A 115,343-nucleotide genomic window follows, 5' to 3' on the forward strand; every position below is an offset into this window, starting at 1 on the left:
CTAAAATAAAAAACAAAATAAAAATAAATCAAGAAACATTCAACAAGGTTATGATTTGTACCGGCGCATGGATGAAAGATACCATTGCACCCCTCGGGTTTGATTTAAAGGTCCGGCCCCAAAAGGGACAGTTAATTAAAATTAAACTAAATCAACCAGTTAATAAAAATTACATGCCCGTTTTAATGCCAGAAGGGGAACGCGACTTTATTCCAATTAATAATCATGAAATTATCATTGGCGCTACCCATGAAAACGATATGGGCTTTGATTTAAACCCAAGTGATGAGGCATTCAATGATCTATTAGCAAGTGCTAAGCGACTTATGCCTAATATTACCAAAGATAATATTGAATTGATTCGAGTCGGCACGCGCGCTTATACTGATGATTTCGCACCTTACTTTGGGGCGTTACCCGGCTTAGACAATGTTTTAATTGGTGGTGGCCTGGGCTCATCTGGACTTACGACCGGACCCATGATCGCAAAATTACTGGCTGAGTCCGTAATAACTGGTAGTCAAAAAAATTGGTCTGAATATACCAAACCAATCGATAACTATTTAAATTGATGCAATGCTTGCTGGGCCAACTGATGGGCACCATTATTTTGGCTTTCTGGAATCCATTGATTGATCACGGTTTGAAATTGTGATTCTAATGCTAAGATTTCATCCACCAATGGTTGATAGTGCTTAGCATATTGTTTTTCCAAGCTATCAGCAACGATTTTACTATCAGTGTAATAAAAAACCATGGTTTGACTACGTTCAGTAGCCGGGATTATTTCAATAAGATTCATTAATCCTTGTATGCAGGTTTGAAACTCTGCGGTATGATTATCGTGTGCACTTAATTGCACTTTAAGCTGTTTCTGTTTGCCACTGTTAATGATAAGAATGCCACCCGCACTTTTATCATGTTTTGCATCATGGTGGTTAAGCGTAGCAGCATCTGTATATAATTTGTACATTATTTTATTCTCCATTCGAAAGGATGTACCTTAATGATAAACCCAAAGCGAACTTTTTTTTACCAACCTAGCCCATTAAATAGTATTATTTGCTGGAGTTGGACATTTACACTATTACTATTAGGGGTTATTTTCTGGCTAGAAGTAACTCAGTTCTCATGGATTACCATGTTCTTCTTTATGTTATTCTCATTTGTTGGTATTTGCGAAGTTCTTTTTCGTAAGATTACAATTGAAGGCGATCAGTTCAAGGTTGGTCATATGCTAAACCCTAATTGGCTTAATATTGATATGCATCAAATTAAAAATATTAAGCTGCGTAAGTACCAAATTAGTTTTGATTATATGAATCATCATTGTATTTTTGTCCTTCCAGCCAATTCTGTAATTGAAATTAATGATATAATAAGGGCATATAAATAAGCGGGGTGGAAAATTGTGAAAACAGATATTGAAATTTCTCAAAATAGTGAATTATTACCAATTGGTAAAATTGCTAGTAAATTAGGTTTAACTGATCAACAAATTGAACCATACGGTCATTATAAAGCTAAGGTCACATTACCATTTAACAGTCAAACTGATAAGGGTAAGTTAATTTTAGTTACTTCAATTAATCCAACGGCAGCCGGTGAAGGGAAGACAACCATGGCAGTTGGGCTAAGTGATGCTTTGAGTGAATTAAATCATAAAACTGCCATTGCATTAAGAGAGCCATCCCTTGGTCCCGTAATGGGAATGAAGGGCGGCGCCACTGGTGGTGGATACTCACAAGTAATTCCAATGGAGGATATTAATCTCCACTTTACTGGTGATTTCCATGCACTAACGGAAGCCCATGATACGCTATCAGCATTAATTGATAACCATATTCATCATGGCAACCAATTAAACATTGATCCACGCCAAATCACTTGGAAACGGGTCTTAGACATTAATGACCGTGAATTACGACACACGGTGATTGGACTTGGCGGGCGGACCTCTGGCGTTCCACGTGAAGATGGGTTTGACATTACAGTTGCCAGTGAACTAATGGCAATTCTGTGTCTAAGTCGTGATATTAAGGACTTGAAACAACGCATCAGTAAAATTTTAATTGGTTATACTTATGATCGTAAACCAGTCACAGTTGCTGATTTAAAGGTTGAAGGTGCTTTAACGTTATTATTAAAGGATGCCATCAAGCCTAATTTAGTTCAAACGATCGAACACACTCCTGCTTATATTCATGGGGGCCCATTTGCTAACATTGCGCATGGTTGTAATAGTATTATTGCTACCAATGCAGGATTGAATACAGCCGATTACACCGTTACTGAATCCGGATTTGGATCTGATTTAGGTGGTGAAAAGTTTATGGACATCGTAACACCTAGACTTGGTAAAAATCCGGACGTAGTGGTCGTAGTGGCTACCATTCGGGCATTGAAGTTAAACGGTGGTGCCAATAAGGACGATCTATCAACAGAAGATTTAGCTGCATTAGCAAAGGGAGCACCCAACTTAGGCCGACACATTCAAGCGATGAGCCGATACGGAAAACCAGTGATTGTGGCAATCAATGACTTCACTAGCGATACTGATGCTGAAATTGCACAATTAAGAAAGTACGTAGCAGATAACTTTAACATCCCCGCTATCACCTGTTATGAATGGGCCCAAGGTGGTAAGGGAGCTACCGAACTAGCCCAAGCAGTCGTTAAAGCTGCAGATAATACCGATCAATTCCATCCGCTTTATCAAGATGATGAATCAATCGAGGCCAAAATCAATAAGATCGTGACCGAAATCTATGGTGGCGATGGCATTGAACTATCTAACAAGGCCCAAAAGCAATTAAAACAAATTGTTAAACATGGATGGGACAAATTACCAGTATGTATGGCTAAGACCCAATACTCATTAACTGATGATGCATCTATTCATGGTGCCCCAGAACACTTTAAGATCCATATCCGTGAATTCCAAGTTAAATTAGGCGCCGGCTTTATCGTGGCGTTGACTGGAAACGTATTAACAATGCCAGGCCTACCAAGCCATCCTGCTGCCTTAGACATGGATGTAAAGGATAATGGCGAAATTACTGGATTATTTTAGAATTGAAGGGAATTAAAATATGCCTTATTTTTATATCATTGGATTACTCGTAGTATTGATTGGTGCAGACCAGGGAATTAAGGCTTGGATCAGTGTCACAATTCCGCAGGGGCAGTTCAATGACTTGATCCCAGGAGTTTTATCATTGACTAATTTGCATAACCATGGTGCGGCTTGGAGCATGTTGCAAGGAAAGATGAATTTCTTTATTATCATCTCGATCATCGCCGCCGCAGTTATGGTTTATTATTTGATCAAGCTCCGCCACCACGTTGGCTATGCAATCACCATTTGTTTGCTACTTGCTGGAACGATTGGTAACTTCATTGACCGCTTAGTGCATGGATATGTAGTCGATATGTTTCACTTGGCATTAGATTTACCGTTTTTAAACTTTGTCTTTAACTTTGCTGATGCATGCCTTACGGTCGGGGTAATTATGTTATTGATCATGTTGTGGCGTAGCGATAAGAAAGAAGCTAAGTAATGGCACAACAATTTACAATTACCGACCAAACTGGCCGCCTCGATAAAGTATGCGCCGAATTAATGAAGTCGATCAGTCGCTCGCGGGCGAAAGAACTAATTCAAATCGGCAATATTTTAGTTAATCACCAGACAGTCAAACCTAAATACGAAGTTAAATCGGGTGACCAAATAGAAATATCGATGCCAGCACCCAAAAAGCTAGATTTAGTTGCAGAAAACATCCCACTATCAATCGTATACGAAGACGATGATGTAATCGTTGTGAACAAACCCCAGGGGATGGTAGTGCATCCCGCCCCAGGCCATCCCGACCACACCTTAGTCAATGCGTTATTGTATCATACGCCGCTATCGAACATTAACGGGACCTTGCGTCCTGGAATCGTCCATCGGATTGATAAGGACACATCTGGATTGTTGATGGTCGCTAAGAATAACATGGCGCATGAGTCATTGTCCAAACAACTAAAGGACAAGACTAACGTGCGTAAGTACGTTGCATTAGTTCATGGCGTCATTAAAGATGACCAGGGCACGGTCGATGCGCCATTAGGCCGGGACAAAAAGGACCGGAAAAAACAAGCCATCGTGGCTGATGGGCGGCACGCAGTCACTCACTACCGGGTGTTAGAACGTTTCCTTAACTACACGCTAGTAGAATGTCAATTAGAGACCGGTCGGACCCATCAAATCAGAGTCCATATGAAATCCATCGGACATCCCATCGTAGGCGATCCATTATATGGACCCCGCAAAACGATCAAGGGTGAAGGGCAGTTTTTACATGCTCAAGTCTTAGGATTTGTCCACCCTAGAACGGGAAAACAACTAACTTTTAGTGCCCCGGTGCCACCGATTTTTGAACAAACATTAAAACACCTGCGTCACAGTCAAGCTCGTTATTGACAAATCAATCATATTCAAATATTCTGATAATATATAACCACTGAAATGGTTGCTGGTTCGAGTGATCGAATAGGCAGCCATTTTTATTAAAGAAAGGGAAATGAACATGGCAAAAGTAATTATTGATAAGATGGCAATGCAACGCGCCTTAACTCGAATTACGTACGAAATCATTGAAAAGAACAAGGGAATTGATAACTTAGTCATTATTGGGATCAAGACCCGTGGTATCTACTTAGCAAAACGAATCGCGAATAGGCTACAAAAGTTAGAAAACGTTGAAATTCCGGTGGGCGCCTTAGATATTACCAAGTATCGTGATGACATCGAACATGATAGTGATAAAGAAGAACCAACCGTTGTTGCCAGTGAAGACAACGTATCAGTTGAAAATAAAAACGTGATCTTAGTCGATGACGTATTATATACGGGACGCACCATCAAAGCGGCTTTAAGTGCTATTTCTGAATTGGGGCGGCCGAACAGCATTCGCTTAGCCGTATTGGTCGATCGTGGTCATCGGGAACTACCAATTCGGGCCGACTTTGTTGGGAAGAACATCCCTAGTTCTCAAAATGAAAAGATTCAAGTTTCAGTTCAAGAAATTGATAAACGGGATGCCGTTGAAATCATCAATAAATAATTTCTGGACTGGATAGGAGCAAGAAAATGACAAAACGTTATTTGATATTAGAAGATGGCTCGGCTTATCCTGGGGAAGCCTTTGGTGCCTTGGCGACCACAACTGGTGAAATTATCATTAATTCGAACATGATGGGTTATCAGGAATCAATCACTAATCCGATTTATCATAATCAGATCATTGTTTTTACCCAACCAACGATCGGTAACGTTGGAATTAATCATAAGAGCTATGAATCGATCATCACTAGCATCAAGGGAGTCATTACCAGGGAGTACTCAGATACCATTTTAAATCACCGCCACAAGCAATCCTTGGATACGTTCTTAAAGCAACATGAAATTCCCGGTATTTCTGGCATCGATACGCGTGAATTAGCCCATCGAATCACTAAGCACGGAACCATGAAGGCCAGCATCGTTGACGTGGATGATGAACATGCTTTCGACCAGTTGAACGCTACGGTCTTAACTAATCAACAGGTCACTCAAGTGGCAACTCCCAAGCCATATCCCAATCCCGGCGATGGGTTCAACATTATTGTGATCGATTTTGGACTAAAGCAAGGCATCCTACGTAAATTAGATGAACGGGGCTGTAACGTAGTCGTGGTGCCATGGGATACGACGGTGCAAACGATTCAAAGCTTAGATCCAGATGGTATCGTGATCTCAACGGGACCAGGGAATCCAGCTGATCTACCGAAGTCGATCATAAGTACGATTCAACAACTCCAAACTGAATTTCCGTTATTAGCGATTGGCCTTGGCCATGAACTATTTGCCCTGGCTAACCATGCGACCGTATATAAATTAGCTAACGAACACCATGGTAGTAATCATCCCGTTCGCAAGATCATCACGAATCAAGTCATCTATGTATCGCAAGCCCAAGGATATGCAGTCGATTATAAATCAATCAATCGCGATACATTGATCACGACGTACATCGACTTATATAATGGGACGGTTCAAGGATTAAGACACCGTGACTACCCAGCGTTTTCAGTCCAATTTTCACCAGACGGGGAACCAGGGCCCACGGTAGCTGCTGATATATTCGATGAATTTCTAGAAAATATCGGATCACAAAGGAGGTAAGAGCACATGATCGACCCAAAGATCCATAAAGTCTTAATTATTGGTGGGGGCCCATCCAAAGTCGGCCAGGAAAATGAATTAGATGCTGCGGTCTTTCAAACAATCGTTAGTTTTAAACGCGCGGGCGTCAAAAGCATTGTTTTAGACAATAATCCATATTCAATTGCGACTACTGAGATTCAACCCGCTAGCGCATTCATTGAAGACATTAGCATTGATAATGTGGTTAAGATCATTCAAAGCGAACATCCCGATGCCATTTTACCCACATTAGGGGGCCCCAATGCAATCAGTATTTGTCAACAACTAGTGGAAATGCGTTTACTGGCGAAATATTCCGTTCAACTCTTAGGCCTCTCTAAAAACGCATTAAAGTTAGTTGGTAACCCATTGCGTTTTAGTCAACTAATGAAGGAAGTCCAAGCGCCAATGATCTCATCTACGATCGTTCATTCCAATGCAGAAGCGTTATCCCTAGTAAAAACCGTTGGCTTTCCCATCATCGTCAAACCCGTCCGCTCTTCAATCAATAGTCGCCGGACCATTTGTAATAACTTTGATGATCTAGACATGGCATTGACCGAATCATTCGCGGATTCAACTTTGAATCGTTGTGTAATGGAAAAAAGCATCGTTGGGTATAAAGAGTTGAGCATTTTAGGGATGCGGGATCCGAATGGAACCAAAATGATCATTAATGGGGTCGAAGACATCGATGCCGTTGGAATCCATTCGGGCGATTCGATCGCCGTCTCACCCATCCAAACCATTGCTGACTTTGTTTACCAACACCTCCGTGAGGCGACCTTACGGATCATGGAACAACTAGAGATCGTAGGCGCCTGTGAAGTTAGCTTTGCGTTGAACCCCGATACCGACGACTACTTTGTCACAAAGGTCAGTCCTAATTATAATCGGGGATTTGCTTTGGCTACGCTTGCGACTGGGTATCCATTGAACTATGTTGCCGCCCAGTTGGTCTTAGGGAATGGTTTTGCTGATATTAAATTGCCCCATGGATATGCTAAGTTAACTACGTTTATGGAACCATTAATGGATCGCATTATGATTCGAATCCCATTGTGGCCATACGATAGTCTCAAGAACGTGGATCAACATCTCGATCAGTCAATGAAATCAATCGGTTCAGCCGTTGGGATTGGCCGTACGGTAGAAGAAGCCATCTTAAAGGCCATGCGTAGTTCACAGTTCAACCCCCGCGACGTGTTACCCAACATGGAAGAACTTAGTGACGATGAATTGATCAGCCAGTTGATCCATCCCAAGGCTAGCCGCATCTTAGTGTTAATCGAAGCACTAAGACGCCACTACCCCGTCGAAGATTTATCAGAGTTAACCAAAATCGATCCATTTTACTTTAAACGCTTACAGAAGTTGTTGGCCGTTGAGAACCTAATATTGCGCGAACCACTAACGGAACACTCATTAAAGATCGCCCATCAAAATGGGTTCGGTGATGGGATGTTAGCGGCGACTTGGCAAACTGACCTAGATAAATTAAGATACTTTGCTAAGGTCAACCACAGCATCCCCACCTTTAAAATGATCGAGCCATCGGCAGGCGAAGAACTCCCAGACATTAGATCGTTCTACAGTAGCTTTGAACGGGAAAATGAATCAACTAGATTATCTGATCACTCAGCCTTAGTCATTGGTCGGGGTGGTAATCGACTCGGCCCTAACTCGGCAGCTGATTACTATACGTCCGAAGTGTTAATTCAAATGCATCGGTTGGGATATAAAACGATCCTATTGAATAATAATCCGAACTCGGTCTCCCTTAGTCCCCAGTTAAGTGATAAACAATACATTGAGCCGATTCAAATTGGGGCCATCTTAAATATTGCTGAAGTGGAGAAACCATCGATCGTTGTGGTGCCAGGAAATCGACACTATTTGGTCCGCCAACTCAAACAATATCCGGAATTAAAGGTCGTTGTTTTACCACCTGATCAAGAAACCGGTGTTACCTTACCGCAAAAAACTAGCTTTGCGTTGAACTTCTTTGTCACCAAACAACAAAGTCGCTTCATTAACGCCGTTAAATTAGCGTCGGGCAAGAACCACGAATTAAAGGATATTTCACATTTAGGCTATCCATATGATATTGACGATGCTAAGCTAGCACCATTGATCGAAGATGCCAAAGATTTGATTGGGAACTCATATTGGAAGGGTTTAGTCCAAATCTTAGTCTTAGAAGATCAGGGGCTCTTTAAAGTCGTTGGAATCAGACCCGTTCGCATTATCGAAACCATATTCTTGAATCGAATCACTAATATCAACTGGATCAAAATGTTAGTTAAGCTATATACGAATCAGCTTAGTTCCGATGATTTGGACAAAACGTTCCGCGAATTATCATTGATCCCATACGCTGAAATGACCCCCACGTTCCCATTTTCAGATTTAAAGATTGACCAAAAGGTAGGCAAGACCAACCAAGAAGTCGGTGCGGTCATTACATTTAATCCTGATGAACAATAAAATAAATGGCAAAAAATAAAAAACAATCCTATAAGCATCAAGCTTAAACTAGTGCTTAATTTATAGGGTTGTTTTTTATAATCCAATTTTTAATTTTTATGAATATTAAACGTTCACAAAACGCTTAGCTAAAATAAAGTTGCCAATAGTTGCAGAGTTATTGTCTACTGCACAAGACTTAGTTATTAAATCATTTAAATTAGTAGTATCTACATAATCACTTATTAAATCAACGTATTGTTTTTTAATATTTTTAATCAATTGATCATTTACTACACTACCACCAAGTATAATTTTTTTGGGATGAATAATTAAATTAATTGAAACTACTGATTGTGCTAAGTAGTATGCAATTCGATTCCAAATGGGGCTATTCATGGATAGCTGTTCTCCTGGAATATTAGTTCGAGCCTTTAATGATGGTCCAGATGCCATTCCTTCTAAGCATCCATCGTGAAACGGACAAACGCCATGAAAACTTTTGTCGTCTGAATGCTTAACCACTCTAATATGTCCAATCTCTGGATGCTCACCCAATCCAAAAATATGATTATTGTAAATAATTCCTGCTCCAATTCCAGTTCCGATAGTTAAGTAGACTAGTGAACTTACCTTGATTTCCGATTGTTGTAACAAGAATTGCTCACCAACAGCTGAACCATTAACATCCGTAGTAATAAAAACTGGGACATTAAGTGATTCTTTAATTTTTTTCAGTATATTAACATTTTCCCAAATCAATTTAGGTGTTTTCAAAATACTTCCAAAATGAGAACTATTCAAATCTAAATCTAAAGGCCCAAAGCTAGCAATGCTGATCGAATTGATATTTTTAAATTGTTTAAAATATTTAATTACTTTACTCAAGGTTGATTTAGGGGTTGTAGTTTCAATTCGAATTTGATCTAGAATAGTTAATTTCTCATCACCAACAGAACAAATAAATTTGGTTCCACCTGCTTCAATGCTTCCTAGTAACATTATAATCAGCTCTTTTCATTCAACATTAAATTAAGTTCATCAATTGATACTTTCTTAATAACTGCTTTGCCAATTTCAGATAAATAAATTATGTTTAAATAACCATTATGATTCTTTTTGTCATTCTTAATTTTATTAATTAAATCAGGGGATGTTAATAAATCTGAAGTAATCGGTAAACCAACGTTACTCAAGCGCTTAGATAACTGATCAACTACTTTTGCTTTGTCCTTTGGGTTTGAAAACAGTTCACTGATTTTAATAAGTCCAATCGAAACTGCTTCACCATGCATCAAGTCACCATTACTAAGTTCTTCAACGCCATGCCCAATAGTATGCCCCAGATTTAAAATTTGCCGTATTCCAGATTCTTTTTCGTCATTCATTACAATATTAGCCTTAAAGGTGATTGAGAAGTGAATTAGTTGATCTGCATTATTAATAATATCATTATATGAATTAACACCACTTACTAGTCTCCAAAATTTACCTCCCGCTAATGCAGCACATTTAACAGTTTCAGCGTATCCTTCAACTAAGTTTCTAACTGTAAGTGTATTTAACGTATTTGGATCAATAATTACCATTTTAGGTTGATGAAAACTACCAATAATATTTTTAATATGATTTAAATCAACAGCTGTTTTACCACCAACTGAACTATCAACTTGTGACAAAAAGGAAGTTGGAATTTGAATTAAGTCGATTCCACGCATGTAAGTTGCTGATATAAATCCAGCAAGATCACCAACTACACCGCCACCAAGAGCGATTACTCCATCGCTTCTATTAAATTTTTCATTTGCCATCTCATTAGTGATTAGCTCAAGATTAGTTAGTGATTTTGATTTTTCCCCATGCTCAATGGTACTTACAAAAACCTTAAATCCTTTGTTTAATAAACTCTTTTTAACTATATCTAAATAAATGGGATTAACATTGTCATCAGTAATAATTTTTATTTTACGGTAGTTCCATACCAAACTAATTAGTTTGGCAACATTTTTAATGGCCCCACGTTGGATTATAACTGGATATTCTTCATTAGCAGTTCTTATCTTAATTGTTTCCATTATCATCCCTCCACAATGTTTTTAATCGCACGTGCTTTATTGCATGTAGTTAACAGTTGTTTAGGTGATAGTGCCTGTGCCCCATCTGATAGGGCATGATCTGGATCATCATGAATTTCAATGATCAAACCATCGGCACCAGCTGCGGTTCCAGCCAATGCTTCTGGAACCACTAATTCTGTGTGGCCAGCTGCATGACTTGGATCAATAATAACAGGGTATGGAGTAAGTGATTGTAAAACCGGAACTGCACCAACGTCTAAAGTATTACGAGTGTACTTATTATCAAATGTTCTAATGCCACGTTCAGCTAATATAATTTTATGATTACCCTCAGAGGCAACATATTCAGCAGCATTTAATAAATCATCAATCGTTGCAGCCAAACCTCGTTTAATCATTACTGGTTTATTAGTCTTACCAACAGCTTTTAATAATGAAAAATTTTGCATATTGCGAGCGCCAATTTGAAAAATATCAGTATATTTTTCGACCATATGAACGTGGGTCTCATCCATAACTTCAGTAATTACATCCATATCTAAAGCATCCGCAGCCTGCTTTAAAAATATTAATCCTTCTTCGCCCAACCCTTGAAAAGAGTAGGGTGAAGTTCTTGGTTTGAAAGCACCACCACGAAGAACTGTAGCACCAGCATTTTTAGCTGCTTGGGCCATCTTCATTACATGCACTTTAGATTCAACAGAACATGGACCCGCCATGATAGTAAAATTATTGTTACTAATAATACTATGCTTAGTTTTAATGACTATTGATTCTGGGTGAAATAAGCGACTGCTTTGGACTGCCTTAGGATGTCTTTCAGTTATACTTACTGTTGATGCTAGTTCTTTGTCAGTTAAATCTGATAATGTAATTCCATTAATCGCTAATCGTTCTCCGTTTTGAAATATATCGGTTTTATTTTTAAATCTTTTAGTTAGTTCAGTAATCATTGGTTCATCTTTTGAATTAAATAAAATAATCATGGTAAAAGTCTCCTGTCTTTAATCGATTATAAACAAAATACCCCCTGTAATGGTTTATACCACTACAGGGGGTCAAATAATCGATCCGCAATGGTATAAACCATGTGCGTGACCGAAGTGACATGTTAATAGCTTTTGGCCACACGAAATGGAGTGGTGCTCCATCTCATGTGAGATTGAACATCACTTACCAAAAGCTATAATTGCACTGCACCCCAAAGTTTGTACAAAACTTTGGGGTGTTTTTTTGTGTCTAAATATAAAGTAGAAGATAAATTAAATGTAATTAACGCATACCTAAACGGTATGGGATCGCAAATGGTGGCTAGAAACTTTGGAGTTAAAAGTAGAAATACTGTTTTATGTTGGGTTAAGAGTTACAAAAAACATGGACTAAATGGTCTTAAAAAAAGAAAGAATATAATCGAATACTCTACCAAAGAGAAACAATATATATTAAACTGGATGAAAACGACTAAATCATCTTATCCAGAGGCAGCTTATCATTTTAATATTCCTTCTCCATCAACTATCTGGACTTGGGAAAAACGACTAGAGCAAAAAGGTATTGATGGTTTATTGTCCCGAAGGGAAAGAAAAGCCATGACAAAAAGGAAAACTAACAAAGCCGAATCAAACAATACTAATACCGATAAAGAAAAATTGAAGAAGATTGAAGAAGAAAATTTAATGTTGAGAATAGAGAATGACTTCTTAAAAAAATTGAGGGCCTTAGACGACGAAGAAGACCAGAAGTAATTATTAAAATAATCGACGAACTAAGGCTGAAATACCATACCACTAAAACATTAATACTAAAGGCATTAAGGATATCTAGAAGTACTTATTATTATATTAGATCAATCCAAAATAAGCCTGATAAGCACGCTGAAATCGCTAAAATTATCAAGGATATTAAAGATAAAAATAAATCCTACGGATATAGAAGAGTGTGTTTAGAATTAACTAATCGTGGATACCGTGTTAACCACAAACTAGTATTAAAGATAATGAAAAAGAATAATTTACTATCTTCATCATATTCAAGAAAAACACGTAAGTATAATTCCTATCGTGGTCAGGTTGGAAAACTTAAATCAAATCAATTAAATCGAAGATTTAATACTGACAGACCATATCAAAAGCTCTGTACTGATATCAGTGAATTCAGATATGGAAATTGTGATATTAATCATCGTATTTATCTTTCACCTATTATGGATTTATTTTCTGGTGAAATAATATCCTATAACATTAGCAGCCATCCAAATATGAACTGTGTTATGAAACCGTTGAAAGAAGTTATTCAATTAGTTAAGGATTTACCATACAGAACGACAATTCATAGTGATCAGGGAGCTCAGTATCAAAGTCATATCTGGCAAAAAGAGCTTAAGAAGAATAAGATATTTCAAAGTATGTCCCGTAAGGGGAATTGTATAGATAACTCACCTATGGAATCATTTTTCCATATTATGAAAGCTGAAATCATGGACTGTAATTATGACTTTAAAGAAGATTTAATGTCGTCAATGAAAATATGGATTGATTATTACAATAATCATCGTATTAAAACAAAACTAGGCGGAAAGTCACCGGTTCAATACCGGAAACTTTCCGCCTAGGAAAAACAATATAATAATGTACAACTTTTGGGGTGCACATCAAATAAAGAATCGTCATTCTATTTTTTAACATGTCAATTGCCTCCGTAAAATTAATTTATGATTAGAATAATACACTGTTTTTTAATAATGTCAATTAATAGTTATTATTTATTTATAAATAAACAGTTATAAATGCTGATTTTAAAGTAATCAATGCAATCTAGAAACTATTTAATCTTATTTTAATTTAAAATGAGATTGTAATTAAAGTTAATCATTAACTAAAGTAATAAAGGACTACTCCAAGATTAAATTAAAGTAGTCCTTTCAAAATTATTGATTTAAATTAGCTCTTAAGTGCTCCACTACTTCTTTTGTGGGGGTCACATAGAGTGTTGACTGTCCTTCATAAGTTACGAAACCAGGTTTAGCACCATTAGGCTTTTTAACGTAGCGGTCCTGCACATAATCAACGGGAACATTAGCCGAATCACGTCCCTTGGAGAAATAAGCAGCTAGCATGGCTGCTTGGACCAACGTTTCTTCACTGGGGGCAAATGACCGAACAATAACGTGGGAACCATGAATCTTTTGAACGTGCATCCAGATGTCTCGTTTATCCGCCGTTTTCATAGTTAATTGGTCATTTTGCAGGTTATTCTTACCCACTAGGATAATAGTGCCATCATCCGCTTTAAATTGCTCAGGCTTGCTGATTTTACTGCGGGCGGCCTTCTTCTTATGATTTTGATGCTGGCCCTTTAAATAACCGCCTTGTTTCAATTCTTCTTTAATATCATCTAAGTTACTAGGGTCGGCCAATTCAATTTGTGAGAGGATACTTTCAAAGTACTTAATTTCAGCTTCAGTTAAGCGCATTTGTTCACTAACGTATTGAATCGCATTTTTCTTTTTTTGATACTGTTTAAAGTACCATTGAGCGTTTTGGGAAGGCGTTTTATCAGGTGCTAATTTAATCTTGATGGGATTATTATCATCGTAGAAGTTAGCAAGTTCTACCATTTTAGCGCCATGTTGGACTTGATTGAGATAGGTCGTTAAGATCTCACCTTTGATGCGATAGTCATCAGCGAACTTAGTATCATCTAGAGTCTTCGCTAGTTTTTTAAGCTTAGTCCGGTTCTTCTTTAACTCATTGCGAGTCACCCGGATCAAAATGCCACCTTGTTCTCGCACCCGATCCTTTTGCGCCTTTGTTTGATAGTAGGCATCTAATAGTTGACTGAGGGATGCGTATTGCTTAGTAGCATTCGTTGGATCAACTGGTTCAAATGCTAAAAAGTCAGGTTTTTCTGTATCAACTAAAGTGGGGGTAGGGTGGTCAAAGTTGGTAAAGAATTTTTGAAAACCATCCATTAAGTTAGTGGATTGATGAAGGGCTAGTGCTAATTGGAGCGATGTATCTTTACCTAGCCCTTGAAACGTCTTTCGAAGCGCCGTTGCTAATACGTCTTGATTGGGATATTGGGTCGTTAATTCCTTTAACTTTGCGGCATCATTAAATTTAAACGGGTCGATCAAATCTTGTTTAGGTGGATTAATATATTCGGAGCCGGGAAGGACCGTCCGATAACGACTCTTATCCGGGCCGATACGCTTGATGGAATCAATGATTTGGCGATCAGAGCCATCGACTAAGATGATGTTACTATGCCGGGCCATGATTTCTACGATCAAGACAATTGACTTTAAGTCACCAATTTCATTTCGAGCGGTGAAATGAAATTGCATTACCCGATCATTAGCAGATTGAGTTACTTGGGTTAGAATACTACCACTTAGGTATTTCCGTAGGGTCATATTAAAATTAGTAGGAACAGCTGGATTTACATAGGGGATGGCTGTTACTTGGACCCGTGCATAACTAGGATTAGCAGATAATAACACGGGATAGTTTTGATGATTGGATCTAATCGTTACGATAATTTCATTGGGATAGGGCTGGTTAATTTTAGAGATACGGCCCCCCTTTAATTCATTGTTTAGTTCGTTTACCATTGCATGGGTAAAACTTCCGTTAAAGGACACTTAAAATCACTTACTTTCGAAAAAAATGTATAACTACATTATAACAAAAAAATAGGGCGATTATTATTCGAGCAACTTTTAATGGTATAATTAGGACTATAATTTACAATTTAAAGGATGGATGCATGAATGAAAATTGCAATTGTAACCGATAGTACAGCTTACTTATCATCGGATGAATTAACGAAATATAATATCCATATTCTACCAATTTCAGTTATTATTGATGGGCAGACTTACGATGAAGGGGTCAATATCAATACTGCTGAATTTTATCAAAAGTTACAATCTGCGCATACGTTTCCAAGTACTGCTCAACCAGCCACTGGGAAAATCATTGAACTATATGATCAACTAGCTAAAGCAGGGTATGATACCGTCATCAGTATCCACTTAGCCAGTACCATTTCTGGATTATACGGTCAAATCAAAACATTAGCCCCAACGATCAAGAATATTAATGTGATCCCTTATGATTCTAAAATTACAGTTAAATTAATGGGTAACCTAGCCATTGCAGCTGCTCAAATGGCGGCAGCTGGTAAGCAACCAGATGCAATCATCGCTGAATTAGACCGGATTCGGGCTACGATTGATGAAATCTTTATCGTTGATGATTTGAAGAACCTTGTAAAGGGGGGCCGATTGTCAAATGCAGCAGGGATGGTTGGGAGTCTTTTACACATTAAGCCACTGCTAACGTTTGACGACCAAAGCGATAAAATCGTTGCTTTTGATAAAGTCCGTACTAGAAAGCGAGCATTAAAACGGGCAGAGGAAATATTCCAATCAAGAACTGCTAATTTAGATTATCCGTTAAAGGTCATTATCATTAATGGAAACGACCCAGCAGATGGTCAAATTTGGGCTGATCAAATTAAAGCATTACGTCCAGACATCACCGTCACGCAAAGTTACTTTGGGACTGTGATTGGTGCACACCTGGGTAATAAGTCATTAGCATTAGCGTGGATGATTGACTTTGATAAGTAATGATATTGTATTTTTGTTAATTTAATCACAAAAATAGTAGGAATCGAATTGTGATTTAAAATGTTTTTTGAATTCGTTAGTAATAATTCATGATTAGCCAATCATCATTTGGATAAAACACGAACTATTTAACTAATCAATATGTATAGCATTCGGTATTGATTAATTTAGTTATCCAGTGTAGAATTAAAACTATTGTGATGATTTTAACAATTATTGCAAAATCAGGAGTAGGGATTAGCGCGTCAAGTGCCATTGGAACGGAATGTGAACTTTGGACGAAAAACGAGCGTTTGCGATGTTAATCCCGCATTCGCCACAATCATAGTGGCAGCTCTATATTTTAGGAGATGTCTCTTTTGCATACACAAAAGAATATTTTTGCAAAGCCTAATACTAGTGGGATTGCGATTTTAGGTTTATTGACTGCAATTCGATTAGTATTAGGGAGTAGTTTGTTTACGTTTGGGAACAATTACATTCAATTTAGTTGTGCGTTTATCGCAACGTTCTTTATTGGAATGTGGTTCGGACCATTCTGGGCAGCAATTATTAGTGGGTTCGCTGATATCTTTTTAACACTAACGTCTGGGCAACTATACTTTCCAGGTTTTACGTTATCAGCAATCGTTGGTGGAATCATATTTGGAATCTTTTTCTATCAACGCAAGCCAACCCTTAAATCAATCATAATTTCGCAACTATTGGTAATCGTGATTGTTAACTTATTGATGAATACCACGTGGGTCGTAATTTTGAATCATATCCCATTTGAAACGATATTTGTGCCAAGATTAATTAAGCAAATATTTACATTCATTATTCAAGTGTTGGTATTGTATGCAATTACCAGAAATAAAACGATCACTAACTTAGGTAATCGCTTTAGAAAATAAATTAATCAAATGCCATCGGTTTTTAAACCGATGGTTTTTTAGTTCTGATTGATCAGTAGGTGGAGCGTTGGTTTGAATTAACACTTATTACTTTACATAATATGTATTATCTGAAGTTAATTAAAATAAAAATGAAAAGCTAACTCTAAATTAGCTTTTCATTCAGCATTAACACTAAACAATATCCATCTAATATAAACTAGTCATTAACTTATCAAATACACGGGTTGGTAAAATTGTGTGTAATAAGATTAGCGTTCTAGCACCACGTCCTACTAAATATCTAGCTCTGGGATGCTTTGATAATGCGGCTTTGGTAATAACCTTAGAAACAACCATTGGCCCAGATAATAATTTTGATTGGTATAATTTTTTAAAGCCTGCAGCAGCCTTATCGGCCGTTCGAGCGTATGGCGTATCATGAGCAGATTGTTTAAGATGATCAGCAGCAATAATTCCCCAGTTAGTCCTAATCGCACTAGGTTCAATGATTACTACATCAATGCCAAATGGCTTAACTTCCATTCTGAGCGCATCGCTAAATGCTTCTAATGCGTACTTAGTTGCGTGATACCAAGCACCCATGAAACTCGTAAAGCGCCCACCCATTGAAGATGTATTAATAATTCGGCCTGATCGTTGCTTTCTCATATATGGCAATACTTGCTTGGTAATTGAAGCTAAACCAAATATATTAACATTAAATTGTTGTTTAGCTTCTTTAATTGATACCGCTTCAATGGGACCGTATGATCCGTATCCAGCATTGTTAATTAAGATATCAATTCGACCTTCGTTATTGATAATGGTACTAATGGCGGTACTAATTGACTGCTCATCAGTAATGTCTAAGCTAACTGGTACGACCCCGAATGATTTTAATTCAGCTAGTCGTTCTACTCGTCTAGCGGCCCCATATACTTTATTGCCATCCTTAGCTAATAGTTTAGCGGCTTCGAACCCAATCCCACTACTGGCACCGGTAATTAAAATAACTTTCATTATTTGGCATCCCCCTTTTATTGATATTTTAATTTTAACCTATAATGACAAAAAGGACGACTAGAAATTAATCTAATCGTCCTTTATCATCAGATCATTATAGATAGTGCATCCCACCATCGACCATGAATGATTGTCCCGTAATGTATTCTGTTTTTGGATTAACTAACCATGAAACTAAGTTAGCTACATCAGCGGGAGTGGCTTCTCTTCCACGACCAATTTCAGTTAGTACATCGGCTTGTTGTTCTGGGATGGAAATGCCCTTGATTGCAGCCGTCCGTTTATCGATAGCATCCCGCATTGGCGTTCTAACCACCCCAGGATTGTAGGCATTAACGGTAATGTCATCTTTTGCCAATTCCTTAGCTGCAGATTGGGTCAAGCCCCGAATACCAAACTTAGAAGCTGAATAAGCACTTTGTAGAGCAGATGCTTCAACCCCAGCTAGTGAAGCTGCGTTCACGATCCGCCCACCGTGTCCTTGCTTCAAGAATTGCTTAGCTGCAGCTTGAATCCCCCAGTAAGTTCCCTTTAAGTTAACGTCAATTAATCGTTCGAAGTCCTTTGGATCAGAGTCGACAAAGGATTCGATGAAGGCGATCCCAGCATTGTTGACCCAGACCGCTAATTCACCAAGATCATTGATAGCATTAGTCAATAGATCAAATACTTCATTTCGATTAGCCACATCCAATTGATAGGCCTTAGCCGTACCACCAGCTTCGTTGATTTCATTAGCAACTTGTTCAGCTGTAGTTGGATTAATGTCTGCTACGGCAATTGAATAGCCTTCTTTAGCTAATTGATGGGCAATGCCAGCTCCAATTCCTTGACCTGCACCAGTAATTACTGCTAATTTTCCCATTATGATTACCCCTTTCAAAATAAAAGAACCCATCATCCTAAAATTAAGGACGAAAGGGTTCTTTTCCGCGGTACCACCTTGATTTGATAATACAGTCATTATCACACTTCAGATATAATTAATATCCTAACTCAATAACGGGAGTTCCCGATGTTACCTAGCCATTGGTTCAGCAACATTTACCATCATTAGACCATCTTCGGTTAGGAATTATTAATGCCTTCCACCATCTACACCTCGCTGTAAATAATTGCACTAACCTACTCATCTGTTAGTTTCGTACTATTTAATTATTACCTTCATTATAATGGCTTTAAAATGAAAGTCAACATTATTATCTCATCATTTTCTAATTATTTAGCAACTAATTTACCACCGCCGGATAACTTGTAGGTTTGTCCATTGAGCCATGAATTAGCTTGGTTACTCTTATCATAGTAAATGGTGTGCCCATTTGATTTAATGTCTTTGATTGAAGCCTTACTACCACTTAATGCGGTAATGTATGAATCCTTTGTAACGTTCCATTGGCTACTACCGTCTAAGCTGAGTTTAGTGGTCCCTTTAGCATCACTACTGTTGATACTACCAGTCAAGACACTATTATTCTTTAAGGCTAGGTTGAGCGTACTGCCACTAGCTACTTCGATGTTGCCGGTCAAATGTTGTTTAGTAGCGTTGAAAGTTAAGTTACCACCGTTGCTACTACTGCTGCCCCATCGATCTCCTGCAAGCCGGATCAAGGTATCGGAAGCATTCGATAATTTAACATCCCTTAAATTGACCGTAGCCTTTGTGTTAGTAACGTAGAACAAAGCTCCCGTATGGTTAGTTGTCCCCTTTGAGCCTGATGCGACCTTAGAAGTTAATGAACCGCCCTTCATGGTAAAGGTGGCGTTTCCACTATCAGCATCTCCAGACATACTTTGGTATAACATGACCCCATTGTTTTGGTTAGCTGTTAGGTGAGAGTTAGCTACATTGATCGAATTATCACCTTCAATTACAGCTGCTTCAGCACCACTAGCGTTCCCTTGGACGTTTTTCACGCTAATTTTACCAGTGGAGTAGATAATGGGTGAGCCGTTACCAGAAGTTTTTAGGTTCCCGGTATTCAATACGACCGTCCCACCACCACGATCATTGGCTAACGTAGCTGAGTGACTACCCTTAGTAGTAATATTAGCGTTATTGGCGATGATGGTTCCCTTTTGGGTCGCATCTAGACCACGGGATGAGTCCTTACTAGTATTGATCTTAGCATGGTTCAACTTAATGGTCGCGCCACTGCCCGTAGCGAACACTCCGTTGGCTCCGTTAGCATTAGTCGTTTCATTTAAGTTATTGACGGTTGCCGAAGCCCCCTTAGTCACTAACAGCCCAGCATTTTGACCATAAAAGTTACTATTATCATCACTGGTCGTGTTTCCAGTCTTATTGATCGTGGCGGAATTTAACGTTAGTTTGCCACCGCTTTTAACGTAGACACCAGATTGATTAGCATTCGTTGCACTAACTTTAGCATTACTAATCGTTTTTTGGGTACTAACAACTTGCTTTCCCGCTAGCTTGGCGTTGCTACTGCTGCTGCCTGCTGGTTTAGCGGGTGGATTCGTCGTTGTCGCATGGACTGCGGGCATATTTTCTGTAATTGGAGTGGCGGTGAACCCCAACAACGTAGCGCTTAATAGGATTGAGGTTAAAATGCGTTTACCGTATTTTTTCATTGTAAGAACCTGCCTTTGCTTAATTAATTATTATTTGAGGTTAATTTAAAGCTGCGTCAATCAATTACTGATGACTTGGTTTAAATTGTTAATATTATATCTGTAATCTAGTGATAACCAAAGCTAATTCCCCCGATTCAAACAAAGCTTATCATTCATAACCAAACGTTTAACATCTTAAAAAAATAGCAACTAAATTCAGATGAATTTAGTTGCTATTATATTAATGCTTATTTTTTATGCTTTGCCGGTAGCTTGTGATTACCCTTTGGGGCACCCTTAGGCGCTTTGCCCGGCTTTTTACCCTTTGGCATCTTGCCCATCTTTTTCATCTTGGGCTTTTTTGTATGCTTAGCAGTGGCGGCGTTAGCATTAGTTGAATGAACCGCAATTGCAGTGGTAGCCGTTGTCCCCACCATCACCGTTGCTAATAACATTGTTGAAAGGACCTTTCGCATTGATTGTTTCATTATCTTCACTCCTCATTAAAAAGTTAATCTGGTCATTGACCAATTAACATTATATGTGAAGTGAAACGAGAAAGTAGCTTTTTAGTTGATAATAAAATGAAACTTAAGTATCGTTATTAATTATTTAAGCACTTAAAAAAATACTAATAATTAGCCAAAATCAATCGTATCAAAGATGTTGCGCTTAGTAATTTCATCTAAGCCTAAGTAGTGCAAAGTCATCGCCTCACTAGAGTGATTTAGTGATTGCATGACCAATGCAATATTATGATTAGTTTGTTCATAAAGCCGATATGCCCCCGTTTTACGCATCGTATGCGTACCTAAGTAATCAATATCTAATAATTCACCAGTCCGCTGCATAATCTTATAAAACTGGTTCACTGTAATGTGTTTGTTGGGATACATGATCGATGGAAATAACCACTCGGAAGTTTGCTGACGATCACGAAGCAGCTTGCGTCGCCACTGTTGATAAACTAATAAGTCGTTAGCGACAGGTTTTAAATAAAGCCGATTTTGTTTACCAGTCTTTTGATCATGAATATAACTACTGTCCCTTAAGATGTCATATTCATCAAATACATCGGAATATTTTAATTTCATCACGTCACTACACCGGAGTAAAGTTGCCTTGCCTAGTTGAAAAATCATGTAATTTCTAGGCCCGCTTTTAGCAAAGTTGTTTTTCAGCGTATCCTCTACCTCCAATAGGACCTGATCGTCCTTAATTGGATATACTTTTTCTTCTGCCATTGTTAAACACCACCCGCTTTTTATTATATCACTATTTATTGGTTATTTTTAAAAACAGTGATATAAAAATAAGCATATTTTAATAGCGTTGATTTAACAGCATTTACATCTCACGGTTAGGTACTAACCGTGATATAGAAAAATAGTAATCGAATCAAGGTAACATCCTCAGACGCGCTGAGCCATCGACTTCAAGCATTAAGATAATCACTTTATCGTAGTCGATTGATTAAAATAAAAAAGCCATCGGATAGTTTATCCAATGACTTTAAATGGTTCAGCAATTAATCTGTAATTATTTTGTGCCCCAGTGTTGTTTCTTAAAGGCTTCACGACCGCCACTTTCTTCGATCACATAACGGAATGGATCTTTCTTGTAGAAGTCTTGGTGGTAATCTTCAGCTGGGTAAAATGGTTTAGCATCTTCGATTTGAGTCACAATAGGTTCATCAAACTTGCCACTCTTTTGTAAATCTTCCTTAGATTGTTCAGCAATCTTACGTTGTTCAGGACTATTTACAAAGATAACTGGGCGATAACTGTCACCACGGTCTTGGAATTGACCGGAAGCATCAGTTGGATCAGTTTGTTGCCAGTAAATTTCGACTAATTTCTTGTATGAAATTTTACTTGGATCGAACGTAATTTTGACTGCTTCAGTATGGCCAGTAGTGTGACTACATACTTGTTCATAAGTTGGATTTGGAACATGGCCACCCGTATATCCTGAAACGACCTTTTCAATTCCAGGAATCGTGTCAAATGGTTTTACCATGCACCAAAAACATCCTCCAGCAAAAATAGCAGTTTCCATTAAGCATCCCTCTTTCTATGATTAATTTATATTATTTAAAGTATTTAAGGTAATCGCCGTAGCCCGCTTCTTTTAGTTTATCAACGGGGATGAACTTAAGGGCAGCGGAATTAATACAGTATCTTAAGCCACCACGGTCTTTAGGGCCGTCTGGGAATACGTGACCCAAGTGGGAGTTAGCATCCTTGCTCCGCACTTCATTTCTAACCATCCCATATGACGTATCTAGGTTCGACTTAATATTTTGGTCATCAACGGGTTTAGTAAATGCAGGCCACCCACATCCAGAATCATACTTATCTCTAGATGTGAATAGTGGTTGACCACTAACAACGTCAACATATAAGCCGTCTTCAAAGAAATTATCATATTTACCGGTAAATGGGGCTTCGGTTCCGGCATTTTGTGTTACATTATATTGTTCGCTAGTTAACTTACTTTTATCATAATTTGGCATTTTTTAAATCCCCCCGAATAATTATATCTTACACTACATATTATAAGTTTAAATAAATTGGCACTAATTGCAAACAATATGCTTCAGTGATCTTAATTATTCTTAGGGTACAAATTAACCAGCCCTAAGCTGAATCGAACCGCTTAAGACTGGTTAATAATGAAAATGGTTTTAATTATTCAAATGCTTCAGTTAATGGAGGCACCACTTGTTTCTTACGTGATACTACATCAGGTAGGTTCATAACGCCTTCATCGTTCAAACTACCATTAAATGCTTTTTCAACGGCAGTCTTAGGTTCACCAGTAACGATCAATGCAGAGTTACTGTCCAATACGTTAGTAACCAATACTAAGTAAAGGTCGAATCCATTAGCATCGGATGCCTTTTGCATTGCGGCTTTGATTTCATCAGTCCGCTTCAAAATATCTTGAAGGTCAACTACATTGATTTGGTCGATACGAACGTTCTTGCCACCCATTGTGAATGACTTAGCGTCTTGGTCAACTAATTCGTCAGCAGAACTAGCATCAACATTAGTACCAGCCTTAAGCATCTTGATACCGTAATCCTTGTAGTCAACATCAGCAATCTTAGCTAATGCTTCAACTGCCTTACGGTCAGTATCAGTAGTGGTTGGTGATTGAAGTAATAATGTATCTGAAATAATCGCAGATAACATTAAGCCCGCCACCTTAGCAGGAATTTCCACGTTTTCTGATAAGAATAACTTGTAAATGATCGTACTAGTACAACCTAGGGGTTCTTCTAACATGAAAAGTGGCTTTTCAGTTTCAAAGTTACCAACTTTATGGTGGTCAACAACGTGGGTGATCGTAAGGTCCTTAATGTCACTGACACTTTGTTGGGCTTCATTATGGTCAACTAACATCACGGAGTCTACTTCTGGCTTAGCAGCAGTAATTACCCGTGGGGCTGGTTCGTCAAAGTAGTCTAATACGAACTTAGTTTCATCATTTGGTTCGCCTAATGCAACGGCTTCAACATCGTAACCTAATTTAGTTTGTAAATATGCATATGCTTTTGCAGCATTGATTGCATCTGTATCTGGATTTTGGTGTCCGAAAATTAATTCTTTACTCATTATGATTGCTCCAATTCTATTAGATAATTTATAATGATGCTTCTATCTTATTTTATCACTTTTTGTATTTTAATTTAAAGCTTTTTGAATAGAAAGCGGTTGTCCCTCTGATTTAACATCGATGATAAACGACCCATTCGAGTATCGTTCACTCATCGGATGATCAGCTGGGACTACATCGTGGACCCGCCGATGATCAGTATAGATATGCAATGGTGCATTTAAATCAGTTTCACTAACGGTTACAAAACTAGTGATGGTGTGCGGATTGGCCTTTAGTGCCTTTAAGATAATTACGCCCCGCCGGCCCCGGCCAGCTAGTGGAATCTCATTAACAGGGAGGTTTTTATAGCCACCGCGTTGCGTAACGATTGCCATGATATCATCAGCTGTTGCTAACGTACAATTAGCAACTTGGTCATCGTCCTTTAAATCAATAGAGCGAACCCCAGTACTCTTTGCTCCACTAAATGAGACTTCTGACAACGCATATCGAGTAGCCAAGCCTTGTTGACTCGCAACAACTACTTCTAAGTTATCTACGTTCATACTTGGATCAATATATTCAACGTTCAATACGGATGCGCCTGGATGCTTCAGCTTTTCATAGACACTAGCATGACTCTTATAAGTCCGGCCTGGTAAGAGCTTTGCAAATTCAGTTAACTTCACATATCCATCACTAGTGGCGATCAAGTAACTACCAGTAGCCTTTAGGTTTTTGAACGCAAAGGTCTTGATGATCTTTTCATCATTGGCTAACCCAATGGTTTGTGAAATGTGTTCGCCGGTATCCTTCCACCGCGTATCCGTAATTTTGAACACGGGCCGGTAAATCAAATGCCCTAAATTAGTGAACATCATTAAGTGATCTCTAGTGTTCAACTTACGCATGAAGATGGGATGATCATCGGCTTTTAAACCGTTCTCATTGGCTTCAGAAGCCCGGTAAGAACGGATGCTACTGCGTTTGAGGTACCCATCATCACTAACTAAAACAACTACATCTTCGTCTGGCACCGTGACCTTAGTACTGATCTTAAGGTTTTCAATTTCAGCTTGAATGACACTTTGCCGAGGAGTAGCGTATTGTTTCTTAATGGATCTGAGTTCGTTTCTAAGCACTAGGTCGAGTTGCTTAGCATCCCCTAAAATCGTCTTGTAGTTATCAATACGCTTAGCTAATTCTTCAGCTTCCGTATTTAGTTGTGTAACGTCCGTATTAGTTAGGCGATAAAGTTGTAAGTTCACGATTGATTCCGCTTGTGCCCTTGAGAAATCGAATTGCTCAATTAAATTATCACGAGCAGCGGACTTATTGTTACTAGCCCGAATCGCCTTAATGACATCATCTAAAATGGACAACGCTTTGATCAATCCTTGTACAATCTCTTGTCTATCCAAGGCCTTGTCTAAATCAAATTGGGTCCGTTTTTTAACGACTAATCGTTGGAAATCCAGATATGATTTTAACGCATGTTTTAAAGATAGGCGTTCGGGACGCATATCATCAATGGCGACCATGTTGAAGTTATATGAAATCTGTAAGTCGGTGTTCTTGAAGAGATAGTTCAAGATCCCCTTAGCATCAACGTCGCGTTTTAATTCAATTGCGATCGATAGCCCGTTACGATCACTTTCATCGCGGACTTCAGCAATTCCTTCGATTTTCTTGGCAATTCGAATTTCATCGATTTGCTTTACTAACTGAAGCTTGTTCACTTCATATGGAATTTCAGTCACCCGAATTAACTTTTTATTGCCCCGTAATGTTTCTAATTCAGTTTTAGAACGGACTGCGATTCGACCTTTGCCCGTTTCATAGGCCTTCTTGATTTCATCGATTCCTTGAATGATTCCACCAGTGGGGAAATCAGGGCCCTTAACATATTTCATTAAATCGTCTAGGGATGCATCAGGGTGTTTTTGTAGTTCGATCACAGCATCAATAACTTCACCTAAGTTGTGCGGTGGAATTTCAGTGGCATATCCAGCTGAAATTCCAGTGGCCCCATTCACTAATAGGTTCGGGAAGCGGGCAGGCAGGACTACTGGTTCGTACTCAGTATCATCAAAGTTCAATACCCACTCTACGGTATCTTTATCAATATCGCTGAGCATTTCACCAGCGATTTTACTGAGCCGCGCTTCGGTATACCGCATTGCAGCAGGTGGATCACCATCCATTGACCCATTATTCCCGTGCATTTCAATCAATGGTTCTTTTAGCTTCCAGCCCTGACTCATCCGGACTAGGGCTTCATAGATCGAGCTATCACCGTGAGGATGAAAATTCCCCATGACATTTCCGACTGACTTAGCAGCCTTTCGGAATCCTTTATTGTAGGTGTTTCCATCTTTGTTCATTGCATAAAGGATCCGGCGTTGAACTGGTTTTAACCCATCACGAACGTCTGGTAACGCCCGTTCTTGAATGATTGATTTTGAGTAGCGGCTGAACCGTTCACTCATAATGTCTTCAAGCGTTAAACGTTCGATCGTTTGTCCATCTTTCAATTAAGTTGGCCTCCTTGGATTATTATTTAGCAGTGTTATCTAAGATACTCCCATCTTCTTCTAGGTTGAATTGAACGTTATTTTCGATCCAGTCCCGTCTAGGAGCTACCTTATCACCCATTAGCGTTGTCACGCGCCGTTCTGCTAGTTTGGCATCATCAATGTGCACTTGAATCAACGTTCGCGAACTAGGATCCATGGTCGTTTCCCATAGTTGATCGGCGTTCATTTCACCAAGTCCTTTGAACCGTTGTAAGCTATAAGGCTTTTTGAATTGCTTGGTTACCTTTTCCATTTCATCATTGGTCCAGGCATAGGCGATCTTGTCTTTTTTACCCACTTTCTTTTGCACCTTGTAAAGTGGTGGTAAGGCAATGTAGACCCGGCCAGCTTCGATCATTGGGCGCATGTACTTGTAAAAGAAGGTTAATAACAAAATTTGAATATGGGCCCCATCATCATCGGCATCGGTCATGATGATGATCTTGTCATAATTAGCATCTTGGATGTTGAAATCAGAGCCTACGCCAGCGCCCACGGTATAGATCATGGTGCTGATTTCCTCATTTTTCATAATGTCTGGTAACTTGGCCCGTTCGGTATTTAAGACCTTACCACGTAACGGTAAGATGGCTTGATGCTTACGATCCCGGCCCTGTTTAGCAGAACCACCGGCAGAATCCCCTTCGACTAAGAACAATTCATTCTTAGAAGCATCTTTTGATTGGGCAGGCGTTAGTTTGCCAGACAATAGCCGTTCTTTTTTACGTTTCTTATTACTACCACGACTTTCATCCCGGGCTTTCCGGGCTGCATCACGCGCTTGTTGGGCCCGTAAGGCTTTTTGGACTAGTTGTTGGGCGAACTCACCATTTTCCATGAGGAAGTAGCCTAAGTGTTCGCTCACGATACTATCTACGATCGAACGGGCCTCAGGTGTTCCTAACTTACCCTTAGTTTGACCTTCGAATTGAAGGAGTTCTTCTGGGATCTTCAGTGAAATGACGGCTGAGAGCCCTTCACGCACGTCACTACCGTCCAAGTTCTTATCCTTGCCCTTAATTAAGCCGACCTTTTTAGCATATTCATTGAATGCCTTAGTCCAAGCACTTCTAAAACCAGATTCATGGGTCCCCCCATCCTTGGTCCGCACGTTGTTAACAAAGGACAACGTATTTTCTGTATAACCGTCATTATATTGAGCAGCAACATCAACTTCAATCCCATCCTTTTGTCCGGAGAAGTTCATAACTGGTCCAATGGTGTGTTTACCCTCATTTAAATAGTCAACGAATTCCGCAATTCCTTGTTCAAAATGAAACTCATCATGTTTAGCGGGAGTCTTCCGTTCATCCGTTAAGGTGATTTTGATTCCCTTAAGCAGGAATGCCGACTCGCGTAACCGTTCTTTTAACGTGTCGTAGTTAAATACGGTGGTGGTAAAAATGGCTGGATCTGGTTTGAAGGTCACCGTAGTCCCACTGTGTTCCTTGGTCTTGCCAAGGTCTTTTAGGGTCCCTACTGGATGGCCACCGTTCTTGAACGTCTCAGTATACTTATGCCCGTCACGAACAATGGTAACTTCTAAGTTAGTCGATAGCGCATTTACCACACTCGACCCCACTCCGTGTAGTCCACCGGAGGTTTTGTACCCCCCGTTTTCAGAAAACTTACCCCCGGCATGTAATACCGTTAGGATAACTTCGGGCGTTGGTTTACCAGATGAATGCATTCCCACTGGCATCCCCCGTCCATGGTCAACAACAGTCAAACTATTATCGGGATGGATCGTCACATTAATTTCGTCACCATAGCCGGCTAATGCCTCATCAACGGCATTATCAACGATTTCATATACCAAGTGATGTAATCCGGTCCCATTAGTGGATCCAATGTACATCCCTGGTCGTTTACGAACGGCTTCTAGCCCCTCCAATACTTGAATGGAGGAATCATCATATTCTTGTTTTGATTTAGCCATTATGAGAAAACTCCTTTATCTTACAATCTACAATCTATATAATCATAACTTATTTATTTAACTTTGCAAATTTTTATTCGAACAAACGTTCTGATGGGATGTGGTATAATAATTGAGTAATTAAAACAAATTTAAAATACTAGCAGGATTTGATTAGTCGCTAGTAATCGATTTTACCATTTACTGGGGGTTTCTTTTTGAAAATTACAGTCCTATTAATAATAGCATACTTACTAGGTTCCATTCCGAGCGGAATTTGGATCGGTAAATCTTTTTTCAATGTTGACGTTAGAAAGCATGGTTCTGGTAACATTGGAACTACGAATACATTTCGGGTCCTAGGTCCCATTGCAGGCTCGATCGTTTTGTTCATGGACATTGCTAAGGGATCACTGGCTGCAGCATTGCCGTTGTTATTCAATATTAATTTTGGCAATATTCATTTGACCGAATTAATTTTTGGCTTGTTCGCAATCATTGGACATACCTTTTCCATCTTTGACCGCTTTAAGGGTGGTAAGGCGGTAGCCACTAGTGCCGGGATGCTTTTGACCTATAATCCAATTTTGTTCATCTTAGCGACATTAGTATTGATCTTAGTATTGTACTTAAGCAGTATGGTTAGTTTAGCTAGTTTGTGTACGTTCGTTTTCGTGACGATCGTAGCACTAGTTATCCATGATTATCTACTGGCGACCATCGCAATTATTCTAACCATCTTCGTGGCATACCGACACCGGCAAAATGTCGCTCGGATTATGCAGGGCAATGAGAACTTAGTCCACTTTGGGATTAAATATAAGCATCAACAAAATCAATAGTCAAAATAATTAAAGACGCTTACCAAATTGGTGAGCGTCTTTTTTACTAGTTAATAAACGGTGATGTCGTATTGAGCATTGTAATGCTCACCCGCAGCTAGCTTATCAATGGCCTTTTTGTGCTGCAATTGGCCATCAGCATTTACATCATCAGCAATCCCCCACCATGGTTCGATACACACGAATGGAGCATCCTTATCATACTGTGACCACAATCCAACGTACTTAGCATTGTTCGTCGTTAGTGTAACGCCATGCTCAAATTCATGGCGCTTAGCTTCAAAGGTAACTTTAACTGGTTGTTCATTTAAAGCTAAGATCACTGCATCGTCCTTAAAGAGGTCGCGTTCGATGGGCACTGGGGATGAAAAATCAATTAATTTTTCATCTTTGGCAGCACTTAATGAGTTCTCTAGTGGGATTCGATCGAACTGCTTAGCTGGATCAACACTGATTTGATAGTCATCAAAGGCATGTGTTGATGAAAGAGGGATGTTGAATGCGGGATGAGCGCCCACAGAAAAGAACATTTCACGTTGGTCATTATTAATCACTGTTAAGTTGACCCTAACGGTCTGTTGATCAAGGGTATATTTAACTAGCAATGTAAAATCAAATGGAAACATTGTTTTAGTTTCTGAATCAGCAGTTAATGCCATGGTAATAGAATCATCTGTTTGTTCATGTAACTTAAATTCCATATCACGAGCAAACCCATGTTGTCCTAATGAATACTTTTGACCATTATATTCATATTGGTCATTTTTTAGGCGACCAACGATTGGAAATAAAACGGGTGCATGCCGCCCCCAAAACCGACTGTCAGCTTGCCAAAGATATTCAATGCCATTGGCACCCTTAACACTGCTTAATTCAGCACCTTTCGAATTAACCTGAATTGTTAATTGACCATTTGATAAAGTGAATACCATGCTATCATCCTCATCTATACTTAGAATTATAAATCTATTCTAGCAAAAAAATCGGATTAAATCACTAAAATGGTTAATTAAAGGATGAATTGAGATAGATTTTGATCCTTGGCTAAGTGGCCGACCTTTTCTTCAACATAGTGTTCGGTAATGGTAATATCACCCATTTCCATGTCTGGGCCTTCAAATAATAGGTCTTCTAATAGTTTTTCTAAAATTGTGTGTAATCTTCTAGCTCCGATGTTTTGAACATCCCGGTTAACATTAAATGCAATTTCAGCGATTTTTTGGATTGATTCAATGGTGAAGGTCACCTTAATGTTATCAGTTCCAATCAGCGCAATGTATTGCTTAATCAAGGCATTATTAGGCTTAGTCAAGATATTGACAAAATCTTCTTTCGTCAATGAATCTAGTTCAACTCGAATTGGGAACCGCCCTTGTAATTCAGCAATTAAATCACTAGGCTTACTTTCAGCGAATGCACCGGAAGCAATGAATAACATGTGGCTAGTATCAACCAATCCATACTTAGTATTAACGTTGGATCCTTCAACGATTGGTAAAATATCTCTTTGAACTCCTTCACGAGATACTTCCCCCTTGTTCTTAGATTGACCTCCAACAATTTTATCAATTTCATCAATAAAAATGATTCCAGTATTTTGAGCGCGGTCAATGGCTTCACGATAAATATCAGCATCATTAACTAATTTTTCGGACTCTTCTCTGATCAATACATCCCGGGCTTCAGAAACCTTTAGATGAGCTTGAATTTTGCGCTTAGGCAACATGTTACCGAGCGTATCGTTTAAATCAATCCCCATTTGGCCTAGCATATTGTTTTGCTTAGAAACTGATTGTTTAGGATCGTCCATATCAATTGTAACCATTTTATCTTCTAGTTGGCCTAGTTCTAATTGCTTAAGGACTTGTGCTCGTTTAGCTTTAACTTCATCACTAACTGGTTCAGGTTTAGGTTGTTCTAAATTATCTGGCATTTGGCCCTTTTGTAATTTATTTAGCATGTCCATCATGCTCTTCATTTCATTGGTTTGGTTCTTCTTTTGATTATCATCTGGAACTAATAACTCAGCTAAGCGTTCGTTAGCTTGCTGTTCAGCTTGTCCAGCAACGTCTTTAAACCGTTCTGCTTTAACCGTTTGAACTGCGTTTTCAACTAAGTCCCGCACCATTGATTCTACATCACCACCAACGTAACCCACTTCAGTGAACTTAGTTGCTTCTACCTTCACGAATGGGGCGTTAACGATTTTAGCCAATCTTCTAGCGATTTCGGTCTTCCCGACCCCGGTTGGTCCGATCATTAAAATGTTCTTAGGGGTAATATCTTCTTGCATTGCTTTTGATAAATGCATTCTACGGTATCGATTGCGTAATGCAACGGCAACGGCCTTCTTAGCATCATTTTGACCAATGATGTATTCATTTAGTTCTTTAACAATTTGTTTTGGGGTCTTATCGATTGCTTCCATGTAAATCCTCCTCGATTATAATTCTTCTGAAATAATATTATGATTAGTAAAGATATCAATACTACCAGCAATATCAATAGCAGCTGTTGCAATTTCTCTAGCTGACATGTCTTGAGCATGATGTTTCATACCCATTGCAGCTGCTAATGCGAAATTACCACCAGAGCCAATTGCTAGGATATCATCATCTGGCTCAATTACTTCACCAGAACCAGATACTAATAATAGGTCCTTCTTATCAGCAACGATCAACAAAGCTTCTAGCTTTTGTAAGGCTTGATCACCACGCCATTCTTGTGCCAACTTAACGGCAGCTTGTTTCAAGTTTCCACTGTATTCCTTTAATTTACCTTCAAACTTAGATTCCAAATTAAAGGCATCGGCAACGCTTCCAGCAAATCCAACGGCTACCTTGCCATCATAAATCTTTCTGACCTTGTGAGCGGTCCCCTTCATAATTACTTTTTCACCCATTGTTACTTGGCCATCCCCGGCCATTGCAATGTGTCCGTTGTGTCTTACTGCACAAATTGTGGTTGCATCAAATTTTACTGTCATTTTAAATCTCCTTATCTAATTATCAGAACGTGGGAAAAACTTATCATAATTTTTTAGTAGATTTTCCTTTGTAATGTGGGTATAAATCTGGGTCGTAGATAAACTGCTATGGCCCAGTAATTCTTGAACACTTCTTAAGTCCGCACCGTTGTTGAGCATTTCAGTAGCGAACGTGTGACGAAACATATGCGGATAGATATTACTATCTAGTGAGCTATTTTTCAAGACTGCATCTAAAATATATTCAATTCCACGAGCAGTTAATGGGTTGCCGATATGATTAATAAATAAGTAATCATGCTGACGATGATATTTATTCATAATTGGTCGACGCGCTTTTCTAATGTATACAACTAATGCTTGGTATGTTTCGTGGCTAAACGGAACATACCGTTGTTTATTCCCCTTACCAATTACGTCCATGATCAAATTATCAAAATCAATTTTCGTAAGAGTCAGATTAGCACATTCACTTACCCGTAACCCGGTACTAAATAGTACTTCTAGTATAGCAAGATTTCGTGGAATTAAGGCTTCATTAGTTCCATTTCGTGCGGACTTAAACAATTCTTTAATCTCATTCGGATATAAAAATTTGGGAAGGCGATTCGCCTTCTTTTTTAAATGAATATATTCGAACGGTTGCTTCTCAGCTAAATCATTTTTAATTAAATAGTTGTAAAAGGAGCGAATTGAAGAAATCTTACGTAAGATGGTATTTCGTTCATCGTGTTTATGATTCAAATAATTTAAGTAATTTTCAACATCAATTTCATTGGCATCTAAAAGTGAGCGTTCTTGTTTACCAACAACTATTTTTTGATATTCATTTAAATCATTGATATATGCACGAATGGTTTCAGTTGAGTATTGCTTTTCAATTTGAATGTGTTCAATGAATTTGTTGATTAGTTCTTTGTTTTTCATTTTTTCACCTTGGTTAAAGTAAAATAATACGAATTACGATTAAAATAAAAAGGAATTACCTTTTTAGATAATACCCTTTATTTTTGTACTGGTTCTTCATAATCACCATTTGGACAAACGACTTGAACGCCGCCCTTAATTTTCTTTTCAACTAGGAAGTGACCATCTCGTGGACAGTCACGGCCTACTGGTTTATCCCAGGTAACGAAGTCACACTCAGGATATCTAGAACAACCATAAAAGATCCGGTTCTTCTTTGATTTCCGTTCGATGACCTGACCCTTCTTACACTTAGGACAAGTAACCCCAATTTCTTTGACGATTGCTTGTGTATTACGACAATCTGGGAAACGAGAACAAGCGTAAAACTTACCATAGCGCCCCATTTTTATTACCATTGGCGCTCCACAGATTTCACAATTAAAGCCAGCCGGTTCATCTTTAATTTGAATACTTTCCATGGTCGTTTCAGCATGCTTAACCTCTTTGGAAAATGGTTCATAGAATTGATCAATCACTTTGACCCAATTTTGCTTAGCTTCTTCGATTTCATCTAACTTGGATTCTAAATCAGCCGTAAAATCAATATTGATGATATCTGGGAAGTACTCTTCAATAATATCATTAACGATTTCACCTAATTCGGTCGGTTCAAAGCGCCGGCCCACAAACTTAACGTAGTAGCGCTTTTGAATCGTCCCTAGGGTTGGTGCGTACGTAGAGGGCCGACCCACACCATTTTCTTCTAAGGCTTTGATCAAATTAGCTTCACTGTACCGAGCAGGTGGTTGCGTAAAGTGTTGATCTGGATTGGTCTTTGTTAACTTAGCATGATCACCTTCGTTTAAATCTGGTAGATCATTATCTTTTTCACGCGTTCCATAGACCTTTAAGAACCCAGGGAACTTCAGTTTAGATCCGTTAGCTCTAAATTTAACCCCATTTTGTTCTAGATCAACAGTCATCGTATCCATTACTGCTGGGGTCATTTGACTCGCCATGAACCGCGACCAAATCAATTGATATAGTCTAAACTGATCACGATTCAAGTATTCTTTAACGCTATCCGGGGTCCGGAAAATTGAAGTTGGTCGAATGGCTTCATGGGCATCTTGCGCCCCTTCCGGTAGTTTACCCTTTAGTGGCTTGTTGGCCGCATACTCTTCCCCATAGTTTTCATGCAAGAACGTGGCTGCTTCATGCTTTGCAATTGCAGAGATTCTAGTCGAATCAGTCCGCATATAGGTAATTAGCCCTTGATTGCCTTCCTTACCTAAATGAATTCCTTCATATAGTTGTTGGGCAGCCATCATAGTCTTACCAGTTCTAAACTTTAGCTGTTTATTGGCAACCTGTTGCATTGTACTAGTGGTAAACGGTTGTTGGGGTTGGCGCTTACGTTCCCGGCGTTTAACACTCGTAATATCAAAATCTGCGTCACGGTCTAGCTTGCCTAATACGGATTGGACTTCATCATTATTGTGTAATGCTGCCTTCTTCCCGTCAATGCCATAGAAACTGGCTGCAAACTTAGCTCGGCCCTTTTTAAAGTCACTGTCAATTGTCCAGTACTCTTCGGGCACGAATTTTCTAATTTCACGTTCACGTTGAATGATCAACCATAGCGCGATCGATTGAACCCGACCGGCACTAAGGCCCTTTTTAACCTTCTTCCACAATAGTGGTGAAATTGAATATCCCACAAGGCGGTCTAAGATACGCCGTGCTTGTTGGGCATCCACTAAGTTCATGTCAATGCTACGGGGATGGTTAAAGGCTTCTTTAACGGCATCCTTAGTAATTTCATGAAAAGCCACCCGATTATTATCGTTAATATCTAACCCTAATAGGTGGGATAAATGCCAAGCAATCGATTCTCCTTCACGGTCCGGGTCAGATGCTAAGTAGATGGCCTTTGCCTTTTTAGCTTCCGAACGGAGCATCTTAATCGTATCACCTTTACCACGAATTGAGATGTAGTGGGGTTCAAAGTTATTTTCAATGTCCACTCCCATCTTACTCTTTGGTAGGTCCCGAATATGCCCCTTACTTGCGATCACTCGATAGGTGCGACCTAAATATTTTTCAATTGTTTTTGCTTTCGCTGGTGATTCAACAATCACCAATTTTTTCTTAACTGTTCGTTTACGTTTCGATTTGGAACTCTTTGTCTTTGTAGTCATTAAATAATCCCTCAATCAAATTATTCATTTTTTTCGATAAATCTCTCACATAATATTGCAGTTAAGTGAATGTGTCAAATTAAAAATCTTCTAAAACGTCATCAGCAGTCAAAATTGGCTTGGCACCTTCAGCAATTAATTCATTGCATCCCACCGACAGTGGATGCCCAATGGGGCCCGGGATTGCCATCACGTTTCGATTGTTTTGTAACGCTAGGTTTGCGGTGATCAAACTCCCCGATTGCTTAGCGGCTTCCACAATAATAATATTATGAATCAACCCAGCAATAATGCGATTGCGTTCTAAGAAGTGATGCTTTCGCACACTCACCCCTAGTGGATATTCAGTCAATAATAAATGTGAATGGGCAATCATTGCCTGTAAATTAACGTTACTCCGGGGATAACAATAGTCTAAACCGGTCCCAATTACAGCAATGGTCTTACCACCATTTTTCATTGTTAACTCATGACTAAGTCCATCAACGCCCATTGCTAGCCCAGATACAGTGACGATTTGATGTTGGATCAACGGCGGTAAAATGGACTGAATCGCAATTCTAGCGTAATTCGAATTACGACGACTTCCGACCATGCCCAATAGCTTATGCTTCGTTAACCCTAAGTTTCCCTGATAGAACAATACTACTGGTGGAAACGCAATTTCTAATAATAATGCCGGATAGTCGGCATCCAAAATGGTCGTATATTGACACATTTGTTCATTTAGTACAATATCTGATTCTATCTGTGCACTTAAAAAACTAGCTTTAAACTGTGCTTGGTTACTCTTACGAATTTGGGCAATCCTTATCAGGTCATCAACTGTTAAATCAACCGCTTGTGTTGCTGATTTAATGGCTAATTGATTAATCATCCACTGATAAACACGATTTTCACCACGGAAACTAATTCCCCGACAAATTCTTAACTTTAATAATAATCTTCTTGCTTGCATATCAATCCATCCCTTCGATTTAAGAAAGATACGCAAACTAATTATTTTTCCATTATTTTTTTGACGGGGGCAAAACTAATTCGATGAATTGGTGTGGCACCATATTGTTTTAATGCTGCCAGATGCTTGGCAGTCCCATATCCGGCGTTATGGGGAAAGTCATATTCTGGATATTGAAGTGCATATTCATCCATTAAATGATCACGATAGACCTTAGCCAAGATGCTAGCCGCAGACACTGAAATACTTTTGGCATCCCCCTTGATCAAACGGGTCTGTGGAATGGGGACATCAATTTGCATTGCATCCACAATGATGTGTTCTGCTGGAATCATTAGTCCATTGACCGCATCTTTCATTGCTAATCGCGTTGCCTCATAAATATTGACATCATCAATTACGTGACTATCCTGTACGCCAATGCTAGTAGCCAATGCTGCGTCCTTGATCAATGGTGCCAATTCAGCCCGTTTTGCAGGCGTTAGTTGTTTTGAATCATTAACCGCTAATAGATCAAAGTCAGCCGGGATGATTGCCGCTGCTGCCACTACGGGCCCAGCTAAAGGCCCCCGACCCACTTCATCTACTCCTGCCACATATCGAACACCTTGATGCCATAATTCACGTTCATAGTGAAATCGGGCTTGAAAAGCGGCTCGTTGATCAATTAGTGCTTGGATTTGCTTCAGACGTTGCTTTAAAGCTGATTGTACCCCTTTGCGTGGATCTGATTTTAATTGTACTAATCGTTCATCATTTTTAGACGTAATTCTCGCTAACTCGGCTTTGATCTCTTTAATTGTCTTCGTCATTTTTAATCAAGTCCATTGAATCTAGGGTAAAGCGCCCTAGTTTATTCTTACGCGCATCTTGAATGATTCGGACCGAAGCACGATCATAGTCATCCTTCATGCCGATTTTTTTAGTAATTTGTAATAATAAATCGACCGTACTTAATTCTAGATCAGCATCACTTAGGTGGTAGCGAGCCATTAATTCTTTTGAGCGATGGGTCCGAAAATAATCTAGTGCAAATAATGCAATATCATCACTTGCATACAAATTATCCTTAATGGCCCCGGTCAACGCAAGCTTGTTCGCAATTGCTTGGTTCTGAAATTTTGGCCATAAGATTCCTGGAGTATCCAACAGTTCTAGTTGTTTACTTGAACGAAGCCACTGTTGACCCTTAGTCACTCCTGGTCGATTGCCGACTTGCGCCGCCCGTTTCTTGACTAATCGATTCAAAAGCGTAGATTTACCAACATTGGGCACCCCTACACAAATTGCCTTAATTGGCCGAGGCTTCATTCCTTTAGCCTGTTCAGCAGTTAATTTAGGTTTTAGGATGTTTAAAGCCGTTTGCGTAACTAATTTATTCGCACCATTTTGTTTTGAATCAACTGCAATCGCAGTATAGCCATGGTGGTCGAAATAGTCGATCCATTGTTTAGTTAAGTTTGGATCAGCCAAGTCCGCCTTAGTTAAAATCAACAAGTGGGGCTTATCAACACCAATCCGGGCTACTTCCGGATTCATTGAACTAAATGGTGCTCTAGCATCGATCAATTCAAAAATAATATCAACTAAGTGGACATTTTCTTCAAATTGGCGAATCGCCTTGGCCATATGACCTGGAAACCATTGAATATTTACTCCCATTTTTTCACCTCATTATAATTTAATCGCGATAGTCTTGAAACCTACTCCACGCATCATCAAAAATTGTCATTGACGGCAAATATGAGCCGTTCTCCTCTAGATACTTAGAAATCGTATCAAAGTCTGCTGTGTTTTTTGGAAACGAATGGTCATAAAAAGCATTATTCGCAAATTCAGCAATTGGCTCATAGCTTTTAGGATTACGTTCAGTCATTAAATATTGATAAAAGCTTTGTCCCATCATCGGCCTCCTTTAAACTACGACTGTTTTTGATAAGTTTCGAACGTATATGGATATTGGTTCTTAGCGTCTGGTGCATAGTGAGTCTGTGAAACTAATTTAAACTTGTGATAATCAATCGGTGGCATCTTAGTATCTCCATCGATAGCTGCATCGATTACCGTTCGATATAGTACATCAACATAAGGCAGCAGGGCTTTAAATACCTGCGCTCCACCCACTACGTAGACATCATCACCATTTTCCCGATAGTCAGCTAAAAACTGGTCTAAACTATTAAATACCACCACTTGGTCATCAAATTCACTTTGATCATGATTAGTTAAAACCATGTTGATTCGTTTCGGTAGTGGTCGGCCGAACGAATTATAAGTGGAACGACCCGCTAAAATGCGGTGATTGATCGTGGTTTCCTTAAAGTGGTGCATATCAGCAGGCATCTTCCAGGGCAGACCCCCGTGATTACCAATCGTTCCATTTTTAGACTCCGCCCATACAAATGCAATCATTATTGTTCTCCTCTTCTAAACGGCTACGGGGGCCTTGATGGCAGGATAGCTATCATAGCCAATCACTTTAATGTCATCCATCCCATAGTCAAAAATACTGTGCTTATCTGGATTCAACCATAACTTAGGACTAGGCTTAGGGGTCCTAGTCAATTGTTCTTTTACCTGTTCAATATGGTTGGAATAAATATGTGCATCCCCTAGGGTGTGTACAAATTCACCCGGTACTAGTCCCGTTTCCTTAGCAATTAAGCAGGTCAATAATGCATAACTAGCAATGTTAAATGGTACACCTAAGAAGATATCGCCACTTCGTTGGTATAATTGACAGCTCAATTTACCATCATTAACGTAAAATTGAAATAAGGTATGACAAGGTGGTAATGCCATTGATGGTACGTCTTCTGGGTTCCATGCAGATACGATCATGCGTCTAGAGTCGGGATGGGTCTTAATGGTTTCAATCACGTTTTTAATTTGATCAATTGACTCCCCATTCCGCGTTTGCCAATGCCGCCATTGACTTCCATAAACATCCCCTAAGTTCCCAAACTGGTCTGCAAACTGATCATCAGTTAAAATTCGTTCACAAAACCGTTGCTTCTCAGCCTGGTATTGTTGATTAAATTTAGCATCAACTAAGTGCCGACGACCAAAATCAGTCATATCAGGACCCGTATAAGCATTTGACTTAACATAATTAGCAAATGCCCATTCATCCCAAATGTGATTATGATGCTCCAATAAGAACTTAATATTGGTATCACCATGTAAGAACCATAGTAGTTCGCTTTTGATCAACCCAAATGGGACTTTTTTAGTTGTAAGTAAGGGAAAGCCCTCGCTTAAGTCAAATCGCATTTGATATCCAAACGTACTGAGCGTCCCAGTTCCCGTCCGATCTTCTTTTTTATGGCCATGCTGTAGTACATAACGCTCTAAATTTAAATATGCATCTTCTAACATTTGATTGCTCCTATTCCGCGTATTGGCTAAGGTATTCCCACCGCTTCATTTTAGTCTCTGAATCTGATTGAACTTGATTTAGTTCTTTTTGCAATTTCGCTAGTTTTTCAAAGTTATCACTGTGTTCGATCATCAATTGTTCGATTTCTGATTGGCGTTGGTCAAGGGCTTCAATTTCATCCTCAATCTTGCCGTATTCAATTTTTTCGGCGTAGGTCAGCTTAGTTTTAGTATTCTTAGCTGGTTTTGAATCTGGTTTCGATTGTGGTTTAGCTTCTTTATCATGAATCTTGGTTTCTTTTTTAGGATGATTTAGGCGAGCGTCTAAATAATCAGTAAAACGACCAACGTGTTCCTCAATTTTACCATTGCCCTCGAAGAAGAAGAGGCGGTTCGCAACTTTATCCAAGAAATAGCGGTCATGGGAAACGGTAATGACCGTTCCACTAAAGTGTTCAATGTAGTCTTCTAAGACCGTTAACGTTCCAATATCCAAATCATTGGTCGGTTCATCTAGTAGTAATACATTCGGTTGTTGCATCAATAGTTTCAATAGATACAACCGCCGCTTTTCACCACCAGATAATTTACGAATCAGTGTTCCATGCATAAACCGGGGGAAGAGGAATTGTTCTAATAATTCAGTGATGCTAAGCTCATTTCCCTGGTTATCAGTGACGTGTTGACCCACGTCACTGAGGTAGTTAATGACCCGCTTATCTTCTGGGATGGGTTCAGTTTGTTGAGTATAATATGCCATCTTGACGGTTTCACCAATGGTCACTACTCCTGAGTCTAACGGTAGTCGACCAGCAATTACGTTCAAGAGACTTGATTTTCCTGCCCCATTTTCACCACTGATTCCAATGCGTTCATTTCCCTGAACTAACATATTAAAGTCATCCAAAATGACCTTACCACCTAATTTTAAATAGGCGTTTTCCACGTTAATCACTTTTTTACCCAATCGTTGTTGCCCCAGTGAAATATCAACATCTTGATCTAATTGCAGATGATTAATATTGGATTTAATATCGTTAAAGCGGTTGATTCGGGCTTGTTGTTTGGTAGAACGGGCCTTAGCACCCTTCCGCATCCAGGCTAATTCTTGTTTGTACAACCGTTGCTGCTTATGTTCAGCATTAACTGCCCGGTCGACTCGATCTGCCTTTTGTTGGACATAATCCTGGTAGTTTCCTTGATAGGAATAAAGCTTACCAAAGGATAATTCCCAAATATTATTTACGACCCGGTCCAAGAAATAACGATCATGGGTAACTAGGACCAATGAACCTTTGTACTTGGAGAGGTATTCTTGCAACCATTCAATGGAGTCAAAATCCAAGTGGTTCGTTGGTTCGTCTAATAGTAATAAGTCGGGGGCTTGAATCAACACTTGAGCTAGGCCAACCCGTCTTTTTTGACCTCCGGAAAGGCTGCTGACCTTTTGTTGCATATCGGTAATTTTAAGTTGTGTCAAAATGGTCTTAACATCATTTTCAGCGTTCCAAGCATCTTCTTCATTCATTTTAGCTTCGGCATCCATGTATTGCTTTTGAACTTTGGGGTCTTCTGGAGCAAAGGCGTATCGGTCCAACACTTCTTCATAGTGTCTGATGGTTTCGAATACGGCTTGACTGCCGCTAAATACTGCATCTAGGACTGTTAGATTTTCATCTAGTTCGGGATGTTGCTTTAAATACCCGATTGTGTATGACTTCGAGGTAATAATATCACCACTGGAATCGGTATCTTGCCCAGATAAGACGTTTAGGAGGGATGTTTTTCCACTTCCGTTCGTTCCAATCAATCCAATTCGATCTTGTTCGTTAATAATAAAATTAAGGTCCTTGAACAGTGTTTTTTCACCGTATGTTTTTGTAAGTCCCTCGGCTCTTAATGTTTGCATTTTACATTCGTCCCTTCTAACGATTCAATAATCGTTTGGCAGTTGCTAATAACTGGGATTGATCATTTTGGACCGTCCCATTAATAACCGCTAGTTTTAACTCCTTTAACACCCGTCCTAGATCAGGGCCTGGGTTCACAACCCCACTCTTGATCAAAACGCCTCCGTTGATTGCTAATTCATGGTCATCCTTAATAGGAAGTTGTGAATATGCATGTAGCACTTCTTGATCATCAATGTTAATGCCAATTGCATTGGCGACAGCTAGGCTATCTTTTAATCGTTCAGCACCCGTATCAAATAATACAACTGAACTTAATTTATGATCACGAAAAGCATTGACCGCTGGTGTAATTTTTTGCGTCGCACTAATCGTTTGATTAGCAGCTTTCCATTGCTTTAACATTGCAGCAATTTGATTCCGCTGTAAACCAAACATAACGCTTAAAAGTCCCCATACCTGATTTTCATTAGCTAGCTTAAAGTTTGGTAAAGCAATCATTGTTTCAATTGCTGAACGATAGTCATTGAACACCGGTACATATGCTACCATGTTAGTATTTAACATGTCTTGAAGGCCCCGTTGGGGTTGAGAGCCTAGCATCATCTTAACGAACTCAGTGTTAATTCGTTCTACTGCAATTTTAGCTAATAATTGACTATGGCGACTAATCGCATCCATCGTATTAGGATCAATTGCAAAGTTTAATTTACTGGCAAAGCGCACCGCGCGCATCATCCGTAATGCATCTTCGTTAAAGCGGGTATCTGGATTTCCCACTGCTCGAATTAAATGATTCTTTAAATCGGTCAAGCCATCGAATAGATCAATGACCTCACCGTTTTCTTTCATCGCTAACGCATTAATGGTAAAATCGCGACGCTTTAAATCTTCTGGCAACGAGCGAATAAATTCGACCTTATCAGGTCTGCGATAATCTTGATATCCAGACTCAGTCCGAAACGTTGTTACTTCATAGCCATTACCGTGGTCTAACACCATTACCGTACCATGCTCAATTCCAGTATCAACCGTTCGTTTAAATAACGCCTTTAGTTCGGCTGGATACGCACTGGATGCAATATCCACATCATGAATTTTAAGTCCCATGATGGTGTCACGGACACTTCCACCCACAAAATAAGCTTCGTATCCTGCATCTTCGATTGTTTGTAATACTGGCCGCGCATTTTCAAATTCTGCCGGTAAGTTAGTTATCTTCATTTTTAACGTCCCCATTCTAAAATACTACTATCTAATGTTACCAAAAATTGAGCTATTTTCATATTTTATTTTTAGGGTTTGTTTTTGCTTAGTTAAAGTAAGAAACTATTAATAACTAATTAACTTTAATTCAAATTTTACCCGCTAACTAATCATTGTGTGTTAAAATTAAGTTAATGTAAAAATGTACAAACTGAGGTGACTCTATGACTACTAATAACTATCCATACCAAGCAAATTTTGAAACCTATTTAAAACAAGTTGCACTCGCCCCCATTACCATTAGTGAATACTCTTCGACCTTGATTGATTTATTCGAGTACCTATCGAATTTTAATCATGGCTACCAAAAAGATCATCGGGTAAATCAATTATATGACCGTGATATTCAACAGTATATGAACATGTTGGTCAGCGAACGTAACATTACCAATACGACCTATAATAAGGTCTTATCCCACCTAAACATCTATTTTAAATACTTGTTCAGCCATGACTTTACACAAAAACTCCCTACCCTTAATTTAAAGGGTAAGGAGCGTCAATTACCATCGTCTGTGTCCCTCAAGTGGTTAAAGGAACTGCCTAACATTATTACTGATGACCAGGTTCATATTTATACTAGATTAGTGTTATTGCTGATCAGCAAAGGCTATAGTATCAAAGAATTCTTACAACCCGGATTTTATAAGGAATTCGAACAAATTAAGTGGCAAGGGTTCGAACAACCATTTATTAATCAATTTAAGGCCTTCATCGAACCAATTCAAGTGCGCCAATCCAGTCCAGATATTTTCTTAAAGCAACGATTTGCTGGTGATCCACACATCACATTAGCGGGAATTCATAAATATCTCAAACCAGATGAAAAGAAACTTGGCATGCCCCTTAAACCATCCCAATTATTCCAAAGTTACGTAGTTGATTACTTCTTAAAGCATCCGGATCTATCAGATACTAAACTATCTAGTAACTTAAGACTGGATATGGTGTCCGTACTATACTATCACCAATTGATTCACAAAATGAATCATTAATGATATTCGCGATAAATATCATCCATATCGGCATCGGTCGGTTCAATGGTAAGGTATTTCTTAAGTAACGGTAACATCGTATCAATTTGACCAATTGAACGGTAAAATAATGCCGCTTCCTTTAGAAAATCAGGTTGGTCATCAAATGACTTAGCCGCCAATTGGTAATAAGTTTGGGCATGCTCTAAGTCCTCTTCTTCAGCATATGAGGTAGCTAAGTTCCATGCTAATTGTGGATCCACCGCATGGTCTTTAATGTATTCATTTAAAAACGCAATATTATCATCATATTGTTCATCTTGGACTAATAGATTAGATAGTTTGATCACTAAGTTAAGATCATCTGGTGCCACATGGTGGCCTTTACGATAATATTCTTCAGCCTGTTGATTTTCGCCCAATTTAAGGGCCACATCGCCGGCTTTAATCCACAAGGTCTCATTATACTCATCGACCCCTAAACCCTCTTGAAAGACGCGTAATGCGTCTTTTTCTTTATGCAATTTTTCAAGGGCTTCTCCTAAGTATGGATAAAGGGTGGGGTAATCGTGATCACTGTCACGTAAATCTTCAAAAACTGCGATAGCTTGCTTATATTCTTTCAATTGTAAGTAGGTGAACGCCGTTTCGAACTTCACATCTGGGGTCATATCAATTAACTTAATTTGTTTTAAGTAGCCAATCGCATGACCAAACCGCCCTGCATTCGCGTATGCAACTCCAATTCGTTCCACTAAATTAACAGCAGATAATTCAGTAATCCCTTGTTTGATCAAGTTTAAATATAATGGAATTGCTTGATCGAACTCACGCATTGAAAAGCATAGCTCAGCTAATGCAAATGTGATTACGTTTTCATCCGGCGCTAGTTTTTTAGCAGCTAGTAATTTTTGCTTACTGACTTCAAACAATCCTTGGGTTTGGTATAAATCAGCAGCAATCATCAAGGATTGAACGTAACTAGGCGAGTCTGGCTTAATTTCACTCAAATAGGATAGTGCTAGATCATTTTGATCTTCACTAATGGCGATTTCTGCTAAGTTCGCCCGTAGTTCATCTTCGTCTGGGTATTTTTTCAATAATTGTTGATAAATTTGTTGGGCTTGGTCTAAAAAACCAAGTGAGTATAGTTCTTCAGCTAGTGAAAATAATAAGTCATCACTATCATTACTAAGCGCTAGTTTAAACGTCTGATTAAATTCATCTAGTTTACCAGCTTCTAATTGTTGCAATGCATCTTGAGAATAACTATTCATTAATGGCCCCTCCTCAATGTTCAATAAATCAAAAAAGCCAGTCCGACGAACGTCGCACTGGCTTATGTTTTTTAAAAAATACAATTATTTAACTGCATCCTTTAAAGCCTTACCTGGTTTGAAAGCTGGAACTTTGCTTGCAGGAATTTGAATTTCTGCACCAGTTTGTGGGTTACGACCCTTACGAGCAGCACGTTCACGAACTTCAAAGTTACCAAAACCGATCAATTGAACCTTTTCACCATCGGCTAGGTGGTTTTCGATTGATTTGAATACTGCATCTACAGCTGCAGTAGCATCTTTCTTAGTTAAGCTAGTCTTTTCTGCAACATCACTTACTAATTCTGCCTTGTTTGCCATTGAGTTTCACCTCCTAAGTAATTAGGAACTTATCGGTCCAATATCAAAATACTGAACTTAATCATTATACCATGAATAGGGCCGAAAGTTCTAGGCACATCAAGGGGTGCCTTTACTTTATCCAAAATATCACACTACAATAATAAGTGCAATCATTTTATACAGATAAATACCGACTTTTCGGGTTTTTAAGTCATTTTTTACTTCCGATGTCTAGTTAAGATTCGAATGGGGGTTCCCGTAAAGTCAAAATGGGCCCTAATTTGATTTTCCAAGTAGCGTTCATATGAAAAATGCATCAATTCGGGATCGTTCACAAAAATCACAATTGTTGGTGGTGCAACTGCAACTTGGGTTGCATAGTAAATCCGCAGCCGCCGTGATTTAACCGTAGGCGTTGGGGTCATGGCAATTGCATCAGAAATAACTTGATTCAATGCTGATGAACCAATACGTTGTTTATGATTAGCATTGACCTGTTCAATTAATGCTGGAATTTGATTCAATCGTTGGTGCGTTAGTGCTGAAACAAAGATAATGGGCGCATAGCTAAGGTATCTAAATTCAGTTCGAAACGCAATTTCAAAATCATGTTGGCTATGGGTATTTTTCTTGATAGTATCCCATTTATTAACCACCACAATGATTGCTCTTCCAGCATCATGTGCATATCCAGCGACTCGTTTATCTTGTTCACGAATCCCTTCTTCAGCATTAATGACCATCAAGACCACGTCACTATCATCAATGGCCTTCATTGCCCGCATTACACTGTAGCGTTCAGTATTTTCATATACCTTACCACGTTTTCGCAATCCAGCAGTATCGACCATCGTAAACATTTGATCATTATACTCAAAGGATGTATTGATTGCATCCCGGGTCGTCCCGGCCACATCGGATACAATTACCCGATTTTCACCTAGGATCGCATTAACCAATGATGATTTTCCAACGTTAGGCCGTCCAATTAAACTAAAGCGAATTGAATCCACATCATCAGTATCGCTTTCATCTGGAAAGTGATCAATTACTTGATCCAATAAATCCCCTAGCCCAATTCCATGGGCTCCAGAAATGGCATATGGTTCACCAAATCCTAACGAATAAAAGTCATAGATGTTCATTCGTAATTCTTGATTATCAACTTTATTAACTGCTAATACAACTGGTTTCTTAGACCCATATAGAATCTTAGCCACCCGTTCATCAGCACTAGTAACGCCTTCTTTTCCGTTCACCATGAAGATGATCACGTCGGCTTCATCGATTGCTACTTCTGCTTGCGCAGTAATTTGTTTTAAAAATGGTTCATCGCCAATATCGATTCCACCAGTATCAATGATGTTAAAATACTTGCCTAACCACTCTGCATGGGCATAAATGCGGTCCCGAGTGACCCCGGGGGTATCTTCAACGATTGAGATGCGATCACCGGCAATTCGGTTAAAAATTGTGGATTTTCCGACGTTTGGTCGGCCCACAATCGCAACTGTTGGTTGTTGTGCCATATTCTAAACCTCCCTTAAAGTTTAGCTCATTAAAACAAAAAATTATCCTTCAAATCATTTGAAGGATAATTTTCATTAGATATAATCAAGTAAATTTAATCTTACTTATTATCGTCTTCGTCATTCTTTAATTCTTTACCAAGGATATCACCTAATGTGAAGCCATTTTCTTCTTCTGGTGCATTCTTGATTGAATTATCGTTAACAGCCTTCCGACTTGGACGACGCTTACCTTCGCCTTCAGTATGTTCAGGTTCTGGTTCTAATGCCCGCATTGATAATGCAAGCCGGTGGTTTTCTGGTTGAACATCTAATACTTTAACTTCAACCTTTTGACCAACCTTCAAGACATCAGAAGGAGTTGCAACGTGCTTGTGTGAAATTTGGGAAATGTGAACTAACCCTTCAACACCAGGGAATACTTCCACAAATGCACCAAAGTCAACTAAGCGCTTAACAGTTCCTTCAAGCACACTACCCTTAGGAGCCTTGGATTCAATATCATCCCATGGTTCTGGTTGAGTTTGCTTGATTGAAAGAGCAATCCGGTTACGGTCTTCATCTACAGAAAGAACCTTAACCTTAACTTCTTCACCCACCTTAAGAACATCGCTAGGCTTTGCAACCCGGTCGTATGAAATTTCAGAAACGTGAACAAGTCCATCGATTCCACCTAAGTCAACGAAAGCACCGAAGTCAGTTAAACGAGCAACCTTACCTTCAACAACTTCGCCAACACTAAGCTTGTCCATAACTTTTTCACGAGCTTCTTTTCTTTCTGATTCAACGATTTCACGGTGAGAAAGAATTAAGCGGTTTTCGGCTGGAATTACTTCAACAATCTTACATTCGAATTCTTCACCCTTGAATTGGTTAAGCTTTTCAACGAAGTGATCAGTAATCATTGATGCAGGGATAAATCCACGCACGCCATCAGCGTCAACTACTAATCCACCACGAACGGCACGGCTAACAACAACGTTAATTGTTTCACCCTTTTCGGCCTTGGCTTGAATTTCATCCCAAACCTTACGAGCTTCAAGTTGCTTGATTGATAATAAGTAGCTTCCGCCTTCCTTATCATCACCAATTCTTGAAATTACAACAACCTTAACCTTGTCTCCAACTTTAAATTCATCTTTAACATTTTCGATTGGCTTTGCTGAAAGTTCACGACGTGGGATAACCCCTTCAACACCGGAGTTTTCGATACCAACGAACACTTGTCCGTTATCATCAATATCTAAAACTTCACCATTAACAACGTCTCCAACTTTTACTTCTTGTACGCTATTCAAAGCGTTTAATAAATCCTTATTTGTATTTTCGTTAGTTTCACTCATAAAAATACTTCCTCCTTGCGACAACAACTGACTTTAGTTTAACTTACTTTTTAAATAATTGCTAGTAATTAGTTATTATTCAGTTTATTTTCCATTAATTTACTGATTTCAGCGACTACATCGTCGATTGTCATTTGAGTCGTGTTGATTTCAATTGCATCAGCAGCCTTCACTAATGGAGAGACCTTTCGATGCGAATCTTTATAGTCACGAGTGGCAATCTCTGCTTCCAATTCCTTAATGGGCGTATGAATGCCTTTTTCTGCATTGTCCTTAAACCGGCGCTCCGCCCGTTCACTAACACTGGCCACTAAGAAAATTTTTAGGTCTGCGTCGGGTAAGACCGTCGTTCCAATATCACGACCATCCATTACAACGCCACCGTGACTAGCAATATTGCGTTGTTGATCAACTAGATTCGTTCTAACTCCAGGTAGGGCCGCCACCGTAGATACAGAATTAGTAACCTGTTCTGAACGAATCGCATTGGTTACGTCATGATGGTCTAAAAATACTAATTGGTTAGGATCACCAGGCTTAAAATCAATCGTTGTATGATTTAGCACATCAACAATCGCTGGTTCATCATCCAATGCAATTCCTTCTTGAATTACTTTTAAGGTAATGGAACGATACATCGCACCAGTATCACAATACACGTATCCAAAGCGCTTTGCAATTAATTTAGCGACTGTACTTTTACCAGCCGACGCAGGTCCATCAATAGCTACTTGTAACTTATCTGTACTCAATTCAATCATTTCTCCAATTCAAATTATTTAACTCTCAATCGTTGTCCCGGGTGTAATTGAGAAGCACTGCTCAATCCATTCAATTCTAATAGTTGTTGTTCACTGATTCCAGCGTTGGTTGCAACCCGATATAATCCTTGTCCAGCTTCAACAGTTACATAATCACTATTATTACTGCTGGAAGTAGATGAGCTAGAACTAGAAGATGATGATGTCTTCCGTTCTGAATCTTCTTTTTTCAACTTACTTTCACTAGCAGCTTTAGCAGAACTAGCTGCCTTACTACTGGACTTAGCACTAGCCTTAGACTTTGCGTCATTCTTCTTATCCGATTGCTTAGTAGTTGTAAATGACTGTACCTTAGTCGCAGTATCGCTAGAACTGGTGCTACTAGTCCCACTTCCAGTGCTCTTCATTACCCCAAATAGCAATGCGATTGCAGCGATTAAAACAATTATTCCCAATAGAATAATTGAAATTAAGCTATTATTATGATTTTGCTTGCGCAATTTAGTCCGTGATAAATTACCTTCATCATCTTTAGCATCGTTAAAAGTCTGATTCCAGGGTTCATCACTATTTTGATTTTTGTCCTTCATAGCGGCCTCCTCTAAAATAATCATTTATTATTGTAACATTTACTCACGCGTTTTCATCATCATTTTTAAATAATTTTTTTATAATAATACGCCAATCTAATTCTGATTGATCTTGACTTGATGCTTCAGGGATTGATAATCCTAACGCATCAATTGGCAATTGGGTGGCATGAAAGTCACAGCACTGATCATTATGTGGCGGAGCAGTTTGATCAAAATACCCTAATAGACGCTTTCTCCGACAGCCATCAACATTTACATATTCTAACAGGTGGTACAATGCCGTCCGTTGATTTTGATATCGCGTCTGAAACAATTCAATTAACTGTGATGCTTCATAGCCGTGTTGCCAATAATAGGTAAGCAGACGGGCTTGTTCATCTTGATCGGCTAACTTGGCCAATTGTTCGGGCCGGCGATAAAAAGCCCTAATTACGTCTGCATCTGGAATATTGTTCAATGCTAAATTAGCTGGAATGGCTTCATCCCCATCACGATACAATAAAATGGCAATACTTTGCTTCCCATCACGACCTGCTCGACCGATTTCTTGCATATAAGACTCAACGTCAGCTGGTAAGTGGTAATGAATAACAAATCGAATGTCATTTTTATCAATTCCCATCCCAAATGCACTCGTTGCACAAATGATGTCTAATTGATCATTCATGAACTGGTGTTGAATCTTAAAGCGATCTTCAGTTGCTAGATCAGAATGATAAGCTGCAATGCGTAAATTCGTTTTCTGCCGTAACATCAATGCCATTTGAGTTGCTAGTTTACGACTTAAAAAATAAATGATTCCTGGTGGCCGAATTCGTTGAACTAAGTGCAACAGTTGCGTTTGTTTATCATCTTCATCCATGCTCTTTCTAACTGATAAATAAATATTGGGCCGATCAATTGATTCAACTACTAAATAGACCTGGCCAGTCAAACCTAACTTTTCGATAATATCTTGGCGAGTTGCCTTTGATGCCGTCGCCGTAAGCATCAAAGTTAACGGTTGGCCCAACTGTTGTAAAATTGTTTTTAAGTTCAAGTATTCTGGTCGAAAATCTGGGCCCCACTGTGAGATACAATGCGCTTCATCAATCACAACTAGCCCAATATTAATGGCCTGGAACGTTTTAATGACATCCGGTTGCGATAGCATCTCCGGTGAAATATAAACATATTGATAATAATTCAAGTTCTGTAACACCGCATTTTTTTGCTGCCAACTCAACGTAGAATTAATCGCAATACTTCGTTTAGCCCCCAGGTATTGTAGTCGACTCACTTGATCTTGCATTAAAGATAATAACGGCGAAATAATCACAATCGGCCGTTTTTGAATCAATCCATACATCTGATAGATCAGCGTCTTACCAGCGCCAGTCGGCAACACTGCTAACGTATCTTGTGAATGCAATAAATGATCCAAGACTGCTTCTTGTCCTGGCCGAAATGAATCAAAACCAAAATGCTGTTTTAAGATAGCTCCTAAGGCTGCTTTATCCATTCCACCGACTCCTTAAGATTTGATACATTCGAAAGTAGAAAAAGTCAAAGTCAGGTTGAACTGTCTTAATTCGTTCAAACTGCCATTCATCAACATTGCCCTGATATAGCTGATCTAATTGATGTAACGTGGTTTTACTAAAAAACTGAGTTAAGTTCAATTGATCAACGGGTAATAGAATCGCCGCTTCTAATAAGTGCTCTTTGACCGTTGATAATTTAATCCGCCGATAATTGGCAATCATATCCATTTTAGGTCGTTGTTTATATAGTTGATAGGTTTGCCAAGCACTACGACTGATCAAACTACGACGAGTTCCATTCAACAGTTGGGCGATTGATTCAAATTGATCATAATGATGGCGCAAAAAAATTATTAACTGATTAAACATTAACCATTCATTGATCATTAGTAACGATGAATCAATATTCAATTGCTCCGCTTGTTGAAAAATGGTCATTCCAGTAATGGAATGACCATTTAGCATGCTCGTAAATTGCCATGCAGACTGATTGTCAATTGAATCCAGGAAACTTTGCAGCGCCGTTGTCATCTGAGTGACCAACGTTGGTTGCTTAAAATGATGGAACCAATTTTTGATGAACCGTTCATCATTGTGATCAATTAGCATCGGGTAATAGCGATGATTATGATAACTAAATTCAGAAACGACCTGGACCGCTAGTAAAAAACGCTGACGAAATTGAATTAAGTCAAAATAACGATTCGTTGGTAGTTTAAATGGTCCTACCAAATCCCGCTGTTTTTTATGTACCTGGGCCAATCCCGCGGCTGATAACAAGTAATGACTTTTATCTACTCGCTTGACTAACCCAGTAGCTAATAGCTGATTTAATGTTTGATCAAATGCTTTTAAATTTAATCGCGGCAACATGCCCCAAAAATCAGTAATGCCATACCGCATGCCCCAAAATAATGTTGACACCGTCCGCCGTTGTAGCAACGTATTTTCAATCACTCGAATTCGTCGCGGTTGAGTAGCTGACAGCAAAAACATTATTAAGTCTTGATTCATACGGCGCATCCTCTCAAATATTATCTATGCTTTTCAATCCATTTTGATAATCGACCCTGCACTAACATAAATAGTGCCCCGATAATAATTCCCTTGATTAAATTAAATGGAATCACTTGTAACAAGATGTATTGGAACATATTTGGAATCGTAAACCCAACTAATTTAGCATATAGTGGCGTAATTACGATCCAATTCAATAGTGATAACACAATCGTCAATGAGATGGTTTCAAAAGCCACCGTCATAATCCTACTAGTCATTTTGCTACGATGATTAAACCACTTTTGAGCACCATTGATCGACAATAAGATTACGATTGATGCTGATAGGGAAGCAATAATTCCAATTAAACTAGCAATTGATGCGCCACCAGTAATCCAATATAGGACCGATTTAATAACGGCGATAATGATTCCACCAGCGGGTCCGAACAACATGGTCCCAATTAAGATTGGAATATCACCAAAGTCTAGTTTAAAGTACGCAAAAATTGGAATTGTTGGAAAAATCATCAAAATATATGATAATGCAGCCAACAATGACATTTGCACCAACTGAGTAACACTAAATTTCTTCTTACTTGTTTCCATAAAAAAAGCCCCTTATATAGGCCATCTTCAAAGGATATTAAAATCCAAAAAGCACCGTTAATAATAACGGAACTTAAATAAGCAATCTTCTTTATACCAGACTATACTGTCGGCCTTGGAATTTCACCAAATCAACTATCAAACGATAGGTAGCGGGCTATACCGCCGGTTGGGAATCACACCCTGCCCTGAAGATAAACCAAAAATTTTATTTACGATTACTATTGTACATAATTGATTCTAAGAAAGTCAACCATATTAACGTTCGGTCATTTCCATTAGTCGATCTACTTCAACCTTCTTCAATGGCCGATACTCCCCTGGTTTCAAGTTACCAAGTGTTAAAAAGCCATATTGAACTCGATTTAACTTTTTAACTGGATGACCAATCGCTTCAAACATCTTTTTAACTTCATGGTTACGCCCTTCATGAATGGTTAATTGAATCACCGCATTTTTCACTTGATAATTATTAGGCGTTTCTAACACCTTCGTCTTAGCTGGCGCCGTCTTTTTACCATCAATTACTACTCCTAACCGTAGCCGTTTCATTTCTTCGTTCGAAGGCATCCCCGTTACCTTAGCAACGTAGACCTTATTAATTTCATACTTAGGATGAGTGAGGCGATTATCTAAATCCCCATCATTAGTCATTAACAACAATCCCGCTGTATCATAATCCAAACGGCCCACTGGATAGATTCGTTCCGATACTTCTGGAAAATAATCCATGACCGTCTTACGGTTTTTTTCATCACTAACTGTCGATACAACTTGACGTGGCTTGTAGAGTAAATAATAAACCGGTTGTTCGCGACTAATCGGTACTTCATCTACCTTGACTTCATCGCTATTTTTAACCTTCGTTCCTAGTTCAGTTACTACCTTTCCGTTCACTTTAACGCGCCCAGCGGCAATAATTGCTTCCGACTTGCGTCTAGACGCCACACCGGCTTTTGCCATCACTTTTTGTAATCTTTCTGCCATGTTAATCTCCTTTAATATCTGTGTCTAAATCCATTGGGGGCAAATCATCTAAGCTATTCATCCCAAACAGATTTAAAAATAAATCCGTTGTCGCATACAATAGCGGTGTGCCTGGAACATCCTTCTTACCAACCGCTTTGATCAATCCCTGCTTCACCAACTTTTGAATAATTGCAGAGCTATTAACGCCGCGAATATCATCCACTTCAACTCTAGTAATTGGTTGATTATATGCAATAATCGTTAGTCCCTCTAGTGTTGCTTGCGTTAGGACTTGATGTTGATCATCACGAAATAATTGTTTCAAATCTGAACTCAATTCCGGTTTAGTTGTCATTTGGTAGTGTTGGTCATACATAATGATCTGTAAAGCTGAGTCTGAATCATTTTGATACTTAAACGTTAATTGTTCCAAGATCGATTGAACCGCTTTAGTGTCCAACCCCGTCACCTTACTTAACTGATCAATTGAAATCCCAGCATCACCAGTAACATATAATAATGCCTCAACTCTAGCTAAATTACTCATTCTCATCACCACCTAATTGGGTAATTTTAATTCGTGAATTAACTTCTCCCACTGCAATTTGATGTTGTTTGATCATTTCTAGAACCGCTAAAAAAGTAGTGATTAATGCTTCTAGGTTTGGTTGGTCTTTAAAGACAACCGTCAAATCTAACTGATTATCTACTTGTAGCTGCTCTAATAGCCACTCGGTTTGCGAAGCCACTGAATACTGCCACTCACTAATTTCAACAGCATCATTAGTTTCAAGTTCATTGTTATTAATCACCCGGTGAAACGCTTTCGTTAGTAACTGTAAGTCCAGCTTGTTTTCCGGTTCAATCAAGCCATTGGCATAGTTTGGAACGACTTCCGCTCTAGAATGTAGCTGAGAACGCCGTGCATATCGTTGCTTTAAGTCGTTTGCATGCTGTTTATACACTTGGTATACAATCAATTGGTTCACTAATTCATCCCGCGGGTCTTCATCATCGGCATCTAATTCAGGTGGTGCTGGCAACAATAGCTTGGACTTAATGGCCATTAAATTGGACGCCATTACAAAATACTCACTCACTAGATCAATATTTAACGCTTTCATCTGGTCTAGATAATCAACATATTGCTTAGTAATCGATTCAATTTGAATATCATAAATATTCATCTTTGACTGCTTGATTAAATGTAACAGTAAAGCTAATGGGCCATCAAATTCATTTAAATGAATGGCGAATTCATCATTGGTTGGCATCTTTAGATTGCTCCCAAGCTTCACAAATTTTAGCGGTATCTAGCGACCCCACTAATTTTTTATTCAGATAAATATGATCTAATTCATTTAGCATTTTAAAACAGTTAGGTAAATTGAATGCTTCAGGGACTAACACTAAGCGTCTTACTAAGACGTTTTGCTTCTTTTCTTCAACTCCTAATAAACCAGACCAATTGTCATATTGGTCCTTCCACAAGTAGAAATTTCGATCCTCACTATCAGAATACCAATCAATTTCTTCGTCTAACCGGTCCATTTTATTCATGTTCGGAACTAACGATAGTAAATCATATACAATTTTACGATAATCACTTTTGTACTTTAATAACATTTTAAACTAAATCCTCTTTACTAAATTACTTTCTAGGGTGGTACTTATTGTAAACATCACTTAAGTGGCCATGGGAAATATGAGTATAAAATTGAGTGGTCGCAATGTCAGAGTGGCCTAGTAGTTCTTGGATAATTCTTAGATCAGCCCCATTTTCTAAAATATGCGTTGCAAATGAATGGCGCAAGGTGTGGGGCGTGACATTCTTCTTAATATCGGTTTGTTGAACGTATTGCTTGATTTTTTGCCAAATGCTTTGACGACTCAATCCACCACCCCGGGCATTCAAAAACAGATAATTTGAGTGCTGATTTCCTAATAATTGGGGGCGACTGCTCATTAAGTAACGTTGAATCCATTCAATTGCAACACTGCCGATGGGAATGATTCGTTCCTTATCGCCCTTACCGATGGTTTGAATCAACCGCATTTCTAAATGCAGATCAGACAGTTGTAAATTGATCAATTCACTGACCCGCAATCCAGTTGCATACATTACTTCTAAAATCGTTCGATCTCGAATCCCAAACTTAGTTCTAGTGTCTGGCTGGGCTAGTAATTGGTGAATTTCTGCTTGGGTCAATACAGCTGGGAGATGATGTTCTGGTTTTGGCATGTCGATTTTTAGCATTGGGTTTTGATCTACATAGTGAAACTGCATCAAGTACTGATAAAATTCACGTAACGCCGAAATAAAGCGAATAACCGAACTCTTCGCCTTGCCCATTTTTTGAAGGTGGGTTAGATAACCTAAGATATCAGTCTGAGTCACCTGTTGCCAATCAGTAATGCCAGTTGTCTTTAAATATTCAGTTAATTCAACAATGTCTTGTTGATAGCTCTTAATACTATTATTAGCTAGACCACGTTCGATCAACATGTATCTAACGTATTGCTTTACCAACTGATCCATCATCAACTTACTCCACTTCTTGGTCGCGTCCCTTTTCAGTTAAACTAAGGTATTGATCATCTTCGGTTACTAAACGTTGCTTTAGTAATGAACCTACCGCCCGTTTAAATTGGCCCTTACTAATTCCAAAGAACTTTTTAATCGCCTTTGGATCGCTTTTATCAGTATATGGTAAATGTCCATTTTCATCATGCTTTAAAACAGCAAAAATCATGGCGGCATCCCCACTAATTGCTTCATATGCCCGGGGCTTTAACGATAGGTTCAATGAACCATCTGGATGAACCCCGATTACCCGGCCAGAGACATGTTGTCCTAAACGTGGTTCCACATCCCGTTCATTGGGGTGCACAAAACCTAATTGATAATCATCGGTTAGAACCTTAGTTCCTGCTAACTTATTGCGATAAACAGTTGCCTTAACGTTTTTATTCATCATCTTATTATTAGCTGGTTTCGCAATTGCATTAAAGATTTCTTCATCCGCTAATTGACCCCAAATGCGCCCCTTTTTATCAATTTTAAGCGCAATTAATAAACGGTCACCAACACTAGGCCAAATTGACTTAATCGTTGGTAAATCATCTAATGAGACTGCAATGTCCTTATTAGGTAAACCAATGTCAACAAAAATCCCAAGATCATGTTTAAAACCAACGACCTTACCAAATGCATAACGATCAATTTGAGTCTTAGGCGCATTCCGCGTAATTTGCATTTTATGATCTTCATTTTCGTACGTAAAGCCCTTAAAGTTACTTCCTAACTTAAGGGGCTTCTTAATTTCTTGTTTATCTAGTTGAAACGTTTCACCTTCGATTTGAACGAAATAATATTTATCATTCTCATCAGTTACTTTTCCAGAAGCAATTCTGCCGATAATTTGATCCATAATGAACCTCACTTCACTTTTAACTTTGTTTAACAGATTATACACTGATTGTTAATCCTTTTCACTCTAATTATAGCTGTTTTGCGACCAATTGGTCAAAAGCAAACAAAAAGCCCGTTCCAAAACGGAACGAGCTTCTTATTGATATTAATCAATCATTAAATTGAGCTTGATGCACCATGGTATACAATTCCACGACGAGCATCAACAGTGATTAATTCGCCATCTGAAATCTTTTCAGTAGCATTTCCAGCACCAACGATAACAGGAATTCCCATTGAAATACCTACTACAGCTGCGTGTGAAGTTAATCCACCGTTTTCAACAACGATTGCGCTAGCCTTGTTAATAGCTGGCATGTAGTCCTTGTTAGTGTTCTTAGCAACTAAAACACCACCATCAGTAGCCTTGTTGTTTGCTTCTTCAGCATTGTTAGCAACGAAAGCCTTACCAATAACAGTCTTGTCACCGACACCTTGACCTTGAGTTAACTTAGATCCAATTAATTGAACCTTCATTAAGTTAGTAGTACCACGGTCACCAACAGGAACTCCAGCAGTAATTAAGATTAAGTCGCCTTCCTTAGCTAGTCCAGTTTCAACAGCCTTGTTAGCAGCTAAATCAAACATTGAATCAGTAGTTGATGGTTGTTCAACTACGATTGGGTGAACACCCCAGTTAACAGTTAAACCACGACGAGTACGGTCATCGAAAGTTAATGCTAAAATGTTAGCGTCTGGGTGGTACTTGGAAATCATCCGAGCAGTGTAACCAGTAGAAGTGGTTGCAACAACCGTCTTGATTCCTAAGTCCTTAACCATTTGAGCCACAGTGTGACCTAAGGCTTCAGTAACGTCACCGTTGTTAAATGCAGGACGCTTGCGACCGTATTCTGGGAATACGTTTTCAGCCTTAACGTTAATCTTAGACATTGCTTGAACAGACTTAACTGGGTAGTCACCATTAGCACTTTCACCAGAAAGCATAGTAGCATCAGTACCATCCCAAACGGCGTTAGCAACATCAGAAACTTCCGCACGTGATGGACGTGGGTTTTCTTGCATGGAGTCTAACATTTGAGTAGCAGTGATAACTGGCTTACCCATTTCGTTACATCTTTCGATTAAGTGTTTTTGAACCAATGGAACGTTTTCAAATGGAATTTCAACAGCCATGTCACCACGAGCAATCATTAAACCATCAGAAACCTTCATGATATCTTCAAAGTTGTCGATACCTTCTTGTGATTCAATCTTAGGGAAGATTTGTACATCTTCCATGTTTTCTTCTTCAAGTAACTTACGGATGTCTAAAACATCTTCTGGCTTACGAACGAATGAAGCCGCGATGAAGTTGATACCGTGTTGACAACCAAAACGAATGTCACTAGTATCCTTATCAGTAATACCTGGTAAGTTGATTGATACACCTGGTGCATCAACAGTCTTACGTGAACCCAATACAGCGTTGTTTTGGGCAGTAACAACTAATTCTTTGTTAGCAGCATCTTTTTCATCAATAACAGCATCTAAGATACCATCATCAAATAAAACATGGCCACCTTCGTGAGTATCATCATATAAACCTGGGTAAGTAACGGCAATCTTTTCCTTAGTACCTTCTAGGGAATCATCCATAGAAATTCTGAATTGATCACCAGTATGGAAGTCAAGCTTGCCACCCTTTTGAATAGTGGTACGGATTTCAGCACCCTTAGTGTCAAGCATAATTCCCATTGTCTTTCCAGTTTGCTTTTCAGCTTCATGAACAGTGTTCATACGACCTAAATGTTCTTCGTGGTCACCATGTGAAAAGTTAAAACGGAAAACGTTAGCTCCAGCCTTCATTAACTTAATGATAGTATCAAGATCACTACTAGCAGGACCTAATGTACTTACGATTTTAGTTTTCTTCATAAGTCAAACTCTCTCCTTTGATTTTGCGCAAATTAATTAATTAATCTAAAAACTAGTTAACTAATTTCCACATATTGGATTACACAAGTATTGTATCACTTTTAATTGGTTATGTCTGCTTTTAAAACCGTTTTTGTTCGGCATTTTTTACTAAACTTAACGTTTCTGAAAAACTACATTTTTAGCGCCGAGTAATTGCTTTAATTTCGCTTCTACAACGGGTTGATTACTAATTCTAACGTTTGCACCTAACATCTGTTTGGATTTACGTTGAGCCCAATAAATTAGGATCGGACAGTTTCCCGGATGATCAACGATCAATTGCTTTAGTTGATTCAAACATTCCGAATGCTCATGGTCAGCATCCACTTTTAAAAAGCAAATTTCTGGATGTTGATCAGATTGCTGGTGCTTACGCATTCGTTGTTGAAAATTAGCTGCTGGTTCAATTTGATTTGCTACGATTTGTAATCCGTTCCGATTTTCAATCTTTCCATTAATCAATAAGACCCGTTGTGCCTTTAGCATCGGTTGAACCTGCTTAAACACCTGGGGGAAAATAACGATATCTAATTCACCAATCGGGTCACTACCAGTTGCAAACGCCATTGACTCACCCTTTTTCGTCCTAATCTCGCGAACATGATTAATAAATAACACTAAGTTAACTTTTTGATTAATCAATTGATTGACTTCATCGACGCGCTTAGCATTAACGGCTTGAATAACATCTAAATAATTTTCAGTCGGGTAATTAGATAGGTAGACTCCTAAATATTTCTGTTCATTCTCTAACAAGATTGGTAACGAAAATTCATCTTGAAACTTCATCTTTGGTTGCAAGGCTTTGAACAATTCCATTGAACTACCACTTAGGTTGATTGATTCTAAAAACTCTGGTAAGGATGCCATCAACTCCGCTCGTTTAAAACCAAAGCAATCAAGTGCTCCGGCATAGATTAATGGCTCAATGATGGATGTTTTTCTAAACTTAGCATCAATACGATGCAATAAGGACTCAAAACTAGTAAAGGGACCGCCATCGGATCGAATCTGCAATAAGTCCGTAATAAAGTCACTGCGTAAGCCCCGAATTGCTGCTAAGCCAAAAACGATGGCGTTATTTTGTAAACTAAATTCACGTTGACTAACGTTAATGTCTGGGGGCATTATTTCAATTTGCCGACGCTTCGATTCTAATAAGAACGTCCGAGTTTTGGCTTTATTGCCTAATTCAGCATTAAAAATCGCAACGAAAAATTCACGTGGATAGTGAACCTTTAAATATGCCAATTGAAATGCCATTTTACTATATGCGACCGCATGGGATTTATTAAATCCATAGTCAGCAAAGCGATCAATATAATCGAACGTAGTATTTGCTACTGATGCTGAAAAGCCGCGTTGCTTAGCACCCGCCAAGAACTTCGTGCGCATTGCATCCATTTTAGCCTGATCCTTTTTACTCATGGCCCGACGTAATACATCGGCTTGCCCAAAACTAAACCCTCCCATAACAGCAGCGACTTGCATTACTTGTTCTTGATAGACAATAATGCCATAGGTAGGGGCTAAGATAGGGGCTAGCGATTGATCAGGATAATGGATTGCCTCTTGGCCATTCTTGCGTTTGACGAACGAACTAATATTTTGCATTGGCCCCGGTCGGTACAATGCGTCTACTACCGCCACTAAATTAAAGTTGTCAGGATGAACTTGTCGTAATACATTTTTTATTCCATCAGATTCAAATTGAAAAATTCCATTGGTATCACCATTTTGAAATAACACTAGTGTTTTGGGGTCGTTAACGTTAATTTGATGAACATCAAATTCTGGATTGCGATTAGCGCGGACTAGTTTAACGATGGCCGCTAATAACGATAAATTACGCAATCCCAAAAAATCAATTTTTAAAAGTCCTACCTCTTCAGCGTAATTCTTTGAATATTGGGTCATTAATAAATTATCTTTACCCAATTGTAATGGCGACATGTTAACTAATGGCTCAGCACTTAAAATGACTCCGGCAGCATGGGTTGAAAAATGCCTTGGTAACCCCTCTAGTTTCAACGCCGTTTTAAACACTAACTGGTTCACTGCATCTGTATTAACAATATTTTGCAAACCAGGTGACTGTTGATATGCCGCAGCTAATGTAATATGCAATTGATTGGGGATTGCCTTGCTCCATTGGTTCGCCTTTTCACTACTGACCCCAAACGCTCGATTAATATCACGTAGGACTTGTTTCGCCCCTAATGTATCGAAGGTAATAATTTGGGCGACCCGATCATGGCCATATTTATCATGAACGTAGTTTAAAACATCATCCCGCCGATTATCTGGAATATCCAAATCAATATCTGGCATTTGAGCTCGTTCTGGATTTAAGAATCGTTCAAACAATAAGTCGTATGCAATTGGATCAACATCAGTGATCGATAATACGTATGCGACTAATGATCCAGCAGCCGACCCTCGACCAGGTCCAGTCATAATATCTACTGAATGGGCGTAGTTAATAACATCCCACACAATTAAAAAGTAATCATCAAAGCCCATTTGACCAATAATTGATAATTCATGTGCTAATCGGTCTTGATACTTTGCAACCATTTCATCTGGAATTTTATTTTCTGCTAACCGGCGCTTTAAACCGGATTGGCATAGTTGATTTAAATATTGTTTAGACGATTGATGATGCGGTGTAGCAAAAGATGGCAACTGTGTTGGCTGCTTTTGGATTGTGACATTACACCGCTCAGCAATTTCATTCGTGGCATTTAACGCTGTATCCATATGTTTTAGATGATACTCACGTTCCACCATTTCAACTGGCTTTAACCAGTTCCGGCCAGGCTTATTCTGCTCACTGACCGCTACCTTTGCACTAGGGTCATCAATTGATTTTAAGACCTGGGTGGCAAAATAATCATCAGAATCAATGTATTCAACTGGTTCAATGCCGATCGAACCAATCCCATGTTCAGCTGCTAGTTTATACAATTGATCAATAATAACTTGATCTTGAGCTGGTGAAACTCCCACCTTAAGGTCAGCTGCTTTTACATACTTTAAAAGCGTTTTTAAAACTTGATTTGCAGCAGTTTGCTCATCCCGTTCCACTAATTGTAATAGTTCACCATTAGTTGGTAAAATAATCACCAAATCATTAAGATAATCAGTAATGGTGCCTAAATCCACAGGCTGCTCAGTCATCTTAGCCGTTGATAGGCGCATTAGATTTTGATAACCGGCTTGACTTTGGGCCAATAAAATTAAATCATGGTTTTGATTTGGGTTAACAATTCCAGGAATCGATAGGGTCGTGCCAATAATGGCGTGGATGCCGGCTTGCTTACATTGATTATAAAATTCAACTGCTCCGTACATCACATTTCGATCAGTTAGTGCTAATGATTGATAGCCGCGCTGTTTAGCGGTTTGAACTAGTTTGGTAATTGAAATCGTGCTTTGTAATAAGCTATAACTACTAACAATTTGAAGTGGAACAAATCCCATGGCAAACATCCTCTCTAATCAATTATAATAATTGGGCTACCGTAAAATTTCAACTGCCAACAAAGTTTTAAATTGTTTTTTTGCTAATTTGTGATAGAATTCTAGTTAATGCGAGGTGGATAATATGCGTTTTATTATTGCAAATTTAACTGTTATTTTTTGGTCATTCATCTTTGGTGATGTCCTAGGATACATTAATTCTGCTTTATCCGAGGCTAGCGTAAACTACCTTGGCGTAGGAATTGTTGCAGCAATCGTTGCAGTAATCGCTGTTAATGGAATCAACTTATTAGCAGATAAGCGAATTTAATTTAAACATCAAAAAAGGCCGCTGACTTTTATTAAGTTAGCGGTCTTTTATTTTTACTTCGTTGTCGTATTAAACGTTAGTTGGTCATCTTTTAGATCAATTGTTACTTGGCTATCATTTGGAATTTGATTAGCAATCATTTGCTTAGCCAATGGCGTTTCAACGTGGTTCGTAATGAACCGTTGTAATGGCCGAGCCCCATATTGAGGTTCGTACCCTTGCTTTGCAATCCATTGCTTAGCTTGGTCTGAAATATTCAACTGAATTGATTGTTCATCTAATCGTTTGGAAAGTTGATTGATGATCTTGACCACAATTTGTTCAACATCATTTAATGTTAATGGCGTGAACATAATTTCAGCATCAATTCGGTTTAAGAATTCAGGTCTGAAACGTGATTTCAACAGTTTTTGGACATCTTGCTTAGCTTCATCACTAATGTGGCCATTTTTATCCGTACCCTTCAATAGAATATCTGAACCCAAGTTCGAAGTCATAATTAAAATCGTGTTCTTAAAGTCAACTGTCCGGCCTTGACTATCAGTTAAGCGACCATCATCTAACACTTGTAATAAGATGTTAAAGACATCTGGATGGGCCTTTTCAATTTCATCAAATAAAACGATGGTGTATGGGTTTCTTCTAACCGCTTCGGTCAGTTGACCCCCTTCTTCATAACCTACATAACCTGGCGCAGCCCCAACTAGTCTAGATACAGATTCTTTTTCCATGTATTCGGACATATCAATTCTAACCATGTGGTCTTCAGAATCAAATAGGTCTTCAGCTAATGCTTTGGCTAATTCGGTCTTTCCGACCCCAGTGGGTCCTAAGAATAGAAATGATCCTAACGGTTTACTTGGATCTTGTAGTCCAGCTCTAGAGCGAATAACTGCGTCTGCAACTGCATTCACAGCGGCATCTTGGCCGATGACCCGCCGGTGTAAATTATCCGCTAAGTGCAATAGTTTTTCACGTTCGCCTTGGACTAATTTGTTAACTGGAATGCCAGTTTGGCGGCTAACTACGTCCGCAATTTCATTATCCGTTACGGATTCTTCTACTAACCAATCCTTAGAATGATCTTCTGATTCCATTTGCTTTAGTTCAGCTTCTAATTGTGGAATTAACCCATTCTTTAATTCTGCACTCTTACTGTAATCATAAGAACTTTCAGCTTGTTGAAGGTCATTTTTAGCTTGATCTAATTGACGTTTCTTATCCCCTAGTTTATTAATGGCATCTTTTTCACGTTGCCAGCGTGCATTTAGGTTATTAACCTTTTCACGGGTATTTTCAATCTGGGGCTTCAATTCGGCTAATCGTTGTTTAGAAGCTTCGTCACTTTCATTCTTCAAAGCGGCTAATTCCACTTCTTCACGCATTAACTGCCGGTTAGATTGATCCAATTCAGTTGGGCTAGAGTTCATTTCAACTTCAATGGTTGACGAAGCCTCATCAACTAAGTCAATCGCCTTATCTGGTAAGTAGCGATCCGTAATATAGCGATCGGATAACTTAGCCGCAGCCACCAACGCGTTATCATGAATCTTTACCCCATGGTGAATTTCCAATTGTTCTTTGATACCCCGCAAAATGGTAATCGTATCATCAACGCTAGGTTCTTTGACCATTACTCGTTGGAACCGGCGTTCTAAGGCCTTATCCTTTTCCATGTATTGACGGTATTCATCAAGCGTAGTTGCCCCAATTAAATGTAGCTCACCCCGGGCTAACATTGGCTTTAAAATGTTTCCAGCATCCATACTACCTTCTGATTTACCAGCACCAACAATATTATGAATTTCATCAATGAACATAATAATTTGGCCATCAGATTTTTTAACTTCTTTTAATACTGCTTTGAGTCGTTCTTCAAATTGACCCCGATACTTTGCACCAGCAATCAAAGAACTCATATCTAATTCAAATACCGTTTTATTCTTCAAGTTATCAGGGACATCATTAACAGCGATTCGTTTTGCTAACCCTTCAACAATCGCTGTTTTACCAACTCCAGGTTCACCCAATAGAATGGGGTTATTCTTAGTCATTCGTGATAGGATTCGAATAACGCTTAGAATTTCATCATCTCGACCAATAATTGGTCCTAATTTACCAGCTCTTGCTTCGGCCACTAAGTCGACCCCATACTTCTTTAATGCTTGAAAATTATCTTCTTGATCCTTGGATGTCACTTTTTCACCCCCACGAATTTTTTCAACTTCATTTTTAACCTTTTGTTCAGTTACTCCTTGTTCCTTTAAGTAATCAGCTAACCGTTCGGTTCCTAATTGCATTAGGGCAATCGTTAGGGTATCAACCGCAATGTATTCATCCCCTAAAGAAGTCTTCACCTGATCTGCTTTTTGCAGTAAGGTATACAATTCACTGCTTACTCCTTGACCATATTGAACGTCACCTTCAACGGTAGCGATTTGGTCAATCTCAGTATCAATTTCGTGCTCTAATTGTTCAATGTTCAATCCTAAATCAGCATAGATTTGTCGTGCCAATTCACCTGGTTGAATTAAAAATTTAAATAATTGGGGAATCCCAATTTGTTGTTGTTTTCTAGTAATCGTAATTTTTTGTGCTTGCGCTAATGCTTGCGCAACAGCATCAGTTAAATTTTCTGGATTCAAAATATCACCCATTCCATATTAAAAATACTTATGAACTAATTAACCTAGTCCATAAGTATCATATCAAAATTTATTTTAAATTTGAAATAATTTGACCAACATTGACCAATTATTTACGAGCAAGCAATTGAGCAATTTCTAACACTACATCTACTGCCCGATCCATCGTTTGTTCAGATACATATTCAAATCGACCATGCATATTTTCGCCACCAGCAAATAAGTTAGGTGTTGGCAGGCCCATAAACGAAATCTTCGAACCATCAGTTCCACCCCGAACCGGGAAAATCAATGGTTCAATTGATTCATTTTCCATTGCTTGTTTAGCAATGTCAACTGAAGTCATATCTTGTTTTAAGACGTCTGCCATATTGTAATATTGGTCTTTGACCGTTACTTCCACGCGATCAGTATCATATTTAGCATTGATTTGATCAGCTACCTGTTGGAAAGTTTGCTTCCGTGCTTCGAATTGATCACGATCATGGTCCCGAATGATGTAGTCCAAACGTGCATGATCAGGAGTCCCATCCATTTTTAATAGGAAGAAAAAGCCTTCCCGACCTTCTGTCAATTCAGGGCGGTCGTGTTTAGGTAATGATTCTTGGAAATCAATTCCTAATTGTAATGCATTTACCATCAAGCCCTTAGCAGATCCTGGATGAACATCGGTTCCATTAATTTCAACGACCCCACTAGCCGCGTTAAAGGTTTCATATTGTAATTCACCTAATGGACCACCATCAACCGTGTAGGCAAAGTCGGCCCCAAAGTCTTTAACATCGAAATGATCAGCACCAGTTCCAATTTCTTCATCTGGACCGAGCCCAATTTCAATTTCACCATGCTTAATGTCTGGGTGCGCGATCAAATATTCCATGGCGGTAATAATTTCACTTACTCCAGCCTTATCATCAGCACCTAACAACGTACTCCCATCAGTTGTAACTAGTGTTTGACCAGCATACTTCTTTAAACTAGGAAATACCTTTGGGTCTAATTGATACTTACCATCAGCATCCAAATTAATTACTGATTGGCCATCATAATCACTTACAATCTTAGGGTGTACATGTTCAGCATTGAAGTCAGCAGTATCGACATGGGAAATAAACCCTACCTTTGGCACATCATAGTCAACGTTTGATGGTAACGTTGCAAAAACATACCCGCTAGCGTCATTAGTGCGAACATTCTGTAGTCCAATTTTAGTCAATTCTGCCTTTAATTGATTTAAGAAATCAACTTGGCGTTGATTAGATGGTACCGTAGTTGAGTTTTCGTCTGATTGAGTGTTAATTTGAACGTACTTTAAAAAGCGTGGCATTAAATTTTCATACTTACTCATTAGAGTCACTTCCTATCATTATATAAATGTGTATGGATCCGTATTGACTTTTGATTCTAAAACCGTAATTGCCCACTGATTTTCATCAGCCCACTTACGGAATAGTGATGCTAAATGGGGAATACAGATTTTTTCAATATTATGGCCTGGATCAATTACGTTAATCCCAGCGGATAACATATCATGACCAGTATGATAATAAACATCCCCCGTAATATACACATCAGCGCCCTTGGCCAATGCGGTCGGATAGAATTTTCCACCATCTCCGCCTAAAATAGCGATCCGTTGAATGGATTGGTCCGGGTGATTACTAACTAGGCGTAGACCATGAATGTTAAAAATATCCTTACAGCGTTCGGCAAATGCGGCGACCGTTGTGGGTTGGGATAAATTACCAATCCGGCCCATTGCAAATGGATGCTCAGCTGAGCCTAAATCAACTAGTCCTTCCACATCATTAATTCCAATCGCAGCAGCTAGCCAATCATTCATCCCACCTTCAGCATCATCTAAATTAGTATGCGCTGCATAAACAGTAATATTATTTTGAATAATTTTAGCATACATTGCATTTTGTGGATTCGTTAAATCTAAATTCTTAGCCGGTCTAAACATTACTGGATGATGAGCAAAAATAAAATCAACATTATTTGCTACTGCTTCATCCACCACTTCTGGTCGCACGTCCAAAGTCGTCATGACCCGGTGCACATCCCGATTCAAATCACCAATTTGAATTCCAATTGGATCATGTTCAACGGCAATCGAACGGGGTGCAAATTGTTCAAACCGGGTTGTTAAATCAATTCCTTTCATCTGATAAAACCTCCTGAATTAAATTAATTTCGGCTTGCAAAGCGTCAATTCGGGCTACCGGTGGTACTTTTGCGCCCTGCATTTGCTTGATAGCATGCTTTAGTCGATCAATTTTATCATGCCATTTTTCATTAAAGGCCGCATTTTGATGGTGCATTAAAATCGGTCCAAATAAAAGTTCTTTTGCTGAATAGTGAACTGCTCGATCAGCCCTTACTGCATCAATAATTTCATAAATATGATGATCCTCTTTTAAAATATCTTCATGGATAATCTGGTACTGATGAGCCATCAACCACTTTCGAACATCAATTTCATCAACATTCGGTTGCAAAATTAACTCTGGAAAGTGGCTTAATCGCTCCTTACCAGCTTCTAAGATTCGAGCAATCAACGAACCACCCATTCCTGCAATGGTAATCGTATCAACATCATCATCTGCTTTGATTGCCGCTAATCCATCCGCTAATCTAGGCATAATCTTATCGGTTAAGTTAGCCATTTTAATTTCATGCTCTGCATTACTTAAGGGTCCCATTGCAACTTCACCAGCAATTGCAAAGTTAATTTGCCCTTGCCGTGCTAGGTAAATTGGTAAATACCCATGATCGGAGCCAATATCAGCCATCCGACTTCCATTTTTTACATACTGTGCAACGGTCATTAACCGTCTTGATAGTTTTTCTCCGTCCAAGATTCATCCCTCATTAATTGTTTAATATTTAAATTATAGCAAATGTTGGCTAAAAACAAAAAAAGAAGAACAAAAATGTCCTTCTTTTTCGTATTTGATTATAAGAAATCTTTTAATTGTTTACTTCTGGATGGATGTCTGAGCTTTCGTAACGCTTTAGCTTCAATTTGTCTGATCCGTTCTCTAGTAACCCCAAAGACTTTTCCAACTTCTTCAAGAGTTCTAGTCCGACCATCATCTAGTCCAAATCGAAGCCGTAATACGTTTTCTTCACGATCAGTTAACGTATCCAATACCCCTTCTAGTTGTTCCTTTAGTAATTCATATGCTGCATGGTCAGCAGGACTAGTTGCATCTTGGTCCTTAATGAAATCACCTAAGTGTGAATCATCTTCTTCACCAATTGGGGTTTCCAATGAAACTGGTTCTTGTGAAATTTTAAGGATTCCCCGAACCTTTGAGGTTGGCATATCCATTTCAGCACCAATTTCTTCTGGCGTTGGTTCCCGACCCAAGTCTTGTAATAATTGACGTTGAATCCGAATCAACTTGTTAATTGTTTCAACCATGTGCACTGGAATCCGAATTGTCCGAGCTTGGTCAGCAATCGCACGGGTGATGGCCTGTCTGATCCACCATGTAGCATAAGTAGAGAATTTAAATCCCTTCCGGTAATCAAACTTTTCAACCGCCTTCATGAGCCCCATGTTTCCTTCTTGAATCAAGTCCAAGAATTGCATTCCACGACCCACATACCGTTTAGCAATTGAAACTACTAACCGTAAGTTCGCTTCTGCTAATTCTTGTTTAGCCTCTTCATCACCATCTTCGATGCGCTTAGCTAATTCAATTTCTTGTTCCCCTTTTAATAGTGGAACTCGCCCAATTTCTTTCAAGTACATTCTAACTGGATCATTGATCTTAACTCCAGTTGGTGCAGAGGCACTATTATTTAATTCCTTTTTAGTAACGTTATTAGCAGCCTTTAGTGCTCGTGGATCTGGGTCACCGTTTTCATCAACCACGCTGATTCCGACATCTTCAACTTTTTCTAATAACTTATCAGATTCTTTTTCAGTTAACTTAAATGGAATAATTACACTATCATTAATTTCATCGAAAGTTACGTGTCCAACTTTCTTGTACTTTTTAACTAATGAGCGTAATGATTCTTTATATTCTTTCATTCTTTTATTGTCAGCCATTATAAAAGCCCCCTAATTAAGCTTGATTCTTAAGATTAGCCTGTCTCTTTTGTTCAAGCATAATGATATCCATTGCAATTTTTCGTTGTTGACTAACATCACCGGTGCGAACGGCTTCTGATAGATCCGCTCGTTTTTGGTTCAATTGATCAGCTAATGGCGCTTCATTCATAATTATATTAACATAATCATCAATCTCACCTTGAAAACTTTGCTCAGAGATTGGTAATTCTTCTAAATCAACGACCAATTGTTGTAAACTAGTTTCATTAATTGAACTTATGAAATCAGCTGCATCATATTGGTCGTGATGAGCGAAGTATCCCTCAGCTAACATATATAGCATTTGATATCGATCATGAATAAACGCAAAGTGGTCAATACTTGTTACTTTTAACCAAATATCATGATCATGCAGCATCCGAGCTAGTAAGTACCGTTCGGCATTTTCAGTTTTGGAATACTTAGTCTGTTTGGTCTGCGTTGGCATCATTGGCATTTGATCTTGGTCAATTACCTTATGTTGATGGTAACCATGTGAATTTTGATTTTGCCGTTGATACTTATTAGCCAAATCATTTAATTGCGTCAATAAACTTTGTTTATCAACGTCAAATTGATCCACTAGTTGATTAACATAAACATCCCGACCAACTGGTGATTCAATCGTTGCAATTACATTGAGCGCATCATTTAAATACGCTACTCGTTCATCTTCTCGGTTTAAATTACGGTGTAATTTTAAAAAACGGAGTTTAAATGTTATCGGTGTTTCGCGAGCCGTTTGAATCATCTTTTGAAATTGTTCATCACCATTTTGGCGCCGGTATTCATCAGGATCAACGCCACTAGGCATTTGGATCACACCTAGTTTTAATCGTGAATCAGAGAGTGTATCAACTGCTCGATTGATTGCCTTTTGTCCTGGCTCGTCACCATCGTAACAAATCAATAAATGCTTAGTTGCACGTTCGATCTGTCGGATTTGTTGACTAGTAAAACTAGTCCCCATTGAAGCAATCCCGTTTTTCACACCAGCTTGAAAGGCAGCAATTACATCCATAAACCCTTCGAATAAGATTAAGTCTTTGGTGACTCCAGCAGCAATTCGTGCTTTATCTAGATTAAAAACAACGTCACGTTTTGAAAAAATCTTGGTCTCCGGACTATTTAGATACTTTGCTTGACTGGCTGTTTTATCTAATACCCGGCCAGAAAAGGCAATTGTTTGCCCTGATTGATTGCGAATTGGGTACATCACCCGATTAAAGAATCGATCCGTTAATTCTCCTCGATCATTTTCATTAAATAAACCGGACTTAACTAATAAATCATTAGGCGTTTGTTTTTCTTTTAAAAACGATTGGACCAAATTAGCCTGCGGAGCAAACCCTAATTGAAATTCGTTAATTACATCATCAGTTAATCCCCGTTGATGAAGATATCGTAATGCGGGCTCACCCATTTTAGTGTTAACTAAAATATGATGGTATAGACGTGCAACTTCATCATGAATGTTAATTAATGCCCGATCAGTGTCATCTTGACGATTACCCGATTGACTAGTTTGCAGATATTGATTCGGTAACTTAATATTCTGCATTTTAGCAACTTCAATTACTGCAGCCGGAAACGAGATGTTCTTAATTTCCATTAAAAACTTAAAAACATTCCCACCACGACCGCAACTAAAGCAATGAAAAATTTGTTTATCTTCAGAAACAGAAAAAGAGCCAGTCCGCTCTTCGTGAAACGGACAGACACCGAATAAATTTTTACCTTGTTTCTTAAGTTGTACATATTGACTTACCACATCAGTAATATTAACACTTTGTCGTACTTCATCAATTACTGATTCTGGGATTTTGGCCATTAAATCACCCCATTATATATAACCCAATATAACATTCAAAAGTCGCACCCTTGCAATTAAAGATGCGACTTTTCAAACGATACTAATAGATAGCTAATAACATAGTACCATATTTAATTTAAAATACAAAGAATAGTGCAATCCTATTTAACGATTAATTGTTCCACATCACTGAACCACTTAATCATATTGGAGAGTTGAACCATTTGTTTCAAATGATTATTTTTAACTGCTTCATCCTTATCCATAACCATGGTTTGATCAAAGTAGTCATTAATTGGAGCTGCTAAACTAGCTAATTGTTCATACGCAGCTTCAGGAGTGGCTTTAAAGTAATCCGCACTCATTTTGTTAACGAATTCATAAAGGGCCTTTTCAGAGTCATTACTGAATAGACTTGGATCGATGCTTAAATCATTGCTATCAAAATCAGCCTTAGCTGAAATTCTAACTACCCGAGTCAATGCTTCAATGATTTCTTTAAAGTGATCACCAGCCGCCTTTTGTTTTAATACGTTAGCACTATCGATCATGTATACAATATCATTGTTAGTAGCATCTACAGTGGCATCAATCATGTCATGACGATACTTATCTGATTGTAATAAATTAACAATTCGATCTTTAATAAAGTCAACCACCGCATTAATTTGTGGTTTTTGATCAACCTTAGGAGCCACATTCGCAGCTTGTTCTAAGTCAACAAACTTATTCATGGAAGCTACTAGTGGAAGCCGCCAACCATATTCATTCACAATTCTAACAATTCCAATTGCTTGTCGTCTTAAGGCATATGGGTCATTAGAACCAGATGGAATCATCCCCGCCGCAAAGAACGTCATAATACTATCAAATTTATCTGCTAATGCTAATACAGCACCAACAGCAGTGGCTGGTAGTTCACCGTTAGAAGAAATTGGCATGTAGTGTTCTCTAATGGCAGTCGCAACGGCTGGCTTTTCACCCTTTAGTAGTGCGTACTTTTCACCCATTACTCCTTGTAGTTCGGAGAATTCGCCGACCATTTCAGTTACTAAGTCAAACTTGTAAATTTCAGCAGCCCGCTTAGCATCTGCAATTTGTTCATCAGATAAACCAGCTTGCTTCCCAATTTGTTCGACGATCACTGCTACTCGTTGCATCTTTTCATATTCAGTTGAAATCTTATCATGAAAACTAACGTTCTTAAGCCGGTTAACAAAGTATTCAATTGAATGTTTTTGATCTTCTTGATAGAAGAACATCGCATCTTCTAGTCGTGCAGTTAAGACTTTTTCGTTCCCACTGATCACGTTTTGGATGTCATAGTCATTTCCGTTCCGAACTGAAACAAAGTGTGGCAATAATTTACCAGCTTGGTTAACTACATAGAAGAAACGTTGATTATCACGCATGGACGTAATTAACACTTCAGCTGGAATCTGGAGGTATTTTTTATCAAAATTACCAGCGAAGGCAGTTGGCCATTCAACCAGATTATTAACCTCTTCCAATAGTGATGGACTAACTTTAATGTCCCAATCTTTATCACTAGCAATTTTGGCAATTTGGGCTGTAATCGTATCCTTACGCTTTTGAGCGTCAACGATGACAAATTGCTTATGAAGGTCTGCTTCATAGTCGACTGCATTCTTAATTTCAACATCATGACCTAGGAAACGATGACCACGACTAGTTCTACCGGCATCAACATCTAAGATGGAAAATGGCACGACTTCATCATCTAAAATGGATACTAACCAACGAATTGGGCGAATGTATTCCAAATTGTATACATTCCACTTCATCCGTGTTGGGAACGTCATGCTAGTAATTACATCCTTAATGGCAGGTAATACTTCAGCGATGGGCTTTCCTTCAATATGCTTTTCAATGAAGACGTATTCATTGCCTTTAATTTCCTTAAATTCAATATCATCAGGTGTAGCCCCTTGGCCCTTGGCAAATCCAATCGCAGCTTTAGTCCAATTACCATCGGCATCTTGAGCAATCTTTTTAGCAGGTCCCTTAACTGATTCATCAATATCAGTTTGCTTATCAGCTAACCCACTAATTTCCAAAGTTAATCTTCTTGGGGTGGAAAATGGTTTGATATCATCAAACTTAATGCGTTGTTCATTTAAAAAATCACTTGCTCGTTTCACCAACTGTTTAATACTTGGGGTTACTACGTGAGCAGGCATTTCTTCTAATCCGATTTCTAGTAAATAAGTATGTGCCATTTTACTTATCCTCCTTATCATCTTTTAGTAATGCTTGACGTTTGGCTTCATCTTTAATTAATGGGAAGCCTAATTTCCGCCGTTCTTCGATAAAGGCCTTCGCAACAGAACGGGCCATCTTTCTGATTCGGGATAAATAACCAGCCCGTTCAGTTACTGAAACTGCACCCCGTGCATCTAAGAGGTTAAAGGTGTGGCTACATTTTAAAATATAATCATAAGCTGGGTGCACTAAGCCATTAGCAATTTGCTTTTTAGCTTCATCTTCATAAATGTTAAATAGCTTCAAAAGCATGTCTTGATCACTTTCTTCAAAACTATACTTGGAGTGTTCAAATTCTGGTTCTTTAAAGATATCACCATATTTAACGCCATAACCCCAATCAAGTTCGAAAACATTGTTAACATCTTGAATGTATGAAGCTAATCTTTCAAGCCCGTAAGTGATTTCAGAAGCAACTGGATCCATTTCTTGACCACCAACAACCTGGAAATAAGTAAATTGAGTTACTTCCATTCCATCAAGCCAGATTTCCCAACCAACACCGGCACAACCCATGGATGGGTTTTCCCAGTTATCTTCTACGAATCGAATATCATGTTCAACTGGATTAATTCCTAATTCCTTCAAACTATCCAAGTATAATTCCTGGATGTTTTCAGGCGATGGCTTCATTAATACTTGGAATTGGTGGTGTTGGTACAAACGGTTAGGGTTTTCACCATACCGACCATCAGCAGGTCTTCTTGATGGTTCAACATAAGCGGCGTTCCATGGTTCTGGTCCAATTGCCCGTAAAAACGTGTAAGGACTCATGGTTCCGGCCCCTTTTTCAGTATCATAAGCTTGCATTAATAAACAACCTTGGTTGGACCAATATTGTTGAAGTTTTAAAATAATTTCTTGCATTGACAGTTTCTTAGTCATTTAAATCCTCCTCTGATATAATGACGGCATAAAAAAAGCCTATGTAAACAACATAAAAATGTCATTTACATAGGGACGATTTTTCGCGGTTCCACCCTACTTCTAATCTTAAAGATTAGCTGCTTAACATGGTTTCAGTTCTAAAAGCGCCAAATTACAATCATCCCCCGACTAGCTCTCACTACCCTAGTCTCTCTGTAAAGGAATTAATCATAACCCTCTTTTGTCATTACCGATATATATTTAACTTAATAATAATTTACCAATATTAAAAAGTCAATTATTTGTCCTAAATTTGTGTCATTTCATCCAAAAAGCGCTTGCTTTTAAGATGCAGTCCAACGGTATCACTGTAAATGCTATCTAACAATGTCCTTAATCGTACCTTAGTTGGCCGTTGAACGTTAACTGAATTTAAAGTTTTCAAATTAATAACTGAAAACTGCCGAAAATAAAAGACCGTGCGTTGATCCAAATTAAAGCGCAATGGATCCAAATGCCAATGCTGCTCGCATAACAACCCACCATAATTAGTGGAATAATCAAGCGGTAAATCATCACGATGGCATACCACACAGTCCTTTAACCATGGCTGGACACCAAATAAAGTTAATAATTGAATTTCCATAATATTAGTAATAATAGCAGGATCAATTTCTTGATCGATCAATTTTAAGGCATAAAATAACTGATTGAACCAGCGCGGACTAGCTTCGCCCTCTGATAATCCAGCATCAATCAAGTTCATCAAGTACATTGCATACGCATTTAAAATAATATCATTAGAAATATTAAGGTAGTGATGAGTTTCAATTGGCTCCTTGATGTATGAGAGTCCATCATCAGAAATACTGCCTTCATATTGGCCATAAGTAAATGGTAGAATATCACCACTCATTTTAAAACCAGGCTTACGACCCCGTCGAATCAAGAACATTTTCGTTCCATACTCACGAGTAAAGAACTTAACGAGCATATCGTTTTCACGATAATTACGTCGATACAATAAAATCCCATTAAACGTAACGTTCTTTTTTAATGCCACTAAGCCCACTACTATATAAAACATAGAAAAGTAGGTACTTTTTCAGTTTTATATCCTTTCGTATATAAATTGCTATTTTAATTGCTTCCGTCAACACCAGTATTTTGATTCCAACCAATGGATAATCACCTTAACCAGTGCTTGAAGTCCCTGGATACTACTTGGTATCTCGGACATAGTCTGCCCGCCGGTTCAGTTTTATTGTGCTAATTTTAATAAGTTCATCATAACGTCTTAGTATTAGACAAATTGATTTTCTAATCCCGTACTTAACACATATATACTTAACATAAAGACTAATAGTCTTTTTTCTTGTAACCTAATTCCTTTAGGACTGAGCTCTTGTCACGCCAACCTGGTTGCACTTTAACCCATAATTCCAAGAAGACCTTACTACCAAGTAAATCTTCGATATCCTTACGCGCTAGTGTACCAATCTTTTTCAACATAGCACCCTTTCGGCCAATCACAATCCCCTTTTGACTATCGTGGTCCAAAATAATGGATGCTTGAATGTGAACCTTGCCATCTTCATTAGTCCGAATTTTTTCAACATCGATTGCTACTGAATAAGGAATTTCTTGTCTAGTTAATTGAAAAATCTTTTCACGAATTAATTCAGCCACAATAAATCGTTCAGGATGATCAGTCACTTGATCAGCCGGATAATATTGAGGTCCCGTTGGCAAATGCTTAGTCAAGTCAGTTAGTAATTCATCCACGTTATTGCCTTGTAAGGCCGAAATTGGGAAAACACCTGCCCAATTCAATGCTTTTTTATACGTATCCATAATTGGCAGTAGATCATTAGGACTAATGCGATCAATTTTATTAATCACCAAATAAACTGGTTTTTTAACTTCCTTTAGCCGGTTGATAATAAAGTTGTCACCAGCACCACGCTTTTCAACTGCGCTAACCATGAATAAAACTGCATCAATATCTTTTAATGCTGACATGGCTGATTCTTCCATAAAACTACCTAATTGACTCTTTGGTTTTTGAACCCCTGGCGTATCTAAAAATACAATTTGCGAATCATCGGTCGTATAAACCCCCTGAATTTTATTACGGGTCGTTTGTGCTTTATCACTCATAATTGCAATCTTTTGACCAATTACGCGATTCAAAAAGGTTGATTTCCCGACATTGGGTCGACCAACGATTGCAACAAATCCAGACTTAAAATTAGGATTATCCATTCTCTTACCTCCACGGTATTAATTTAATTAATAATGGTAAAAATACAATGATTCCGACAACCATTGCAAAACCAGTCGCTAGTAATACACCACCAGCTGCCATGTCCTTGGCTTCTTTAGCTAATTGGTTAAAGTGATTCCCCACTAATAAATCCACGATTCGTTCTACAATCGAATTAAGGACTTCAGCAGTTAATACGACAAAAATAGCTAATAACAACCATAAAAACTGGTTCCAACCAACGTGTAAACCACCAGCCAAAATAATGATCAATAGGGCTACAACCAAATGAAAGCGTAAATTACGCTCCGTCTTTAGCAGTGTTTTGCAACCATCAATTGCATGGGAAAATGATTGCCAAAAGTTAGTATTCTTGCCAACTTGTTTATTATCTTTTGAGCCCATATGAATCCATAATTTTCTTTTGTAATGGGAACATTACAGCTTCATCTTCCGGCTTCATATGATCATAACCTTTTAAGTGCAGTAGCCCATGTACTACTAGGAAGCCTAATTCGCGGTCATAAGAGTGTCCTAAAAATTCAGCTTGTTCTGCTACTTTATCGATTGATACAAAAATATCGCCTAAATTTTCAGGAATTTCGGCTGCCATTTCGGGTGGCATTTTAATATCTTCATCTGCATCTTCAATTGCAAAACTAATAACATCAGTGGCTCGATCAACACCACGATACTCACGGTTAATTTCCTTGATTCGATCATTATTAACCAACGTCACTGACATCTCAGTGTCATCAGCTAATTTTAAGTAGTCACCAGCATAAGTTAAGACGTCTTTAATTAATTGGACATCCTTATCGGAAGCGCCATCTTTAGTATCATCATAAATCTCTAAGTCCATATCTCTAATCCTCTATTTTTCAGTATCGTTAAAACTTTCATAAGCATTAATAATTCTAGCCACCACTGGATGTCTAACCACATCATCAGCAGAGAATGAAACGAAGCGAATACTTTTAACATTTTGCAGGATTTTTTGGGCTTCAACTAACCCACTACTAGTATGACGAGGTAAATCAATTTGTGAAATATCACCATTAACAATCATCTTGGATTCAAATCCTAATCGAGTTAAAAACATTTTCATTTGAGCACTCGTTGTATTTTGCGCTTCATCCAAAATTACAAATGCATTGTCTAAGGTTCGACCCCGCATATAAGCTAACGGCGCCACTTCAATAATGCCCTTTTCCAATAGGCGATTAGTATGTTCAGCCCCCAAAATGGAATAAAGGGCATCATAAATTGGTCTTAAATATGGATCGACCTTTTCTTTTAAATCACCCGGCAAAAACCCTAGACTTTCACCAGCTTCAACTGCCGGTCTAGTTAAAATAATTTTTTCAACCGTTCCCTTTTTCAAGGCAGCTACGGCCATTACGACTGCTAAGTAGGTCTTCCCGGTCCCAGCTGGCCCAATTCCAAACGTCACGTCATTTCGGTGAACTGATTGAACGTATTGGCGTTGACCAAAGTTTTTAATGCGAACCGGATTTCCTTTAATATCCTTAATTAAAACTTGGTTGTATAGGTCCTTAAAGTATTCTAAGGTCCCGTTATTAGCCATCTTCATTGCACTAACAAAATCACTGTCATTTAATCCAATTCCACCATGAATTAAATCCACCATGTTTTTTAAAATTGCTAGTGTTTTTTGAACATTGTCATTATCTCCAGAGACTTTGATCTTAGTCCCAAAAGCATTGATTGAAACGTCCATCCCCTCTTCTAGTAGGGTTACAAACTTGTTTTGAGATCCTAATAATGCAGGTTCATCGTCTAAATTATTTAAGATAAAACTATCAGTTGTAATGTTATTATCAGCCAAATTATAATGACTCCTTCTATATTGTTTGATAACCAAATATTAGCATAAAAAGCAAAAATAAAAAAGAAGATACGCCTATGATATGTATGGGACGCATGATCACGTCCCGGTCAAAATTATTGTAATTGTTCCTTAACAGCCTTGTTAACTAATGAACCATCAGCCTTACCTTTAACCTTAGGCATAACGGCACCCATTACTTTACCAAAATCACTCTTGCCACTAGCACCAACTGCAGCAATTGTATCTTTAACTACTTGGTTGATTTCGTCTTCAGACATTTGTTCTGGAACATACTTATCAAGAATCTTAAGTTGCGCTTCTTGTTCAGCAACTAAATCATCCCGGTTTCCCTTCTTGAATTCTTCAATGGATTCTTTGCGTTGCTTATATTCCTTCATTACAACGTTATCTTCTTCTTCACTATTTAAATCATGGCCTAATTTAACTTGTTCATTAGTTAAGGCGGCCTTAAGTAATCTAATTACACCCATGCTTTGTTTATCATGTGCCTTCATTGCATTCTTTAAGTCAGTTGTTAATTCACTATTTAAACTCATCTGAATCATCCTTTTTATATTAATTTTTTAAACAATAAAAAACGTTCCTGAGACAACAGGAACGTTTTTGGTAGATTAGAAGCGACGACGCTTTTTGCTATTGCGTTTTCTTGCTGCTTCGGATTTTAATTTACGTTTTACACTTGGTTTTTCGTAGAATTCACGCTTACGGTATTCACGCAATGTACCACTCTTTGAAACGGTACGCTTGAAACGACGAAGAGCATCATCAAGAGATTCGTTTTTACGAACGACTGTTTTTGACATATGAAAATCCCTCCCTCCGAGCTCAAAATATAGCGACTGTTTGCTAACAAATTAATCATTAACATAACAGTTCCTAATAATTATACCTAAATAACAGATTGCAGTCAATAACTCTGAAAAAAAATTCGAATATGATAGAATAAAATTATAGTCAATAGGAGGATTAACATGAAAAAACTAAATGTATTCATTATTTCAGACTCAAGTGGTGAAACTGCATTCTCAGTTGCTAGGATTGCCATCTCACAATTTCCAGATGTTAGTGTTACATACCAACGATTTCCATTCATTCAAACTAAATCCATTTTAGCGGGCATCCTAAAAATGGCGTTACAACAAAATGCCGTCATTTTTCACACGTTAGTTAATAAGCAATTAAGTAATCAAATCAAACAGTTCGCAGCTGAAAACGATCTATACCACACGGACTGTTTACAATCATCCCTCAACATGATTGCTGATCGTACTGGTGATGAACCAGTACGCGTCCCTGGATTAGTCCATGATTTAAATGAAAAATACTTTGATCGGATTGCAGCCATGGAATTTGCCGTGGCCAATGACGATGGCAAGAACCCTTCCGATTTAACGAAAGCGGATATTGTGATCTTAGGAGTATCTCGAACCTCAAAGACTCCACTATCATTATACCTTGCTAATAAAAATTTAAAAGTAGCCAACATTCCAATCGCCCCTAACACCCAATTACCGAAGGAAATTTTTGATGTTGATCCTAAACGCATCTTTGGTTTGACCAATACCCCTAAGGCGCTCAAAAAAATTCGACGAGCACGAATGGTTGCCTATGGGCTCAATCCAGATACCCCTTATTCAGATCCAGAAAACATTAAGGCTGAATTACAATACGCAAAGAAACTGTATCAAAAACTCGGCTGTTTAGTCATCAACGTCTTTAATAAGTCAATCGAAGAAACTGCTACGATTATCATGGAAAGCTTAAATCTAGATACATCCACCCAAAATTAATTGAAGTTAAAAACGAGCTACCAATAACGGTAACTCGTTTTTTTAATATGGACGTTGATTTAAAATATCATCCATTAGATTAGGATCAAATTTTTGCGTCTTCAACATTTCAACTTCATAGCCATGTGGTGATAACTTTTTACCATCATCGGTTTTAACAGCAGGAGTTTCCATAATCTTTGGCACATCCACTAATTGTGGGTAATGAGCAATGTAGTTCAACGCATCAAAACCAATGGTGCCCAGTCCAATAATTTCATGGCGGTCCTTATGGCTATTCATTTCGTTTTTAGAATCATTTAGGTGCACTACTTTTAACCGTTCTAAACCAATCACATGGTCAAAATGATTCATAACTCCATCAAAGTCATTTTTAACATCATAGCCAGCATCATTCGTATGACAAGTGTCAAACGTTACAGATAGTTTTTGATTTTGTTGAACGCCATCAATGATTTGGGCTAACTCTTCAAACGTCCGTCCGATTTCAGTTCCCTTACCAGCCATTGTTTCTAACGCTATTTGAACATCTTGTTTGGGGTCAATGACTTCATTTAGTCCCTTAATAATTTGATTGATCCCAGCAGCTGCTCCGGCACCAACATGCGACCCCGGGTGCAATACAATTTGATGAACTCCTAATGCCTCTGAACGGTCAATTTCTTGTTTTAAGAATTGAATTGCAAAATTAAAATTTTGAGGCTTATCAGAATTACCTAAGTTAATAATATATGGGGCATGTACCACCGCTGAGACGATACCATGTGCTTGCATATACTGCTTGCCATCATCAATTCTTAATTCACTTAGTGGCTTCCGTTTCGTATTTTGAGGTGCGCCAGTGTAAATCATAAACGTATTTTCACCATAGCTGTACGCCTCTTCAGCTGATCCTAAAAACATTTTAGGGCTCTTCATACTAACATGGGAACCAATTAAAAATTTATCACTCATTTATCCCACTCCTTATAATCTGAACGACTTTTTCAGCGGCGTCACCAGACTCCCAACTGCAAAATCGTTGTCTAAACAACTTCATTTTATCATACTCATTTTCAAAATGACCAACTTTTGTATAATGCTTAATTTGGGCTAAAAAGTCCGTTTCATTAGTCGTTAGTGGTCCTGGAATATCATGTTGATAATTAAAGTAAAAGCCACGTAATTCATCTCGATAGTGTTCTAAATCATAACTATAAAATAGCATTGGCCGATTTAGGTTAGCGAAATCAAACATTACTGAAGAATAATCAGTAATTAATAAATCAGTCATTAAATAGATATTACTAATGTCTGGATCTGCTAAAATTTTCACTCGATTCTCATACCCACTGATATCAATATGATCCTTAATTAAATAATGGGGACGAATCACTAGGATCGTATCTGGGCTAACAATTGAAAAAAACTTTGCCAAATCAAATGGTAGCTCAAATTTATATTGCCCCCGGGTAATATATTCATCATCTCGCCAAGTGGGGGCATAGGTAATCACCTTTGCATCAGGATTGCCTAATAATCGTTGTTTAATGTTTCGAATCGCCTGGGGCGTATTAGCTTGATATAAAATATCATTTCGGGGGTAGCCAATATCTAAAAATTGGTTATGGAATTGAAATGCGCGCTTAAAAATATCCTTTGAATATTGATTAGGCGCAATCAAATAATCCCATCGTTTCGTTTCGGCAACAAAGCGACGATGATATTTAGTAGTATTCGTCCCTGGCATTTCAACGTTATCAATGTCGACCCCTAATTTTTTTAGTGGGGTCCCATGCCAAGTTTGAATATATGTGGTTTGATTATTTTTCTTCCACCATGCTGGCATTCTTGAATTAAAGACCCAGAATTGAGCTCGTGCCATGTACCATACCCACTTAGGCATGAAGCGTTTCAATAATTTAATTTCTGGATATTTAGCATGAAGCGTTTCATATTGTGATGGTTTAACCGCAAAGAAGGCGGTTGCTTGCAATTCAGGTTGATCATGAATTAATTGACGATAAATGGCTGCTGGATTGTCATTGATATCACGACCATTAAAGCTATCAAAGATAATAACCCCTTTTTTAGCCGGTAAACAAATAAACCCATCGTTAATAACGATGAGTCCATAACGAATCACAATCTTAACCATTTTAATCATTTTATTGATGAATGAATTAAGCATTTGATTCCTCCTAATTAAATTAAATCAACGAAGTGTGATCTAAACTTGTAATGTAAGTGTGAACCAACTAATAAGAAGAAGGCCACAAATAACCAGAAAATAATCGTAAGCGTTGAATGTTGCCAGAACCATGCTTCAGAGAACATGGATTCTCTAAATCCATTTACGATGTAGAAAAATGGGTTTAATTCCAATACCCGTACGAATGCAGGTGGGAATGAATTTGTTTGGAAGTTAAATAGAACTCCTGACATATAGAATAGCATTCTCATTACTGATTGAAGTAAGATTCGGTAATCCCGCACCAAAATGGAAACAGTTGAATTAAAAATGCCAAATGCCACTAACCACATAATCATTGCAAAGAAGTAATAAATCCATTGAATCCAGTAAATATTAGGGGTAATTCCACCCTTGAAGAACCCAATTACAATGGAGAAAATTAACATGGTCCAAAATGAACTTAGATTACTAATGATCTTAATGGATGGCAAGATACTAACGGGGAATTTCATTTTTGAAACCATTCCCACTTGTTGATAAATACTCTTGGAAGCATCTAAGGTCACACTGTTCATAAAGAACCATGGTGTAATTCCGATGACCATCCAGGATAGGTAATCAACGCCTTCCGATGCACCCTTCTTTAATCCAATTCCAAACACCATCCAATAAATGGCAATCTGAATCAATGGGTATAAATATTCCCAAACCAACCCTAAGTAGTGGCTTTGATAATCAGACTTATCTTGGTACCGAGAAATTCTGAACATAATTCCCAGGTTACCTAATTGTTCTTTGATTAATGTTCCAACTTGTTTCAAGTCGTCTACACTTCCTTATCTATTTTCAATATATCTTTCAATCACACGTTTAGTAGCAAACCCATCATTATAGGTATTCCAATGTTGATTAAACTTAGTTAAATCCGTTTTAGCATTCTGTTTAATTGCTGATGCCAAATCCTTCGTGTTTAAAATGGGCGCACTAGGGAGCCATTTTAACAAGTCAGTTTGCAATCCAGTATTTTGTTTATACTCATCTAAGTCGAACATAAAGAATAGTAATGAGTGCGCATTTGGCAACAAGCTATAATCAAATGCCACTGAAGAATAATCAGTAACTAAGGTATCAGTAACTGATAGCAATTCAGTCGTCGATAACTGATTGTAAAAGTGAATTTTGCTATTTCCTGAATGGGACTTTGCGATTGCAATTTCAGCTTCCTTTTGTTTTAAAAGTGGGTGTAGCTTGACTACCACTTCCGCTTCCGAATCAGCCGTAATCGCCTTGGATAAATCAGCCGGTGGATTAAATGCCAGGCCATCACGATAAGTCGGTGCATATAAAATCACCCGCTTATCCTTTAATTCGGGAGCAACCGCATACACATGGGCTTGAGCTTGTTGAATCCAATCAGCTTTAAAAAAGCGATCTGAGCGAGGATAACCCAATTTTTGCATCCGTTCAAACGGAACATGGTAACTATGTTCGAATACATGCCCCATTGTATCAGATGCTACTACATACTCATCGAATTGATTATATACCGCTTGAAAGCGACGTTTATCCGATTTACTACGGTGAGCGGTCTTAGGATCTTCCCACCCAAAGCGCTTAATTGCACCATTAGCATGCCATAACTGAATTATTTTTAAGCGATTTGAATGAATTAAACCACCTAAAAATGGATAGTAGTTATCACAAAACACGGTGTGTGCACCCATAATTAACGGAATCATTTTAAACGCAAAATTTAAACCATTTTCAAATGGAATCGTTTCAATTCCATATGCTGCTAAATCAGTTGCGCCCGCTTCCGTATCTGGTTCGTATAGCACCACCATCGCTTGATCATCTGGAAGTGCAGATGCCATTCGCTTGATCAATCTAAGGTTATTGTCAAAACTCATTATGTAAATGACGTTTTGCTTTTTACGAAAGTAAAAACAAAGTGAGATAACCCTAATTAACCATAAATAAAGTACCTTCACGGTAAATTCACCATCATTCCTTTTAGTCGTTTAGATAATACAACTGGATATTATAACATAATTAAATTTAACAAACATTAAAATTTACGAAAGGATAATGGATGAGCCGCTATTTTACTTTTGGCTCCCAGAAATGCCCAATGATCTTAACAATTGGCGAAATGGTCGTAAATGCATTATCATCCGATTCATCCATCGCCTCTTCAAATTCACCCATTTCATAACGTGAAATAACCGTAAATAATACTGTCTTTTGATCATGATTGTAGGCCCCTTCTGCCCCATGCACAATCGTAATTCCCCGTCTTAAATGATTTTGCACACTATCAGTCACACTCTTGGGCCGTTCGGTCACAATCATTACTTGTAGTAGTTGTTGTCTAGTATAGGTTAGATCAATCACCTTAGCATTGATCACTAGCCCAATTGCGGAATAAAATGCATATGGCCAACCATACACCAATCCAGCTGCCACAACGATAAATACGTTGAAGGTAATGTTAACATTTCCAATCGTTCGCCCCGTCTTTCGACGAATTACAATTCCTAAAATATCCAATCCACCGGTTGAAATCCCATTTTTAAGTGATAATCCAGTTCCAAACCCATTGACAATTCCCCCAAAAATTGCACAAATAATGGGATCATTAGTCAAATAGACGGGGTGTAAAGTCTTAATCATAAAACTCGCAAGAAAAACTGCAATCACCGTAAAAATCGTAAACTGATGACCAATTTGTTTCCAGGCCAACACAAACGTTGGAATGTTTAATAAGAACAAGCCAATCGCGGTTGGAATCGTAAACGGTAAATACCGACTCGACAACGTGTCAATCAATTGTGATAGTCCAGTATAACCAGATGAATAAATATGTCCTGGTGTCCAAAAGAAATTCATCGCCACTGAAACTGTAATTGCGTATACAAACGCCATTGATGCCTTTGCTAAATATTGATGTCGTTCAAACAATAGTCGTACATCATCCATTAGTTCAAAATCTCCTTAAATAATAAAATCATGAAATAAGTATACCACCATCTCAAAATTTTAAAACCCATAAAAAAGGGCGCAAATATTAATATTTACGCCCTTTAGCATTATTTAATTATTCGCGATCGTCGTCACTTTCATGCTCAGTAACTTCAATTCCTAAGTCTAATAATTGCTTAGTTGAAACTTCGGCTGGTGCACCAGTCATTGGTTCAACTGCTTTAGAGTTCTTAGGGAAGGCGATTACATCCCGAATATTACCACGTTGTGCTAATAAACGAGTGAATCGATCTAGCCCAATGGCTAACCCACCATGAGGTGGAAAACCATATTCTAAGGCATCTAGGAAGTAACCAAATTGTGATTGTGCACTTTCCTTAGTAAAGCCTAATGCCCGTAACATTTTTTCTTGAAGTTCCCGGGTGTGAATCCGAATCGATCCACCACCTAATTCAAGTCCATTTAAGATAATGTCATAACTTTGGGCATGGGCCTTGTGAGGGTCTTCGCCTTCATCAAGGTAATGTTCGTCCCCTTCATTTGGCATTGTAAATGGATGGTGCGCAGGAACCCAGCGATCAATTCCTTCATCATATTCAAATAATGGCCAGTCAACGACCCAAAGGTAGTCAAAGACATCTCGTGGAATCATATCTTGTTCTTCAGCAATTGCTGTTCTTAAGTAACCAAGGGTATCAGCTACCACTTTACTCCGGTCAGCAGCAAATAGTAATAAATCGCCACTCTTAGCGCCAGTAGCATCTAAGATTTGCTTCGTCATTGCTTCATCCTTGAAGAACTTAGCAATTGGTCCACTAAAACCATCATCAGTAACCTTTAACCAGGCTAATCCCTGAGCACCGAACCGTTTAACATAGTCAGTGTATTTATCAATATCTTTTCTAGAGTAAGCATCTGCACCACCAGGAACTGCAATGGCTTTTACTTGGTTGCCATCTGCAACTGCATTTGCAAATACCTTAAATTCTGAATCCTTAACAATATCAGAAAGATCCTTTAGTTCCATCCCAAATCGAACGTCAGGTTGATCAGTTCCGAATCGATCCATTGATTCTTGCCAACTGATCCGTTTGAACGGTGTTTTAACATCAATGTTTAGAGTATCCTTCATTACCTTTTTGATTAAACCTTCAGTAATGTCTTGGATTTCTTCTGCAGACTTGAATGATGTTTCCATATCAATTTGCGTAAATTCTGGTTGACGATCCCCTCTTAAATCTTCATCCCGGAAACAACGAGCAACTTGATAGTACTTATCTAAACCAGCCCCCATCAATAGTTGCTTAAATAGTTGTGGGGATTGAGGAAGGGCATAGAAAGAACCTTTGTGAACCCGTGAAGGCACTAGGTAATCACGTGCCCCTTCAGGAGTAGAAATGGTTAAATCAGGCGTTTCGATATCCAAGAAGCCTTGACTATCAAAGTAACTATGAACAGATTGTAAAATCCGGTTACGGACCAAGAGTCCCTTCAACATTTCAGGTCTTCTTAAGTCTAAGTACCGGTATTTTAATTTAAGTTCTTCTGAAACATTAATGTTGTCTTGAATGTAAAATGGTGGTGTCTTAGCCTTGTTCAATAGTGTTACTGAACTAACTTCCACTTCCACTTTTCCAGTTTTCATGTCTGGATTAACTTCTTTTTCAGAACGAGCTACAACGGTTCCTTCAACTTGAATTACATATTCACTACGTAAGTCTTCAGCAACAGCTAAGGCTTCCTTACTGTTATCTTCACTGAACACTAATTGAACGATTCCTTCACGGTCCCGTAAATCAATAAAAATTAACTTCCCAAGGTCCCGGCGCTTTTGCACCCAACCATCTAATACAACCTTTTGGTCTAGTAAGTCTTCGTTTACTAAACCAGCATAAGTAGTTCTATCCTTCATTTTTGCACCATCCTCTTAATTAAAATGTTTTTCAACTACTGCGCCAAAGTCAGTCATCACATCGTCCATAGCAACGGTCTCTTCTTTTCCAGTTGCCATTTGCTTAACATGAATCGTTTGGTCAGCTAGTTCCTGATCTCCAATGGTTAATGTATAATCAGCATCTAATTTATTAGCTGATTTAAACTGTGCCTTCGGCTTACGGTCAAGATAATCCCGATCCGCTGAATATCCAGCCATTCTTAAGGCTTGGACTACTTGTAGTGAAGCAACATCAGTGTCAGCACCAATGCCCACCACGTACACGTCTAATGAATTAAAGTTAGGGAACTTAACGCCTTCTGATTCCATTAGTAAGATGAGTCGTTCTACCCCTAATCCAAACCCAATTCCAGAAACTTCAGGGCCACCTAGTTCTTCTACTAGGCCGTTGTAACGACCCCCGGCACAAATAGTCGTGTAGCCGCTGCCTAATGATTTCGCATTTGCCATTATTTCAAAAATGGTATGGTTATAGTAATCAAGCCCTCTAACGATTTCTGGATCAACCTCATAGTTGATGTCTAAACTATCTAATAGGGTCCGCACTTGATCAAAATGATGTTTAGCATCATCAGTTAAATAATCTAGAATCTTAGGCGCATTTTCAACAAATTTTTGATCTTTAGGATCCTTACTATCCAATACCCGTAATGGGTTTTTATGAAGTCGTTCCTTTGAATCATCACTTAATTCATCAAAGTGTGGTTCTAAGTAATCGATCAATGCTTTGCGATAAGCATCCCGACTCTCAGTATCCCCTAAGGTATTAATTGCGACTTTTAAATCACTAATCCCAAAGTGTTGCAATAGGTCAAGTGCCATTGCAATTACTTCAACGTCTAAACTAGGGGCATCACTACCAAATGCTTCCACCCCAATTTGATGGAATTCACGTAAACGACCTGATTGTGGACGTTCATAGCGAAACATTGGGCCCATATAGTATAACTTAACCGGCTTTTGATGTTCCGGACCATATAATTTATTTTCAACAAATGCCCGGACGACCCCAGCGGTTCCTTCTGGACGCAATGTAATATGCCGATCACCTTTATCATAGAAATCATACATTTCTTTGGTAACGATATCCGAAGTATCACCTGAAGTTCTAGAAAAAACTTCGTAGTTTTCAAACATTGGGGTTCTTATTTCACGGTAACGGTAATCAGAAAATAGCATCCGAGCAGTTTCTTCGATATATTGCCATTTTTCTGTTGCACCTGGTAAAATATCCGCAGTCCCTTTCGGTTTTTGATATTTCATACGGAATCCTCCTACATAGTAAATTAATTCAACAAAAAAAGCCCTTGTCAAAACATAGTTTGACAAGGGCGCAAAGAGCGCGGTACCACCTTTTTTATTGCTAATAGATAACGTCTACGCAACGAATAGCTATATGAGCTATTATCCTCAAAAGTGTCCTTTCCGTTTTCTTAAATAGATTCTTTCACCACACAAATCCTCTCTTAGCTTTAACAAAACGTACTCTTCTTTTTCATCGGACTAATATTTAATTCAAATTAAGATTAATCGAATTAAGCCTAAAAGTCAAGGTAATTCACCTTAAAATGTTAAACGTTTATAATGAAGTTAACATTTATGAAGGGTGGTAGATTTATGTTTAACTTAACTCCCGACTGGATCGAACAACTCCCAATTCAGTCAATTCAATCATATAAGCCGATCAGTGGTGGCGATATTAATAAAGCATATCAAATCAATACAGACCATGATCAATATTTCATGAAAGTCCAACCAGGGCGGGGTAAACAATTTTTTGCCCATGAAGTGGAAGGCCTTAAGTTATTAGGCCAAGTCGCTAACGTCCCTTCAGTAATTGACTATGGTGAAATTAATGGTGACGGCTTTCTCATCTTAGGTTGGCTAGACCAAAGTGCTGGCAGCCAATTTGAATTAGGCCAAATGGTGGCTAAAGTCCACCAAGTCCATCAGCCTAAATTTGGTCTGGATCATAATTTTGATATTGGTAAGATTCCAAAGAATAACCAATGGCAATCTAATTGGGGCACCTTTTACATCGAACAACGACTTAAACCAGTCGTTCAATTAGCCAAACAAGCTAACCGCTGGAATGATAGTCGACAACGCCATTTCGAACGGATAATCAAAATAATCCATGACTATTATCAAGATCACCCAGTAACGCCTAGTTTACTCCACGGCGATTTGTGGTCCGGTAACTATACCTTTGCGTATCAAAAGCCATATTTAATTGATCCAGACGTATTTTACGGTAATCGTGAAATGGACATAGCCATGACTACCGTATTCGGCGGTTTTGATCAGGATTTCTACGATGGTTACAATTCAGTTTATCCATTAGATGCGAACGTAAATCAACGCCTGCCATGGTATCGGCTATACTACCTAATGGTCCACCTCGTCTTATTCGGCGAAACGTACGGCAGTGCTGTTGATCAAATTTTAGAGTCGTTCTAAGGCTGGCTTTAATTCTGCAATGGAATTAGCGGTTACTTCTGGATTACCTGTTGAATGAATAATGCCATCTGGATCAAATAAAAAGCCTGCAATATTGGCGTTATGAGCTGCATCAATATCTAATTTACGGTCGCCAATCATCACCGCATGCTTTCGATCGACATTATATTGATCAATTAAATAATTTAACGAGGCAGGATCAGGCTTACGTGGAAATGGTTGTTCACTGGTTACAAAACCGGTGAACAACTTTTTAATTTCAAAGTGATCTAGGATTGATAATGCTAATTCATCCCGGTGGGTCAATAAAAAGTTTTGCCCGCCGGTTTCAACGTTCCAATTCAAAATATCAACTACGCCCGGAAATGGTTTGCTGTAACTAATCATTTCATCCTGTAGCTGTTTAAACTTAGGACGAATTGCGGCTTGAGATAGGTTAAATTCAGCTGCAAAGCGGCTAATTGCACTGCCTGCTGAACGTTGACGCATTTCTTTATAGTAGGCATAATCATCCATTTCAACTTCATCAATCCCTAATGACTGCAAGGTCTGATCAAACGCCTTGACCATCATTGGGTAGGTATCAAAGAGGGTTCCATCAAAGTCCCAAAATAAGCTCCGCAATTTAATTCCTCCTATTTATTATCAGTATCAAAGATAATCGTTACGGGTCCATCATTATCAATCGTTACTTGCATATCCGCACCAAATACACCGGTCTGGACGTCAAAACCTTGTGCTGCTAGTTTTTGATTAAATTGCTCATAAATGGCCTTCGCATGGGCAGGCTTACCAGCATCAAAAAAGGATGGTCGATTTCCCTTAGCAGTATTAGCATATAACGTAAACTGAGATATGGATAAAATTGCCCCATTAACTGCTGCTAAATTCAAGTTCATCTTACCAGTTTCATCACTAAATAATCTAATTTTGGTAATTTTATTTACCAAGTAGTCAACTTCTGCGTCTGTGTCAGCATCAGAAACACCGACTAATAGCACGAAGCCCGTTCCAATTTGACCATTGATCTGGCCATCAATTGATACTTGCCCCTTTGTTACTCGCTGTAAAACTACCTTCATTTGTCATCGCTCCTACTTAAATGGACGTTTAACAACGTAAACATCCGAGATATTTTTAATATGATCGATAATCATATTTAATTGATCGAGGTTTTTAACGCCAATTCCTAATGAGATCGTTACCATCTTATCGTTGTTAATCTTACCTTGAACTGAATTCAAATGTTTAGAAACACTGTTAACCGTTTTAATAACTTCATTTAACAAGCCGTTGCGATTATAGCCTTGAATCGTGAGGTAAGCATCATATTCAGCACGCCGGTTATTCGCATCTGCCCAATGAACATTAATCAAACGCATCCCACGTTTAACTGAATCTTTGATATTTGGACAATCTACCCGGTGAACCGAAATTCCATTTCCTTGGGTAATATACCCAATTACATCATCACCAGGAATGGGCGAACAACAATGACTAAGCCGTACCAATAAGTTCGACACCCCTTCAACTACGATTCCATCGCTAGAAGTGGTTTTATTCTTATTCTTGTTCTTCTTATCATCATTTTGATAAGTTTGGTGCTCTTCTAAAATATCCCTTTGTTCAGCTTCTTGACGTTGTAATTCTTGTTGTTCACGAATATGACTAGTTAGTCGATGCGCAATCGTATTAACTTGTAGGTCCCCAAATCCAACGGCTGCATATAAATCATTAGGTCCCTTATAATCAAGCCGCTTAGCAGCTTTACCTACGTTAGCATCAGTTAATACTTCATTGGCATTAAAACCTTCATCACGGATGTTGTTTGCTAACATTTCACGTCCATTTTCAACCATCTTGTCATGGTCACGTTTACGGAAGTATTGCTTAATTTTATGGCGAGCCTTACTCGTCGAAACTAATTTAACCCAGTCTCGGCTAGGCCCAGCTGACGTCGCAGAAGTCATAATTTCAACAATATCGCTATTCTTGATCTTATAATCCAGGGGTACGATCTTACCATTGACCCGTGCACCCACGGTGTGATTACCAATATCCGTATGGATGGTATATGCCATATCTAATGGTCCCGCACCCTTAGGTAGCTCTAACACATCCCCACCAGGGGTAAAAGCATAAACGTGATCACCAAATAATTCACCCTTAACACTTTGCATAAAGTCAGAAGCATCATCAGTATCTTCTTGTAGTTCAATGATCTTTTTGAACCAATTTAACTTAGTATTGTCAGAACTGCCCTTAACTTCACCTTTGATGCCTTCCTTGTAAGCCCAGTGCGCAGCAACCCCATATTCAGCCACCCGGTGCATTTCAGCCGTTCGAATTTGAATTTCTAGTAACCGGCCTTCTGGACCAATTAAAGTGGTATGCAATGATTGATACATATTGGCTTTGGGCATTGCAATGTAGTCTTTGAACCGGCCAGGCATTGGTTTCCACTTACTATGCACAGCTCCTAAGACCGCATAACAGTCCTTTACTGATTCAACGATGACTCTAATTGCGAATAAATCGTAGATTTCTTCAAACTTTTTATGCTTATTATGCATCTTCTTATAAATGGAATATAGATGCTTAGGCCGACCATAGATTTCATCAACCTTAATATCGAGTCCCTTCAATGAGTCCTTAACCTGTTTTAAAGCCCCGTTAATGTAATCGACCCGTTGTTTACGCTTCGAGTTCATAGAGTTAACAATTTGATAGTATTGCCCTGGATTAATGTAACGCAATGAGAGGTCTTCTAGTTCCCATTTAATCGTCCCAATCCCTAGTCGATCAGCTAGTGGAGCGTAAATTTCAATCGTTTCATCCGCAATCCGCCGTTGCTTTTCTGGTTTCAAGTGGCTTAACGTGCGCATATTATGTAGCCGATCAGCTAGTTTAACAATCATTACCCGGATATCTTTACACATTGCAAGGAGTAACTTCCGGTGGTTTTCAGCTAATTGTTCGCGATGGGACTTGTACTTAATTTTACTGAGTTTAGTTACCCCGTCTACGATTAAAGCAATATCATCACCAAATAATTCTTGGATATCAACTAATTCAGCACCGGTATCTTCGACCACATCGTGCAAAAAACCAGCACTAACCGTTTCTGCATCCATGTTTAAGTCAGCCAAAATCCCAGCAACTTGAATTGGATGAACAATGTAAGGTTCACCTGATTGCCGCTTTTGACCGGAATGGGCAACTGTGGCAAATTTAAGTGCCTTTTCAACTAACTTCACATCATCCGGTTTCATGTACGAAGAAACCTTATTGATAACATCATTTGCTTGTAAAACCTTTGTTTTCGACATTTTAAAGCCCCCTTAACTTAATTCTGAAAATGCGGAAATAGCAGCCAATAAGTAAAGCGGTGCTGTTTCGGTTCTTAAAATTCTAGGTCCGAGCCCTACTGGTTGGACCTGTTGATCAGTTAGTAATTCAATTTCACGTGGCGAAATGCCACCTTCAGGGCCAAAGACTGCAACCATCGAATCGTTTGGTTGCATTTGGTTTACCGTTTGGTGCAACATTGATTCTTCACCCGCTTTGGCCGATTCTTCATAGGCCACTACTTTTTGATCATAATCAGCACTAACGATCGTATTTAACTTAGCCTGATATTCAACTACCGGAACTCGATTTCGATGGGACTGTTCAGCAGCACTCAACGCGATCGTATTCAGCCGTTCCAGTTTTTTATTCACCCGATTGGGTTGCCACTTTGCAATTGACCAATCACCGGCAAAGAAAATAATGCGGTCAACTCCCATTTCGGTCGCTTTTCTTACCATCCAATCAGCTTTATCGTTTTTAGCAACACCACAGGCGATGGTAATAGAAAATGGTAATTCAGCATTAAATGGTTTAGATTCAATAATTTTAATTGCTGGCTCAATCTGTGAATTGATCAATTCTCCAATAAACACGTTTTGGGCATCATCAACGAACTCAGCTTTGGTGCCATCTACGGCCCGCATTACTTTTAACCAATGTTTCTTAATTAAACTAGGGATTGCAACCACTTGATCAATTGCTAGTGGTTGGTTCAAAAAATAGTGTTGCATTAATTAATCCTCTTTCATCTTCTTAGTTGCAATAATTCCACGCCAGTCATCAATGTTCATCGTTTCATCAATTTGAAAGTCATTATTAGTTAATTGATTAATAATCAATGGTAACTTATCTTTAATAATTCCGGAAATAACAAACTTACCGCCCGCGCGTAAACAGTGACTAGCTTGCGGAATTAATGGCACAATAACATCACTTAACATATTGGCAGCAATAATATCTACAACATCATCCACTCCGTTTAACATGTCATTAGCACTTACTTGGACGTCTTGAGCAACTGGATTCAAACGAATATTTTCCAGTGCGGAATTAACCGCCACTTCATCTAAATCGAATGCTTTAATTTGGTTAACACCCATTAATTTGGCGGCAATGCTTAAAACGCCTGAACCAGTCCCAACGTCTAACATCGATTCACCACCCCGAATCACTCGTTCCAGGCCTTGAAGGGTTAATACTGTTGTAGGATGCGTCCCCGTTCCAAATGCCCGACCGGGATTTAAGCGAATGATTAATTCATTGGGTGATTGAGGTTGATATTCTTCCCAGTCTGGTACCACCGTTAAAAAGCGAGATAGTCTAGTGGGATGATAATACTTTTCCCAAGTTGACACCCATGATTCATCGTTCACTGGGGTAATTGATACCGTTGCCGGAGCTGGATCTAAACCAAAATTAGTGAGTTGAGCGATGCGTAACTGTAGTTCTGGAATTAATTCATTAATTTTAATCCGTTCGTTAAAGTAAGCATTAATGACTACTACATCATTAGTATCATCAATTTGAATTCCACTTGCCCCTGCTTCTACTAGCATATTATCAATTGCTTCAATCGCTTCGTTGCTAGTCTTGACCGTCAGTTCTTGCCACTCCATGTCTAAAGCCCCTCTTCTATTAATTAGATGGTCAATCGATTCATGACCGTTAATTGCCCAAATTCAAGTGACAATTATTAACCGAAATATATTTGTTATTAATGATAATCAAAATTTAAATAAAAGGCAAACAGTTATTAATTTGTGATAGTATAGAAGCATTAATTTAGAAGAGGTTATCGAAATGGTCAGAAGAATTACAATTCAAGATATTGCCAACATTGCCGGGGTTTCTAAGTCAACGGTTTCAAGAGCCATGAACGATAATCCCGTCATCTCTAAAACCACCCGTAATCAAATTCAACAAATCATTAAAGAATATAATTATCATCCCAACTCTAGTGCTAAAAGCATTAAAACCAAGCAGACCATGGTAATTGGCATCATTATTCCTAGCTTTGATAATCCATTTTTTGCTAAAATATTGGATGTCATCCAAAATAAAGCCACTAATAAGCAATACCAACTGATGATCGCAACCACCCATGAAAAAGGTGAGTTAGAGCTAAACGCCATTAGACAAATGATCAATCAACCCGTGGATGGATTAATCGTTGTCAGTACTGGGAAAATCAATGATTATCATCAATTATTAAATAATACGCCCGTGGTATTTATTGATCGCATTGCTAATCAAAGGGAAAACCATGAATTCGATACGATTTTAGTAGATAACATTAACGGCAGTTTCAACGTCGTTAATCAGATGATTGAAAACGGGGCGGAACGAATTGGCATTATTGCTAATTCCCTATTTAAAAAGAAATCTAACCGGCTAATTGGTTATCAAAAGGCATTACAAAAAAACAATGTCGAATTAGACCCTGACATCATTTTATACTGTAGTCGCAATGGCCGCGATGCAATTAGTTTAGCTAGTCAGTTACTAATTAATCAAGCTTGTGATGGTATTTTTGCAACGGACAGTAATATTTTAAAATCAGTCCTAAAACAAATTGAAGTTCATCAAATGGACAACGTTCAAGTGGGCGCATTTGATGATAATCCCTACTTATCACTTCTTAACCTAAACGTAATTGCTAATCAACAACCATCTAATGCAATGGGCTCCAAAGCCTTTGAATTATTAATGGATCAAATTCATAATCCACAGCACGATGTTCAACACATTAAACTTAAAACTAGCCTTAAACATTACCATTAGGAACATAAAAAACTAGCTCAATTTCACCATTTAGTTGAAATTGAGCTAGTTTTTTTTAATTTTAATTATTTTGCATCTTTATCGGTTTCCCCAACGGCACCAACATCAATTGCTTGATGCTTAAGTGAAGGAAAGACCTTCGTATCTGAAATTCCAGTAATACTACCTTGGAATAAGAAAGCAAATACAGTTCCTAATCCAAAGTTAGCAAACTTAACCAATAGTGGACCAGGGGTGATCAATGCAGCGATAATGGCCATAATAGTAGGTGGGATGTATGAGAACCACATTGCCTTAGTAGCACTACCATTACAGTATTTGAATCTAAGAATTTGCATTAAGTCATCGGCTGGATGCAATGCAATATTTACACGTTGGTAAATTGAAATTGCTAGTCCAATACATGCAACCCCAGCAAAGTTAAGGATTACGTAGAAAATTGTCATCCCAATGCCATGCGCAACTGGGAATACTTGATTAAAGAAGTTTGAGAAGACTTGAATCAATATGGAGAATGGTCCTAAGAAACAAATATTACCGATTAAACGGTTCCAACTCCACTTACCAACTAAAATCATGTTTAAGAATGTAATTACCAATCCTAAACCAAAGAATGCCCAGAATAATGCGGTTGGGTTGTTAGGTCCCAACAACGCTTTCCCTAAATTACTTTCTGCAGCAGTCCAGTATGCTGAACCTAAAAATGAAGGATTAACCTTAGCACTTGAAACTAACGTTAACACATTTCCTGCAGAGTTAATCACTAATGAGATTACGAAGTAAATAATCGCACTCGTCATTGAAATCGTTCTAGTAGAACGTCCAGAAGCCATAGTCTAATCACCTATCCTAATTTGTGAATATTTAATCTAATTAATAACCACATATTTACTAAAAATATTTATAATAAACATGATAATTTCACACTCATTGTGAAATTCATAACAAAATAAATTATATAACATTTACTCAAAAAAGCAACCCTTTTTGCAGACTTTTTTAAGTAAAGTAACCGTTATCATTATTTATTTATCGGAATTATCTAACAAAACATTCACAACTTTTTCAGCAGCATGACCATTTTCCCAATTGTTAAATCGTTCATCAAATTTAGCGTAGCGTTCTTTATATTTTTGTTCAATTTGATCGATGTTCTTAATTGCATCCACAATTTCATCATTGGTCTTCAACAATGGCCCTGGTAAATCTTTTTGCATGCTAAGATAAAAGCCATGCAAAATCTTAGCATAGTTATCATAATCGTAAACGAAGTATAAAATAGGCCGTTTTAAGATGGAATAATCAAAGAACACACTGGAATAGTCAGTAATCAGGATGTCTGAAGCTAGATATAGTTCAGAGACGTCTTGATAGTTAGACTCATTAAAGACAAAGTCACCAAACGTAGAAGTATCGATTCGATCGGTGATAAAGTAATGCGTTCTAAGAATCATAACATAGTCATCACCAAAGTTTTCGCGTAATTTAGCAACGTTTAGCTTTAACTGGAACTTATATTCATTACCGCTAGCCCGTTCGTCATCCCGCCATGTTGGTGCGTATAAAATCACTTTCTTATCCAACGGAATCCCTAAGCGTTTTTTAATCTCAATTGCCTTTTGATCCCGATCAGGCGCACTTAAAATATCATTTCTAGGATACCCAGACTTAATCATCTTATCCTGTGGATACATAAAGGCATGACTGAAAACATCAGCAGAAAATTGATTTGGTGCAATTAAGTAATCCCATTGGCGTGATTGTTCGTAGAAATTACGTTTATACATTGGCGTTGCATTCACAACGTTATCAATATCAAATACCAAACGCTTAAGTGGCGTCCCATGCCAAGTAGATAATAATTTAGTACCCCGCCGTTTAACGAACCAACGAGGTTGTCTCAAGTTAAATACCTGGTATTTAGAGGTTGCTAAATAGTACATATACTTAAAGCCAAATCGTTTCACCACTCGCGTGTCTGGTTGATCTTTCAGTGCATCCTTTACTTGTGGATCAGAGGCACTCCAAATGTGTTGATATTTACCTGGGTAGTGCTTTTGAATGTATTCATAAATATACTTGGGATTATCTGAATAATTTCGACCTAAAAATGATTCATAAAAAATCACATTTGGTTTCACTGCTAAATGGGTGAATACTAGTTGGTACAATGCTTTCGTGATTCCACGACCGCGTTTTTTAACAATGCGATGTGCATTTCGACCAAACACGAGGGAAGCCATTAGCTTTTGGGCCACGCCAAACTGATGATCAGCAATGGCACTTAGAATCCGTCGACTAAGCACGTTAACTGACTTAAATGCCCGTTTATCAATTAAGTTAAGGTATTTACTAACTATATTTAGCGTTGCATCAACATTATCAATAGAATCAGCATTACTCAATATTGCATTGTATAAGTAACGATTCATTCGTCTAATCGTGTATTCAGCAAATGCTAATCTAAATTCAGCATTAGTGAGGTTTTGATAGCCATCAATCCATGCACTGACCATTTTTTGCCATCTATCGCCCCGTACCAATTGAGCATTTGAAGGATCATTGATGGGATCATTATGATACACCATAATATACTGATACTGTTGAATCAAAACCACTCGCTTAGTACTATTTAACACTGCCATCATAAATTGTACGTCAGAGTACAAATCATTTAACTCATTAAACTGCAGGTGATGAGCATTCACAAAGTGACGATTAATCACTTTACCAGCTAATACCAATTGCTTTCTTAACGATGCATATCTAGTTTCTCCAGAATACACTTTATACTTGTTTTTAAGCCAATGTTGTTGCTTTTTATTCAAGTTCAAGTGTTTAAGATTATCACTAGTAAAGTTCAATGCGTAGCTACGGGGTTTACGTTTCTTTCTGCCACCCCAGTCTGGTAAGAAGTCAGGGGTATGCTCATTAATAGCAAGGTCTTTCAAATAAGCCTGTTGAGTTTCATATGTTTTATAGTGATTCAAATCAATTAATGTATCTTCATTCCGTGGTGTCATGTAGTTTAGCTTTTTCATTGCATCTGGCAATAAAAAATCATCTGCATCAATGAATACTAAGTAATCACCAACTGCTGCTTTAATTGCCGCATTTCTAGCTGCCCCAATGGTATTTGGTTGATATGAAACCACTTGAATGGGAAATTGGGTTTCTTCAAAATGATTATCAAAACCATTACATGCAATGATCCATTCAAATTGGTGGAAAGTTTGTGATTCTAAATTAGCCTTTAACTCATCTAATTTAGGCAGGTCGTCCACCTTACATGGTGTAATGATACTAAATTTCATAATTCCAATTCCTTTCTAAAATAATTTATTAATTGATGCTAAAGTTTGTTGCTTAACTAACCGATTATGAATTTTTTTATGCACATCAGCATCTAAATCTGTTGTGCCAGTCTTTAATTGGTGGGTTAAATCACGTTTATCAGCAATGGTTAGATTACTATTTAAAATCAATCCATACCCCTTAGCAATCCGATTAGCAAGTGAACGCCCATAAAATTGAGCAATTTTTTCATCAAAAATCGCATTACGATTATCAACCAGTTGTAAAATTCGTTCGATTTCATCTTCAATATTATTATCGGTCAATACAATCGTTGGCATACTTAGTCGCACATAATCATCATTTTCAATTAAATCATAAAGTAACTGGGCTAGTAATGGTTTTGCATTAACAAGTTGATCTGCATTAACCCGATAAATCACATTACGGCCTAGTAAGTCTAAACCGTTAAAAAACGTTGCATAACGATTATTTCGATCATTAAGGTAATAATTTTGCATCCCTAATAATAAAAGCAGCTTTTCACGAATTGGTAATTGATCAAATTCAACACTATCCGAAATGTCAAAAATTCGTTTTAAAGTATTTACATTAACATCACTTAAGCGGAATAAGTATGGATCAATTTGCTGCGTAATCGATTCGTCATTGTTAAAGTATCTTAAAAACAACAAGTCAGTTGGATGTTGGGTCAGGGTATTTTCCCATTGCATAATCGCATTTGGTAATAACGCACCCCCCACACTTGCATTTAACCAGTAAGTATCATTATTTTTACTAACTGCGATCGATGATTTTGAATCAACTATTTCAATTGGTAATTGATGGGTTTGAATCGTTTGCAAAATCCGATTATCAAAATGAGCATTTGTTTGTAGTACTAACTCAACTTCACTTTGATGGGATTGGTTATTAATATTTTTTACAAAATTAATCAAATTATTAGTGTCTAATTGTTCATTAGGCAAGATATTAATTATAAATTTCATAAGAGCCTCCTAAAACTATGAAATTTGACATTGGTATTAATTATAAATGAATCTTTATACTACCGCAATTTTTAAAGTGATAACTAAAAGGGGCGATTAATTAATCGCCCCTTATTGCTATTTATTTTTGCGGTAAAATTAAGTTCAATGAAACTCCAATAACCGTTGCTAACGCTAGTCCCGTAAATTGAAAGGAGCCAATTTGTAAATAGGCATTTCCAATTCCGATCACTAAAATAATCGAAGCAATCATTAAATTTCGTTTTAAGTTTAAGTCAACTCGTTTTTCAATCATCAGCTTAATTCCACTAGCCGCAATCGTACCAAACAATAGAAAACTAATTCCACCAATTACGGGCGCAGGCATTTGCATAATTAGCACATTCAATTTATTAACAAAAGCAAAAATCATTGCAAAGATTGCTGCCCCCATTAAAACATAAACACTGTGTACCTTAGTAATTGCCATTACTCCAATGTTTTCACCATAACTAGTGACCGCCGGACCCCCTAATAGCCCTGCGGCGATTGAAGCAGCTCCATCCCCAGCTAAAGTGCGGTTTAATCCAGGATTCTTAAAATAATCACGATGGGTTAACTCATCTAATACCATGATGTGCCCGATATGTTCAGTCATCGTCACGAACGCAATTGGTGCAATTGCAATGATTGCACCGATATTTAAATGAAATGAGTAATTCACGAACGGAATTTCAAATGGAGGGACTTGAAACCAAGGGGCACTAGCAATCTTACTAACATCAACTAGCCCCGCAAAAATGGAAACAATATAGCCACAGACAATTGCTAATAGGATTGGAATTAATCCTAAAAAACCCTTCAAATACAGATTAAAGAAGACCGCTAAAAACATTGTCAACAATGCGATCAAAAAGTATTTAATGTCATATTGATTGTTATTCATCATGGCATTCTTGGCTGCACTACCAGCTAAGGATAGCCCAATTACCATGATAATTGGGCCCACCACAATTGGTGGTAATGCCTTATCTAACCAATCCTTACCAATCGATGCAATAATCGCAGCCACGATCAAATACACGATTCCAACGGTTACTACTCCTTGAGCAATTCCCGGATAACCAGTCGTTTTCATCAGCGCTGCCATTGGTACAATAAATGCAAAACTAGACCCCATATATGCTGGAATCTGACGTTTTGTAATTAAAATGTGTAACAGCGTCCCAACCCCGGATGAAAACAGCGCAATACTAGGACTTAGTCCCACCAACAGTGGAACAATTACGGTACTACCAAACATTGAAAACATGTGTTGCAACGATAATCCAATCCAAGGTAACAACTTCGGCTTATCGTTAACGTCTAAAACAGCATCATCATCGTGAAATGTATTCTTCATCTTAATTCAAAATTCCTTTCAAAAAAAGTCCCCACTAACTGACTAGTTAATGGGGACTTTTGCACTACACTTGAGCACATTGATATCCGAACCACCTTCTAGCCTCACTGGACTAATTAAAGCGCTTATTTATATTTAGATTAATTTAATTTGATTAAAATGTCAATTAGTTTTCGGCTTCATCTTCATTGGTTTTTAAAACAGCCATGAAAGCTTCTTGTGGAATTTCTACCTTTCCAACCGCCTTCATTCGTTTCTTACCAGCCTTTTGCTTTTCTAATAATTTCATCCGTCTAGTCTTATCACCACCATATAACTTAGCAGTAACATCTTTACGGTATGCTTTCACGTTAGTTCTAGCAATGACCTTTGCGCCAATGGCAGCTTGAATTGGAATTTCAAAGTTTTGCCGTGGAATAATTGTTTTTAACTTTTCAACAATTTCTCGTGCTCGCTTAGGAGCAAATGAACGGTGGGAAATAAAACTAAGGGCATCGACCTTATCACCATTCAATAGAATATCAATTTTAACTAAATCACTAGCTTGGTATTCATCAACTTCATAATCAAATGATGCGTAACCATGCGTACTTGATTTCAAGTTATCAAAGAAATCAAAAATAATTTCTGATAGTGGCATATGATAGATCACATTGACCCGGGTATCATCAAGATAATCCATTGTCTCGAATTGACCACGCCGCTTTTGGCATAGTTCCATTACTGCTCCAACGTAATCATTTGGAACCATGATCGTAGCCTTAACAAATGGTTCTTTAATCTCCTTAATCGTTGAAGCATCTGGCATTTCAAATGGATTATGCACGTCCACTTCCTTACCATCATTAGTATAAGCATGGTAAGTAACAGAAGGCGCCGTAGTAATTAAATCGAGGTTAAATTCACGTTCTAGTCGTTCTTGAACCACATCCATGTGAAGTAGCCCTAAGAATCCACATCGGAACCCAAACCCTAACGCTTGTGAATTTTCAGGTTCAAATTCTAGTGAAGCATCATTGAGCTTTAACTTTTCAAGTGCTTCCCGTAAATCGCCGAACTTAGCATTATCAGTTGGATACAATCCAGCATAAACCATCGGATTCATTTCACGATAGCCAGGTAATGCCTTTTCGGCTGGATTATTCGCTAATGTAACGGTATCCCCAACTCGGGTTTGCGTAATATCCTTGATGCTAGCGGTAATGTAACCAACATCCCCAGCCATCAAATAATCACGCTTCACTGGATGCGGCGAATTAACCCCAAGTTCAGTCACTTCATATTCAGTTCCACTATTCATTAACCGAATGCGATCCCCCGGTTTGACCACACCATCATCTAAACGAACGCTTAACACCACGCCTCGGTAATCATCATATACCGAATCAAAGATCAATGCCTTTAGTGGCGCATCGATATCCCCACTAGGAGCGGGGATATCATGCACGATTTTTTCTAATAAATCTGGCACGCCAAGTCCGGTTTTAGCACTTGTAAGCGCTGCATCCGAAGCATCAATCCCAATCATATTTTCAATTTCAGATTTTACTTCATCCACTTGGGCAGATGGCAAGTCCACCTTATTAATTACTGGAATGATCTCCAAATCATCATCTAAAGCTAAATAAACATTAGCAAGGGTCTGGGCTTCCACCCCTTGAGTTGCATCAACCACTAGTAATGCCCCTTCACAGGCAGCCAAGCTCCGTGAAACTTCATAGGAAAAGTCAACGTGCCCTGGGGTATCGATCAAGTGGAATTCGTAATCATGACCGTCTTTGGCATGATAAGTTAGCTTAACCGCATTTAGCTTAATCGTAATTCCACGTTCCCGTTCAAGTTCCATGTTATCCAATAATTGATTTCGCATATCACGCTTAGCAACCGTTTCAGTTAACTCTAAAATTCGATCAGCAAGCGTTGATTTACCATGATCAATATGGGCAACGATAGAAAAGTTTCGGATATATTTTTGGTGTTCCTTCATTTCATTAAGATCCATATTTTTTAATCCTGCCTTTTTATTTCGATAAGTGTTTCATTAATTATAACAATCTAGCGCTATGATAACAAATTTAGATATAATAAAAGCCAGCTTCAAAGCTGGCTTTTAATTTTATTTCTTTTCGAATTTATCACGCATTTTATCAAAGAATGATTGATTTTTCGTTACGTTAATATCTTCACCACTAGCATCGGCAAAGTCCTTTAAAGCTTCTTTTTGACGTTTGTTCAATCCCTTTGGTGTTACCACATTAACCGTTACGATTTCATCACCACGACCATTACTATTTAACTTAGGGACTCCCTTACCCTTCAACCGGAAATTAGTTCCAGTTTGTGTACCGGCAGGAATCTTTAAGCTAACTTGGCCTTCTTCGTTCTTCTTATCATCATTTAATGCCCGAACGTTGATTTCACAACCTAGTGCGGCTTGAGCAAATGAAATTGGTTGCTTGTAAACTAACCGATCACCTTCACGCTTGAAGTACTTACTTGGCTTAACCACGAAAACAATGAATAAATCACCGTAAGGGCCACCATTATTACCGGCATCCCCTTGGCCTTGTAAGCGCATTTGTTGTCCGTCATCCACTCCGGCAGGAACAGTAACCGCAATTTCATGACTTTGTTCCGTCTTTCCAGCACCATGACAAGTAGGACATTTATCCTTAATTTCCTTACCAGTTCCATGACAAACTGGACATTCTTGTTGGCTTCTCATCCGACCCAATGGGGTGTTTTGTTCAACTGTAATGTAACCATTTCCGTTACAACGTTGACAAGTATGTGGCTTAGTGCCTGGCTTAGCGCCACTCCCATCACAAGTCTTACAAGTAGCTTCACGGTCATATTTAATGGTCGTCTTCTTACCAAATACAGCATCATCAAAATTAAGGCTCATTTGATATTGTAGATTTTGACCAGGCGTAGGCGCGTTGGGGTTTTGGGCACGACCCCCGCCGCCACCGAAGAATTGGCTAAAGATGTCATCGAAGCCACCGCCGCCAAAACCACCGGCACCGCCACCGAAGCCACCAAAGCCGCCGGCGCCACCACCGCCGCCGAAGCCTTGAGGACCATCAGCAGAACCATATTGATCATAGTTTGCTTTCTTTTGCTCATTGCTTAATACTTCGTAAGCCTCTGTAATTTTCTTAAATTTTTCTTCTGCATCAGGTGCTTTGTTAACATCAGGATGATACTTAGCAGCAAGGCGCCGGTATGCTCGTTTGATGTCCTTATCGCTAGCGTCACGATCAAGACCTAATACTTTGTAATAATCTTCACCAGCCATTATTTACCTCCTAGAATAGTATTGAATCTTAGTTTATCCCTATAATACCATAAAAAGCCAAAGCCTCATCTGCGACTTTGACTTTTTATATGATAACGCTTTATTTAGAATAATTATTTGTTATTATCCTTTTTATCATCATCGTTAACTTCGTGGAAGTCACCATTAACAGTGTTATCATCCTTAGATGAACTAGCACCACCATTGGCGTTAGCGTTAGCATCAGCGCCACCTTGAGTTTGTTGTTGTTGGTATAGCTTAGTTGCTAATTCTTGAACTTGTTTTTGTAGTTCATCCTTCTTAGCCTTCATGTCATCAAGGTCGTTAGCTTCTTTAGCCTTCTTCAATGCTTCTTCAGCATCCTTGGTTCCCTTGATTTCATCTTCAGATACCTTACCATCAACATCCTTCAAAGTCTTATCAGTTTGGAAGATTAATTGGTCAACTTCGTTCTTCAAGTCAACTTCTTCCTTCCGTTTTTCATCGGCATCAGCATTAGCCTTTGCTTCATCCATCATCTTGTTGATTTCATCATCTGAAAGACCATTGGAATCCTTAATGGTAATCTTTTGTGACTTACCAGTTCCCTTATCCTTAGCAGATACGTTAACAATTCCGTTCTTATCAATATCGAAAGTAACTTCGATTTGAGGAACACCACGTGGTGCAGGTGGAATATCAGTTAATTGGAATTGGCCAAGGGTCTTATCATCAGCAGCCATTGGACGTTCACCTTGTAAGACGTGAATATCAACAGCTGGTTGGTTATCAGCAGCAGTTGAGAATACTTGGCTCTTAGAAGTTGGAATCGTAGTGTTACGGTCGATCAACTTAGTGAAGACACCACCCATAGTTTCAATTCCTAATGAAAGTGGCGTAACATCAAGTAAAACAACATCCTTAACATCACCAGTTAAAACCCCACCTTGAATAGCAGCACCGTCAGCAACGGCTTCATCAGGGTTAATTGAGTGGTTAGGTTCCTTACCAGTCCAGCTCTTAACAGCTTCTTGAACGGCTGGAATTCTAGTTGAACCACCATTTAAGATTACGTTATCAATGTCAGAAGTGGATAAACCAGCATCCTTTAATGCGTTATCAAATGGTGCCTTAGTCTTTTCAACTAAGTCAGCAGTTAATTCGTTAAACTTAGAACGACTTAACTTAGCAGTTAAGTGAAGAGGACCTTCATCGCCAGATGCGATAAATGGAAGACTGATTTCAGTTTCAGAAACTCCAGATAAGTCCTTCTTAGCCTTTTCAGAAGCATCCTTAAGCCGTTGTAATGCCATCTTATCCTTGGATAAGTCAATGCCGTGTTCCTTCTTGAAACCTTCAATTAACCAGTCCATGATCTTCTTATCAAAGTCATCCCCACCTAAGTGAGTATCACCATTAGTTGAAAGAACTTGGAATACACCGTCACCTAATTCAAGAACGGAAACATCAAAAGTACCACCACCAAGGTCGTATACTAATACCTTTTGGTCGTTATCCTTTTTGTTAAGTCCGTATGCTAAAGCAGCTGCAGTAGGTTCGTTAATAATCCGCTTAACGTCTAATCCGGCAATTTTACCGGCATCCTTAGTAGCTTGTCTTTGTGCATCGTCAAAGTAAGCAGGAACCGTAATAACAGCCTTATCAACTGTATCACCAATGTAATCTTCAGCAAACTTCTTGATGTATTGAAGAATCATTGCAGAAATTTGTTGTGGAGTGTAGCTCTTGCCATCAACATCAACCTTGTAGTTACTGTCACCCATGTGACTCTTGATTGATGAAATAGTGTTAGGGTTGGTAATCATTTGCCGTTTAGCAACTTCACCAACTTGAATTTCACCATCTTTAAATGCAACGACTGAAGGAGTCGTTCTTGAACCTTCAGGATTAGGAATAATCTTTGGTTCGTCACCTTCTAGCACAGCAACTGCTGAGTTAGTAGTTCCTAAATCAATTCCAATAATTTTATTACTAGCCATAATTTAATTTACCTCACTTTTTAGATTATTTTGCAACGACTACCATGGCAGGTCTGATAACTCGATCAGCTAGCTTATAGCCGTTTTGCAATACTTCAACCACATGATCAGTTGGGTGATCATTGTCGGCTGGAACCGTTTGAACTGCTTGACAGAAGTTAGGATCAAATTCCTTACCATCAACATCAAGTACTTCAATGTTACTGTCGCTAAGGGCCTTTTCAAGGTGCTTAGCAACCATTTCAACCCCTTGCTTTAATTGTTGACCACTCTTATCATCGACCTTTACTTGTAAAGCTCGATTCAAATTATCAACAATTGGCAAAATGTTAGTAGCTAACTTTTGCCCATCATATCTCAAGAGTGTTGCTTGTTCTTTCTTAGCACGGTTTTGAACGTTTTTTAATTCCGCAGCCGCCCGCAAGTACTTATCTTCCATATCGTCTAATTGACGTTTAAGATCGATAATTTGCTTTTCAGATTCCTTCGCTTCAGCATTTGCATCCGCTTCAACATCCTTAGCTTCTGCTTGTTTTACCTTAGCTTCAGTAGCTGCTGCAGAACTTTGTTTTTGTTCATCTTGTTCTTTCTTAGATGCCAAACAAAACCCTCCTTATTAGTTATTTATTTTCTTTATAGTAGCCTAACAAACGCTTTGCAATCTCTTCTCTAAATGCACTCACCAATGTAATTACCTTGGAATAAGGCATTCTAGTTGGACCTAACACAGCAATCATTCCCTTACCATATTGACCAACATCATAAGTCCCGGTAATTACGCTGTAGTTACGTAATAATTTGTTACTCATTTCAGAGCCAATTTGGACCGAAATTCCATGATCAGAATGACCTAGGTATTTTGATATTTCACCAGATTGATTCAACATAGAATAAAGGGGCTTTAGATAACTGATATTACTTTGATCGGTAAAACTTAATAAATTCATTTCACCGCCAATGTACAGTCGGTCACGAGTTGCACGCGTCAATACTTGATCCAACGTATCAATAAATGAATCCGGTGAACGCAAGTACTTACTAATTTCTTTTGGAATTTTTGACTTCAATTCTTTTAACACAACCGATAGTGGCTGACCCACTAATTGGTCATTAATGAGATTTACTACCGATTCTAATTGATCACCAGTAACTCCAGTTGGAATCTTAAATTGCGCCGTCTCAGTATCACCATTATCAGTGACTAAGATTGCCATCACATTTTGATCCCCTAAAGCAACCAATCGAAATCCCTTCAAGCGCCTGCTCGTTGCCTGTTCTGGCTGTAAAGTCAGAGCAGTGTAGTTAGTCAAATCAGAAAGGATATTAGCCGAATGTTGAACTAGTTCGTCAATTTTATGGTAATTCATATCTAACGCCTTATGAATCACCGCTAAATCATCCATGGTATTTACCTTAGAAAGATTTAGATGATCGACATAATAACGATAGCCATTAATTGATGGAACCCGTCCAGAAGACAAATGAGTCTTTTCAATTAATCCATTTGCTTCTAACACGGCCATTTCATTTCTAATCGTAGCTGAACTAACGTGAAATGGAAGTTGATTAGCTAATGCTTTAGAGCCAACTGGCGTTCCTAACTGGGTATAATCCTTAATAATTCCAGATAGGATCAAACCCTGACGTTCAGTAAGCATTAATAATCACTCCTTTTTAGCACTCATACCCTTCAAGTGCTAAGCTACATATATAATGTACCAAAGGGAGATTTATAAGTCAAGAAAGACACTCACAAATTACTTAAAAAATGTTCAGCCGTCTTTTGATCAGCTTTTAATTGTTCAATTAATGCTTCAACGCCATCAAATTTAACCTCACCACGAGTCCAGTATAGCCACTCAATATCGACCACTTCACCGTAAATGTTTTGATCGAAATCAAATAAATTAATTTCAACAGTCACTTTAAACGAATCACCAAATGTAACGTTTCTGCCAATCGAAGCCATCCCGCCATACCATTGATCACCGATCTTCATTCGAACGATATAGATACCAATCGTAGGCAGCCATTGTTTTTCGTCATGTTCAATATTAGCAGTTGGAAACCCTAATTCACGGCCTCGAGCAAAACCATGCACTACCGTTCCACTAGTTACGAATGGACGCCCTAATAACTCATTGACTGTTGCAATATGGCCATCATCTAAGTTCCGTCGCACCCTTGTTGAGCTAACTTTTTGACCATCTAAATCATATGATGGAACTTCCACCACTTCAAAACGATCTTGCACATATTGCGGTAATAAGTGCATATTAGCTCGTTGGCCACTTCCGTAGGTATGATCAAAGCCAGCCACTACGGTTACAGCATTAAATTGACATAGATAATTATCAACAAATTCCTGTGGAGATTGGGCTTGAAAAGCATAGGTATAACTAACCTGATATACAATCTCAACGCCCATATCAGATAATAAATCCATTTTATGATCATTTAACGTTAGGTATTTTTGATCACGAGCATCCAATTGTTCATAAACAATTGATGGGTGATGATCATAGGTTAAGACAGCTAACTTTACCCCCTTTTTACGAGCAATTTGTTTAGCCGTTTCAATTACCTTTTGATGTCCCCGATGCAATCCATCAAAAAAGCCCATGGCTAATACCACTGGATCCGTAAAGTTTGGATCTTTCATTGGGTGATGAATTTCATAAATTTCCATACTTAATCTCCTATTAATTCACACTAAACATTTTTAATGGTTTATAAACGCCTTGGGCCGCATTGAAGTAGTATAATGCTTTGATTTGACCCTGATAGCGTAATGCGACTTGTTCATCCCTTATATTAATATTTTGTGGGGCCAAAAATCCACCATTTTGCACAATTTTCCAATCAGCATCACTTAAATCGACCGTAGGAAATGAACTTAATGCATGGTCAATTGGAAATAGGACCTTATCAATTTGACCCGCCTTCATTGCTGCTTCAACATCACTTAATGAATAGGCTTCAGCTAAAGTAAAACCACCACTTTTAATCCGGGTCAAGTCAGACATTACTGCCGGGACCCCTAAGATTTTACCAACCATAAAGGAAAGAGTTCTAACGTACGTTCCCTTTCCACAACCAACTTCAAATTGAATCCGTTGAACCTGTCGATCAGCATCATATTCAATTGGGGCGGTAATCTTAAAGTAATCAATGCGAACATGTCTTTCAGGTCGTTTGACTGTCTCGCCTGCCCTTGCATATTCATATAAACGTCGCCCGTTAACCTTCACGGCAGAATACATTGGTGGAATTTGTAGCAATGCTGGTTGAACTAACGACTGCATTGCTTGATTAATTTGTTCTAAACTAAATGGTGTGGTAATCGGCTTTTGGTCAACGATTTCACCGTCTAGATCCTCAGTGGTGGTGGAAACGCCAAGGGTAATTTCGCCACGATAGACCTTACCTGAGTCCATTAAGAAATCAACTACTTTCGTTGCATTCCCCACACAAATTGGTAACACACCATCCACGTTTGGATCTAAGGTGCCACTGTGGCCAATCTTTTTAGTCTTTAAAATTCCTCGTAACTTCCGGACACAATCAAAACTCGTCATGCCACGTGCTTTATTTAATGGAATAATTCCGTTCATGGTTAAAAACGCCCCTTATCATTTAAATTAGTACAATTCAGCAATTTTACACAAAAAAGGGTAGATAACAAATAATTTATTATCTACCCTCTTAAATTAACGATCTTCACGTTGTAACTTATTAATTAGTTGATCGATTTTACTTCCATATTGAATGGAATCATCTAGTTCAAAGTGAATTTCTGGTGTTTTGTAAACATTCCGTAACCGGGCTCCTAATGCACTGCGAATCATTCCAGTGGCCTTGTCTAAGCCCTTTTGCGTGTTTTCTTCATCACTCTTTTTATCAGATAAAATACTGTAAAAAATGGTGGCTTGTTGAAGATCACCAGTTACGTCAACACCAGTAATGGTAACCCCTTTAACTCTAGGGTCTCTAACTTCTTTTAATAGTAAGTCGTTAACTTCTCTTTGAATTTCTTGTTGTAGTCTACCTACTCGATATTGTGCCATGTTAATTCAACTCCTTGATCGATTTATTCGACTGGAACTTCTTTCATTACATAAGCTTCAATAACATCATTAACTTTAATGTCGTTATAATTTTCAATTGTTAAACCACATTCAAATCCTTGTTTAACAAACTTAGCATCATCCTTGAACCGTTTCAAACTACCTAATTCGCCATCAAAAATAACCACATTATCACGAATTAAGCGGACCTTACTATCACGGCCAATATAACCACTAGTGACCATTCCACCAGCAATCGTTCCGATTTTAGAAGCCTTATAAATTTCACGAACTTCAACTTGACCAGTAACTTCTTCCTTATAAGTTGGTTCAAGAAGTCCCTTCATTGCTGATTCAACTTCATCAATTGCATCATAAATAACTTGGTGAAGTCGAATATCAACATTATCGGTTTCAGCTTGGGCCTTTGCTTGTGGCGTAGGCCGAACGCTAAATCCAATAATAATGGCGTTACTTGCTTCTGCTAATGCCACATCACTTTCGTTAATGGCACCAACTCCAGTATGAATAATGTTAACCTTAACGCCTTCCACATCAATCTTTTGTAAGCTAGATGCTAACGCTTCTACAGAACCTTGCACGTCCGCCTTAATGATAACATCAACTTGTTTCATTTCACCTTCCTTAAGGGAATCGAACAAGTTATCAAGCGTAACGTGGTGGGTTTGACGCCGTTCATTTTCTTGCGCTTCTTGAGCCCGTTTTTCACCAGCTGCCCGGGCAGTCTTTTCATCATTAAAGACCACGAACCGGTCACCGGCTTCTGGAACATCATTTAACCCGGTAATTCCAACCGGAGTAGATGGGGTTGCTTCCTTTACATCTTGGTTGTGTTCATTGACCATCGTCCGAACCCGACCAAACGTATCACCAACCACGATTGGATCCCCAACATGCATGGTTCCTTGTTGAACTAACAGGGTTGCAACCGTTCCTTTTCCACGATCAAGCCGGGCTTCGATTACTGAACCAGCTGCATTTTGCCGTGGGTTGGCCTTTAATTCCATCACTTCTGCTTGTAATAGAATCATGTCCAATAATTCATCCACGTTCGTTCCAAACTTAGCAGAAATCTTAACAAAGATCGTATCGCCACCCCAGTCTTCTGGGATTAATCCATAGTTACTTAATTGTTCGGTAACGTGGTCTGGATTAGCACCGGGCTTATCAACCTTGTTAATGGCAACGATGATTGGTGTCTTAGCAGCCTTAGCATGGTTAATTGCTTCAACGGTTTGAGGCATTACTCCATCATCAGCAGCAACCACTAAAATAGTGATATCAGTGATGTCAGCACCCCGAGCCCGCATTGCAGTAAAGGCAGCATGACCTGGTGTATCTAAGAAGGTAATCGTCTTGCCATCATGTTTAACTTGATAGGCACCAATTCCTTGGGTAATTCCACCAGCTTCACCAGATGTAATATGAGAATGTCTAAGATAATCAAGTAACGTTGTCTTACCATGATCAACGTGTCCCATAATCGTAACCACTGGTGGCCGTTCTTCAGAATAAGCTGTGTTGTGTTCTTCTTCTTCGAATAACTTATCCAAATCAGATACATTCACTTCTTGCTTTTCTTCAGCCCCAATTCCATAGTCAGTGGCTAATAATTCAATCGTATCTTTATCTAAGGATTGGTTTTGGTTAACCATTACCCCTAACATAAATAACTTCTTAACGATTTCAGCTGGTTCTCTGTGCAATGCCTTTCCAATTTCTTGGGCGTTCATCCCATCAGTATATTCAAGCACTTTTGGAAGTGGATGATCCTTACGTTTAGGTGCTTCTTTATGCTTATGAATTTGACGAATCCGTTGATTCTTAGTGTATTTATTAAAGCTGTTGTTTCGCTTGTTGAACTTCTTTTTATTCTTACGGTTATTCTTGTTGTGGAATCCGTTCGAATTGCCACCATTTCCATTATTAGAATTAGTAGGCCGATTGCCACCATTGGATTGGTTATTATGGTTTGGCTTACTATTGTTATTGGAACGGTGGTCATTACTATTTTGGTGAGGCTTGTTATTAGCCCCATTGTTATGGTGTTGATTGTTATTTTGTGGCTTCCCATTGTTCGAATGCGAATTTGACCGATGTTGATTATTGCTTTGTGGTCGAGCACTGTTAGTGTGTGCACTTGAACGGTGTTGATTGTTATTACCACTCTTCAATGAAGCCTTAATTTGTTTTTCTTGTTCCGCATCAATCGTTGACATATGGTTGTGAACGGAAATGCCCTTACTATTAGCACTATTAATTAGTTGCTTACTAGTAACGTTGAGCTCCTTAGCTAATTCATAAATACGCTTTTTACCCATACGATCACTATCCTTTAATTAGATTTTATTTCACGTAGTTTATTAGCAAAGCCTCGATCTGCAATTCCCACCATTGTACGCGGTTTACCAATTGCATCACTCAAAGCTTGTTTGGTAATCGAATCATCATAATCAATTTGATATGAATGGGCCTTGTCAATAAACTTCTTGGTAGTTGATTTTCCGGTATCGCTTGCGATCACTAAGAAACTAATTTGTCGTTTCTTAATTGCGTTTAAAATAATGTCAGAGCCAGTCACTACCTTACCAGCTCGATTGGCAATACCAATTAAATTTAAAAATTGTTGTTGATTAGTCATTTTCAAATAATTTCTTCCGGGCTTGTTCATGGTCAGTATATGCAATTAATTCATCATAAAATTGATCATCAACATCCACTTCAAACACTTTATTAAAAGTCTTTTTACTTTTAGCTTGCTTAGCGATCTCAACGTCCATTGAGATGTAAGCACCCCGACCGGATTGTTTACCAGTCTTATCAATACTAACATTGCCCTCTTTATCGCGAACCACTCGAATTAATTCCTTCTTAGGAGCCATTTCGCCAGTAACAATGTCTTTTCGCATTGGAATCTTTCGACGACGCATAATAAATCCCCCCATTAACGACTATTAGTCTTCGTTTTCATCATTATCAGCATCTTCAGCAGCATCACTAGCTCCATAGATGTTATCGCCAGCTTCAGATTCAGACTTGATATCAATCTTAAATCCAGTCAATTTAGCAGCTAACCGTGCATTTTGACCACGCTTTCCAATTGCCAATGATAATTGGTAATCAGGAACGATTACGGTACATGCTTGTTCATTTTCAGGATCGAAAATAACGTCAACTACTTCAGAAGGGTTTAAGGCATTAGCGATAAAGCGAGCCTTATCATCGGTCCATTCAACGATATCCATGTTTTCGCCGCCTAATTCGTTGACGATTGTTTGAACCCGTTGTCCCTTTGGTCCTACAGTAGTCCCAACGGGATCAATATCAGGATTATTGGAACGAACAGCTACCTTAGCCCGATCACCGGCTTCTCTGGCAATTGAAACGATTTCTACAGTTCCATCATAAATTTCA

General features: G+C 38.5%; 106 protein-coding genes, 2 riboswitches and 1 other annotated feature (2 of these 109 running past the window's edge). Of the genes, 18 read left to right on the forward strand and 88 right to left on the reverse strand.

The window, feature by feature from the left end:
- On the forward strand, positions 1–572 hold the 3' portion of the coding sequence (locus tag R4146_RS05525) for an NAD(P)/FAD-dependent oxidoreductase (protein WP_339960423.1). It extends 541 nt beyond the left edge of the window; only the last 572 of its 1,113 coding nucleotides appear in the window; the start codon falls outside the window, past its left edge; it ends in the stop codon at positions 570–572.
- On the opposite strand, the gene R4146_RS05530 is transcribed toward R4146_RS05525, so the two are convergent.
- Entirely contained in the window at positions 560–973 is a 414-nt protein-coding gene (locus tag R4146_RS05530) for a ribonuclease HI family protein (RefSeq protein ID WP_339960424.1), read from the reverse strand. The genes R4146_RS05525 and R4146_RS05530 overlap by 13 nt on opposite strands.
- A gap of 33 nt (positions 974–1,006) precedes the next feature.
- Here R4146_RS05530 and R4146_RS05535 point away from each other — a divergent pair, with 33 nt between their 5' ends.
- The 7 genes from R4146_RS05535 (at position 1,007) to R4146_RS05565 (ending at position 8,719) form a co-directional block, all read left to right on the forward strand.
- Positions 1,007–1,396, forward strand: coding sequence for an EbsA family protein (locus R4146_RS05535; protein WP_339960425.1), 390 nt, complete (start codon positions 1,007–1,009; stop codon positions 1,394–1,396).
- Positions 1,397–1,411: 15 nt separating this feature from the next.
- On the forward strand, positions 1,412–3,073 hold the full coding sequence (locus tag R4146_RS05540; RefSeq protein ID WP_339960426.1) for a formate--tetrahydrofolate ligase: 1,662 nt from the start codon (positions 1,412–1,414) through the stop codon (positions 3,071–3,073).
- Positions 3,074–3,092: 19 nt separating this feature from the next.
- Positions 3,093–3,560: a signal peptidase II gene (gene lspA / locus R4146_RS05545; RefSeq protein ID WP_339960427.1), complete on the forward strand. Its 468-nt coding sequence runs from the start codon at positions 3,093–3,095 to the stop codon at positions 3,558–3,560.
- Entirely contained in the window at positions 3,560–4,468 is a 909-nt protein-coding gene (locus R4146_RS05550; RefSeq protein WP_339960428.1) for an RluA family pseudouridine synthase, read from the forward strand. The genes lspA and R4146_RS05550 overlap by 1 nt, the downstream gene beginning before the upstream one ends.
- Positions 4,469–4,574: 106 nt before the next feature.
- The gene (gene pyrR / locus R4146_RS05555; protein ID WP_339960429.1) at positions 4,575–5,111 is read left to right on the forward strand and encodes a bifunctional pyr operon transcriptional regulator/uracil phosphoribosyltransferase PyrR; all 537 of its coding nucleotides are present in this window, start codon (positions 4,575–4,577) and stop codon (positions 5,109–5,111) included.
- 26 nt (positions 5,112–5,137) lie between these two features.
- Positions 5,138–6,211, forward strand: coding sequence for a carbamoyl phosphate synthase small subunit (locus R4146_RS05560; protein ID WP_339960430.1), 1,074 nt, complete (start codon positions 5,138–5,140; stop codon positions 6,209–6,211).
- Positions 6,212–6,217: 6 nt separating this feature from the next.
- Complete coding sequence (locus tag R4146_RS05565; protein ID WP_339960431.1) at positions 6,218–8,719, forward strand: carbamoyl phosphate synthase preATP-grasp domain-containing protein; 2,502 nt, start codon at positions 6,218–6,220, stop codon at positions 8,717–8,719.
- 105 nt (positions 8,720–8,824) lie between these two features.
- Here the strand turns inward: R4146_RS05565 and R4146_RS05570 are convergent, their stop codons facing one another.
- Genes R4146_RS05570 through aroF form a run of 3 tightly spaced genes read right to left on the reverse strand, consistent with a single transcriptional unit; the run spans position 8,825 to position 11,762 of the window.
- A complete protein-coding gene (locus R4146_RS05570; RefSeq protein ID WP_339960432.1) occupies positions 8,825–9,700 on the reverse strand; it encodes an ROK family protein in 876 nt (291 codons plus the stop codon).
- Positions 9,701–9,705: 5 nt separating this feature from the next.
- Complete coding sequence (aroB, locus tag R4146_RS05575) at positions 9,706–10,773, reverse strand: 3-dehydroquinate synthase (RefSeq protein ID WP_339960433.1); 1,068 nt, start codon at positions 10,771–10,773, stop codon at positions 9,706–9,708.
- A 2-nt stretch (positions 10,774–10,775) separates the two neighbouring features.
- Positions 10,776–11,762 carry a 3-deoxy-7-phosphoheptulonate synthase gene (aroF, locus tag R4146_RS05580; protein WP_339960434.1) on the reverse strand — a complete coding sequence of 329 codons (987 nt, stop codon included), beginning with the start codon at positions 11,760–11,762 and terminating at the stop codon, positions 10,776–10,778.
- A 249-nt stretch (positions 11,763–12,011) separates the two neighbouring features.
- On the opposite strand from aroF, the gene R4146_RS05585 reads away from it, so the two are divergent.
- The gene (locus tag R4146_RS05585) at positions 12,012–12,521 is read left to right on the forward strand and encodes a helix-turn-helix domain-containing protein (protein ID WP_339959675.1); all 510 of its coding nucleotides are present in this window, start codon (positions 12,012–12,014) and stop codon (positions 12,519–12,521) included.
- Between the two features lie 11 nt (positions 12,522–12,532).
- Positions 12,533–13,387 carry an IS3 family transposase gene (locus tag R4146_RS05590; protein ID WP_339960627.1) on the forward strand — a complete coding sequence of 285 codons (855 nt, stop codon included), beginning with the start codon at positions 12,533–12,535 and terminating at the stop codon, positions 13,385–13,387.
- A 315-nt stretch (positions 13,388–13,702) separates the two neighbouring features.
- Here the strand turns inward: R4146_RS05590 and R4146_RS05595 are convergent, their stop codons facing one another.
- Positions 13,703–15,418: an NFACT RNA binding domain-containing protein gene (locus tag R4146_RS05595; protein ID WP_339960435.1), complete on the reverse strand. Its 1,716-nt coding sequence runs from the start codon at positions 15,416–15,418 to the stop codon at positions 13,703–13,705.
- Positions 15,419–15,547: 129 nt separating this feature from the next.
- Here R4146_RS05595 and fakB point away from each other — a divergent pair, with 129 nt between their 5' ends.
- Positions 15,548–16,411 (forward strand): DegV family protein, encoded by an 864-nt coding sequence (gene fakB, locus R4146_RS05600; protein ID WP_339960436.1) that lies wholly within the window; start codon positions 15,548–15,550, stop codon positions 16,409–16,411.
- Between the two features lie 224 nt (positions 16,412–16,635).
- Positions 16,636–16,732: riboswitch (THF riboswitch) on the forward strand.
- A gap of 38 nt (positions 16,733–16,770) precedes the next feature.
- A complete protein-coding gene (locus tag R4146_RS05605) occupies positions 16,771–17,307 on the forward strand; it encodes a folate family ECF transporter S component (protein WP_339960437.1) in 537 nt (178 codons plus the stop codon).
- A 189-nt stretch (positions 17,308–17,496) separates the two neighbouring features.
- Here R4146_RS05605 and R4146_RS05610 read toward each other — a convergent pair whose 3' ends face one another.
- The 10 genes from R4146_RS05610 to parE all read right to left on the reverse strand — a co-directional run bounded on the left by R4146_RS05610 (position 17,497) and on the right by parE (position 29,004).
- Positions 17,497–18,309, reverse strand: a complete 813-nt coding sequence (locus R4146_RS05610; protein WP_339960438.1) for an oxidoreductase — start codon at positions 18,307–18,309, stop codon at positions 17,497–17,499.
- A 97-nt stretch (positions 18,310–18,406) separates the two neighbouring features.
- Entirely contained in the window at positions 18,407–19,177 is a 771-nt protein-coding gene (locus R4146_RS05615) for an acetoin reductase (RefSeq protein WP_339960439.1), read from the reverse strand.
- Positions 19,178–19,219: 42 nt separating this feature from the next.
- Positions 19,220–19,458, reverse strand: a binding site (T-box leader).
- Between the two features lie 72 nt (positions 19,459–19,530).
- Entirely contained in the window at positions 19,531–20,904 is a 1,374-nt protein-coding gene (locus R4146_RS05620; RefSeq protein WP_339960440.1) for a hypothetical protein, read from the reverse strand.
- A 230-nt stretch (positions 20,905–21,134) separates the two neighbouring features.
- Positions 21,135–21,374: a hypothetical protein gene (locus R4146_RS05625; RefSeq protein ID WP_339960441.1), complete on the reverse strand. Its 240-nt coding sequence runs from the start codon at positions 21,372–21,374 to the stop codon at positions 21,135–21,137.
- A gap of 150 nt (positions 21,375–21,524) precedes the next feature.
- Positions 21,525–22,130 carry a tyrosine-type recombinase/integrase gene (locus R4146_RS05630; protein WP_339960442.1) on the reverse strand — a complete coding sequence of 202 codons (606 nt, stop codon included), beginning with the start codon at positions 22,128–22,130 and terminating at the stop codon, positions 21,525–21,527.
- 295 nt (positions 22,131–22,425) lie between these two features.
- A complete protein-coding gene (gene msrA / locus R4146_RS05635; protein ID WP_339960443.1) occupies positions 22,426–22,944 on the reverse strand; it encodes a peptide-methionine (S)-S-oxide reductase MsrA in 519 nt (172 codons plus the stop codon).
- 31 nt (positions 22,945–22,975) lie between these two features.
- The gene (msrB, locus tag R4146_RS05640; RefSeq protein ID WP_339960444.1) at positions 22,976–23,401 is read right to left on the reverse strand and encodes a peptide-methionine (R)-S-oxide reductase MsrB; all 426 of its coding nucleotides are present in this window, start codon (positions 23,399–23,401) and stop codon (positions 22,976–22,978) included.
- A gap of 175 nt (positions 23,402–23,576) precedes the next feature.
- Positions 23,577–24,506 carry a manganese-dependent inorganic pyrophosphatase gene (locus R4146_RS05645; RefSeq protein WP_339960445.1) on the reverse strand — a complete coding sequence of 310 codons (930 nt, stop codon included), beginning with the start codon at positions 24,504–24,506 and terminating at the stop codon, positions 23,577–23,579.
- A 69-nt stretch (positions 24,507–24,575) separates the two neighbouring features.
- Entirely contained in the window at positions 24,576–27,023 is a 2,448-nt protein-coding gene (parC, locus tag R4146_RS05650) for a DNA topoisomerase IV subunit A (protein WP_339960446.1), read from the reverse strand.
- Positions 27,024–27,045: 22 nt separating this feature from the next.
- A complete protein-coding gene (gene parE, locus R4146_RS05655; protein ID WP_339960447.1) occupies positions 27,046–29,004 on the reverse strand; it encodes a DNA topoisomerase IV subunit B in 1,959 nt (652 codons plus the stop codon).
- Between the two features lie 197 nt (positions 29,005–29,201).
- Here parE and plsY point away from each other — a divergent pair, with 197 nt between their 5' ends.
- The gene (plsY, locus tag R4146_RS05660) at positions 29,202–29,825 is read left to right on the forward strand and encodes a glycerol-3-phosphate 1-O-acyltransferase PlsY (protein ID WP_339960448.1); all 624 of its coding nucleotides are present in this window, start codon (positions 29,202–29,204) and stop codon (positions 29,823–29,825) included.
- Positions 29,826–29,875: 50 nt separating this feature from the next.
- On the opposite strand, the gene R4146_RS05665 is transcribed toward plsY, so the two are convergent.
- The 13 genes from R4146_RS05665 to R4146_RS05725 form a co-directional block, all read right to left on the reverse strand.
- Positions 29,876–30,757 (reverse strand): aldose 1-epimerase family protein, encoded by an 882-nt coding sequence (locus R4146_RS05665; RefSeq protein WP_339960449.1) that lies wholly within the window; start codon positions 30,755–30,757, stop codon positions 29,876–29,878.
- Between the two features lie 77 nt (positions 30,758–30,834).
- Positions 30,835–32,253 carry an ATP-dependent protease ATPase subunit HslU gene (gene hslU / locus R4146_RS05670; RefSeq protein ID WP_339960450.1) on the reverse strand — a complete coding sequence of 473 codons (1,419 nt, stop codon included), beginning with the start codon at positions 32,251–32,253 and terminating at the stop codon, positions 30,835–30,837.
- 15 nt (positions 32,254–32,268) lie between these two features.
- Positions 32,269–32,811 (reverse strand): HslVU peptidase proteolytic subunit, encoded by a 543-nt coding sequence (gene hslV / locus R4146_RS05675; protein ID WP_339960451.1) that lies wholly within the window; start codon positions 32,809–32,811, stop codon positions 32,269–32,271.
- 15 nt (positions 32,812–32,826) lie between these two features.
- A complete protein-coding gene (locus R4146_RS05680; protein ID WP_339960452.1) occupies positions 32,827–33,738 on the reverse strand; it encodes a tyrosine-type recombinase/integrase in 912 nt (303 codons plus the stop codon).
- 77 nt (positions 33,739–33,815) lie between these two features.
- Complete coding sequence (gene topA, locus R4146_RS05685) at positions 33,816–35,921, reverse strand: type I DNA topoisomerase (RefSeq protein ID WP_339960453.1); 2,106 nt, start codon at positions 35,919–35,921, stop codon at positions 33,816–33,818.
- Between the two features lie 79 nt (positions 35,922–36,000).
- A complete protein-coding gene (gene dprA, locus R4146_RS05690; RefSeq protein WP_339960454.1) occupies positions 36,001–36,879 on the reverse strand; it encodes a DNA-processing protein DprA in 879 nt (292 codons plus the stop codon).
- Positions 36,880–36,920: 41 nt separating this feature from the next.
- The gene (gene rnhB / locus R4146_RS05695; RefSeq protein ID WP_339960455.1) at positions 36,921–37,691 is read right to left on the reverse strand and encodes a ribonuclease HII; all 771 of its coding nucleotides are present in this window, start codon (positions 37,689–37,691) and stop codon (positions 36,921–36,923) included.
- Positions 37,675–38,541 (reverse strand): ribosome biogenesis GTPase YlqF, encoded by an 867-nt coding sequence (gene ylqF, locus R4146_RS05700; RefSeq protein ID WP_339960456.1) that lies wholly within the window; start codon positions 38,539–38,541, stop codon positions 37,675–37,677. Before ylqF ends, rnhB begins: the two co-directional genes overlap by 17 nt.
- A 19-nt stretch (positions 38,542–38,560) precedes the next feature.
- Entirely contained in the window at positions 38,561–38,782 is a 222-nt protein-coding gene (locus tag R4146_RS05705) for a YozE family protein (protein WP_339960457.1), read from the reverse strand.
- Positions 38,783–38,799: 17 nt separating this feature from the next.
- Positions 38,800–39,291 carry a dihydrofolate reductase gene (locus tag R4146_RS05710; RefSeq protein WP_339960458.1) on the reverse strand — a complete coding sequence of 164 codons (492 nt, stop codon included), beginning with the start codon at positions 39,289–39,291 and terminating at the stop codon, positions 38,800–38,802.
- A 15-nt stretch (positions 39,292–39,306) separates the two neighbouring features.
- Positions 39,307–40,257, reverse strand: a complete 951-nt coding sequence (locus R4146_RS05715) for a thymidylate synthase (RefSeq protein ID WP_339960459.1) — start codon at positions 40,255–40,257, stop codon at positions 39,307–39,309.
- 10 nt (positions 40,258–40,267) lie between these two features.
- Complete coding sequence (locus R4146_RS05720) at positions 40,268–42,166, reverse strand: ABC-F family ATP-binding cassette domain-containing protein (protein ID WP_339960460.1); 1,899 nt, start codon at positions 42,164–42,166, stop codon at positions 40,268–40,270.
- Positions 42,167–42,182: 16 nt separating this feature from the next.
- The gene (locus tag R4146_RS05725) at positions 42,183–43,391 is read right to left on the reverse strand and encodes a CCA tRNA nucleotidyltransferase (RefSeq protein ID WP_339960461.1); all 1,209 of its coding nucleotides are present in this window, start codon (positions 43,389–43,391) and stop codon (positions 42,183–42,185) included.
- A gap of 206 nt (positions 43,392–43,597) precedes the next feature.
- On the opposite strand from R4146_RS05725, the gene R4146_RS05730 reads away from it, so the two are divergent.
- A complete protein-coding gene (locus R4146_RS05730) occupies positions 43,598–44,428 on the forward strand; it encodes a phage integrase N-terminal SAM-like domain-containing protein (protein ID WP_339960462.1) in 831 nt (276 codons plus the stop codon).
- Here the strand turns inward: R4146_RS05730 and R4146_RS05735 are convergent.
- From R4146_RS05735 to dnaE, 17 genes are all read right to left on the reverse strand, one after another.
- The gene (locus tag R4146_RS05735; RefSeq protein WP_339960463.1) at positions 44,425–45,684 is read right to left on the reverse strand and encodes a tetratricopeptide repeat protein; all 1,260 of its coding nucleotides are present in this window, start codon (positions 45,682–45,684) and stop codon (positions 44,425–44,427) included. The genes R4146_RS05730 and R4146_RS05735 overlap by 4 nt on opposite strands.
- Before the next feature lie 84 nt (positions 45,685–45,768).
- Positions 45,769–46,044: a non-specific DNA-binding protein Hbs gene (gene hbs, locus R4146_RS05740; protein ID WP_339960464.1), complete on the reverse strand. Its 276-nt coding sequence runs from the start codon at positions 46,042–46,044 to the stop codon at positions 45,769–45,771.
- A 200-nt stretch (positions 46,045–46,244) separates the two neighbouring features.
- Complete coding sequence (der, locus tag R4146_RS05745) at positions 46,245–47,555, reverse strand: ribosome biogenesis GTPase Der (protein WP_339960465.1); 1,311 nt, start codon at positions 47,553–47,555, stop codon at positions 46,245–46,247.
- A 101-nt stretch (positions 47,556–47,656) separates the two neighbouring features.
- Positions 47,657–48,898: a 30S ribosomal protein S1 gene (rpsA, locus tag R4146_RS05750; protein ID WP_339960466.1), complete on the reverse strand. Its 1,242-nt coding sequence runs from the start codon at positions 48,896–48,898 to the stop codon at positions 47,657–47,659.
- Between the two features lie 68 nt (positions 48,899–48,966).
- Positions 48,967–49,650: a (d)CMP kinase gene (cmk, locus tag R4146_RS05755; protein WP_339960467.1), complete on the reverse strand. Its 684-nt coding sequence runs from the start codon at positions 49,648–49,650 to the stop codon at positions 48,967–48,969.
- A 23-nt stretch (positions 49,651–49,673) separates the two neighbouring features.
- Positions 49,674–50,249 carry an SAG1386/EF1546 family surface-associated protein gene (locus R4146_RS05760; RefSeq protein WP_339960468.1) on the reverse strand — a complete coding sequence of 192 codons (576 nt, stop codon included), beginning with the start codon at positions 50,247–50,249 and terminating at the stop codon, positions 49,674–49,676.
- A 43-nt stretch (positions 50,250–50,292) separates the two neighbouring features.
- Positions 50,293–51,753, reverse strand: a complete 1,461-nt coding sequence (locus R4146_RS05765) for a RecQ family ATP-dependent DNA helicase (protein ID WP_339960469.1) — start codon at positions 51,751–51,753, stop codon at positions 50,293–50,295.
- Entirely contained in the window at positions 51,746–52,789 is a 1,044-nt protein-coding gene (locus R4146_RS05770) for a helix-turn-helix domain-containing protein (protein ID WP_339960470.1), read from the reverse strand. Before R4146_RS05770 ends, R4146_RS05765 begins: the two co-directional genes overlap by 8 nt.
- 20 nt (positions 52,790–52,809) lie before the next feature.
- Positions 52,810–53,382, reverse strand: coding sequence for an ECF transporter S component (locus tag R4146_RS05775; protein ID WP_339960471.1), 573 nt, complete (start codon positions 53,380–53,382; stop codon positions 52,810–52,812).
- 80 nt (positions 53,383–53,462) lie between these two features.
- Positions 53,463–53,582: riboswitch (FMN riboswitch) on the reverse strand.
- 58 nt (positions 53,583–53,640) lie between these two features.
- The gene (locus R4146_RS05780) at positions 53,641–54,369 is read right to left on the reverse strand and encodes a pseudouridine synthase (protein WP_339960472.1); all 729 of its coding nucleotides are present in this window, start codon (positions 54,367–54,369) and stop codon (positions 53,641–53,643) included.
- 1 nt (position 54,370) lies between these two features.
- Complete coding sequence (scpB, locus tag R4146_RS05785) at positions 54,371–54,898, reverse strand: SMC-Scp complex subunit ScpB (RefSeq protein WP_339960473.1); 528 nt, start codon at positions 54,896–54,898, stop codon at positions 54,371–54,373.
- Positions 54,891–55,625 (reverse strand): segregation and condensation protein A, encoded by a 735-nt coding sequence (locus R4146_RS05790; protein WP_339960474.1) that lies wholly within the window; start codon positions 55,623–55,625, stop codon positions 54,891–54,893. Before R4146_RS05790 ends, scpB begins: the two co-directional genes overlap by 8 nt.
- The gene (locus tag R4146_RS05795; protein WP_339960475.1) at positions 55,612–55,977 is read right to left on the reverse strand and encodes a reductase; all 366 of its coding nucleotides are present in this window, start codon (positions 55,975–55,977) and stop codon (positions 55,612–55,614) included. The genes R4146_RS05790 and R4146_RS05795 overlap by 14 nt, the downstream gene beginning before the upstream one ends.
- A gap of 25 nt (positions 55,978–56,002) precedes the next feature.
- Positions 56,003–56,893, reverse strand: coding sequence for a site-specific tyrosine recombinase XerD (gene xerD, locus R4146_RS05800; RefSeq protein WP_339960476.1), 891 nt, complete (start codon positions 56,891–56,893; stop codon positions 56,003–56,005).
- 4 nt (positions 56,894–56,897) lie between these two features.
- Positions 56,898–57,782 carry a CvfB family protein gene (locus R4146_RS05805; RefSeq protein ID WP_339960477.1) on the reverse strand — a complete coding sequence of 295 codons (885 nt, stop codon included), beginning with the start codon at positions 57,780–57,782 and terminating at the stop codon, positions 56,898–56,900.
- A gap of 158 nt (positions 57,783–57,940) precedes the next feature.
- Positions 57,941–59,698, reverse strand: a complete 1,758-nt coding sequence (gene pyk / locus R4146_RS05810; protein ID WP_339960478.1) for a pyruvate kinase — start codon at positions 59,696–59,698, stop codon at positions 57,941–57,943.
- 156 nt (positions 59,699–59,854) lie between these two features.
- Positions 59,855–63,223: a DNA polymerase III subunit alpha gene (gene dnaE, locus R4146_RS05815; protein WP_339960479.1), complete on the reverse strand. Its 3,369-nt coding sequence runs from the start codon at positions 63,221–63,223 to the stop codon at positions 59,855–59,857.
- A 124-nt stretch (positions 63,224–63,347) separates the two neighbouring features.
- Between dnaE and R4146_RS05820 the strand changes: the two genes are divergently transcribed.
- Positions 63,348–63,533, forward strand: coding sequence for a DUF2929 family protein (locus tag R4146_RS05820; RefSeq protein WP_339960480.1), 186 nt, complete (start codon positions 63,348–63,350; stop codon positions 63,531–63,533).
- A 53-nt stretch (positions 63,534–63,586) separates the two neighbouring features.
- Here the strand turns inward: R4146_RS05820 and R4146_RS05825 are convergent, their stop codons facing one another.
- The 15 genes from R4146_RS05825 to rpsU form a co-directional block, all read right to left on the reverse strand.
- Entirely contained in the window at positions 63,587–66,178 is a 2,592-nt protein-coding gene (locus tag R4146_RS05825; protein WP_339960481.1) for an ATP-dependent Clp protease ATP-binding subunit, read from the reverse strand.
- A gap of 109 nt (positions 66,179–66,287) precedes the next feature.
- Positions 66,288–67,526, reverse strand: coding sequence for a peptidase T (pepT, locus tag R4146_RS05830; RefSeq protein ID WP_339960482.1), 1,239 nt, complete (start codon positions 67,524–67,526; stop codon positions 66,288–66,290).
- A gap of 18 nt (positions 67,527–67,544) precedes the next feature.
- Positions 67,545–68,345 carry a Nif3-like dinuclear metal center hexameric protein gene (locus R4146_RS05835; RefSeq protein WP_339960483.1) on the reverse strand — a complete coding sequence of 267 codons (801 nt, stop codon included), beginning with the start codon at positions 68,343–68,345 and terminating at the stop codon, positions 67,545–67,547.
- Positions 68,332–69,039 (reverse strand): tRNA (adenine(22)-N(1))-methyltransferase, encoded by a 708-nt coding sequence (locus tag R4146_RS05840; RefSeq protein WP_339960484.1) that lies wholly within the window; start codon positions 69,037–69,039, stop codon positions 68,332–68,334. Before R4146_RS05840 ends, R4146_RS05835 begins: the two co-directional genes overlap by 14 nt.
- 98 nt (positions 69,040–69,137) lie before the next feature.
- Positions 69,138–70,244, reverse strand: coding sequence for an RNA polymerase sigma factor RpoD (gene rpoD / locus R4146_RS05845; RefSeq protein ID WP_339960485.1), 1,107 nt, complete (start codon positions 70,242–70,244; stop codon positions 69,138–69,140).
- Between the two features lie 16 nt (positions 70,245–70,260).
- Entirely contained in the window at positions 70,261–72,117 is a 1,857-nt protein-coding gene (dnaG, locus tag R4146_RS05850) for a DNA primase (RefSeq protein ID WP_339960486.1), read from the reverse strand.
- 143 nt (positions 72,118–72,260) lie between these two features.
- Complete coding sequence (gene glyS / locus R4146_RS05855) at positions 72,261–74,339, reverse strand: glycine--tRNA ligase subunit beta (protein WP_339960487.1); 2,079 nt, start codon at positions 74,337–74,339, stop codon at positions 72,261–72,263.
- Position 74,340: 1 nt separating this feature from the next.
- Positions 74,341–75,267: a glycine--tRNA ligase subunit alpha gene (gene glyQ / locus R4146_RS05860; RefSeq protein ID WP_339960488.1), complete on the reverse strand. Its 927-nt coding sequence runs from the start codon at positions 75,265–75,267 to the stop codon at positions 74,341–74,343.
- A gap of 289 nt (positions 75,268–75,556) precedes the next feature.
- Positions 75,557–76,312 carry a DNA repair protein RecO gene (gene recO / locus R4146_RS05865; RefSeq protein WP_339960489.1) on the reverse strand — a complete coding sequence of 252 codons (756 nt, stop codon included), beginning with the start codon at positions 76,310–76,312 and terminating at the stop codon, positions 75,557–75,559.
- 296 nt (positions 76,313–76,608) lie between these two features.
- Entirely contained in the window at positions 76,609–77,514 is a 906-nt protein-coding gene (era, locus tag R4146_RS05870; RefSeq protein ID WP_339960490.1) for a GTPase Era, read from the reverse strand.
- A 4-nt stretch (positions 77,515–77,518) separates the two neighbouring features.
- Positions 77,519–77,920: a diacylglycerol kinase family protein gene (locus tag R4146_RS05875; RefSeq protein ID WP_339960491.1), complete on the reverse strand. Its 402-nt coding sequence runs from the start codon at positions 77,918–77,920 to the stop codon at positions 77,519–77,521.
- Positions 77,904–78,377: an rRNA maturation RNase YbeY gene (gene ybeY / locus R4146_RS05880; RefSeq protein WP_339960492.1), complete on the reverse strand. Its 474-nt coding sequence runs from the start codon at positions 78,375–78,377 to the stop codon at positions 77,904–77,906. Before ybeY ends, R4146_RS05875 begins: the two co-directional genes overlap by 17 nt.
- 12 nt (positions 78,378–78,389) lie before the next feature.
- The gene (locus R4146_RS05885; RefSeq protein WP_339960493.1) at positions 78,390–79,364 is read right to left on the reverse strand and encodes a PhoH family protein; all 975 of its coding nucleotides are present in this window, start codon (positions 79,362–79,364) and stop codon (positions 78,390–78,392) included.
- A gap of 116 nt (positions 79,365–79,480) precedes the next feature.
- Positions 79,481–79,924, reverse strand: a complete 444-nt coding sequence (locus tag R4146_RS05890; protein WP_339960494.1) for a GatB/YqeY domain-containing protein — start codon at positions 79,922–79,924, stop codon at positions 79,481–79,483.
- 75 nt (positions 79,925–79,999) lie between these two features.
- Positions 80,000–80,191: a 30S ribosomal protein S21 gene (gene rpsU / locus R4146_RS05895; protein WP_339960495.1), complete on the reverse strand. Its 192-nt coding sequence runs from the start codon at positions 80,189–80,191 to the stop codon at positions 80,000–80,002.
- Positions 80,192–80,359: 168 nt separating this feature from the next.
- Here rpsU and R4146_RS05900 point away from each other — a divergent pair, with 168 nt between their 5' ends.
- The gene (locus R4146_RS05900) at positions 80,360–81,178 is read left to right on the forward strand and encodes a pyruvate, water dikinase regulatory protein (protein WP_339960496.1); all 819 of its coding nucleotides are present in this window, start codon (positions 80,360–80,362) and stop codon (positions 81,176–81,178) included.
- Between the two features lie 42 nt (positions 81,179–81,220).
- On the opposite strand, the gene R4146_RS05905 is transcribed toward R4146_RS05900, so the two are convergent.
- The 7 genes from R4146_RS05905 to hisS all read right to left on the reverse strand — a co-directional run bounded on the left by R4146_RS05905 (position 81,221) and on the right by hisS (position 89,550).
- Entirely contained in the window at positions 81,221–82,132 is a 912-nt protein-coding gene (locus R4146_RS05905) for a deoxyribonuclease IV (RefSeq protein ID WP_339960497.1), read from the reverse strand.
- On the reverse strand, positions 82,125–83,348 hold the full coding sequence (locus R4146_RS05910; RefSeq protein WP_339960498.1) for a CDP-glycerol glycerophosphotransferase family protein: 1,224 nt from the start codon (positions 83,346–83,348) through the stop codon (positions 82,125–82,127). The genes R4146_RS05905 and R4146_RS05910 overlap by 8 nt, the downstream gene beginning before the upstream one ends.
- Positions 83,349–83,362: 14 nt before the next feature.
- Entirely contained in the window at positions 83,363–84,172 is an 810-nt protein-coding gene (locus tag R4146_RS05915; protein ID WP_339960499.1) for an ABC transporter permease, read from the reverse strand.
- A gap of 15 nt (positions 84,173–84,187) precedes the next feature.
- Positions 84,188–85,261 carry a CDP-glycerol glycerophosphotransferase family protein gene (locus tag R4146_RS05920; RefSeq protein WP_339960500.1) on the reverse strand — a complete coding sequence of 358 codons (1,074 nt, stop codon included), beginning with the start codon at positions 85,259–85,261 and terminating at the stop codon, positions 84,188–84,190.
- A gap of 190 nt (positions 85,262–85,451) precedes the next feature.
- Positions 85,452–86,330 carry a YitT family protein gene (locus R4146_RS05925; RefSeq protein ID WP_339960501.1) on the reverse strand — a complete coding sequence of 293 codons (879 nt, stop codon included), beginning with the start codon at positions 86,328–86,330 and terminating at the stop codon, positions 85,452–85,454.
- Positions 86,331–86,448: 118 nt separating this feature from the next.
- A complete protein-coding gene (aspS, locus tag R4146_RS05930; protein WP_339960502.1) occupies positions 86,449–88,245 on the reverse strand; it encodes an aspartate--tRNA ligase in 1,797 nt (598 codons plus the stop codon).
- Between the two features lie 15 nt (positions 88,246–88,260).
- Positions 88,261–89,550, reverse strand: a complete 1,290-nt coding sequence (hisS, locus tag R4146_RS05935) for a histidine--tRNA ligase (RefSeq protein ID WP_339960503.1) — start codon at positions 89,548–89,550, stop codon at positions 88,261–88,263.
- A gap of 354 nt (positions 89,551–89,904) precedes the next feature.
- On the opposite strand from hisS, the gene R4146_RS05940 reads away from it, so the two are divergent.
- Positions 89,905–90,747: a fructosamine kinase family protein gene (locus R4146_RS05940; RefSeq protein ID WP_339960504.1), complete on the forward strand. Its 843-nt coding sequence runs from the start codon at positions 89,905–89,907 to the stop codon at positions 90,745–90,747.
- Here the strand turns inward: R4146_RS05940 and R4146_RS05945 are convergent.
- The 5 genes from R4146_RS05945 to prmA are packed head-to-tail and all read right to left on the reverse strand — an operon-like array spanning position 90,733 to position 95,714.
- Positions 90,733–91,371, reverse strand: coding sequence for an HAD-IA family hydrolase (locus R4146_RS05945; protein WP_339960505.1), 639 nt, complete (start codon positions 91,369–91,371; stop codon positions 90,733–90,735). The two genes, R4146_RS05940 and R4146_RS05945, sit on opposite strands and share 15 nt — an antisense overlap.
- A gap of 11 nt (positions 91,372–91,382) precedes the next feature.
- Positions 91,383–91,829, reverse strand: coding sequence for a D-aminoacyl-tRNA deacylase (gene dtd / locus R4146_RS05950; protein ID WP_339960506.1), 447 nt, complete (start codon positions 91,827–91,829; stop codon positions 91,383–91,385).
- A 12-nt stretch (positions 91,830–91,841) separates the two neighbouring features.
- Positions 91,842–94,076 (reverse strand): RelA/SpoT family protein, encoded by a 2,235-nt coding sequence (locus R4146_RS05955; protein WP_339960507.1) that lies wholly within the window; start codon positions 94,074–94,076, stop codon positions 91,842–91,844.
- A gap of 12 nt (positions 94,077–94,088) precedes the next feature.
- On the reverse strand, positions 94,089–94,829 hold the full coding sequence (locus R4146_RS05960) for an RsmE family RNA methyltransferase (protein ID WP_339960508.1): 741 nt from the start codon (positions 94,827–94,829) through the stop codon (positions 94,089–94,091).
- A 3-nt stretch (positions 94,830–94,832) separates the two neighbouring features.
- Positions 94,833–95,714, reverse strand: a complete 882-nt coding sequence (gene prmA, locus R4146_RS05965) for a 50S ribosomal protein L11 methyltransferase (RefSeq protein ID WP_339960509.1) — start codon at positions 95,712–95,714, stop codon at positions 94,833–94,835.
- Positions 95,715–95,898: 184 nt separating this feature from the next.
- On the opposite strand from prmA, the gene R4146_RS05970 reads away from it, so the two are divergent.
- Positions 95,899–96,879: a LacI family DNA-binding transcriptional regulator gene (locus tag R4146_RS05970; protein WP_339960510.1), complete on the forward strand. Its 981-nt coding sequence runs from the start codon at positions 95,899–95,901 to the stop codon at positions 96,877–96,879.
- A gap of 65 nt (positions 96,880–96,944) precedes the next feature.
- On the opposite strand, the gene R4146_RS05975 is transcribed toward R4146_RS05970, so the two are convergent.
- The 16 genes from R4146_RS05975 to nusA all read right to left on the reverse strand — a co-directional run.
- Positions 96,945–97,712: a DUF6198 family protein gene (locus R4146_RS05975; RefSeq protein WP_339960511.1), complete on the reverse strand. Its 768-nt coding sequence runs from the start codon at positions 97,710–97,712 to the stop codon at positions 96,945–96,947.
- A 192-nt stretch (positions 97,713–97,904) separates the two neighbouring features.
- On the reverse strand, positions 97,905–100,193 hold the full coding sequence (locus R4146_RS05980) for a CDP-glycerol glycerophosphotransferase family protein (RefSeq protein ID WP_339960512.1): 2,289 nt from the start codon (positions 100,191–100,193) through the stop codon (positions 97,905–97,907).
- 15 nt (positions 100,194–100,208) lie between these two features.
- Positions 100,209–101,183 carry a hypothetical protein gene (locus R4146_RS05985; protein WP_339960513.1) on the reverse strand — a complete coding sequence of 325 codons (975 nt, stop codon included), beginning with the start codon at positions 101,181–101,183 and terminating at the stop codon, positions 100,209–100,211.
- A gap of 121 nt (positions 101,184–101,304) precedes the next feature.
- Positions 101,305–102,564 carry a uracil-xanthine permease family protein gene (locus tag R4146_RS05990; protein ID WP_339960514.1) on the reverse strand — a complete coding sequence of 420 codons (1,260 nt, stop codon included), beginning with the start codon at positions 102,562–102,564 and terminating at the stop codon, positions 101,305–101,307.
- 166 nt (positions 102,565–102,730) lie between these two features.
- Entirely contained in the window at positions 102,731–104,566 is a 1,836-nt protein-coding gene (lepA, locus tag R4146_RS05995) for a translation elongation factor 4 (RefSeq protein WP_339960515.1), read from the reverse strand.
- Between the two features lie 114 nt (positions 104,567–104,680).
- Positions 104,681–105,862: a molecular chaperone DnaJ gene (gene dnaJ, locus R4146_RS06000; RefSeq protein WP_339960516.1), complete on the reverse strand. Its 1,182-nt coding sequence runs from the start codon at positions 105,860–105,862 to the stop codon at positions 104,681–104,683.
- A 113-nt stretch (positions 105,863–105,975) separates the two neighbouring features.
- A complete protein-coding gene (dnaK, locus tag R4146_RS06005; protein ID WP_339960517.1) occupies positions 105,976–107,841 on the reverse strand; it encodes a molecular chaperone DnaK in 1,866 nt (621 codons plus the stop codon).
- A 25-nt stretch (positions 107,842–107,866) separates the two neighbouring features.
- A complete protein-coding gene (gene grpE, locus R4146_RS06010) occupies positions 107,867–108,442 on the reverse strand; it encodes a nucleotide exchange factor GrpE (RefSeq protein ID WP_339960519.1) in 576 nt (191 codons plus the stop codon).
- A gap of 19 nt (positions 108,443–108,461) precedes the next feature.
- Positions 108,462–109,499, reverse strand: coding sequence for a heat-inducible transcriptional repressor HrcA (gene hrcA, locus R4146_RS06015; protein WP_339960520.1), 1,038 nt, complete (start codon positions 109,497–109,499; stop codon positions 108,462–108,464).
- A 92-nt stretch (positions 109,500–109,591) separates the two neighbouring features.
- Positions 109,592–110,530 (reverse strand): riboflavin biosynthesis protein RibF, encoded by a 939-nt coding sequence (gene ribF / locus R4146_RS06020; RefSeq protein WP_339960521.1) that lies wholly within the window; start codon positions 110,528–110,530, stop codon positions 109,592–109,594.
- A gap of 13 nt (positions 110,531–110,543) precedes the next feature.
- Positions 110,544–111,455: a tRNA pseudouridine(55) synthase TruB gene (truB, locus tag R4146_RS06025; protein ID WP_339960522.1), complete on the reverse strand. Its 912-nt coding sequence runs from the start codon at positions 111,453–111,455 to the stop codon at positions 110,544–110,546.
- A gap of 96 nt (positions 111,456–111,551) precedes the next feature.
- Complete coding sequence (rbfA, locus tag R4146_RS06030; RefSeq protein ID WP_339960523.1) at positions 111,552–111,908, reverse strand: 30S ribosome-binding factor RbfA; 357 nt, start codon at positions 111,906–111,908, stop codon at positions 111,552–111,554.
- Positions 111,909–111,931: 23 nt separating this feature from the next.
- The gene (gene infB, locus R4146_RS06035) at positions 111,932–114,250 is read right to left on the reverse strand and encodes a translation initiation factor IF-2 (RefSeq protein WP_339960524.1); all 2,319 of its coding nucleotides are present in this window, start codon (positions 114,248–114,250) and stop codon (positions 111,932–111,934) included.
- 14 nt (positions 114,251–114,264) lie between these two features.
- Complete coding sequence (locus tag R4146_RS06040; protein ID WP_339960664.1) at positions 114,265–114,570, reverse strand: L7Ae/L30e/S12e/Gadd45 family ribosomal protein; 306 nt, start codon at positions 114,568–114,570, stop codon at positions 114,265–114,267.
- Entirely contained in the window at positions 114,563–114,859 is a 297-nt protein-coding gene (gene rnpM / locus R4146_RS06045; RefSeq protein ID WP_339960525.1) for an RNase P modulator RnpM, read from the reverse strand. The genes R4146_RS06040 and rnpM overlap by 8 nt, the downstream gene beginning before the upstream one ends.
- Before the next feature lie 24 nt (positions 114,860–114,883).
- Positions 114,884–115,343: the final stretch of a transcription termination factor NusA gene (nusA, locus tag R4146_RS06050; protein ID WP_339960526.1), read on the reverse strand. 638 nt of this gene lie beyond the right edge of the window; 460 of the gene's 1,098 nt are visible here — the last part of the coding sequence; its start codon lies off the right edge, out of view; its stop codon occupies positions 114,884–114,886.

It is taken from the genome of Nicoliella lavandulae (assembly GCF_037546185.1).
Classification (GTDB): domain Bacteria; phylum Bacillota; class Bacilli; order Lactobacillales; family Lactobacillaceae; genus Nicoliella; species Nicoliella lavandulae.

Excerpts from the sequence above, each read along its gene's own strand:
- R4146_RS05530 (WP_339960424.1), bottom strand. The coding sequence starts at position 973 with ATGTACAAATTATATACAGATGCTGCTACGCTTAACCACCATGATGCA.
- R4146_RS05535 (WP_339960425.1), top strand. The coding sequence starts at position 1,007 with ATGATAAACCCAAAGCGAACTTTTTTTTACCAACCTAGCCCATTAAAT.
- lspA (WP_339960427.1), top strand. The coding sequence starts at position 3,093 with ATGCCTTATTTTTATATCATTGGATTACTCGTAGTATTGATTGGTGCA.
- R4146_RS05550 (WP_339960428.1), top strand. The coding sequence starts at position 3,560 with ATGGCACAACAATTTACAATTACCGACCAAACTGGCCGCCTCGATAAA.
- pyrR (WP_339960429.1), top strand. The coding sequence starts at position 4,575 with ATGGCAAAAGTAATTATTGATAAGATGGCAATGCAACGCGCCTTAACT.
- R4146_RS05560 (WP_339960430.1), top strand. The coding sequence starts at position 5,138 with ATGACAAAACGTTATTTGATATTAGAAGATGGCTCGGCTTATCCTGGG.
- R4146_RS05565 (WP_339960431.1), top strand. The coding sequence starts at position 6,218 with ATGATCGACCCAAAGATCCATAAAGTCTTAATTATTGGTGGGGGCCCA.
- R4146_RS05570 (WP_339960432.1), bottom strand. The coding sequence starts at position 9,700 with ATGTTACTAGGAAGCATTGAAGCAGGTGGAACCAAATTTATTTGTTCT.
- aroB (WP_339960433.1), bottom strand. The coding sequence starts at position 10,773 with ATGGAAACAATTAAGATAAGAACTGCTAATGAAGAATATCCAGTTATA.
- aroF (WP_339960434.1), bottom strand. The coding sequence starts at position 11,762 with ATGATTATTTTATTTAATTCAAAAGATGAACCAATGATTACTGAACTA.
- fakB (WP_339960436.1), top strand. The coding sequence starts at position 15,548 with ATGAAAATTGCAATTGTAACCGATAGTACAGCTTACTTATCATCGGAT.
- R4146_RS05610 (WP_339960438.1), bottom strand. The coding sequence starts at position 18,309 with ATGAAAGTTATTTTAATTACCGGTGCCAGTAGTGGGATTGGGTTCGAA.
- R4146_RS05615 (WP_339960439.1), bottom strand. The coding sequence starts at position 19,177 with ATGGGAAAATTAGCAGTAATTACTGGTGCAGGTCAAGGAATTGGAGCT.
- R4146_RS05620 (WP_339960440.1), bottom strand. The coding sequence starts at position 20,904 with ATGAAAAAATACGGTAAACGCATTTTAACCTCAATCCTATTAAGCGCT.
- R4146_RS05625 (WP_339960441.1), bottom strand. The coding sequence starts at position 21,374 with ATGAAACAATCAATGCGAAAGGTCCTTTCAACAATGTTATTAGCAACG.
- R4146_RS05630 (WP_339960442.1), bottom strand. The coding sequence starts at position 22,130 with ATGGCAGAAGAAAAAGTATATCCAATTAAGGACGATCAGGTCCTATTG.
- msrA (WP_339960443.1), bottom strand. The coding sequence starts at position 22,944 with ATGGAAACTGCTATTTTTGCTGGAGGATGTTTTTGGTGCATGGTAAAA.
- msrB (WP_339960444.1), bottom strand. The coding sequence starts at position 23,401 with ATGCCAAATTATGATAAAAGTAAGTTAACTAGCGAACAATATAATGTA.
- R4146_RS05645 (WP_339960445.1), bottom strand. The coding sequence starts at position 24,506 with ATGAGTAAAGAATTAATTTTCGGACACCAAAATCCAGATACAGATGCA.
- parE (WP_339960447.1), bottom strand. The coding sequence starts at position 29,004 with ATGGCTAAATCAAAACAAGAATATGATGATTCCTCCATTCAAGTATTG.
- R4146_RS05665 (WP_339960449.1), bottom strand. The coding sequence starts at position 30,757 with ATGGTATTCACTTTATCAAATGGTCAATTAACAATTCAGGTTAATTCG.
- hslU (WP_339960450.1), bottom strand. The coding sequence starts at position 32,253 with ATGGAAGCAATCGATAAGACCCCAAAACAAATTGTTAAAGAACTAAAT.
- hslV (WP_339960451.1), bottom strand. The coding sequence starts at position 32,811 with ATGACAGTAAAATTTGATGCAACCACAATTTGTGCAGTAAGACACAAC.
- R4146_RS05680 (WP_339960452.1), bottom strand. The coding sequence starts at position 33,738 with ATGAAAAACAAAGAACTAATCAACAAATTCATTGAACACATTCAAATT.
- topA (WP_339960453.1), bottom strand. The coding sequence starts at position 35,921 with ATGACTACAAAGACAAAGAGTTCCAAATCGAAACGTAAACGAACAGTT.
- dprA (WP_339960454.1), bottom strand. The coding sequence starts at position 36,879 with ATGCAAGCAAGAAGATTATTATTAAAGTTAAGAATTTGTCGGGGAATT.
- rnhB (WP_339960455.1), bottom strand. The coding sequence starts at position 37,691 with ATGACGAAGACAATTAAAGAGATCAAAGCCGAGTTAGCGAGAATTACG.
- ylqF (WP_339960456.1), bottom strand. The coding sequence starts at position 38,541 with ATGGGAGTAAATATTCAATGGTTTCCAGGTCATATGGCCAAGGCGATT.
- R4146_RS05705 (WP_339960457.1), bottom strand. The coding sequence starts at position 38,782 with ATGGGACAAAGCTTTTATCAATATTTAATGACTGAACGTAATCCTAAA.
- R4146_RS05710 (WP_339960458.1), bottom strand. The coding sequence starts at position 39,291 with ATGATTGCATTTGTATGGGCGGAGTCTAAAAATGGAACGATTGGTAAT.
- R4146_RS05715 (WP_339960459.1), bottom strand. The coding sequence starts at position 40,257 with ATGTTAGAAGATGCATATTTAAATTTAGAGCGTTATGTACTACAGCAT.
- R4146_RS05720 (WP_339960460.1), bottom strand. The coding sequence starts at position 42,166 with ATGCAAACATTAAGAGCCGAGGGACTTACAAAAACATACGGTGAAAAA.
- R4146_RS05725 (WP_339960461.1), bottom strand. The coding sequence starts at position 43,391 with ATGAAGATAACTAACTTACCGGCAGAATTTGAAAATGCGCGGCCAGTA.
- R4146_RS05730 (WP_339960462.1), top strand. The coding sequence starts at position 43,598 with ATGACTACTAATAACTATCCATACCAAGCAAATTTTGAAACCTATTTA.
- R4146_RS05735 (WP_339960463.1), bottom strand. The coding sequence starts at position 45,684 with ATGAATAGTTATTCTCAAGATGCATTGCAACAATTAGAAGCTGGTAAA.
- hbs (WP_339960464.1), bottom strand. The coding sequence starts at position 46,044 with ATGGCAAACAAGGCAGAATTAGTAAGTGATGTTGCAGAAAAGACTAGC.
- der (WP_339960465.1), bottom strand. The coding sequence starts at position 47,555 with ATGGCACAACAACCAACAGTTGCGATTGTGGGCCGACCAAACGTCGGA.
- rpsA (WP_339960466.1), bottom strand. The coding sequence starts at position 48,898 with ATGAGTGAAACTAACGAAAATACAAATAAGGATTTATTAAACGCTTTG.
- R4146_RS05760 (WP_339960468.1), bottom strand. The coding sequence starts at position 50,249 with ATGAAGGACAAAAATCAAAATAGTGATGAACCCTGGAATCAGACTTTT.
- R4146_RS05765 (WP_339960469.1), bottom strand. The coding sequence starts at position 51,753 with ATGGATAAAGCAGCCTTAGGAGCTATCTTAAAACAGCATTTTGGTTTT.
- R4146_RS05770 (WP_339960470.1), bottom strand. The coding sequence starts at position 52,789 with ATGAATCAAGACTTAATAATGTTTTTGCTGTCAGCTACTCAACCGCGA.
- R4146_RS05775 (WP_339960471.1), bottom strand. The coding sequence starts at position 53,382 with ATGGAAACAAGTAAGAAGAAATTTAGTGTTACTCAGTTGGTGCAAATG.
- R4146_RS05780 (WP_339960472.1), bottom strand. The coding sequence starts at position 54,369 with ATGGCAGAAAGATTACAAAAAGTGATGGCAAAAGCCGGTGTGGCGTCT.
- scpB (WP_339960473.1), bottom strand. The coding sequence starts at position 54,898 with ATGAGTAATTTAGCTAGAGTTGAGGCATTATTATATGTTACTGGTGAT.
- R4146_RS05790 (WP_339960474.1), bottom strand. The coding sequence starts at position 55,625 with ATGCCAACCAATGATGAATTCGCCATTCATTTAAATGAATTTGATGGC.
- R4146_RS05795 (WP_339960475.1), bottom strand. The coding sequence starts at position 55,977 with ATGTTATTAAAGTACAAAAGTGATTATCGTAAAATTGTATATGATTTA.
- xerD (WP_339960476.1), bottom strand. The coding sequence starts at position 56,893 with ATGATGGATCAGTTGGTAAAGCAATACGTTAGATACATGTTGATCGAA.
- R4146_RS05805 (WP_339960477.1), bottom strand. The coding sequence starts at position 57,782 with ATGGATCAAATTATCGGCAGAATTGCTTCTGGAAAAGTAACTGATGAG.
- pyk (WP_339960478.1), bottom strand. The coding sequence starts at position 59,698 with ATGAAGAAAACTAAAATCGTAAGTACATTAGGTCCTGCTAGTAGTGAT.
- dnaE (WP_339960479.1), bottom strand. The coding sequence starts at position 63,223 with ATGGGATTTGTTCCACTTCAAATTGTTAGTAGTTATAGCTTATTACAA.
- R4146_RS05820 (WP_339960480.1), top strand. The coding sequence starts at position 63,348 with ATGCGTTTTATTATTGCAAATTTAACTGTTATTTTTTGGTCATTCATC.
- pepT (WP_339960482.1), bottom strand. The coding sequence starts at position 67,526 with ATGAGTAAGTATGAAAATTTAATGCCACGCTTTTTAAAGTACGTTCAA.
- R4146_RS05835 (WP_339960483.1), bottom strand. The coding sequence starts at position 68,345 with ATGAAAGGAATTGATTTAACAACCCGGTTTGAACAATTTGCACCCCGT.
- rpoD (WP_339960485.1), bottom strand. The coding sequence starts at position 70,244 with ATGGCTGACAATAAAAGAATGAAAGAATATAAAGAATCATTACGCTCA.
- dnaG (WP_339960486.1), bottom strand. The coding sequence starts at position 72,117 with ATGGCCAAAATCCCAGAATCAGTAATTGATGAAGTACGACAAAGTGTT.
- glyS (WP_339960487.1), bottom strand. The coding sequence starts at position 74,339 with ATGGCACATACTTATTTACTAGAAATCGGATTAGAAGAAATGCCTGCT.
- glyQ (WP_339960488.1), bottom strand. The coding sequence starts at position 75,267 with ATGACTAAGAAACTGTCAATGCAAGAAATTATTTTAAAACTTCAACAA.
- era (WP_339960490.1), bottom strand. The coding sequence starts at position 77,514 with ATGGATAATCCTAATTTTAAGTCTGGATTTGTTGCAATCGTTGGTCGA.
- R4146_RS05875 (WP_339960491.1), bottom strand. The coding sequence starts at position 77,920 with ATGGGCTCAAAAGATAATAAACAAGTTGGCAAGAATACTAACTTTTGG.
- ybeY (WP_339960492.1), bottom strand. The coding sequence starts at position 78,377 with ATGGACTTAGAGATTTATGATGATACTAAAGATGGCGCTTCCGATAAG.
- R4146_RS05890 (WP_339960494.1), bottom strand. The coding sequence starts at position 79,924 with ATGAGTTTAAATAGTGAATTAACAACTGACTTAAAGAATGCAATGAAG.
- rpsU (WP_339960495.1), bottom strand. The coding sequence starts at position 80,191 with ATGTCAAAAACAGTCGTTCGTAAAAACGAATCTCTTGATGATGCTCTT.
- R4146_RS05900 (WP_339960496.1), top strand. The coding sequence starts at position 80,360 with ATGAAAAAACTAAATGTATTCATTATTTCAGACTCAAGTGGTGAAACT.
- R4146_RS05905 (WP_339960497.1), bottom strand. The coding sequence starts at position 82,132 with ATGAGTGATAAATTTTTAATTGGTTCCCATGTTAGTATGAAGAGCCCT.
- R4146_RS05910 (WP_339960498.1), bottom strand. The coding sequence starts at position 83,348 with ATGCTTAATTCATTCATCAATAAAATGATTAAAATGGTTAAGATTGTG.
- R4146_RS05920 (WP_339960500.1), bottom strand. The coding sequence starts at position 85,261 with ATGAGTTTTGACAATAACCTTAGATTGATCAAGCGAATGGCATCTGCA.
- R4146_RS05925 (WP_339960501.1), bottom strand. The coding sequence starts at position 86,330 with ATGGATGATGTACGACTATTGTTTGAACGACATCAATATTTAGCAAAG.
- aspS (WP_339960502.1), bottom strand. The coding sequence starts at position 88,245 with ATGAAGGATAGAACTACTTATGCTGGTTTAGTAAACGAAGACTTACTA.
- hisS (WP_339960503.1), bottom strand. The coding sequence starts at position 89,550 with ATGAAATATCAAAAACCGAAAGGGACTGCGGATATTTTACCAGGTGCA.
- R4146_RS05940 (WP_339960504.1), top strand. The coding sequence starts at position 89,905 with ATGTTTAACTTAACTCCCGACTGGATCGAACAACTCCCAATTCAGTCA.
- dtd (WP_339960506.1), bottom strand. The coding sequence starts at position 91,829 with ATGAAGGTAGTTTTACAGCGAGTAACAAAGGGGCAAGTATCAATTGAT.
- R4146_RS05955 (WP_339960507.1), bottom strand. The coding sequence starts at position 94,076 with ATGTCGAAAACAAAGGTTTTACAAGCAAATGATGTTATCAATAAGGTT.
- R4146_RS05960 (WP_339960508.1), bottom strand. The coding sequence starts at position 94,829 with ATGCAACACTATTTTTTGAACCAACCACTAGCAATTGATCAAGTGGTT.
- prmA (WP_339960509.1), bottom strand. The coding sequence starts at position 95,714 with ATGGAGTGGCAAGAACTGACGGTCAAGACTAGCAACGAAGCGATTGAA.
- R4146_RS05970 (WP_339960510.1), top strand. The coding sequence starts at position 95,899 with ATGGTCAGAAGAATTACAATTCAAGATATTGCCAACATTGCCGGGGTT.
- R4146_RS05975 (WP_339960511.1), bottom strand. The coding sequence starts at position 97,712 with ATGGCTTCTGGACGTTCTACTAGAACGATTTCAATGACGAGTGCGATT.
- R4146_RS05980 (WP_339960512.1), bottom strand. The coding sequence starts at position 100,193 with ATGAAATTTAGTATCATTACACCATGTAAGGTGGACGACCTGCCTAAA.
- R4146_RS05985 (WP_339960513.1), bottom strand. The coding sequence starts at position 101,183 with ATGAAATTTATAATTAATATCTTGCCTAATGAACAATTAGACACTAAT.
- R4146_RS05990 (WP_339960514.1), bottom strand. The coding sequence starts at position 102,564 with ATGAAGAATACATTTCACGATGATGATGCTGTTTTAGACGTTAACGAT.
- lepA (WP_339960515.1), bottom strand. The coding sequence starts at position 104,566 with ATGGATCTTAATGAAATGAAGGAACACCAAAAATATATCCGAAACTTT.
- dnaJ (WP_339960516.1), bottom strand. The coding sequence starts at position 105,862 with ATGGCTGGTGAAGATTATTACAAAGTATTAGGTCTTGATCGTGACGCT.
- dnaK (WP_339960517.1), bottom strand. The coding sequence starts at position 107,841 with ATGGCTAGTAATAAAATTATTGGAATTGATTTAGGAACTACTAACTCA.
- hrcA (WP_339960520.1), bottom strand. The coding sequence starts at position 109,499 with ATGCTTACTGAACGTCAGGGTTTGATCCTATCTGGAATTATTAAGGAT.
- ribF (WP_339960521.1), bottom strand. The coding sequence starts at position 110,530 with ATGGAAATTTATGAAATTCATCACCCAATGAAAGATCCAAACTTTACG.
- truB (WP_339960522.1), bottom strand. The coding sequence starts at position 111,455 with ATGAACGGAATTATTCCATTAAATAAAGCACGTGGCATGACGAGTTTT.
- rbfA (WP_339960523.1), bottom strand. The coding sequence starts at position 111,908 with ATGGCACAATATCGAGTAGGTAGACTACAACAAGAAATTCAAAGAGAA.
- infB (WP_339960524.1), bottom strand. The coding sequence starts at position 114,250 with ATGGGTAAAAAGCGTATTTATGAATTAGCTAAGGAGCTCAACGTTACT.
- R4146_RS06040 (WP_339960664.1), bottom strand. The coding sequence starts at position 114,570 with ATGACTAATCAACAACAATTTTTAAATTTAATTGGTATTGCCAATCGA.
- rnpM (WP_339960525.1), bottom strand. The coding sequence starts at position 114,859 with ATGCGTCGTCGAAAGATTCCAATGCGAAAAGACATTGTTACTGGCGAA.